This is a genomic window from Streptosporangium sp. NPDC004631, from assembly GCF_053601935.1.
In genome coordinates, this window is the sequence record NZ_JBSGCR010000024.1 from 1 (window position 1) to 111,710 (window position 111,710).

Sequence of the window (111,710 nt, forward strand, 5' to 3'; positions counted from 1 at the left end):
AAGCCCCGGCCGACAGATCCAAGCCAAGACACCGGGGTCTGTTCTCGCGCGGGTCAAGCCGAAGCTCGAAGCAGCACGAGACCATCCTCACAGTTATCGCGTAGGCAACCGTCAGGACCCAACTCCGCGCGTCTTCGCCAAGCTCGACGTGGTGACCGTACCCACGCGGTCATGATTGCGATGGAATGCGGCCTGTCCCGACGCTTTTCCGCCCGAAAAGGGCGTCTGATTTGCCGTATCCATGTCGGCGACCATACAAATGTCTGAAATTACCCTGCCGAGAGAGATTCTTACGTCTTCCCTGTGAACCAGCATGTGCTTATCCTTACTAAAGTAAGACCCAGATTGATCCTTTTGCGGGAGGTCGAGTTGGGATCTGTGCGCGATTCGCTTGAACTGCTATTTCGGTACGAGGGGTTTTCGGATGACCCGATCGGTGGTGGCGGATTTGGCCAGATCTGGAAAGCTCATGATCGCCTTTTCGATCAGCCTGTCGCGATCAAGACGATAAACGAGGCGTCGCCCTGGCGGATGAGCGCCAGCGCGAAGCGTACTTTCATTAAGGAGGCGCAGGCCGGTGCCCGGTTGGGCAGGAAGTCGCGGAACATCGTCAAGGTACTAGACATGGGGATGGTCGGCGACATGCCCTATTTCTCCATGGAGTGGATCGCGCCGCGCGCCAGCTACCACGGCATAGACATCTCGCAGGATATGGGATGCTGCACGATGGTGCGGGCAAAGAGCATCATTTTCGATGTCCTGGACGCCCTAGCTACCGCGCACAACAACAAGGTGGTGCATAGCGACATCGCCCCTTGGAATATCGTGTACGACCCGGCGGAGCAGGTCTATAAGCTGTCCGATTTCGGCTTGCTAAAGATCATGCAGGGGGCCATCGTCAGCCAGGGAAGCGGCAGTCTCCTAGCGGGTGGGCGGGCGGACTTCTTCCCACGCGACGTGCGCAGCGGCGTGGAAGAGATCTCCTATGCCTCTGACGTCTACGCACTGGCGGTCACCCTCCGCATCCTTGTGGAGGGGCCAGGATGCCTGACCGCGAACGCGGGCACGGTACTGCCTACGCCTGGAGCGATCCGGGTCCGGCACGAGGGCGGGCGGGACGCTCCGCCGCAGCTCACCAATCTGCTGCTCCGATTCGTTGATAGCCACACGCCGAAAGACACGGTGCAGGAGTTCCGGGACATGTTGCAGCGGGTGCCAGGTTAGGACGCGGATCATGACCGTCAAGAGATCGATTTGCTTCATCCCGTCGGGTGAGATGCTGCGGCTGCATCCCGTCGACCATTGGCTACGGCGGTTCGCCGAGTTCACCCAGCGGAACGCGACCGAGATCGTACTGCCCGCAGTCGGGCTCTCCGGCCCACTCTTCAGCTCGGCCGTCAGTCCTGTCCCCAAGACCTACGACCGATCAAACCTTTTACCGCAATGGATCCAGGCCTCTCGGGAGGTCATGGGCGAGGACGCCGTAATCTGGGGCAACATCGTCGTGGAGCTCGGCTTCATGCAGAACGAGGCGCTCTGGCTGATCGATCAGTTCGGGGATCCGCTGTCACAGGTCTGCATGGTGAACCCCGCGGTACAGGGAATAATTGGTGACCTGGTCACCGAGATGCTCGACCACGGCGTGGACGGGGTCGTGCTCGACATCACTGATGCTTACCCAAATTCCTCCGCGGAGGGCCGGGTGGGGTTCAGCATGCACTGCTATTGCGACTACTGCATGGACTCGCTCCGCAACAGAGGTTTCCGAGAGCCGCGAGAGGTATTTTTCACCGAGCCGCTGCTCGGCCAGCTCGTTCTCAACAAGACCGACTCCGGAGTCGGCCATATCGATCCGCCGCAGGAATGGCTGGACAGCCGGGACACTACCAATCTAATGGCACTCGCGGTGGCCCGACAGTTTGTCAACGAAGAAGCCGATGGCCTGCAGGCCGCAGCCTTGCGTCTGCTGTCATACATGCGTGCGCGCGTTGCCGTTACCGCCGACGCCGTGCGCGCGGTACTCTCCCCGGCGCGGGCGGCGAGCAAGAGGACTGCGGTCGTCTTGGGCGACTACAAGGCGGACCTCAGCCAACTGGTGACACTGCCCGCCCTGAATTCGGCCAAAAGCGCCGACGAGTACTGGCTGCCGTTCGTACCTGACCGAAGCAAGGTCCCTGGCGACTGGCGGGCTATCCAGTTCCTTGCGGGCCGGTCGACTTACTACTTCAACGCCTTCTTCGAGGTGGTCGAGGGGGCATCACTGCGGATGGTCCTGCGTGGACCACAGGACTTCTTGGGCGATCTCCTACGCACCTCTAAAGCGCTGATGAACAACTATCTTGGGGCGGGCGCCGTCTTTGCGACGGGCAAGTTCGAGCATTTCGAGGGATTCGCTGGCGTGCCGCTTAACCAGGACGACCATATCGAGCTGGTCGATGAGCTGACCAGGACCATCACCGGCGATGTGCTGCCGCCGGAGTTGCTTGAGCGGTTCCGGATCGAAACGGCCGACCGCCCCGGGGACTGAAGCTGTTGTCGACCTCCGTGAGCCCATTGCGGTGATCTCGTGCGCCCAGGAGGGCCAGGGCTCCGGCATAGTGGCGTTGAGGGTCGTGGTGTCCGGTTCGGAACGTGACAGCGGTACGGCGAGGCTGAAGACGGCCGGGCAAAGGTCCAGATAAGCAAGCAGGCGCAACCTTCGGGATCATGAGGTTCTCGACGCCAAATGATCAGAGAAGACCGTGCCTGCCCCCTCGTCATTGCCGATCAACCCTGCCCTGGACCAACTCACTGAAATGGGCTCTTCGATCTTGAGGGGGAAGGGCCCGGGCGTGGCCTGACGGGCGAGAGCTCGTGACCCCGCGACACTGGCTGTTGATCAAAGACAGTTGGTGACGGGGGCCACAAGCTGTGAACGACAGTACTTCGATCCCGTTCGGCATGCCGGAAATCACGGTGGTGAAGGTCGAACGCGTCGCCGATGACGGCGGACAATCGGGGCGAGTGGTGCATATCGAACGCCCGAACGCCCGGAGGACTGGGCGGCCTGCCCCGACTGCGGGGTCATCTCCACCAAGGTGCGCCAGCGACGCACGACCCGCCCACGAGACCTGCCCCACGGCCAGGAGCCACTCGGGGTGCGCCGGCACAAACGGCAGTTCGCCTGCGCCGAGCAGCTATGCGCGCGTAAGGCGTTCACCGAGTCGGTGGCGGAGATCCCGCCGCGGGCGCGGGTGACAGGCCGGCTGTGCCGGGCCGCGGCCCGGCAGGTCGCCTCGGGCCGGTCGGTGGCCGCGGTGGGCCGCGAGTATCGGCTGGGCCGGCCGTTGGTGCACCGGCACTTCGCCACCTGCGCCGACGCCCTGCTCATCGAGCCCGAGCCGCCTGAAGTGCCGGGCATCGACGAGACCCGCCGGGGCAGGCCTGCCTGGATCAAGAACGAGACGAGCGGGAAGTGGGCGCGGACCGAGCGGTTCGAGACCAACTTCGTCGATCTGTCCGGGGCGGGCGCCTTGCTCGGCCAGGCGGTGGGCCGTACCGGCAAGGCTGTCATCGACTGGCTCAGCGAGCGCGGAACGCAGTGGAAAGCCAGGTGCGCATCGTGGCGATCGATCCGGCCGCCTGCTACCGCTCCGCGATCAAGCAGGCGCTGCCGCATGCCGTCATCGTCGTCGATCACTTCCATCTGGTCGCGCTCGCGAACAAGGCCCTGACCAGCGTGCGGCAGCGCGTCACCCGTGAGGAACGCGGACGCCGGGGACGGGCCACCGACCCGGAATGGGCCAACCGGCGCCGCCTGCTACGCGGCCGTGAGCGATTGTCGGAGCGCGGTTTCACCCGGATGTGGAACGATCTGATCGACCACGAGCCCACCGGGCAGATCCTGACCGTGTGGATCGCCAGGGAAGAACTACGCGCCCTGCCGGCCTGCGCCCGCGAGCGGGCACCGCGTCCGGTGATCTCCCAGCGGTTGTTCCGGTTCCTTTACTGGTGCGCCGGCTCCGGCATTCCCGAGTTGATCACCCTGGCCGAGACCGTCGACGCCTGGTGGCCCGAGACGCTCGCGTTCATCACCACCGGCATCACCAACGCCCGCACCGAGGGAACGAACCGGCTGATCAAGGACGCCGCCCGTGTGGCGTTCGGCTTCCGCAACCTCACCAACCAACGCCGCCGCGTACGGTTGGCCTGCACACATCAAACGATCAACATGCCAGCGGCATGAGGGTGAACATCCCCCTCAAAATCGAAGAGCCCTGAAATGACCTGCGACTTCTCACTGGTGGTGGTCGCCGAGTACGCCAACCTGCTGGAGCACCTGCGGCAGATCCCCGACCCGCGTGAGCGGCGCGGAATCAGGCACACACTGGTGTCGCTCTTGGCGGTCGCCGCCTCGGCGGTGCTGGCCGGAGCACGGTCGTTCACCGCGATCGGAGAATGGATCGCTGATGCGCCCACCCAGGTCATGACCGCTTCGGAAGTCCGGCGCGACCGTCTCAACCGTGACCCTCTACACCATCACCAGCTTGCCCACCTTCCAGGCCGGTCCCGCTGAGCCGGCCGCCTGGATCCGCGGTCATTGGTCGATCGAAAACCGACTGCACTGGGTTCGTGACGTCACCTACTGAGGAAGAAAGCTGGGGGTTATACCGGTTCAGGGCTCATTAGTCCGGTCTCGGAGATGAAGCCGTTCAGCAGGTCGGGCCGGTACTGCATGGGTTTGAGCCGGTTCTTGATCAGACCGGTGAGCTCGTCGATGCCGCAGACGGTGAAGTTGAGCAGTTTGGTGCGAAGGTTGGACCAGATGCCCTCGGCCGGGTTGAGCTCGGGGGCGTAGGCGGGCAACCGGTAGACCAGCAGCCAGTCCTGGCGGCCGGCGATCCACGCGCGCATCTGGGCGCTGACGTGCTCGGGCAGGCTGCCTGCACCAGCGAGATCGGGCCGCCCAGCTGGGCGTGCGCGGCCTGCAGCAGCGCTTGGAAGTCGGCCACCGTGAAGCCTTTGGGCTCGTGCTTGCGTCGGTGGTAGGTGCGGGTGCGGTAGATCAGCCGCGTCCGTGTCCCCGGTTTCACACAGATCAGCGCGGCGATCGAGACCCGCCCCTGCCCGCGATAAGACACCTGCAGCACCGGCGTCTGACCTCTGCGAGCCCAGGTCCTGCCCTTGGGCGGTTTCAGGTTCTGGCCGGACTCATCGGCGAAGACGAGCCGGGAACCCCAGGCCTCCCAGGTACTTTTGACGCCGGCGGCACCCGCCGCCTCCAGCCGGCGATCTCCTCCTCATCGCGCCGGGCCGCCCGGTGCGCCGGCACTTGAAACGACCACCCCAGCCGTTCCATCAGATAGGCCACCCCGCGCGGCGTGTAGCGGATGTGGAACCTCTCGGCGATCAGGGCGGCGATACGCGCGCTCGTCCAGCGCTGATCGTCCCACCCGTGCGCGATCGCGCCCTCGTCCAAGAACGCCTCCAGCCGGGCCTGCTGCTTGTCGGTGAGCTTGCAGCCGGTCCCGGCGGCGCCCTTGGAGACCAGCGCGCTCTTGCCACCCTTCAGCCAGGCCCGATGCCATTCACAGGCGGACTTGCGCGTCACGCCCAGCAGCTGGGCCACCCATGGTGGAGGGATTCCTCCGCAGAACATGTCCGCCGCCTGAAGCCGCAGCGCCTCACGCCGCTGTCGCTCCGTGCCGGACAAGCCCCCGCTTCTGTCTGAGTACCTCATGTCTCCAGGCTGTCACCTGGGCAAATAGCGCGGACAAGCGCCCTGGACAACTCGTGACGCCCAGATTTCTTCATCAGTACGCGTCCAGCCGATCGCCGAGCTTCTTGAGCGCCTTGCGGGTCTCCTCCGACGAGACCTCGCTGTAGATGTTCATCGTGACCGAGATCTGGCTGTGCCGGAGGATCCGCATCGCCACACGCGGGTGGACGTCAAGTGCGACGAGCAGGGACGCGCGGATCTTGCGGGTCGCGTGCACGTGTACCCTGCGGACCTTCGCCTTGATGATCAGTTCGGGGATCGCCACCGTCCGCCTACCGGCATTCGACTCGGGATCGGCGAGGATGAGCCCCTTGCCGGTGAAAGGGGAACCATGGGGAGTCGTGGGAACACGGAAGGGCCCGCTGATCTGGAACGCAGTAGGTCAACGGGTCGTGCGCTGAAATCGTCCAAACTGGCGACAAGGCACCGGGGTCTTACCGCTCTCGCGGCCTTGGTCGTGAAACGCCGGACTTACCTGGACGTATTGGAGGAGACCGGTGATCGAGGAAGATCCGCGGCGGTCCAGGCGTGGCCGGGTATGGCGCCACTGGCTGATGCTCGTTCCGGGTGTTGCTTTGGTTCTCATAGTTGGAGTCCAGTTGGCCGGCCGTGACGACCCGGAGAAGGCGAGTCGATCGGTCACCGCGCCGGCCGAGGAGGAGGGCGCGTCGAACGCGAGGATCATCGACAAGGATCAGCGCATTGATATTGACACCTTCGATCAGAAGGACAGCCCGTTGTGGCCGCTGATCGAGGAACTTCGAAGTGCTGCCCGTCGGAACGACTCCACGGCTAGGGGTTCCGAGAAGAAGAAGTGATGGGGCTGTCGAGCAGTCGCGTTTTCCGTTGCGGTACAGGAACGTTCAACGCCGTTCAGGAGAGGTCGTTCATCCTCGCCGTCCTGCATTGAACCGTTTGGAACGGCCCGAGGGCGGTCTCCGGTGCTGTCCAGCCTCCCGGCGTCGTGCCCGATCGCCTACGGCCTGGCACGCCAGGCCGTACCCCTGCGGGGAGGGGCGGCGCAATGCCGGAGACCGTCTTCAATGAGGGTAGCGCCGTGCTCGTCGGGTGCCCGATGGGGCGGGGAACAAGGGGGAACAGCGGGGGTCACGAGGAACGCGATCAGGGCGCCGATCTATGTTTTCGCAGGTCAGGTAAGATCGGTATCCGTCTTTGCGAGCAAGAGCCCAGGGGTTCGGATCCCCTGGGCTCGATCTCCCGAAACGCCGCTTTCCGGATCAGGGAAGGCGGCGTTCGTGTCATCGGCTGGTAATGGCCAGGCCTGCGGCGGGAACTTCTGTCGTCCTGTGTGTTCGGGTGGTCGGCCCGAGGACGGCAGTTCATTCCAACCGGGCAAGCATCAGGGATGCTTACACGCTACGTGGTGGCGCGGGGGAGGATCTGGGAGATGCACTGGTGGGACAGGCCCAGCACGCTGCCGATGTTGCGGGTGGTCCAGCCCTTGTCGATGAGAGTGCGGGCGGCGTCGCGCTCGGCCTGTTCGGCGTAGAAGTGTGCGGTGCGTGCGTCAATGACGGTCCTCAGTACGTTCGCCGCCTCCGGGTCGGCGGGGGTGAAGAGGAAGTGGCATCATCTGCCTGCGCCGGCTGCGGTCCTCGTTCTGACGTGCTCAGTCGGCGACACGCAGGCAGCGGATGCGTACGGCGTTGCGGACGGGCTTCCCGTCTTGTTCATCGGTGTACTCGGCGACCTTGACGTAGCCGTGGTCGTCGTAGATGCGTCCCAGTTCGGGACTGTCCGCCCAGTGATCCAGGGCCAGCGCGGGAGCGTTGTGCGCTCTGGCGAGACGCTCGGCCTCTTCCAGCAGGGCTGAGCCGACGCTGCGGCCGTCGGGGCCGCGCTCGGTCATCACGGTGTGGATGAACATCGATCCGCCGGGCACCGCGGTGGCGGGGATCCGAGTTGGGGTCATGGGCGCTGCGGCCAGCAGCCCGACGCACCGGCCATCCCGTTCGGCCAGGGTGATGACGCCCCGGCGCGTCCAGTCGGTGATCCTGTCGGGGAAGCCGGGGATTCGGGAGAACGGCACCGTTCCCCATTGCTCCGGGCGGCCCCGGGCGATGAGCCACGCATGGACGGAGTCCATCAGGGACAGCAGGGCCGGAACGTCATCGGTCGTCGCCGGTCGCAGTCGGGTGGAAGAGCTTGGCATTGTGGCCTCCGGGGGAGCTAAACTTCGCACGACCCTATTAATTCAACTTTCTAAGGATTAGATTGTCAAAGAAAGACAGGGTTCGGGCCGTGACCAGGGCCGTTCAGGAGCTACAGGACGCCACCGATCTCATCGATGAGCTAGCGGCCCGGCACCTCGGCATCAATCGCACTGACCTGAGGTGCCTGAGCCGACTGACCGCCCGTGGCTCGCTCACCGCAAGCGAGCTGGCGGCCGCCGCCGGGCTCACAGGAGGCGCCGCCACCACCGCCATCGATCGACTGGAGCGGACCGGCCTGGCCGAGCGAGTCCGCGATATGGCGGACCGGCGCCGCGTCCTGGTGCACCTGACTGAACAGGGCCGCAGAGCCGTTCAGGAGATCTGGGGGCCGATCGCCGCCGAAGCCCAGGCCGAGCTCCTCCGGTTCAGCATCGCCGAGCTCGAACTCATCGAGACATTCCTGCACCGCGCGCTGCACAATCAGGCCCGTCACGCCGACCGCCTGCGCGAGGGAACCGAAGGAATCTGACTGCACCGTCCCGTCCAGCAGGTCATCCTTGCCTGGACTGGCCGTCAACTATCTCCTGACGCGCCGCCTTCATCGTGAAACAACCCGTTAACCCCAAGGGGGCGGCGATCCGTGCCCGGGAGAGGGAGGAAGGGCGCGGAGACGGCACGCTGACCGGGTTCAACATCAGTGTGCCGACCCGCCTGAAGGCGAGACTCCCCGCCGGAGGCGGAAGACCTCCTTGAACTGCGCGTCTACGACGAGACGATCCGCTTTGACACCCTCATCGTGGACGGGACCACCTGTGTGGTGCGGCCCTATCCGCCCCAGGCCCGGGGAGTCGACCCACCTACCATCGTGATCAACGACAACACCGCCGCCGAGCGGCATCTCCCTGGGCCTGACCGACCGGGACATCCCGACCCTCGGCGTGATCGACCTGCCCTGATGAACAGGTGGCCGGACCGATCAGGAATCGAGAAGCACCGGTCGCCGAGCCGCGGATAACGTGACGGCCATGGACATCACCATTCACACGAGCTTCCTCCCGCATGACGACCCGGACGCCACCCTGGCCTTCTACCGCGACACCCTCGGCTTCGAGGTACGCAGCGACGTCGGACACGGCAAGATGCGCTGGATCACGGTCGGCCCTGTCGGCCAGCCCGGCACGTCCATTCTCCTGGCGCCGCCGGCCACCGACCCCGGCATCAGCGAGGACGAGCGCCGCACCATCATCGAGATGATGGCCAAGGGCACCTACGGCTGGATCCTGCTGGCCACCCGGGACCTCGACGGCACCTTCGAGAAGCTGCAGGCCGGCGACGCCGAGGTCGTCCAGGAGCCGACGGAGCAGCCGTACGGCGTCCGTGACTGTGCCTTCCGCGATCCTGCGGGTAACCTGATCCGCATTCAGGAGCTTCGCTGAGCCGTTCGGTAGTCGATGTGGCCATGACGGCCGCCACAGAGAATACGGTGGCCGGTGATTTCAGGCATCCGTCCTCGACTCACCCTCGACGGCCGCGACATCGCAGAGGTCCTCGCGATGCCGGCCGCCGCGGGCGAGAGGCGCGCACGCCGGCCGTTCACACGGCGGCGACGGGCGGCGTCCGCGTCCCGGGCGAGCCGATCACCGTCCCGGGCGAGCCGATCACCGGCCTCGCCGGCGTCGAGCAGTTTTTCGGTCCGGTGACCCGGGTGCTCGCGGACATCGATGAAAGGAGTTCTCTCATGTGTCATCCCGCATGGGGGCGCGCGCTTACCGAGGCACAGCGCCTGAACGACCTCGCGCGGTTGCGCCGCGTCCGCGACCGGATCGACCGGGAGTACGCGCAGCCGCTGGACGTCGAGGCGCTGGCCCGTGGCGCGCACATGTCGGCCGGGCATCTCAGCCGCCGGTTCCGGCTCGCCTACGGCGAGTCGCCGTACGCCTATCTGATGACGCGGCGTATCGAGCGCGCGATGGCGCTGTTGCGCCGGGGCGACCTCAGCGTCACCGAGGTCTGCTTCGCGGTCGGCTGCTCGTCACTGGGCACCTTCAGCACCCGCTTCACCGAACTGGTCGGCATGCCGCCCAGCGCCTACCAGCGCCGCGCGGCGGGCGCCGCTGAGGGGATGCCGTCGTGCGTGGCGAAGCAGGTGACCAGACCGGTCAGGAATCGAGAAGCGCCGGTCACCGAGCCGCACCTAGCGTGACGGCCATGACCTCCATCGAATCCCTCACCCTTGAGGTGGCCGACACCGTGGCCGCCAACCGCTTCTACACCGCCTTCGGTCTGGGCACTCAGGTGCGTCTGCGGGCCTCGGAGGCGCCGACGACCGGCTTCCGTGGCTTCGCGCTGTCGCTCACGGTGTCCCAGCCGGCCACCGTCAACGGCTTCATCGGCGCCGCTCTCGATGCTGGCGCCACATCGCTGAAGCCCGCCGCGAAGTCGTTCTGGGGCTACGGCGGCGTCGTACAGGCCCCGGACGGGACGATCTGGAAGATCGCGACGTCGGCGAAGAGGGACACCGGGCCGGCCCCCCAGCAGTTCGACGAGATCGTGCTCCTCCTGGGAGCCGTGGACGTGGCCGCGAGCAAGCGGTTCTATGTTGACCGAGGCCTCGTCGTGGCGAAGAGCTTTGGCCGCAAGTACGTCGAGTTCGCCACCGCGTCGAGTCCGGTCAAGCTGGCGCTGTACGGGCGCCGTGCCCTTGCCAAGGATGTCGGCGTCCCCGTCGACGGCACCGGATCGCACCGGGTCGTGCTCGGCGGCGACGCCGGGTCTTTCACCGACCCGGACGGGTTTGTGTGGGAGGCCGCGTCGCTGACAACCACGCCCTGACGTGCCACTGCTGTCCTCCTGGCCCGGCTGCCGACCGCGAGACGGCCGCCGCGCTCGCCGCCGGTCTGACCGTGGCGGATCCTTAGCATGAGATTGTCCCAATCAAGCATTACAAGAGGGGAAACCTGCCATGAAGGACACGGAGAAGTCCGCCAAGACCACCGGTGCAGCCGGTGAGAAGTTCGACGGATTCACGGATGAGGAGCGGGGCGCGATGAAGGAGCGCGCCCAGGAGCTGAAGGCGTCCGCGCGGCGCGGCCCGCGCGCGGCCAAGGCGGGCGCGGAGAGCGAGGTGCTCGCGAAGATCGCCGAGATGGAGGAGGCGGACCGCGTCGTCGCCGAGCGGCTCCATGACATCGTCAAAGCCAACGCGCCGACCCTCTCGCCGAAGCTCTGGTATGGGATGCCGGCGTATGCCAGGGACGGCAAGATTGTCTGCTTCTTCCAGAGTGCGCAGAAGTTCAAGACGAGGTACGCCACTCTCGGCTTCAACGACCAGGCCAACCTCGATGAAGGCACCATGTGGCCGACCGCCTTCGCCCTGACGGAGTTGACCGCCGCCGACGAGGCGCGGATCGGCGCGCTCATCAAGAAGGCCGTGAGCTGAGGCGGTCCTTACCTCTATCGACGGCGGCTTCGGACGGTGTCGTTCCGACTCCAGATGAGGGGCCGGAGTTCCGCGGATGCGCTGGGTGCGTTCTCGTCGGCGAGCACCTCCCTGCGGGAGACTTTGGCGACCGACACTCGCCGGTGGTAGTCATGGAAAGTCTGTACCTCGCCGTCGCTGCGGCAGAGGTCCCATCTTGGGCCGTCCAACTCGGTGTATGACATGCCCTCGTACACATGGTCACGCATCGTGGCGACGTAGACGGCCCAGCGGCGGAGCAAAGAAGCCGAGGCCCGTATGTTGAGCAGCCCGCCCAGGCGTGCCACCTCGGCGGCCCGGACATCTTCCTCGGGGCGCCACAGCCGCCACCAGGTGCCGTCAGCTCGCTGAGTGCGCCACTCGTGGACCGCCACGTCGAGGCCCCAGGTATGCCACCGGACGGTTCCGGACACGGTTCCAGGTGCGGCGAAGTGGTGGCTGAGGTGCCGGACGGTCCGCGCCGATAGATGCGTCAGGTCGGCGGGAACGAGAGCGATGGGGTCGCCTTGTTCGGCGTCGAACGGGTTGGGATCGATGAATCGCCGATCAATGATCACAACGGTTCCGGGTTGCCGTTGAAAGGACAGGCCCCACAGCAGGCGGCTGAGCAGGAGCGAACCGTGCGGATCGGAGAGGATATGCCAGGTCTGGTGGTAGAAGTTCGTGGAGAATCGCGCTCGGCTGCCCGGACGAAGCGTGATCACTCTGTAGTCCCGGCCATCGGCCCGGAGGTGGTGCCGATGAAGCTTGAGGCGGTCTCCGACCTGGCGCGTGTTGGACGGCCTGGGGCGCTTATGCTCCGGCACGGCTCACCACGGCCTTTTCCCTCCTGATCGTTGATCTATGAAAGCGTGTCGCGCGCGCCCTTCTCAACGGGATTTCAGAGGGGGTGCCGTGTCACGAGCAGAGAGCCCAGGTAGATGCGTTGTCGACCAAAATTGTCATGCCGGACGTTGACGTTCCCGCCCGGCTCATCCGCCGTTGACGCCGGCGGGGCGCGTGCCGCGTGGAAGGCACCGGAAGGGGGAGCCTGATCGCCGGGCCGTCTAAGGACGGTCAACGGCGGTCGGTCACGGTCGCCCGTGGAGTGCCCCTGGCTCAGATCGGGGTCGTTCCCCCTGGCGATCAGGCCGTTCTGCAAGCAGGAAGTCAGGAGTTCGAAGGCTGTGCGAACCCTCTACGACAAGCGGCGTGGCATCGGAGACCGTCATGCCTCGGCTCTGCGCAACCTCTTCAACCGCTACATGGTGACCATCTCGCAGGAAGCGCGGCGTCCGGTTTCTGCCAGCGGTTTTCGCAGGGACGGGGGAAAGTCTTCTCGACGCGACACGACGCGACGAAGGACAAGAGGACATGCACAAGATCTCCAAGCTGAAAGTGCTGTACTTCGGAACTCCGGTGGTTCTGATCGGCTCCCGGAACGAGGACGGCTCGGCGAATCTCGCGCCGATGTCCTCGGCCTGGTGGTTGGACGACTCCTGCATGCTGGGTCTCGGCAACAACGGTCAGACCGCGGCGAATCTACTGCGCGAACGTGAGTGCGTGCTGAATCTCGCGTCCTCTTCGATGGTCGACGCCGTCGACCGGCTCGCGCTTCTGACCGCGAAAACGGCGATACCGGACTATCGGCTGCGGCAGGGCTACCGGTACGAGCGAGATAAGTTCGGGGCGGCGGGGCTGACCGAGCAGTCGGCGGAGTTGGTGCGGGCGCCGCGCGTCGGGGAGTGCCCCATCCAGTTGGAGTGCGTGGTGGATGAGGCGCACCCGTTCGGTGGTCCGGAGACGGAGGCGACCGCCTTCCAGGTCAGGGTGGTGCGCGTCCATGTCGAGGAGGAGTTGATCATCCCCGGGACGCACTACGTGGACCCGCTGAGGTGGGATCCGCTCATCATGAAGTTCTGCGAGTTCTTCGGTGGCGGGCAGAACATGCATCCGTCGAGGCTCGCCGAGGGCTGGAACATGCCGCACAGGCTTCAGCGGGCGGTCGGCTGAGCGTGGCTCGCGGCCGTAGCCACCGCCCTCCGCCCGACCATGGTCCAGAGTGCTCAGCAACCCATTCGCCGATCACCGGCCCGCCGCCGCCAGGTCACTCCCTCATCGGTTGTCGTCGGCATACGCCACCTACAGTGGCGCCATGGCCGAAAGCACACCACCCCCAGACGGTCGCTACCCCCACGGGATAGGAAGTGCGCACCTGGCCGATTCATCGGTGCGGACTATGCCTACGACCCGCCTAACCCCAGGCACATGACCGCGCAGCGGCTTGAGGAATTCCATCGGCCGGAGCACTGGCGCTCTCTGGAGGTCACCCGCCCCGTCGCCGAGGGCGAGTTCGAGATCTCCCCGAAGTTCATGAGGCCTGGAGAGACCCTGGTGTTGGAGTTCAGGCTCGGCAACGCGGCTGGAGGCTGGGAACCTGGCTGGCGAAGCCGGGCAGTCCTGTGCGGCCTTGCACACTCGTGGATGAGGGAGGGGGCGACGCGGAGCAGGCCAAGGAGATGGCGGGAGGCTGAGGGTGACGTTCCTGCGGGGCGGCCGAGGTCCCGCGGGAATTCTCTTTTCCGAGGCCGGCCGCAAGATATGTCAGGTGATGGACTTTCTCGGTGACGGGTGCCGCTCTATAACTCGTCACCCGGGTTTGACCTGGGAGTTCATGGGACCGTTTATGCCGCCCCGTGGTGCTCGCCGATCACCTCGCCGGGCGGCGTGTTCCGTCTATGGCGCTCTCGGTCTTTTCCACCGCCGACCTTGGATAGCGTCGAGGTCATGCGGCTTCATGTGGGATGCGCGATGTGGACACACACGCCATGGCAGGGGCGTTTTCTGCCTCATCCGCTTCCTCCTCGGGAGCGCCTGCGGTCCTATGCGACCTGGTGCAACGCGGTGGAGGGCAACACGACGTTCTACGCGACACCGACGAGGAGCACGGTGGAGTCGTGGGCGCGGCAGACGGCCCCCGACTTCCGCTTCGTGGCCAAGCTGCCCAAGTCGATCACGCATGAGCGTCGCCTTACCGGCGTCGACGAGGAGCTCCGATCGTTCCTGGAGGCGATCGAACCACTTGGGCCACGAGCGCACGCCCTCTGGGTCCAACTGCCGGGATCATTCGCTCCGACCGACCTCGGCACCCTGGCGGCCTTTCTTCACCGGCTTCCCCGCTCGTACGGATACGCCGTCGAAGTCCGCCACCGCGCGTTCTTCGATGACGCGCGGTCCGCGCGGCTTCTCGAAAGGGTTCTCGCCGGCGTCAACGCCGAGTGGATCCCGTTCGACACCACCGTCCTCTTCCAGAGCCCTCCGACCAGCGACGCCGAACGAGACGCGTGGACGAAAAAACCGCGCGTGCCACGCCGGTCGATCGCTCTCACCGACCGTCCGATCGTTCGCTACCTTGGCCGGGACGATACGGCGCGTACGATCGAGGGCTGGCAGCAGTGGGTCGGCACGGTCACCGAATGGCTCCGCGAAGGCCGTTCGCCGACCGTGTTCATCCATACTCCCGACAACGCCGACGCGCTGATGCTCGCCCGTCGTTTTCACGATGACGTGCGGGCCAGGCTGCCCGAGGTCGAGCCGCTGCCCGAGCCCATGCCGGCCGAGCCGCCGACCCTCTTCTGACCGCGCCATCCTTGGTTCCATAAGGCGAGACCGTAAGGCGAGACCGTGAAACCCCTCCCCGGTCGGCGGTGACCCACGCGTGCCGTCGGGCGGGGGAAACGCCTCTCCGTCAGCGGGCGACGCCGGTGTCCGTCATTGATGAGCGATCATGTCCGCCGGTGGGTCTCCGCTGTCCGCCGGCAGACGATCGACGGCTTCGGCTGGGCGTCCCCGGGCGAGGGGTCGGCCGCCGTGGCTCTCCTCGGTCACATTCGGCCGGGCGGACGACGGCCATTCACCGTCTCCGTTGTCGACCAGGTACCGCCAGGCGCCGCGCGGACGGCCGAGAGCGGCCCCGGACCTGCCATCTGGGGGCATCCCATGGTGACGGCGGTACGGGGCCGGCACACTTGCCTGCATTACTCATATGACGTAGTTTTTACTCATGCAAGTAAGACGGGGTGGGGAAGTGCCATCCGGGAGATCCCTCACCGGCGAGGCCAGGCGCTCCCAGATCATCGCGGCGACCATCGAGACGATCGCCGATCTCGGATACGGTCAGGCGTCCTTCGCCAGGATCGCCGAACGGGCGGGCCTGAGCAGCACGCGCCTGATCTCCTACCACTTCGCCGGCAAGAACGAGCTGATGAGCGCGGCCGTCGCCGAGGTCTACGATCACATCGGGCGGTTCATGGCCGGGCGAATGGCCGGTGTGACCTCTGCCCGTGACGCGCTGCGCACCTACATCACCGCGCTGGTCGGATACATCGCGGACAATCGCTCGCGCATGCGGGCGATGATGGAGATCTTCCTCAACTTCCGCGGCGAGGACGGCGCGAGCCGCTCCTACGACGCGGGCAGCGAGAACGACGCCATCGGTCATGTCCAGCGCATCCTGCGTGACGGGCAGCGCAGCGGCGAGTTCCGCCACTTCGACACCTTCGTCATGGCGGCGACCCTGCAGCGTGCCCTGGACGGGCTGCCGTTCCTCCTGGAGACCAGGCCCGATCTCGACCTGGCCGCCTGCGCCGGGGAGCTGGTGACGCTGTTCGACCTGGCGACCAGGAACGAGCCGTGAGCGCCGGGAGACGACGGCGCACGCTGCTGCGCCTGCTGGTCGAGCTGCTCGTACCGGCCGCCCTGTACTACGCGCTGCGCCTGGCCGGGATGAGCGTCTACCTCTCCCTGATCGTCACGGCCGTGGTGCCCGCGGCCGTGGGCGCCTACGGGCTGGTCAGGGAGCGCAGGGTCGACGGGCTCTCCGTTTTCATGACGGTCATGATGGTGCTGAGCGTCGCGGTGTCGCTGATCAGCGGCGGAGAGAGGTTCCTGCTCGCCAAGGAGGGGTGGCTGACGGCCGTCGTCGGGCTCTGGTTCCTGGGGAGCCTGCGGGCCGGGATGCCACTCACGTTCCTGTTCAGCCGGCCGCTGCTGGAACACAGGTTCCCGATCCACGGCACCGGAGAGACGTGGGACGTGCTGTGGGAGCGGCTTCCCCGCTTCCGCAGGGCCTGGCGGGTCACGACCGTCCTGTGGGGCGTCGGAACCCTCCTCGACGCCGCGGCACGCGTGGTCATGGCCTACACGCTGCCGGTCGACGTCGTCCCCGCGCTCGGCGGCGCGCTGTACGCCGGTACGTCGATCACGCTCATAGTGATCGCCAACGTCTACTTCATCACGGCGGGGCTCTTCGACGGACGGCGCGCGATGTACGCGCCGCTCAACCGTGAGCGCGCCTCGCCCCTCACCATCGGTGAGACCGTCATCGAACCGCGCGAAGCCTGACGCCTCCGAGAGCACGCCGCCGGAGCCTTTCGAGCCTGTGAAGTCCCCGTCCGTTCACCTCTGCCCGAAGGAGTTCGGTCATGCCCGAGAACATCTCGCGAGACACGATGACCGGGACCGACTGCTCGTGGGACCGGCCGGGTGGGCACCGCCGACGACTCTGGAGCGGTGGGCCTCCCGGGCGGTGACGGCCGGTGTTTCCCCGCGAGAGCCGTGGACGGCGGACCCGCTTTTGAGGGCTGCCACGTCCCAGGCGGATCCGGTGTCCCGGCTCCCGCGGATCAAGGGGGCGGCCCGCCGCGTCGCGCGTCGGCCGTACCGGGCCGTCGGCCGTCGCAGGTGGGCCGCGCCGCCGGTCAGGGGTAGTCGGCGCCGGCGAAGTTGACGCGCAGCGTGTACAGGGAGCTGGAGGCGGTGATGAACAGATGATTGCGCTTGATGCCGCCGAAAGTGAGGTTGGAGACGATCTCGGGGACACCGAGTTTGCCGATCAGGGTGCCGTCGGGGTCGAAGCAGTGCAGGCCGTCGTGGGCGGCGACCCAGAGCCGTCCGGCGTTGTCCACCCGGAGGCCGTCGAAGACCCCCGCGTCACAGATGCCGAAGACCTCTCCACCGGAGAGCGTGCCGTCGTCGCGTACGTCGAAACGGCGGATGTGTTTTCCGGGGGTGTCGACGATGTAGAGGTGGCGTTCGTCGGCGGAGAAGGCCAGGCCGTTGGGACGGTTGAAGTCGTCGGCGACGACGCGCGCCCGGGTGGTGACGGGGTCGATCCGGTAGACGTGGCAGCCGTCGGTCTCACTGTCGCCCTGGTTGCCCTCGTAGTCACTGCTGATGCCGTAGTCGGGGTCGGTGAACCAGATGGAGCCGTCGGAACGCTCGACCACGTCGTTGGGGCTGTTGAACCGTCTGCCGTCGATGTGGTCGGCCAGGACGGTGATGGAGCCGTCGTGCTCGGTGCGGGTGAGGCGGCGGTTGCCCTGTTCACAGCTGATCAGGCGGCCTTGCCGGTCGACGGTGTGGCCGTTGGCGTATCCGGACGGCTGCCGGAAGACCCCGACCGCGCCGGTGGTCTCGTCCCAGCGCAGGACGCGTTCGTCGGGGATGTCGCTGAAGAGGAGGTAACGCCCCGCGGGGAAGTATGCCGGGCCCTCGGTCCACCGGCAGCCCGTGTGAAGGCGCCGCATCCGCCCGTCGCCGTTGCAACGGCGGAAACGGTCGTCCAACACCGTGAACTCTGTCTCGATACTGTCGATCATCGCGGCCTTTCAGGCGCTCGCCGGTGTGCCCGGTCGTTTCTCGGGGGTGGGGGGGCGTCTCAGGTGGTGAACTCGTAGAGGTCGTAGGCGACCATGACCAGCCGGCCGGGGGTGTCGTTCCAGCCGAGGGCGGATCCGAGCGGGCTGGTGACCTCGCGATAGCCGATGATGTCGAGTGTGGCGCCGGCGGTGCCCATCCAGAGCGCGCCCTCCTCGGTGGAGGCGAACCAGCAGGGGCCTCCGGAGTAGGCGCCCCAGATCGTGCTGAAGTTGAACGCCTGCGGTCGTCGACCGTCGACGATCAGATTGGCCTTGTCGCGCAGGGTGATCCGCCAGCTGGTCCTGTCGATCGAGTAGTACCAGAGGTTGTGGTCATCCGGTCCGACCGAGCAGTTGGCGACGAGCAGAGCGTCACCACGGACGCTGAGGTGGTTGATGCCTCGTTGGGCCTGGGGGTTGAAGACCGTCTGCGACAGGATCTTTCCCGACGGGATCTCCACCACGGAGACGTAACCGTCCTCCGAGCCGGTGACCACCCGCGCGAGCCCGTTTGAGTCGGTCACCGTCTCGACCGAGTAGACGTCGTGCAGCCCCCACGGATTGACGGGGGTGGGGTTCCTGATGTCGACCGACCGCAGGAAGGAGAGCCTCTGGCGCCCAGGGTGATAGGTCCACACGGAGAGACGGCCTGTCGAATGCCCCACGACCAGGCTGCTGGGAGAGCCCGCCAGGACGCCCTGCCCGCCGGTGGCGACCCCGAGCGAGGCGTCGTAGGCGTAGGTCTTCGCCAGACGCAGGTCCGACCACCTGCCGCTCGGCGAGACCCACAGCGCGATGGATCCGTCGTCGTTCGAGGTGACGATCGCCCGGGGCCCCAGGGGCGTGAGCATCCGTACCCCCTGAAAGGCCGGGCTGTTGACCGCCTCGCTGATGAGCGGGCCGGTCAGGTTGGAGGTGGTGAACCTGAAGATGGTCATCGACCCGTCCCAGCGCCCCACGGCGAAATGCTCGGAGTCCAGCCAGGCCAGGGTCTGCGCCATTTCGTAGGTGGTGCCGTTCGGGGTGATGGGCAGCGCCGTCGCGGGCACGGGGCGCGCGGGGAACCGCATCCCTCTCCGTGCGAGCTCCTCACTGGAGCGGACCACGGGAGGCGTCGGCGGGGACGTCGTTTCCGCGGCCCTGACGGCGCTCCTCGCCCTGTCGGCGAAGGCCGGTGCCGCGCCGGACATCACTCCCGACGCGGCGATCCCCGACGCGACCCCTGCCGCGGTGAGGCCGCCTTTCAGAACCGATCGCCGGTGCACGTGATTGTCCTGACTGCTTTCAGAAGACTTCATGCGATATCACCTTTCGTCGGAATGCTTCTGTTGTCCTCGATGCGGTTGGGGCCTCTCAGGGCCGATCCATATCCTCACAGCCGTTCCTGTGAAACCGCGAATCACGGGGTCCGCCGGTGGGCCGCGGGAGAAATGAGGGGCTTATCTGATTTTCTGGGATATCACCTGGACCAGATCCACCAGGCGGGGACCCCAGCGAGATGCGATGTCGTCGTTGAGTGCGACGATCCTCTTGTCGCGCACCGCGGAGATTTTCCCCCATCCCGGACGGGCGGCGACGGTCGCGGCGTTCTGCCCGCAACAATTGGTGTCGGCGAGGAAGATGATGTCCGGATTCGCCGCGACGACGTTCTTGACGGAGAGCTTGGGGTAGCCGGACCCCTCGGAGTCGAACTTGTCCGCTATGTTTCTGAGCCCGAACATGGCGTAGATCGATCCAATGAAGGTGTTGGAAGTAGCGGAATAGTAAGTGTTGTCGAGTTCGTGATAGTAACTCCGTACGGTGGCCGCCTTCGTGGTCCGCCGGACGATCTCGTCGATACGTCGCCGCATGGTCGACGCGAGTTTTTCCGCCCCCTCCTCCCGCCCGGTCTCCGCACCTATCTTCTGGATCTGCCGGTAAACGCCTTCGACGTCCTCCGGGGCCGGCTCGATCAGCACCTTGACGCCCTTCGCGGTGAGAGCGGGGCCGACACTGTTCATGCCTGAGGCGGGAGTGCGCTCCGAGAGGATCACTATGCTGGGCCGGTAGCTCAATATCTGATTCAGATCCGGGTTGAGACCGGAGAGCTTTGAATCCCTCCTGTTCCGGACCTCCGGCGGGTAGGTGGAGTGCTCGTCCACACCCACGACCTCGTCCCCCGCGCCGATCTGGAAGAGAATCTCCGTGGCGGAGGGGGAGAGCGAGACAATCTTCTCCGGCTTCGCCGTCGAGCAGCCGCCGACGAGCGAGACGGCCAGAATGACGATGAGCGTGAGAACCGAGGCCGGCCCCCTCTTCAGGGAGGCCGCGCCGTGTGCCGAAAAACCTTCGCCGGGGCCGGCAGGGGGATGGGGGATCATTTTTTCTGCACTCCTCTCTCCGGGGTCCAGGTGAAACCAGGGGGAAGCCTCGTTTCCACGGTTATCCCTTTCGCGGATCTGAGCTGGCCGAGGGTGAGATTCCGTGCGTCTGTCAGGTCTGCGGAAGAGAGATCCGCCTGCACCAGCGTGGCGTCCTTGAAGTTGGCCTCACTGAGGTCCGCGTTATGTAGTATCGCCCCGCTCAAATCGGTTCGGATAAATTTTCCGAGAGGGGCGGAGGCGTCCGACATCGTCGCTCCTCCGAGCTTTGCGTCGGTGAAGTCCGTACCGGGGAAACGGGCGTTCGACAGGATCGCCCCCTGCAGTTGCGCCCGTATAAGTTTCGCTCTTCCGAACCGGGAGTTCGCCATCTTGGCGCCGGTGAGCACGGCGTCCGTCAGGTCGGCCTTGGCAAGCACCGCGCTCTCGATCTCGGCCACGTCGAGGTTCGCTCCCACGAGCACCGCGTTCGGCAGGTTCGCCTCTGTCAGGATCGCCTTCTTGAGCTCGGAGAAGGAGAGGTTCGCCTTTCCGAGGTTCGCCTTCGCGAGGCGGGCGTAGGTCAGGTCCGCGCCTACCAGGTGTGCTTTTCGGAGGTCGACCACTTCCGGCTGATCGCGTATCAGCCGGCGGCCGATCACGCTCAGGGCCGCCTGCGTGTCGAGGCCGGGATGAGTGGGAGATCTCTTCTCCGGCCCGGAGCGAAGCTCCTCCGTTTTGACGCGAACAAAGGCGCACAGTGCTTCGATGACCACCGGTTGATCGCGTTCCGAGTCGCTGGCCACTCGCTCCAGGGTGTATATGCCGCTGAGCCGGACGGTGAGCGCCCGGGAGGAAAGCTGGTTCACCGCCTTGGTGAAACGCTCTGTGATCTGACTGTCCTCCGCCTGTCTCAACTGCTCACGCGCGACTTTCACCGCGTCGGAAGAGGTCTGCACCGACCCTCCGGCGAAGATCAGGGCGCCGGCCGTCGCAAGGCCGCTTATCAGGGATCCGGTTGCGGTGAACCAGTCGAGGAACGCGCTGTGCCGGCGGTTTGACGGTGCGCCCGTCTCGTTTGGTTGAGGGGCGTTGGCGGGTGGCCCGGACTGGACTGCGGAAATGGGGCGGATGCCTGCCGGAGGCGGCTCCATTCTTCCGCGTAGCATCTGCTTAATCCGAGAAAAGACTTTTTGGGGGGCTTTGTCCACATTCTCACCGGGGGGCACCCTAGCGCATAAGATCAATTTATTTCGTTGTCTTTAATACTGACACTTTCGGGAGCGCCTTGCGATGATGTCGAGAGTTTTCTATTTCATTTGAGGTTGTCCGAAAAGGAAGGGCTCCGCTGACGTGCCGGCGTTCCCCTCCGGCGTTCCGGCTGCGGCCGGGGTGTGGACGGAGGTGCCGAGGTCATGTGCCGACGACATGTCATCTCTAGCGGTATGGCCGTTTTTGTTCTGGTCGGCCTGATATCGGCCCCGGGGACTCGGGCTGTGGCGACCTGTGAACGGTCGCCGCCCTCCCCGGCCTCCCCGCGGGAGTGCCGGGCGGCGCGCCCCCGTCCGACCGGTTATTCGACTTCCGGGCCGGGGACCGCGTAGCCCGGGACGGACGGCCAGCGGACGGTGAGCACCACCGATTCCTCTTCGGCGTACCAGGAGTGGTCGACGCCGTGTCCCCAGACCACGTAGTCGCCTTGTTTGGTCAACAGCACGCTGCGTCCCGGGAGCTCCACCCGGAAACGGCCACTGATCAGTATGAGCAGTGCGGTACGTTTCTCGCCGATGACCCATTGCGCCCGCTCATCGCCACGAGGATGCACACCCCATTTGATTTCGACGTCATCGCTGTGCCGGACGTCGTCGGCCGGCTTGAAGTGCCCGAGTAGCCAGCCGCGATCACCGGCCGCGTCCACGTCAGCGCTACCCACGTATACGTTCTCCGTCACGAATCGTGACATTAACACGGTGTCCATCCGACCTCATCGCCTTCGCTCAGGAGGTACGGCGCCTCGGGTGACATGCCCTGTGGAGGTGGATGTGCCGTGGTGAGAACCATCTCCCGCCCTTGCGGTTCCCTGTCGGGATCAGTCAAGATCTTGCCCGTTGCGACGCGAAAGGCGGGGATTCACGTGAAACGTCTGTCTCTGGTGCTCGCGGTTGTGGTGGCGGGGGCGCTCGTTCCGGGAAAGCTGCAGACGGGGGTCGGGGTCACCGGGGTCGATGTCAGCAACTGGACGGGAGAGGTCGACTGGGCGGCCGTCTCCGGAGACGGCGCCGCGTTCGCCTTCGTGCACGCCTCCGAGGGGCTGAACTACCGCAACCCTCTCTTCGCCGTCCAGTACGGCGGGGCCGCCGAGGCGGGGATGATCCGGGGCGCCTACCACTTCGCCCAGCCCCATGAGTCGGGCGGCGCGGAGCAGGCCGACTTCTTCGTCGACAACGGCGGCGGCTGGACCGCGGACGGCCAGACCCTGCCGGGCGTGCTGGACGTGGAGAACAACCCCTACCGGAACAGGAACGGGCTCAACCACTGCTACGGCCTGAACCGGCGGCAGACCATCGCCTGGGTGACCGATTTCACCCGGCGGTACCGGCTGCGGACGGGACGGGACGCGATCATCTACACCACCACGGACTGGTGGCGGACCTGTACCGGAAACTCGGCGGTCTTCGGCGGCAATCCCCTCTGGCTGGCGCGGTGGGGGGACGAGCCGGGCGAGCTTCCGGCCGGCTGGCCGCGGCAGAGCTTCTGGCAGTCCGCCGACAAGGGGGAGCTCCCCGGCGGGCAGAACAGCTTCAACGGCACCCTGCCGCAGCTCAAGATGCTCGCCCAGCCACCTCCGGAGATCGCCGCCGCGGGGAGGGCGGCAGGGAACACCTACGTCCTGACGGTCCTCAACACCGGGAAGGACCCCGCCACCGGGGTCACCGTGACCGGCCGGGTCTTCGGCGGGCAGAGAATCGTCAAGGCCGGGCCGTGGTGCCGGTTCAGCGGTACGGCGGTGCGGTGCACGATCGCGAGGCTGGCCTCGGGGGAGCGGCTCAGGCTGAGGTTCGTCACCAAGCCCGTCAGGCCCGCCAAGCCCGCCAAGGCGGGTAAACCGAGTAAGCCGGGTAAGCCGGTCAGGTCATACCGTACGCGAGGTCTGACGATCAAAATCGGTACAGTGAACCTCACTATGATCCCTAAATCACGATAAATCCCCTTAACACCCCTAAAGTCGTACACTGCCGGGCAGTGCCGGGCAGGGCCCGCCGAGGAGGGGCCTGGGCGCGTGAGACGCCACTGTTCGGGGTGGCCGGTGTGATCGAGGCTCCGGCCGACGGCCTGTGTGCTCCAGGTCAGCCGAGCCGGATGACGCCCTTGGAGACCTTGATCTTCCGGCGGGACAGGGCGCCGGTGGCCGGCCCCTTCACCACCGAGCCTTCGGAGATGCGGAACCTGCTGCCGTGACAGGGGCAGTTGACGGTGCCGCCGCTGACGGTGGCGACCGTACAGCCCTGGTGGGTGCAGACGGCGCTGAAGGCTCGGAAGGAGCCCCGGGTGGGCTGGGTGACCACCCACCTGCCCTTGATGATCTTTCCTCCGCCGACGGGGATGCTGCCGGTCCTGGCGAGTACGGTGGCCGCGGCCTCCTGGGCGGCCTCCGCCGGGCGTATCCACGCGGCGGCGGAGGCCATCAGGCGGCGCAGTCGCCCGGCCGACCGCCGGCCGGGTCAGGGCGGCGACCAGCAGGAGCAGCCCCGGGACGCCGGGCGGCAGCCCGTCCAACGGGAAGGACGGGAGAACACGAAGGTGCGGCCCGCGCCGGACGGCGCGGGCCGCACCTTCGACAGGTCGGGACAGACCTGTGAGCAGGTCAGGACAGCTTCTTGGAAGCCTGGTCCGCCCGGTGCTCTGCCTTGCGGCCCATCTGGTCGGCCTTGGAGTCGATCTTCGACTTGGCCTCGTCCGTCACGTCGGAGACCTTCTCCGCGCCGGCCCGCGCCTTCTCCGCCGCCCACTGCGACGCGTCGGACGCGTTCTCCTTCATCGCCTCGGTCCACTGGTCGGCGTTCTTGCGGTACAGCGCGAAGCCGACCGCGCCGATCGCGATCCCGGTGAACAGCAGGAGCATCGGCCATTTCCGGGATCTGGCTCGCGGCGTGGGATCGATCTTGCTGGCCGCCTGTGACAGCAGCGCGCTCACCTTCGGCGCGATCTGCTCCTCGACCGAATGGGCGGCGGCGTCCAGCTTGGGCGCCGCCCACTCCCGGGCGATGAAGAGCCGGTCACCAGCCGTGCCACGGGCCTGGTGGGCCACTTCGCGGGCCTGTCCGGCCATCGGGCCGACCCGCTCGGAGGCGAGATCGGCGGCACGGGCGACCTGAGCCCTCATGTGGCTCAGCCGTGTGTCCGGAACCACAATCACGTGGCGCTTTCTAAATAGTGCAAGAGGCACGTTAACCTCCCCAGTCGTCGGGGCCCCGTTGCCACCCCTTCCCGCTCGAAGGCGGCTCAATCATTACCGGTCGTGGGAGGATGCTAGGTGGACCGGCTACGGCCGCAGCCATCAGAACACTATGAAACAGCACGTTGCAGAGGCTTTAGCCAGCGACCTGAAGGGGGAGCCCGATCGTGGCTGAGAAGTTGATCGCCAACCTGAACACCAATCGCGGTAGCGTGAAGATACAGCTCTTTCCGGATCATGCGCCCAAGACCGTGCGCAACTTCGTCGAGCTCGCCGAGGGGACGCGCGAGTGGGTGCACCCGGAGACGGGGGAGAAGACCACCGCCAGGCTCTACGACGGCACGGTCTTCCACCGGGTCATCGACAACTTCATGATCCAGGGCGGTGACCCGCTGGGGCAGGGCATCGGCGGCCCCGGTTACAAGTTCGACGACGAGATCCACCCGGAGCTGTACTTCAACCGTCCGTACCTGTTCGCCATGGCCAACGCCGGCATCCAGGGCGGCCGTGGCACCAACGGCTCGCAGTTCTTCATCACCGTGGTGCCCACGCCGCACCTGAACGGCAAGCACACCATCTTCGGGGAGGTCGTCGAGGGCCAGGACGTCATCGACGCCATCGCCAAGACCGACACCGACGCCCGTGACCGCCCCACCGACCCCGTCGTCCTGGAGTCGGTCACCATCGAGCGCGTCCAGGGCTGATCGTTTCGGGCGGTGACCTCAGCGCGGAGGTCGCCGCCCGAGCGTGCCGTGCCGTACCCCAACCTCGGCTCACCGGCGCGAATGCTCAGGATCATGAATAGGCTGGCAGTCTGTGGATAACAGCACGGTCGAAGGGGCCAGCGACACGCCATGACCACTCAGCCACCCAGCGAGTCCGAAACCGCCGCCGTTCCCACGTGTTACCGGCACCCGGGTCGTGAGACCTACGTGCGCTGCCAGCGCTGTGAGCGGCCCATCTGTCCCGACTGCATGCGTGACGCCTCGGTCGGCTTCCAGTGCCCCGAGTGCGTGGCCCAGGGCAACAGGACGGTACGGCGGGCACAGGCGGTCTTCGGCGGCCGGGCGGTCACCACGCCCCGGGTCACCTGGGCCCTGCTGATCGTCAACATCCTGGCCTACGGCGCGGAGATCCTCAGCCCCGCCAGGGTGCTGGGCTACTTCATGATGGACTCCGGCTCGGTCGCCGTCGGCGAGTGGTGGCGCCTGATCAGCGGCGCCTTCCTGCACGCGCCGCCGGGCGGCAGTTTCTCGATCACCCACATCATCTTCAACATGTGGGCGCTGTACGCCATCGGCCCGGAGCTGGAGCGACGTCTCGGCTCCTCGCGCTTCCTGGCGCTCTATCTGCTCTCCGCGCTCGGCGGGTCCGTCGCGGTCTACCTGTTCGGCATCAACGCGGTGGGGGCCTCGGGAGCGATCTACGGTCTGTTCGGCGGGCTCTTCGTCGTCGCCAGGAAGCTGGGCTACGACGCCCGGGGCGTGCTCTGGCTGATCGGCATCAACGCGGTGCTCACCTTCGTGGTCCCCGGCATCAGCTGGCAGGGCCACCTGGGCGGTCTGCTGACCGGTGCCGTGGTCGCGGGGATCTTCGCCTACGCCCCGCCGAAGAACCGCGACGCGGTTCAGTGGGGAGGCTGCGTGGCGCTGCTCGTGGTGCTCGTCGCGCTGGTGGCGCTGCTGCCGCCGTTCGCCTACCAGGCCTATCTCATGACCCGGGGCTGATCCACACCCTGATGCTTCCCCAGGGTGTGGATAAACGCTGTGGAAAAGCTAGCGCCAGCGGGTGGACAGCACCACGCCGAAGATGATGAAGACGAACCCGACCAGCAGGTTCCAGTTGTGCAGGGAGACGATACCGGGCGCGGTGGGTGCGATGTAGTAGACGGCGATCCATAGGATCCCGACGATCCAGGAGGTCACCATGACCGGCGCCAGCCAGCGGGGGCTCATCTTGACCTGCTGGGACGTCTGCGGCGGCGTGTAAACCGCCTTCTTACGAGTCTTGGACTTGGGCACTGGGTTCTCCTGCGTCAACCCTGCGCGATCCGGATCGTGCGCAGGCCATGTCAGCTAGCGTAATCGCTGGTGAGCGAAGACCCGAGTAAGAATAGTCGGCACACCCCGGACATGGCGATCCCATAGGGGGCCATCACAGGGCAAACCTTGGATCAACGCCGCGATCCCTACCGGGGTGGAATGATTCATCGTCATTACCTTGAACCCATGAGAGCCGCGCTGAGAGCTTTCGGGGAGCTGGGCGTCACAGCGGGGGTGATCCTCCTGTTCTTCTGCGCCTACCTGCTCTGGGGGACCGGCTCCTACACGGCGCGGCAGCAGACGTTGCTCCGCGAACAGCTCCTCGTCGACCGTGAGCGGCCCCTCACCGAGCAGAGGCAGGGTCCGGCGGGGCCCGGCAGGGTCCGGCTGGGCGGGGCCCTGGCGCTGCTCAGGATCCCCAGGCTCGGCGCCGACTACCAGTACGCCATCGTGGAGGGTGTCGGCCGGGAGCAGCTCAGGATGGGGCCCGGTCACTACCCCGGCACCGCCATGCCTGGAAAAATAGGAAATTTCGTGCTGTCTGGGCATCGGACCACCTACGCGGCGCCCTTCAACCGCATCGACGAGCTCCGCCGGGGCGACGAGATCGTGATCGAGGCCCGCGAGGCCCGCTACACCTACCGGGTCACCGGCACGCGCGCCGTCGACCCCACCGAGCTGGACGTGGTCGCCCCCGTCCCCGGACAGCCCGGCCGCATGCCCACCGACGCCTGGATCACGCTGTCCACCTGCCATCCGGAGTACTCGGCCGCCCAGCGGCTCATCGTCTCCGGCGAGCTGGCGAAACGCGAGGAGCGTGGCCAATGAGGACGAGGAGTTCCACCATGTACGGCTGGATCTGGCGGCTGCTTCCCGGTTCCCTCGCGGTCAGGGTTTTCGTCGCGCTGGTACTGGCCGGGCTGGCGGCGGCCGTACTCTGGTATGTCGTGTTCCCTTGGCTCGAACCCCGCGTCCCACTCGACCACGTCACCGTGACCCGATAGGTGACCCGGCAGGTGGCTCGATGAGAGTGGCCCGATGACCCGCGTCCTCGTCGTGGACAACCACGACAGCTTTGTCCACACCATCGTTCAGTATCTCCGTGAGCTGGGCGCCGCCTGTGACGTCCGCGATCGGGACCACGTCGTGGTCGGGGACACCGCCGGCTTCGACGGGGTCCTGATCAGCCCGGGGCCCGGCAGCCCGGAGGACGCCGGGGTGAGCCTCCCGCTCGTCGGCCACTGCGAGGTCCTCGGCCTGCCGCTGCTCGGCGTCTGCCTCGGCCACCAGGCCATCGCGGTCGCCCACGGTGCCACCGTGGCCCGGGCCCCCGAGCTGATGCACGGCCGTACCAGCCCGATCACCCACGATGGGCGCGGCGTCTTCGCCGGCGTGCCGTCCCCGGTGACCATGACGCGTTACCACTCGCTGGCGGTCATGCCCGAGACGGTTCCGGAGACTCTCCAGGTCACAGCGGTCAGCGACGATGGTGTGATCATGGGACTGCGGCACCGCACCGCGCCGGTGGAGGGCGTGCAGTTCCACCCCGAATCGGTGATCTCCGAACACGGCCGCCTGCTGCTCGGAAACTGGCTTGCCGGAATCGTGTAACGCCACCGCCGTCCTGGACGACTAACCAGTGAGCCCTTCCGCCACCGCCCCCGAGTGGCGGAGGGGCTCATCGCCGTGCCGTCCGCGCGGCCCCGGAGCGGAGAGCCGCGCGAGAGCCCCGGTGACCGGCGGTGGAGAGCCTGGAAAACGAGGAGGACCCCCACCCGTCCGGTGGGGGTCCTCCTCGTCGGGTCGGTGGCGCTCAGCCCATTTCGCCGTCACCGGGCGGGTTGTCGACGATCGGGCCGTCGGTCTCCGTCGGCTCCGGCTCGGGCTCCTCGGTGGCCGTCGGCTCCTCGGTCGGGTACGTCGGCTCCTCGGTCGGCTGCTGAGGCCGTCCGCTGGAGACGGTCAGAGTGATCGTGGTGTTCGGCTGGACCCTGGCACCCGCCCCCGGCGTCTGGTTGAGGACGATGCCCACCGGCATGTCGCTCTCCTGCTTGACGACGTTGGTCCTGAAACCCGCCTCCCGGAGCCTCTTCATGGCGTCCTGCACCGTGAGGTTGACCACACTCGGCACCTCCAGGGCCTCCGTGGGAATGTAGATCCGGACCGTACTGTCCTTGGCGGCCTTCCTGCCGGCGGCGGGATCGGTCTGGAACACCTTGCCCTGCGGGCCGCCGGACGGCTTGGTCTGCACGCTCACGTTGAAGCCCCGCTCCTTGAGCGCGGCGGTGGCCTCCTCCACGCTCATGTTGAGCACATTGGGCACCTCGACCTTCTCCGCGCCCTTGGAGACCTTGAGCGTGACCTCGCTCTTCTGCGGGACCTCGGTGCCGGCCGCCGGGTCGGTGTCGATCACCGTGTCCTTCGGCAGCTTTTCGTCGAACACCTCGACGATCTTGACCGTCAGTTTGAGGTCCTCAAGCGCCTTGGTCGCCGAGGCCACGGTCTGGGTGGCCAGCGAGGGGATCTTCACCTTCTCCCCGGCCGAGGTGTCGCCGGGTGAGCTCAGGAACATGTAGCCCACGCCGATGAAGGCGCCGATGATCAGAAGCGGGACCAGGATCCACGCGGCGGTCTTGACCGCGGTGTTGCCGTTCTGCTGCCGGCGACGGCCGCGCTCGCCCCGTCCGCCCTCCTGCCCGCCGTACTCGTAGGCGGGGACGGCGGTGGTGCGCTGGGTGGCCGGGCCGCCGGCGGCGTCCTGCTGCTGCATGGTGCGGGTGGCCGCGCCGTAGTTGTTGGCCAGCGCCATCGTCTGGGCGTCCATCGGCATGCCGGACATCGCCCGCTGGATGTCGGCCCGCATCTCCCCGGCGTTCTGGTAGCGGTGCGCCGGGTCCTTGGCCATCGCCTTGAGCACGATGGCGTCGGCCCACTTGGGAATGTCGGGGTCGATCTGTGACGGCGGGATCGGGTCCTCGCGCACGTGCTGGTAGGCGATCGCGACGGGGGAGTCGCCGGTGAACGGCGGCTGCCCGGTCAGCAGCTCGTACAGCACGCAGCCGGTGGAGTAGATGTCGCTGCGGGCGTCCACCCGCTCGCCCCTGGCCTGCTCCGGAGAGAGGTACTGGGCGGTGCCGATCACCTGGGCGGTCTGTGTCATGGTCGCGGCCGAGTCGGCCATCGCGCGGGCGATGCCGAAGTCCATGACCTTCACGTCGCCGTTGCGAGTGATCATGATGTTCGCCGGTTTGATGTCCCGGTGGACGATGCCGCCGCGGTGGCTGTAGTCCAGCGCCCGCAGGATCCCGTCGACCAGCTCGGCCGCGCGCTCGGGCAGCAGCCGCCGGTCGGCGCGGAGCAGATCGCGCAGTGTGCGGCCGTCGACGTACTCCATCACGATGTACGGCACCGGCGCGCTCTCCGCCGTGTCCTCGCCCGTGTCGTAGACGGCGACGATGGACGGATGGTTCAGTGACGCGGCGGACTGCGCCTCTCGACGGAAACGGGCCTGGAAGATGTGATCCCTTGCCAGGTCCGCGCGGAGGGTCTTGATGGCGACGATCCGATCCAGCCGGATGTCTCGGGCGCGATAGACCTCGGCCATGCCGCCACGCCCGACGACGCCGTCAAGCTCGTAGCGATCGCCGAGGCGTCGGGGCTGAGTCATTTCCTGCACTGTCCCTTACCGTTCATCTTGGGTGCCGGTGAGCTCTTGGGCCACCGGTGTCCATCATCGACCCCTTGCCGCATCACGTCTCCTCGTTCGGCTGGTCCGTGTCGCCGGATGAGGGAGTGGTGCTCGGCGTGAGGCTGGGTGTCGCCGACGGGGTGGTGGGCGTCGGGGTCGGAGTGGACGGACTGGGGCTGGGGCTGGGCGATGGCGACTTCGTCGGCTGGGCGCTGGGCGTGGCCGATGTGCTTACCGTAGCCGACGGCGTGGGCGTAGGGCGGAGTGACTTCGTCGGTGAGACAGGTGGTCTGGTCGTCACCGGCTTGGGCCGGCTCGGCCGGGCCGAGGGGGTCCTGCCGGCCGGGCTCGCCGGGGTGACCGGTTCCCCCTGCCCGATGTCGCCGGTGCGGTCCGCCAGGTTCTGGAGCACCAGTGTGCCCAGGCTGAGGGTGGCGGCGCACCCCGCGACCGCGGCGACGATCACCGTCGTCCGGCGGAGCCCCCGGCGCCGCGTGGCTCCCCGTACGGTTTCCGCCGATGCCGATGCCGATGCCGGGACCGGGGACATCGGGGTGATCGGGGAGGGGGCCCGGCCCGGCTCCCCGGGCACCGCCAGGACCGGGGCGATCTCCGCGGGCCACTGGACCGCGGGCTCCGCCCGCCACCCCGCGGGGTCGGTGAGCATGGCCAGGTCGGCGGCGGCCGCCGTGGTGAGGGAGGCGCGCAGCGCGTACGCCCGCGCCGACAGCTCCCCGGCGCCGCCCGGCCGTAGCCCGGGATCCTTGGACAGGCACGCCATGACCAGATCGCGCACCGGTCGCGGTACGTCCTCGGGCAGCGGCGGCGGGACGTCGCCGATGTGCATGAGCGCGATCGCCACCTGCGTCTCGGCCCTGAACGGCGGGCGCCCGGCAAGGCACTCGTAGGCCACAACGCCGAGGGAGTAGATGTCGGTCGCGAAGGTCAGCCGCTCCCCGGAGGCCTGCTCAGGACTGAGGTACTGGGCGGTGCCGAGCAGGACGCCCGTCTGGGTCACCGGCGCGGCCTCCAGCGCCCTGGCGATACCGAAGTCTGTGATCTTGATCACACCGGCCTCGGTGACGAGCAGGTTGCCCGGCTTGATGTCCCGGTGGATGATCCCCGAACCGTGCGCGGCCCGCAGACCTCTGGCGGTCTGGTGGATCACGTCGAGGGTCACCTCGGCGCCCAGCCTGCCGTCGCGGGCCAGGATGCTCGCCAGCGACTCGCCGGGAACCAGCTCCATCACCAGGTAGGCGACGCCGTCGGCCTCGCCGTAGTCGAAGACCTGGGCGATGCCGGGGTCCGCGAGTCCCGCCGCGATCCTGGCCTCCATCCGGAACCGGTCGCGGAAGGCCGGATCGGCCGCCACATGCCGGCGCAGCAGCTTGACCGCCACCTCGCGGCCGAGCAGCTCGTCCCGGGCCCGCCAGACCTCACCCATACCGCCCGTCGCGATCCGCCCCAGCGGGCGGTATCGGCCTCCGAGCAGGGCGGTCATCTGCCCAGCACCGCTTCCATCACGCTCTTGGCGATGGGGGCGGCGGTGTGACCGCCGGAGGCGTCGTCCCCGGCGCTGCCGGACTCGACGATGAGCGCGAGAGCGACCTTGGGGTCGTCGGCGGGGGCGAAGGAGATGAACCACGCGTGCGGAGCCCTGCCCTGGGCGGTCTCGGCGGTGCCGGTCTTGCCGCCGACGGACACCCCCGGGATCTGCGCCGCGCTCGCGGTGCCGTTGTTGACGACGTTGACCATCATCTCCTGGAGCTTGCGCGCGCTGTCCTCGCTCATCGCGGTGGAGAGCTCGGTGGGGTCGGCGCCGTCGATCTCGCCGCCCTCCGCGTCCGCGATCCTGTTCACCAGGTACGGCTTCATGACCACGCCGTTGTTGGCGATGCCCGCGGCGATCATGGCCATCTGCAGCGGTGTCATCTGGTTGCTGCGCTGCCCGATCGACGCCTGGGCGAGCGCGGCCTCGTCCTCGCGGGGGCCGAAGTCGCTGGCCGAGACCGACATCGGGATCTCCAGCGCGTCACCGCCGATGCCGAACTTCTCGGCCTGGTCGTGCACGGCGTCGTAGCCCAGCTGCATGGCGATCTTGCCGAACGGGGTGTTGCACGACTTCTCCAGCGCGAACGACAGCGTCACCCGGCCGGAACCGCACGCCGCGCCACCGTAGTTGGGCAGGTCGGCGGTGGTGTTGGGCAGGTCGAGCACCTGAGGGGCGTCCACCTCGGTCTGCGGGCCGACGGTGTCGTCGCTCTCCAGATAGGCCGCCATGGTGACCACCTTGAAGGTCGACCCCGGAGGGTAGGTCCGTTCGATCGCCCGGTTCACCAGCGGCCGGTCCTCGTCCTTGTCGAGTTTACGGTACGCCTTGTTGACGTCTTCCTTGCTCGGCTTGGAGAGCGGGTTGGGGTCGTAGGTGGGGATCGAGACCATCGCGAGGATCGCCCCGGTCTTCGGCTCGATCGCGACCAGCGCGCCCTTCTTGCCACTGGCGCCCAGCGCCCGGTAGGCGGCCTCCTGCGCCCTGGGGTTGATCGTCAGGTCGACGTTGGCGCCCTTGGACCGCTTGGCGGTGAACAGGTCGATGCTGCGCCGGATCAGCAGGTCGGCGCTGGTCCCGTTGAGCAGGCGGTTCTCCGCCCGCTCCATGTCGCGCTCGCTCTCCGGCGCGAAGAACCCGGTGACGGGCGCGTAGATCTTGCCCTCGGGATACCGCCGCTGGAAACGGAACTTGTTGTCGCCGGTGTCGACCGACTCGGCGAGCACCTTGTTGCCCGCGGTGATCCGGCCGCGCTCGATCTCGTAGCGGGCGAAGAAGTTGCGGGTGTTGCGCGAGTCGGAGCGGAGGTCCTCCGCCCGTACGGCCTGCAGGTAGTTCACGTTGATCATGAGCAGGCCGAACATGAGCAGGCAGGCGAGGGCCGCGCGCTTGAGGGGACCGTTCATCGCTGGAACACCTGTGTCATTCCTTCGTCCTGGATGGCCTGGGGCGGCGGCTTTCTGGCCGCATCCGACATCCGTACCAGCAGCGCGATAAGGATCCAGTTAGCCAGCAGCGCCGAACCGCCCTGGGACATGAACGGGGTGACCAGGCCGGTCAGCGGGATCAGGTTCGTGACGCCGCCGACGATGATGAAGACCTGCCAGGCCAGGATGAACGACAGGCCGCCCGCCAGCAGCTTGGAGAACGGGTCGCGGGCCGCGATCGAGGTGCGCAGGCCGCGCTCCACCAGCAGGGCGTAGACCATCAGCAGGGCCATCAGCCCGGTCAGGCCGAGCTCCTCGCCGGTGGCGGCGAAGATGAAGTCGGAGAAGGCCAGCGGGATCAGCTCGGGGTGCCCCTGGCCGAGGCCGGTGCCGAGCACGCCGCCCTGTCCCATGCCGAACAGGCCCTGCAGGAGCTGGTAGCTGCCGCCGGGTTTGTCATAGAGGAGGGGGTCCTCGGGGTTCAGGTAGACCGTGAAGCGGTCCTGCACGTGGGTGAAGACCATCCCGGCCAGGATCGCGCCGCCGACGAAGAGCAGGATGCCGATCAGCACCCACGAGGTGCGCTGGGTGGCGATGTAGAGCATCGCGATGAACGTGCCGAAGATCAGCAGCGAGGAGCCGAGGTCCTTCTGCAGGACCAGCACGCCCAGGCTGAAACCCCAGGTGATGAGGACCGGGCCGAGGTCGCGGGCGCGGGGCAGATCGATGAAGAGCAGCCGCCGCCCCGCCAGGGCCAGCACGTCGCGCTTGGCGACGAGGTAACCGGCGAAGAAGACGACCAGCGCGAGCTTGGCGAACTCGGCCGGTTGGAGGGTGGCGCCGCCCACCCCGATCCAGATGCGGGCGCCGTTGATCTCCTTGCCGAGGAACGGCAGCAGCGGCGAGATCAGCAGGGCCAGGCCGACCGCGCCGGCGGTGTAGGTCAGACGCTGCAGCGCGCGGTGGTCGCGCAGCACGATCAGCGTCACGGAGAACAGCACGACCCCGACCCCGGTCCACAGCAGCTGGTTGCTGGCCGACGCCCCCGGCAGGGGGGCCGACTCCAGCCGGTAGATGACCACCAGCCCGAGGCCGTTGACGAGGGTGACCAGCGGCAGGATCAGCGGGTCCGCCCAGGGGGCGAACCTCGCCAGCACCAGGTAGGCGGCCAGCATGAGCCCGCCCAGGCCGAGGCCGTAGGTGAGCATGCCCGCGGGGACCTGTTTGTCGATCGCCAGCCCCACGTTGGCGTACGCGCCCATGACGATCACGACCGCGAAGGCGAGCATCGCCAACTGGGCCACCCGCCGTTTGGCGGGCAGGGGGACGGGCTCGGCGCTTGGGGTGCTCATGTGTCTACTTTGTAGGTTCCGGGGTTGCGGTGCCGGTCGGTTGAGGGGGCTGCTTGTCTTTCCCGTCGGGTTTCTGCGCGGGCGCCTTCAGTTCGGCGATCTTCTTCAGACCGGCGTCGACGCTCAGGACGGGGATGCCGTCGCGGACCTGCCCCTGCTGGAACGCGCCAAGGTCCGAGACCGACTCCGTGGTGCTCCGGGCGACGTTGAAGAGCTCGAAGGGACCGAGATTGGTTTTCACGCCCTGGAAAACCACTATCTCATCACCTTTCGCCCCCACAAAATATTGATCTTCGAGCCACTGATTCCCGAAATACCACCCTAGGCCGCCACCGACGAGGACGACGCCCCCCACGGAGATCAGAAGCGGCCACAGTCGGCGGCGTCTGGCCGGCCGCCCTGTGGCCCTGGCGACCGGCCCCTGGAGTTCGTCGTCCGCGATGACGGGTTGCGGCATGGTGACCGCGCCCGCGTGCCCCGCCGGGGCGCCCGGTGCCTGGGAGACCGTCCGCGTCGACCCCGCGGCGCCCACCACGGCCGCCTCGAAGGGGAGGGCGGCCGTCTCGTCCACCTCCAGGACGTCGGCGAGCACGCAGGTGATGTTGTCGGGGCCGCCGCCCTGGTTGGCCAGATCGATGAGCGTGCGGACCACGGCCTCGGGGTCGTCGATCGTGGAGAGCGTCTGGTGCATCGCCTCGGCGGTGACCACCCCCGACAGCCCGTCGGAGCAGAGCAGGTAGCGGTCGCCTATCTGCGCCTCGCGTAGGGACAGGTCGGGCTCGACCTCGCCGCTGCCGTCGAGCGCCCGCAGCAGGATCGACCGCTGCGGGTGGGTGGCGGCCTCCTCCTGGGTGATCCGGCCGTCGTCCACCAGGGACTGCACGAGGGTGTGGTCGTGGGTGATCTGGTAGAGCTCCCCGGCGCGCAGCAGGTACGCGCGCGAGTCGCCGACGTGGACCAGCGCGACCCTCGTCCCGGACCAGAGCATGGCGGTCAGGGTGGTGCCCATGCCCTTGAGGCTGGGGTCGCGCCCCACCATCTGGTGCAGGCGGCGGTTGGCGTCGCGGACCGCGGCCTCGATGGCGCCGAGCAGGTCGGCTCCCGCTGTGTCCTCGTCGAGTGAGGACATCGCGGCGATGGCGACCGAGCTGGCCACCTCGCCGTGTGCGTGACCGCCCATGCCGTCCGCGACGGCGAGCAGGCGGCCGCTGGCGTACGCCGAGTCCTCGTTGCCTTCGCGGAGGAGGCCGACGTCGGAGCGGGCGGCGTAACGGAGTGCGATGGTCATTTGCGCAATTCGATGACGGTCTTGCCGATGCGGATCGGAACACCGATCGGCACCGGCGTCGGACGGGTGACTTTAGAGCGGTCGAGGTATGTTCCGTTGGTAGAACCGAGATCTTCCACGATCCACTGACCGTCCTGGGGGAAGAGCCGGGCGTGCCGGCTGGATGCGTAGTCGTCGCTGACCACCAGCGTGGCGTCGGTCGCCCGGCCGATGGTGATGGGCGTCTCCGAGAGGGTAATGGTGGTGCCTTGCAGGGGGCCACCCGTGACGACCATCTGCCGGGGCTCCCCCTTTCTGGATTTGGCCGCGGGTTTGACGGGCTTGGGGCCTTTACGGGCGGGGACGGCCGGGGCGGTACGGGATCCGAACAAGTCTGTCCGGATCACGCCGACCGCGGCAATCACGAAGAACCACAGCACCGCTAGGAACGCCAGGCGGATCAGCAGTAGCGTGAGCTCGGACATGGACCGTTTGTTTACCTTTAATCGCGCCGGAAAACCAGAGTCGTCCGCCCCAGCGTCACACGAGTGCCGTTCTGGAGCTCGACCTGGCGGACCGGCTGGCCGTTGACGAAGGTGCCGTTCGTGGAGCCGAGGTCGACGAGCATGACCTGTGGACCCTCCACCCGCAGCTCGGCGTGGTGCCGGGAGACTCCCGGGTCGACCAGCCGTAGATCACAGTCGGTGCCCCTGCCGAGCAGCGTCACCGGTGTGGTCAGGTCGTAGGACCGCTGCCCCTGCGGGTCGTCCTGGGTCGAGACCAGCAGCCGTGGACGGCCTCCGAAGGCGTGTGGCTTGGCCGTCGGCACGTCGCTCACCGGCTGGCGGATCTCGTCCTGCTCGACCGTCGCCCCGCGGATCACGCCGGAGCGGATCCTGAAGAGGCCGACCGCCAGGTCCTCCGCGATCTCAAAGCGCACCCGCACCGGTCCCACGAAGGAGTAGCCCTGTTCCTTGGCGTACTCCCTGGCGAGGTTGGCCAGCTCATGGCCGATGCTGTCCGCGTAGACCGTGAGGCGGTCGTTGTCCGTCATGGACAGCTCGACCACGAAGTCGTTCGGCACGAGCGTGCGCCCCTGCGCGACGATCGCCGCCCTCTCGTCCATCTCCCGCTGAACCGCGCTGGCCACCTCGACCGGCTGAAGGTCGGATTTGAACGCCCGCGCAAAGGCCCCCTCAACCAGACCTTCGAGCCTTCGCTCGAAGCGCTGAAGGACTCCCACCGGGTCCCTCCCTTCTTCAGTCTGTGTAGGTCACGGCCGCTTGGGGCTTGCTCCTCGCTCTCTCGCACCCAGCTACTCCGCTCCGCGTCTAGGAGGATCGTATCCGGGTTCGTGGGCATCGGCTGATCCGTGCTAATCTTTCGAGCGCACCCAACAAGGGCGGGTGGCGGAACGGCAGACGCGCACGGTTCAGGTCCGTGTGTCCGAAAGGACGTGAGGGTTCAAATCCCTCCTCGCCCACTCACAGTGAGCCCTGGTCGCGCGTAGGCGCACCGGGGCTCTGTCGTTTCCCCGAAAATTTCGGATAATCCGGACGCCGCGGGGGCCGCGCGGGGGTTCCGGCGCGGCGTGGCCGATCATCGGTCACGCTGGGCGTCCGCTCCGCCGTGGACCGGTCTCGGCCGCCGCGTCCCGGCTTCCCCGCCGGTGCGGTGGATCTCCGGGTTCGGGGTCTCACGTGCGCGATCGGTTCCCGGACGCCTGCCCGGCGGGCGGGCTCCCGGCCGCCGGTTACGCTGACAGAGAAACCGGGGCGGGAGGGGGGGCTCCCCTCCCGCCCCGCGTGTTTCATCCGTCTAGCGTTTAGCGAGGGCCCGGACGTCCAGCAGCTCGCCGAGCAGGTCGGTGAGACTCACCATGCCGACCACCGTGCCGATCACCTCACCGTCACCCCCCTCACCCCCGGGGCTCCCGGCGATGTCACCATCGTCGCCGTCGGTGACGAGACCCACGTGGGCGTGGGCGTCCTGCAGGACGGAGACGGCCTCGGGGATCGTGGTGTCCTTCCGCAGCCGGGGCAGCGGACGGGCCAGCTCCGCCGGGCTCGCCCCCGGCCGGACCAGCGCGTCCCTGACGTGCAGCACGCCCAGGACGTCGCTCGGCCTGCCCGAGTTGACCAGCAGGCGCAGGTGCCCGCTGTCGGCGGCGGCCCTGCGCACCTGGGCCTCGCTGGCGTTCCCTGTCACGCAGGTGACCTGCCCGATGGGCAGCATCAGCCGCTCGACCGGCTGCTGGTGCACCCGCAGCGCCCGGGTGAGCAGGTCGTGCTCGTCGCGGTCGAGCAGGCCCATCCGGCCCGACTCCCCGACCAGCATGGCCAGCTGGACCGGGGTCCTGGTGGTCGCCAGCTCGTCCCTGGGGTGCACGCCGAACAGCCCCAGCACCGCGTTGGTCAGGCCGTTGAGCGTGGCCAGCACCGGCCGGACCACCCAGGTGAAGCCGCGGAACGGCAGGGCCAGGCACATCGCCGCGATCTCCGGGTGGGTGAGCGCCCAGGACTTGGGAGCCATCTCGCCGACCACCATGTGCAGGAAGGTGACCAGCGCGAGCGCGATCACCAGCGAGACGGGGACCCGCAGCGACTCGGGCGCGCCGACCGCCGCGAAGACCGGCTCCAGCAGGTGCTCGATGGCCGGTTCGGTCACCATGCCCAGGCCGAGGGAGCAGAGCGTGATGCCGAGCTGAGCCCCGGCCAGCATCAGGGACAGCTCCCTGCCGCCGCGTACCGCGGCGCGGGCGGCGATCCGGGTCAGCCGCCCGCCCCGGCCCGCCAGATCCTCCAGGCGGTGCCTGCGGGCCGAGATGACCGCGAACTCGGCGGCGACGAAGAAGGCGTTGCAGATCAGCAGGGCCACGCCCAGCAACAGGGCTCCGGTCGTGCTCATCGTCCGTTCACCACGCTCCGCGCGGTCATCGCCGACTCCTTCTCCTCGTCCGGGCTCTCCTGGCCGGTCGCGGGAAGTGCCAGCCGTACCCACTCGGGGACCCTGCGGTGCACCGACAGCACGGTCAGCACCGCGTCCGCCCTGTCCTCGCCGTCGTTTTCGAGAGGATCGGTCTCCAGGGTCAGCGTGACGGCGACCCGGTCGTCCGGCTCGGCCATCCTGCCGAGGGTGGCGAGGACCAGGCCGGCGACGGTGTCGTAGTCGTCGCTCTCGGGGAGCGACAGCTTCGTGGCACGCTCTACCTCGTCGAGCCTGAGCGTGCCGGGCAGGTCCCAGGTGCCGTCGTCGTTGGCGACGACCCCGGCGGGCTCCGGGTCGTTCTCGTCGATCAGCTCACCGACGAGTTCCTCCGCGAGGTCCTCGATGGTGACCACGCCGGCGAGGCCGCCGTACTCGTCGATGACGCACGCCAGGTCGTCGTGGGCGGCGCGCATCCGCTCCAGCACGACCGGCAGCGGCAGCGAGTCGGGCACCAGCAGCGCCGGGCGGGTGATCTGCTCCAGCGGGCCGTCGGTCAGGCCGGACCTGAGCAGCTCCCGCACGCCGGTGACGCCGACCACGTCCTCGCCGTTGTCGTCGCAGAGCACCGGGTAGCGGGAGTGGCCGTGCTCGCGGACGGCGCCGAGCAGGTCGGAGATCGGGCGCTCGGCGCGGAGCAGCACCACGCGGGGGCGCGGCACCATGACATCCTCGGCGGTACGGTCGCCGAACTCCAGCGCGCGCTCCAGCAGCTCCGACAGCCTCGGGGGCAGGTCGCCGGCCGTGGCCGAGTCGGAGATGATCCGGGACAGCTCCTCGGGGCTCGCGCCGTGCTCGACCTCCTCCACCGGCTCGACGCCCACCCGGCGCAGCAGTCCGGTGGCCGCCGAGTCGAACAGGCGGATGATCGGACCCGCGACCTTGAGGTAGAGGATGGTCGAGCGGGACAGGAACTTGGCCACCGGTTCCGGGCGGGCGATGCCCAGGTTCTTGGGGGCGAGCTCGCCCAGGACCATCTGGATGACCGTGGCGATCGCGACGGCCAGTGCCACCGCGATGCCCGGCACCGCCGCTCCGGGTACTCCGGCCGACTCCAGCAGGGGGCGGATCACCGTGGCGATGGCGGGCTCGGAGATGAAGCCGACCAGCAGGGCGGTGACGGTGATGCCGAGTTGCGCGCCCGACAGCATGAACGACAGACGCCCCGTCACCTCCAGCACCCGTACGGCCGCCGCGTCACCGGCGTCGGCCTGCTCACGCAGCACACCCCGGTCGGCGGCCACGAAGGCGAACTCCTGGGCGACGAAATAGCCGGTGGCGAGAGTGAGGAGAAGTACGGCCAGCAGGCCGAGAGCCGTGTTCACCGGGCGGCTCTCCCGGTCGGGTCAGTGGCTCCCGTGCGTTCGCACGGGCAGGTACTCCACGGGTCCGGAGTGGACACGATCATCCTTTCGGGCAGAGGTCGTCCTCTACCGTAACGATCCACGTGGGGGTCGATGTTTCCAGAACGGCCGACCGCCCCAATATTGGTTGGTACGCACCTATCTGTGTACTTTTCCCGGGGAAAACCTGGCGGACACCTCTACGGGCGACGGAACCACGACGTAGCGTCGATAATGACGGTCTCATTGTGCGTTCGAGAGGTGGCGGGGATACGACGTGGGTGACTGGACGGAAGACGACGATCGCACCCGCGCGCTGCGGTCGCCCACCCCGGGACCCGTCCCGTCGCGTGCGGCCGGACAGCCCGCCCACCCCGCGCGGGGCCGCGAGCGGCCCGCCGACGAACCGCTCGCCGGGGAGCGGCCGGGTGAGGCGCGTCCCCGGGGGAGCTCGCGGGTCTACGGCAAGCCCAGGGAGGGGTCCCGCCCCGTCAAGCCGCTGCCCGGTTCGGCCACCCGGCCCGCCGGATCCCCCGGGGGGCCGTCCGGTCCCTCGGGCGGCCCCCCGGGAAACAGAGGAGGGTTCCGGATGCCGAGCTGGCGGCCGAAGCGGCCCGGCCGGCTGGCGGTGCGGATCCTCATCGGGCTGCTGATCGTCCTGCTGGTGCTCGCCGTCGGCGGATACTTCGTGATCAACTCACGGATGAAACGGATCGACGCGCTCGGCGACTACGAGGGCCGCCCCGCCGACACCCCGGGCACGAACTGGCTGCTGGTCGGCTCCGACAGCCGGGCCGGTCTGACCAAGGCGCAGCGCAGGAAGTTCGCCACCGGCCAGGCCGTCGGCCGCAGGACCGACACGATGATGCTGCTGCACATCCCCGACAGCGGCGGCCGGCCGACCCTGGTCAGCCTCCCGCGCGACTCCTACGTGCCGATCGACGGCCACGGCCGCGGCAAGCTGAACGCCGCCTACGCCTTCCAGGACGGCGGTCCCAAGCTGCTCGCCAAGACGGTGGAGAAGGTCACCGGGCTCCGGATCGACCACTACATGGAGATCGGCTTCGGCGGCTTCGTGGGCATCGTGGACGCCATCGGCGGTGTCGAGATCGACGTCAAGCAGGACATCAAGGATCGTAAGGCCGGTATCAATCTGAAGAAGGGCAAGCAGGTGCTGGACGGCGGTACGGCCCTCGGCTACGTCCGCACCCGTGCCACCGGCGCCATCCCCGACTTCGAGCGGACCCAGCGCCAGCGCCAGTTCTTCTCGGCCGTGGTGAAGAAGGCCGCCAGCCCGGGGGTTCTGATCAACCCCTTCCGCTCCGTCCCGCTCGCCCTGAGCGCCACCGACTCGGTGGCGGTCGGCGAGGAGAGCGGCGCCCTCAACCTGCTCTCCCTCGGTCTGGCCATGGGGGACAACCCGGTGACCACCGTCGTCCCGGTCGGCTCCCTGCCGACCATCAACGGCGAGGCCGTCGTGCAGTGGGACCGTGCCAAGGCCCTGCGCATGTTCGAGGCCCTGGCCCAGGACAGACCGGTCCCCCCGGACGTCCTCGGCAAGTAGCCGCCCCAGCCGTCCCACAGCCCGGGGGGAGGGTCCGACGCCGCCGAGTCCGGCGACCTGGCCACCGGGCCGTCCCACGACCCGGGGGGAGGGGGCCGGCCCGGCCCGCGCGCCGCCCGAGGCGCTCCCCGTCCCGCCGTGCGCGAGGAGGGACCGATGGCGGCGCGCCTCGCTCCCCGTCCCGCCGTGGGCGGGGAGGGGGCTCAGCCGGACGAGATGCTGCCCGCGACGGCTCCGGCCATCACCGCGGTCATGACGGCGGCGTTGACGGCGGCGATCGCCTTGGCGACGGCCTCACCGGCCCATTCGCCCTCGGTGATCTCCTTGATGCGCTCCTTGCTCGCCCCGGGAAACGCCTTGCGGTCGATCTTGGCCGCGTGCAGGACGGCGATCAGCACGGCGACCCGCTCGTCGGGCTCGGCCCCCGACAGCACGCTCTGGACGCGCTCGCGGATGCCCTGCTCGACGCTCGGATCGCGCTCCGGGTAGCGGGTGCTGGGGAAGACGCCGAGGATCTTGCGCTGCTCCTCGCCGAGCACCCCCCGGCCGGCCAGCCCGGACAGCAGGCGCTTGCGGAGCTTGGACGAGTGGAGCCGCTGCACCCACCAGTCGGGCTTGCGCTTCTTGGGATCCGCGGCGATCCGGGCGAGCGTGGCGTCCAGTTCCTCGTCTCCGAGGGGTGTGGGATCCAGGACGGTGACCTTCTTGTCGGCCAGGTCGATCCTGCCGTTGATGGCCAGCTCGGCCAGGAGGGAGCCGCCGAGCGCGGCGTCCAGCTCGGACGAACCGACCAGTTGCCTGCCCTCGACCTCGCTGTAGGCGAGCAGCAGGACTTCCTCGGCGATGATGGTCGTCATCGCTCGACCCTATGTCGTGAGCGCTCGCGCGGCGCTCACCCCGTGGGGCCGGGATGTCCCCGGTCCCCGGACTATCACCGTCCGGTGCGGGCGCCCCGGGTGACACGGGCGCCCTGGCGTGACACGGGTGCTCCGGCGCGGCGGGCGCGGGTACTCGGGTAGGTCGGTGAGGCGCGGCCACCGTGGGCCTTGAGAGAATGGTCTGTCATGAGCGTCTCCAAGGAACTCCACGCCATCGGCCGCCCCCTCGTCGACGTCCAGCTGGCCCATCCGACGGTGGCGGGCATCGCGAGGGGAGACCTGCCGGAGCCGGTGTTCCGGTCATGGCTGGAGCAGGACTACCTGTTCCTGCTGGACTACGTGCGGGTCTTCTCCCGGCTGGCCTGGCAGGCCCCCGACGGCCATTTGGGTGATCTGGTCGACCTGGCCCACGCCACCTTTCACGAGGAGCTGAACCTGCACCGCTCGCTGTCGGCCGAGTTCGGCGCCGACCTGGGCGGGGTGAGGAAGGGGCCGGCCTGCGCGGCCTACACCTCGTTCCTGCTCGACTCGGCGGCCGACTACGCCGACGGTCTGGCCGCGCTCTACCCCTGTATGTGGGGCTATTCCACCCTCGGCCGGGTTCTCGCCGAGAACCCCCCGGCTGAGCCGCGCTACCGGGCCTGGGTCGACACCTACGCCGCCCCGGGGTTCGCCGAGCTGACCGAGCGCATCGCCGTGATGATCGACGAGGCCGCCCCCGACCCCGCCCGGGCCGCCAAGCTGTTCAGTGAGGGAATGGCCCACGAGATCGCCTTCTGGGACGTGCCCTGACCCGGTCCTGCCCGGCTCCCCGGCTCTGCCGGGTCCCCGCTCTCCCCCGACCCCGCGGGACCCGACCCCGCGGGACTCGACTCCGCCGAGCCCCAGCCCCAGCCGGCCGGGGTTCCGCCTACTGAGCCCACGGCGGCAGGATGGTCCGGCCGTCGAGGGTCGCCTTGATCCCGGCCGAGGTGCACACGGTGCCCTCGGCCCGCTCGGTCCGGGAGTCGTTGCGGAGCGAGAACGGGGTGTCCGGCGCGACGATCAGCGCGTCTCCCGCCCCGGCCACGTGCTCCACGCCGCCGAGGGTGCCCACGATCCGCCCGGACCGGACGACGAACACCTCCTCGCGATCCACGATGTGCTCCTTGCCCGCCGCGCCGGGGGCCATGTCGAACGACCAGACGGCCAGTTGCGAGGAGCCTCGCGAGGGCACGGCGAGTGAGCGCATGGTGATGCCGTCCATCTCGAAGGCCGGGGCGCCGGCCAGATCCGCGGTGGTCATGAACCCTCCAAATGGTAAATCTGATTGACTGTCCACCAAAAGGTAAACCATGTTGTCTTTATCGTCAACGGGGAGGCCGGGGAGGCGTGCGGACGGTTCCGGACCGGTGGCCGCTTGTGGACGGGGCGGGGGCGATCGGGCCGCTCCGTGCGCCGCCCACCGGCGGACTTGGAAGAATGGGGCCATGACTGTTCCTGAGGTGGAAGTACACGCGGTGCCTGAAGGCGCGTTCCTGCTCGACGTGCGCGAGGACGGCGAGTGGCGGGCCGGGCACGCGCCCGAGGCCGTCCACATTCCGCTCGGCGAGTTGCAGGCCCGGGTCGCCGAGGTTCCCAAGGACGCGCCGGTCTACGTGGTCTGCCGCAGCGGGGGCCGTTCGGCGAACGCCGCCGCCTGGCTCAACCACGTCGGCCGGGACGCGATCAACGTCGGCGGCGGCATGCGGTCGTGGCATTTCGCGGGCCGGCCCATGGTGGGCGAAAACGGCCGGGACCCCTTCGTCGCCTGAGGGATATCTCGTCACATGGGCAACGTCTTGCCAAAAAAGGAATAAGTGACATAATCCTGACGAATTGTCTACCGCGGGAGCTCGGGCGGAACCGGGCTGAGAGGGCGGAACCACGTGGAGGGCCGACAGGGCCTCGCTCGTGACGCGCCGCCGACCGCATGAACCTGTCCGGGTAATGCCGGCGTAGGGAGCGCGTCATGACGCCCGACGTCATCGATTCCAAGCATGCCGAGGCCCCCCTCACCCTCGACCAGGCCCCGCCGAAGACCCTGGGCATGCTCGACCAGGGCGCGTTCTGGGCCAACCTGGGGGTCAGCCTCCTCGGGTTCTCCTTCGCGCTCTTCCTGATCAACCCATTGGGCGACGACAATCCGCTCACCCTCACCGCGGCGCTGGTCGCCGCCCTCGTCGGCAGCCTCGTCGGCACCGCGATGGTCGGCCTCGCCGCGGTGCCCGGAGTGCAGACCGGCCGGCCCGCGATGGTGCTGCTCCGCGGGCTGTTCGGCGCGAGACTCTCCTACGTCCCGACCGTGCTCAACATCATCCAGATGATCGGCTGGGGCGCGTTCGAGCTCTGGGTCATCGCGATGGGCGCACAGGCGATCTTCGGACGGTCCGTCCCCTACGCGGTCTGGGCGATCGCGGCCGGGGTGCTGACGACCGCGCTCACCATCTACCCGCTGGGGGTCATCAGGCTGCTCCGGCGGTTCGTCACGGCCGGCGTGATCGTGTCGATGGCCTGGTTCGCGGTGGTCTTCCTGCGCGACACCCCCGTCCAGACCGGTGGCTCCTGGGACGCCTTCGCCCCGGCCGTGGACTTCGTGATCGCCCTGTCGGTCTCCTGGGTGCCGGTCGCGGCGGACTACGCCAGGCACTCGCGTTCCAGCCGTGCGGCCTTCACCGGCATCGTCGGCGGCTACACCGTCGCCCAGGTGGCCTGCCTGGCCGTGGGCGTCTACGCGGTGGCGCTCGCCGGTCACGGCGCGGTGCAGAGCCAGCCGACCGCGGTGTTCGCGCCGTTCGTCGCGGCTCCGCTCGGCGCGCTGTTCTTCGGCATCCTCGTGCTGCGCGAGACCGACCAGTCGTTCGCGAACGTCTACTCCACGGCGATGTCGCTGCAGAACCTCATGCCGAGGGTGGACCGCCGCGTCTTCTCCGTGGCCATCGGCGTGCTGACCACGGGCGTCGCCCTCGTCGTGGACGTGAACTCCTACGGCGCCTTCCTCAGCATCATCGGCGCTGTGTTCGTGCCGATGCTCGGCGTGCTGGCCGTCGACTACTTCCTGCTCGGCCGCGGCAGGAACTGGGACACCTCCCAGAACGCCCCCTCCCGCTGGCTCATGGTGATCCCGTGGGCGCTCGGCTTCGCCACCTGGTGGCTGCTCGCCGCCCCCTCCCAGGTGGCCTGGTGGGCGGCGATCTGGAACGGTGTCAGGCAGGCCGTGCGCTTCACCCCGCAGCCGTGGATGAGCGCGGCCGTGGGCGCCTTCCTCGTCGCCGGCCTGGTCACGCTCGTCCTGGGGGCGTTCCGCCGCCGGTAGCCCCGGGCAGGGCGGCCGGGCGCCGGCCCGGTCACCGGGTGCCGGGGGAGGAGCCCCCGGTGGCTCCCTCGACCCGCAGCAGCCGCTCCTTGGCGGTCGCGCCTCCCGCGTAACCGCCGAGGACGGCCTCGCTCTCCACCACCCGGTGGCAGGGCACGATCACACAGACAGGGTTGCTGCCCAGCGCGTTGCCGACCGCCCGCAGCGCCCTCGGCCTGCCGATCCGCTCGGCGATCTCGCGGTAGGTGGTCACCGTCCCGTACGGCACCGCCAGCATCATCTGCAGCACGGTCCTGGCGAACGAGGTCGCCATCTGCAGGTCGACCGTGGTGGTGAAGGCGCGGAGCCTGCCGGAGAAGTAGGCGTCCAGTTCCCGGCGGACCGGGTCGAGCCGCCGGGGGTCCGGCCCGATGAACGAGCCGATCTCCCTGCTGACCCGCTCGAACACGATGTTCTCGTCCTCGTAGCTGCAGGCCACCACGCCCCGGTGCGTCACCGCGAGGACCAGCCGTCCCACCGGTCCTTCGAGCGTGCCGAAGGCGATGTCGGGATGGGTTTTCCCTATGTAGGTGGGCGAGGTCACCCGTAGCAGTGCGTCGAGGTCGCCGGATGACATGGCCCCACCCTTCCGTGTCCAGGCGTGTGGTGACCGCAGCGTATCGGACGGATCCCTCAGGTGAGTGTCAGCACATGCGGACGAAGTGCCAAGATCAGGCCGGTTGACACGGCACTATGGGTGTGTGGGTGACGACAGAGCCGATGGTGACGAGGGCATCGCCCGTGCGGTCGTCGCCGGTGCGCCCAACGCGATGGTCGTCTTCGACCGTGATCAGGCGGTGCTGGTGTGGAACCCCGCGGCCGAACGCCTCTTCGGCTGGTCGGCCGACGAGCTGCTCGGCCGTCGCGCCCCGGTGATTCCCGAGGAGCTGACGGCCGAGCACAACGCGGTCCTGGAACGTGTCCGCACCGGCGGCCGGGTCTCGCTGCGGACCAAGCGGTTCCGCAGGGACGGCAGCCTGCTCGACGTGCGGGTGGACACCGGCGCGCTGCGCTCGGAGGCCGGGGTGCTGCTCGGCTACGTCAGCGTCTATCACCTGGTCCAGGACGACGAGTCCGCCCAGGACCGGGTCGTCCGGCGGGCGCGGCTCGTCCGCAGGCTCACCGACGTGGTCGCCGACATCAACGCCGCGCGGGAGCTGCCCGCCGTGCTCGACCGGATCGCGGCCAGCCTCACCGAGCTGACCGGGGCCGACGCGGGCGGTTTCGTGCTCATCGAGGGGGACCGGCTCCGGCTCGTGGCCAGTCATCGGCTTCCCGAGTCGCTGCGCGACTCCACCGGCGACATGCGTACCAGCCTGGTCGGCAAGCTGCTGCGCACCGGCAGGACCGTGATGCTGGAGACCGGCAACCAGGCCCGGCTGGACGAGCTGGTCTGGTCACAGCTTCCCGGCCTGCACACCATCGCGCTCGGCCTCGCCGCGGTGGGCGGGCGGCCGTACGGCGCGCTGTACGCCCTGTTCGCCAAGCACAAGGCCGGTCACGTGGAGCTCGAACTGCTCGAACTCCTCGCCGGCCACGCCGGGATCGCCGTGGGCAACGCCATGGCCTACCAGGAGGCCGTACGGCAGCGCGCCCACGAGCGGGCGGTGTTCGACGCCAGCGCGGACGGCATCGCGGTCCTCGACGACCAGGGCCGGGTCATCCAGTGGAACCCGTCGGCCACCGAGCTGACCGGGTTCACCGCGACCGAGATGATCGGCGGGCCGCCGCCGTTCCAGCTGCCGGAGCCGGGTGACAAGCTCACCCTTCAGCTTCCCTCCGGCGCCTGGCTGGACGTGCTCTGCGCCGAGATCGTGGAGACCGGTGAGATCGTGGTGGACTTCCGCGACGTCACCCGGGCCAAGGAGCTGGAGGAGGCCAAGGACCTCTTCCTGGCCACCACCAGTCATGAGCTGCGCACCCCGATCACCGTGGTCCGGGGGTTCGCCGGCACGCTCGACGCGCGCTGGGACAACATGACCGACACCGAGCGCCGCTCGGCCGTGCACATCATCGCCGAGCGGGCGCGCTCTCTCGGCCAGCTCATGGACAACCTGCTGCTGGGCTCGCACGCGGGGGCGGGGGAGCTCACCCTCAAGATCGAGGGTCTTGACCTCGGCGAGCTGCTCCGGGCCGCCACGCTGGGTCTGCACGATCTATCTGATTTGCACACAGTTGAGGTGAAAGTAGCCCAAAACCTACCCCCGGTCTCCGGGGACGCTCTGGCCACCGATATCGTGCTGGGCCAGTTGCTGGAGAACGCGTTCAAATATTCACCGGACGGTGGCCTGATCAAGGTCGAGGCGTGGCCGGAAGGTGACTGGGTGGTGGTGGTCGTGGACGACGAGGGTGTGGGCATAGCTCCGGCGAGCCGGGAGCGTATCTTCGAGCGCTTCGTCCAGGTCGACAGCGGCGACCGCCGCCGGTTCGGCGGTGTCGGTCTCGGGCTGTACATCGTGCGCAGCCTGGTCCGCGCCCAGGGTGGGGAGGTGTCGGCGCACCCCCGTCCTGGAGGCGGCACCCGGATGCGATTGCTCCTGCGTATTGCCGACACGCCGGGGGCTCTTACCTGACCGACACGCCGAACCGGTAACGAGCCGGTAACGGATGAGCTGATCTATTGTCGAATGTACACAAGCTGTAATCGACGTTCGGTTTCTAAGGCTATCTAACGGGGCATTTCGGTCGTACTGGGGTGTGTTCCTCAGGGGGAACAGGGATACGGGGAGGTGAGTGCGTCGAGCGTCGTGTTGTTGCCGTATGCACCGTCCAGCGTCGCTGTCGCACGCCAACGCCTCTGCTCTGACCTGCAGGAATGGGGTGTCTACGAGACCGCCATAGACGACGCGGTTCTCGTGGTGAGCGAACTGCTGAGCAACGCGCTCCGGCATGCGCATCCGTTGCCGTCCGGTCAGATCAGAGTGGCGTGGCGGTGGACCGACGAGCACGTCGAGGTTGCGGTGAGTGACGGTGGCGCCGCCACCGAACCGCGCGCCGGACGGCCCACGCTCTCCTCACTGGGAGGCCGGGGGCTCGGCATCGTCGAGTATCTGGCCACCAGTTGGGGTGTCAAGCACGAGGGGGAGATCACCACGGTCTGGGCGGTGGTCACCGCCCTCGGCACGGTGAGTGACGGTCACGTCTCCATCCCCGAGCCCGCCCTGCGGGAGTGCGGATAGCCGGTTCCGACGCGGAGTGCGACGACCGCGCGCCTCCGCCTCACCCGGCTCCGCCTCCCCGGGGAGACAGGCTCCGCCCCGCCTCACCCGAGCCGGGTGAGGCGGGGCGAGCTGCCTCCTACTTCCGCCCCACCGCTACGACGGCGAAGCGACGGCGGTCTCTCGCCGCATGTCGGCGTGTCACACGATCTGGATGGCGACGACCTTCGGAGGGCGGTTCGGGAAGGTGATGTCGTGCCAGCGATCGATCCTCACCGAGTCGCCGTTGGCGTCGTAGTAGATCAGGTCGTTGTTGCCCGTGGAGATCCGGTCGACCCACCATCCGCCGAAGTCGGTCTTTCCGCCGTTGGCGTAGCAGTCGACGCTCTGGCGGCCGTTGAGGTGCGACCAGATCTTCAGGAAGTTCTCGCCGCCCACGCATTGGACGTGGTCGATGGCGAAGGCGGGGCCGGCCGGGATGGTGACGGTGAAGGCGGCGGTCGCGGCGAGTGCCACGGCCATGGAACGGATGTTCTTCTTGCTCTTCGAGATCACAGACTCTCCTCCTGCGGAGACCGGCGCGCACGGCCCCGGCCCTGTTGGTGACGTCGCGTCCTGACGGAACGGTGCTTCGCCGGGCCGGCGGACGGCCGACTGCGCACCGGAGCGGTCCCTCGCGGCCGCGTCTTTCCGTGACGCGATTGGATGGGTCCGGTGACTCAAAGTAATATCACTCTTTGTTCGGCCAACGCTCCGGACACGAACCGCCGGGCCGGAGCATCACCCGATCGTGGCGCTCACGCGCGGCCAACGAGCCGTGTGTCCCCCGATATGGCCGTGTGTCCCGATATGAAGGACTACTCAATCGGCGTCAAGCCGCTCGGCGGCGAACCCGATCACCTCCGCCGGAACCCTCAGCGGAGCATCCGCCGGGAACGTCCCCGGCATCCGGGCCGCGCCCCACCGCGCCGCCCACCCCGGCTCCGTCGCCGCCCGCCGTCGCCGAACAGCCGGACGGAGAGCGTCTGGAGGGCGAGCACCGTGCTCACTTGGCGAACTTGCCCGCGATCGTGACCGCGGCGACGACCACGAAGGCCACGATCGCCAGCACGAACAGGAACTTGAAGAGCCCGAACAGCGCGGGCAGCACGAGCCCGAAAACCACGTAGAGCGCGAGGATGACGCCCAGTACTGCCATCACGATACGACCCATGCAGCCACCGTACGTCGGGCGGCGGTCCGATGAGAACCGGCACGATAACGATCTATCCCCTACTGAAGGGGCAAAGGTGCGGAAACCGGTCCGTTCCGGGCTTACCGTGGAGGCCATGAGCGCGCGGATTCTGCTGGTCGAGGACGATCCGACGGTGGCCGAGGTCGTGGCCGGTTATCTGGAGCGCGACGGTCACCTGGTGGAATGCGTCCGAGACGGCGCCGGCGCGCTCAGCAGCGCGCTGGCCGGCCCGCCCGATCTGCTGGTGCTCGACCTGATGCTGCCGGAGACGGACGGGCTCCAGATCTGCCGGAGGCTTCGGGAACACGGGCCGATTCCGGTGATCATGCTGACCACCCTGGGCGAGGAGATCGACCGGGTCGCCGGTCTGGAGGTCGGCGCCGACGACTACGTCGTCAAACCGTTCAGCCCCCGCGAACTGGCCCTGCGGGTGCAGTCCGTGCTGCGGCGCGCGCGGGGCGTCTCGGTGCCGACCGGCGCCGGCGTGCTCAGAGACGGTGACCTGACGGTCGACGTCGGCGCCCACCGGGTACGGCTCGCCGAGACCGAGATCACGCTGACCGCCCGCGAGTTCGACCTGCTGACCCACCTGATGGACAACCCCCGCCAGGCTTTCAGCCGCTCAGCCCTGCTGGAACAGGTCTGGGGCTGGTCCTTCGGCGACTCCTCCACGGTGACCGTCCACGTCCGCCGGCTCCGGGAGAAGATCGAGCCCGATCCGGCCGTCCCCCGGCGCATCGTCACGGTGTGGGGTGTCGGCTACCGCTACGAGCCCCTGGACTGATCGACGCCGTCGACGGTCAGGAACCGCGGGGCAGGGTCCGCAGGGCCGGGATCTCGCTCTCCGGCCGGGCCTGAGCGGTGGGCTCCGGCCCGGCCGGGGCGGTGAGTTCGGACCGGGCCGGGGCGTCGATGGGCGCCCCGGCCGCCTCCGCGCCCCCGTCGTCTCCGCCGTCCCGGTGATCCCCGTGGTCGGGCTCGACGTGCTGGCAGGAGGCCGGGGCCCTCGGCGCGCCGAAGGACTCGACCATGGTGCGGAAGGTCGGGCACGGCCACCGCCACATGCAGCTGCGGCAGCGCAGGATAGGGCGGGCCGCGTCGCTGGTGATGCCGCCCGCGTCGCGGGGCTGGTGCAGGTCGAGGAGCCTGATCCCGAGTGCGGCGAAGCCGAGCAGCTCCTCCCGCGCGCCTTCGAGGAAGTCGAGGTCCTCGCTCGCCAGCCGGGTTCTGATCGGGACATACCCCTCGTGGTTCACCAGGCCGCGCAGAGAGTTGGCCGCGTCCTGCCACGACGTGGCCTTCTCGGTGCGAGTGATCATGGACTCCAGGTGCTCCCGGAGCCGCTGCCGCTGGGGATCCTCAGGAAGATCGGTGTTCATCGGTGCGTTCGGGCCCGTTTCTACTCAACGGCCGCCACTGTCGTAGCGCAGGGACGGTCGGGAGAGTCCGGGTCTCCCCCCTTTCCGGCCAAGCCGGTGTTGCTCAGAGTCAAGTTTCGCGCACTCAGGGTTTCCATGAGACCCAAACGGGGGACAAAGGCCCGACGACTCGGGTTAGGCGAGAGAGCGTGACCAGTGGCCTTCGCGCCGCTAGTGTGCCCGCTGTGGAGCTAAAAGTCTCAACTCGATCTCATGTCGGGCACACCGTCATGACCATCGTCGGCGAAATCGACCTGTACACCGCTCCTGGCCTGCAGGCCGAGTTCACTCGCCTGCTTCAGGAGAGCCCGACCACCTATGTGGTCATCGACATGTCCGGGGTGGAGTTCTGCGACTCCACCGGTATGAACGTGCTGCTCTCGGCGCTCAAGCGCCTGCGAGAGCGTGGCGGCACCCTGGAGCTGGCGGCCCCCCGGCCGGCCGTACGCAAGATTCTCCAGGTCACCGGTCTCGACTCGGTGTTCACCGTGCACGACGCGGTGCCCGAGAAGCTGCTGACGGCCAAGCCGCAAGTATGACCGGGACAGCGGTGATCATCCCGGCCAAGGACGAGGCGGATCGGATCGGCGCCACCGTGACCGCGGCCCTGGCGCTCTCCGGCGTGGACCTCGTCGTGGTCGTGGACGACGGCTCGACCGACCAGACCGGCCGGGTGGCCAAGGCCGCCGGGGCGCGGGTCGTACGGCACAGCCGGAACCGGGGCAAGGCCGCCGCCATGGAGAGCGGTGCGGAGGCCGTCCGCCTGCTCGACGACGAGACGGCCAGGCACCTGCTCTTCCTGGACGCGGACCTGGGGGAGACCGCGCGCGCGGCGGAACCCCTGATCAAGCCGGTCGTGGCGGGCGAGGTGGACATGACGGTCGCCGTGTTCGTCACCCGGGTGAAGCTGGGCGGTCACGGGTTTGTGGTGAAGCTGGCCCGCCAGGGCATCGAGCGTGCCACCGGCTGGACGCCCACCCAGCCGCTCAACGGCCAGCGCTGCCTGACCAGGGCCGCCTTTGAGGCGGCGCGGCCCCTGGCCCACGGCTTCGGTGTGGAGACGGCCCTCACGATCGACCTGCTCCGCAGGGGGTTTCGCGTGCGGGAGGTCGAGGTGGAGATGGCTCACCGGGCCACCGGCACCGACTGGAGGGCCCAGCTCCACCGGGCCAGGCAGTTCCGCGACGTCGCCAGGGCGCTGCTGGCCCGCAGGTAGGCCCGGCGCGTTCCGGTCCACCGGGCTCTGCCCCGTCGGTCCACCGGGCTCTCGTCGCGTTCCGGCGGACGGTCGCGTGACTTCTCCGGCGTCCGTCACCGGGCCGTGTCCCGCCGTCCCGGGCACCTGGCCGGATGTGCTGGAATTTGCGGGTGACTCGGGAATCGTCGGTTGTCGGTGGTAGGCGGGTTCCCGGGCGTGACACGCCGCGGTGGTTCGACGTCGCCGGGTTCGCCGCCATCGGGCTCTCCGTCGGGCTGACGGTCCTGATCGGACTGCTGGGGCCCTCGGCCATGGTGCCGGGACCGCCCGGCCCGTCCTGGCAGCCGCCCTACTCGCTGGGCGCGCGCCCCGGCGCCCATCTGGTGATCGCCATGGCCGCGGCCGCGATCGTGCTGGGCGCGGCGGGGCTGGCCGCGGCCCTGCGGTCCCGGTGGAGGCCGGACCCGCGACTGCTGCTCGCGGCCGGTTGCGCGACGGCTGCGGTGCTCGCCCTCCTGCCGCCCTCGGGCTCGGCGGACCACCTGAACTACGCCGCCTACGGCCGTCTGGTCACGCTCGGTCATGACCCCTACGCCGTCACGCCCGCGGCGCTGCCCGGTGATCCCGTGGTCGGCGCCGTGGAGGAGTGGGCCGGTGTGACCAGCGTCTACGGCCCGGTGGCGACCGCCGTACAGGCGCTGGCGAGCCTGGCCGGAGGTGACTCGGCCAGGCTGACGGTCTTCGTGATGGCGCTGGTCAACGCCGCGGCGTTCATCGGGACCGCGCTGCTGCTGCACCGGTTCACCAGGGGGGACGCGGACCTGCGGGGGCGGGCGGCGCTGCTCTGGGCGGTCAACCCGCTGATGATCTACCACCTGGCCGCCGGGATGCACGTGGACACCTTGGCCGTCGCGTGCATGGTCGCGGCGCTCGTGGCCCGAGGTGCCGCATCGGGGTTGCTGCTCGGGGTGGGGATCGGGGTGAAGCTCAACGCCGGGCTCGTCGCGCTCGGCCCGGCGTGGGAGCTGCGCCGCTCGCCGGGCAGGCTCGCCGTGGTGGCGGGGACCGCGACCGCCACCGCGCTGGTGATCTACGGCCTGGCCGGGCCGCACGTCCTCGACCAGGTCTCCGCGGCCAGTAAGAAGGTCTCGTTCGGCACGCCCTGGCACCTGGTCAAGGTCGGGCTCCAGGAGACGCTCGGGCCCGGCGCCTACTCGGCCTGGATCCAGGCGGGCTCCCTGCTCCTCATGGTCGTCCTGGCCTGGCTGATGCTCAGGATCCTGCCGGAGGACACGGCCCCGGCGGTCGCCGGGACGATCGTGGTCGCCTGGCTGTTCGCCGCGCCGTACGCGCTGCCCTGGTACGACGGGCTGGCCTTCGCGCTGCTGGCCATGGCCTCCTGGCCGGCGCTGGAGGGCTTCATGGTGGCCAGGGTGGCGATCCTGTCCATGGGCTACCTTCCGGCCAGGGAGGCGCTCCGCCCGGAGGACCTGCTCTGGATGAAGACCGTCGTCAGGGAGCGGGTGGTGCCGTGGTCCCTGCTGGCGCTGACGCTCGGGCTGCTCTGCTGGGCGGTGAGAGCCGGAGCGCGCGCACGCACGCGGACAGCGTCAGGGGCACCGCGACCGTGAGCGCCATCGCCGGGATCGCGATGCCGGAGTCGTTCATCAGGAAGCCGATCAGCGCGCAGGTCAGCGTGCCGATCAGCCCGGCGCGCAGCGGCGGGGCGAGCGTGTAGGCCCGGTCGAGCGCGGATGCGCCCCATCGGGACGGGCGGTCGAGCACCAGGAAGAGGAAGGCCAGCGCGACCAGCGAGAGCAGGGTCAGCGACCAGTTCCCGACGGTGACGCCGACCATCGCCCCGAACTTGCGGGAGATCACCGTCCAGGCCTCGCCGTCCAGCACCTGCTGGACGAACGAGCCCAGGTGGGTGCGCTGGGCGGCCGGTTTGAGCCAGTCGGTCACCGCGATCGCCCCGATCAGCAGGACGCCGGCGAGGCCGACCAGGCCGAGCCTGACGGGTGAGACCCGGCCGCCGGAGAGCAGGATCCAGAAGACGGCCAGCCCGACGAGGAACGCCGGGACCCCGCCGAAGTCGGCGCCCCACGCGGGCCAGCCGTCGGCGAACACCGCGAGCCCGCCGTACAGCACGCAGACCGTGAGCGCGAGCCCGCGCCGTCCCCGGGAGATCAGCCACTGGGCGATCCCGGCCAGGGCCAGGATCGTCCCGGCCGAGTAGACGGCGAAGGCGATGTTGCTGAAGCCGTAGAAACGTCCGCCGGTGACGGGCTCGTAGCCGGTGACCGCGTTCACCTGGAGCGTGGAGCCGGTCATCACGTCGACCAGCAGGGCCAGTGAGGTGATCCCGGCCACCACGGTCAGCGGGCCGAGGACGTGTGTCCGCCAGGGGCCGGCGAAGGCGAGGGCGGCGACCGCGCAGGCGATGCCGAGGATGATCCCGACCACCGCGACCATCGGCGCGGGCAGCGTCCACCACGGCACGAGCTGTGCCAGGAACGTGGCGACCGCGATCGCCCCGCTCACCACGGCGACCCCCCTGGCGGCCTTCAGCGCCCGCTCACCGCCCCAGCCCCGCCGGATCGCGACGGCGGCCAGAAGGTAGAACAGGAGCTGCACGGTCACGAAGACCGTGAAGAACGGCCCCTGCACCCTGCGTAGTACCTGGCTGGCCAGATCCTTGCCGGCCAGGTCGCGCACCACGTCGGCGGTCGGCCTCCCGTCCGGTCCGGCGCTCAGCCACGGGTGGCCGACGACGCTCCTGGGCGTGTCCAGGCCGAGCAGGCCGAGCGCGGTGGCGGTCAGGTCGGTGTTGGTGACCAGCCCGTCCTGCCGGGTGGAGACGGTGGTCAGATAGCCGTGCGGGTACGGCACGCCGTCGGGAGACGGGCCGGACGCGATCGCCACGTGCAGGTGGGCCGAGGAGGTGCTGTCGGACAGCCCGCCGAGCAGGACCGTGGTCTCCGGCGGGAGCCGGTCGAGCAGCGCGCCCACCCGCCGGTCGGCGGTCGCCACCGCCTCCCGCCTGGCCGGTCCGGTCGCCGCGGTCTCGTCTGTGGCGGGTCCGTCCGGGGTGGCCTTCTGCCCGGCCGGGGCGCCGTTTCCCTCGGGGGCCGTCCCGGTCCACGCCTGGGTGAGGTCCGCGACCTCCGCCACGACCAGCCGGTACGGTGCCAGGTCGCCGAGCTCCTCGACACTCGCCGCATATTTACCGATTTTTCCGGACTTGTTGGCGGCGGCGAGTGCGGCTCCCGGCCCCGCCGCGGCCACCTTCCCCCCGGCGTCCGCCACGAGCTGCCCGAGCTGCCCGAGCACCGGCCTGTAAGAGGTCTGGACGGTGTTGAAGGTCACCAGCTCGGACCAGCCGGGCACGCTCGCCCCGCCGTCCGGCGCCGGCGTCGGCTGTGCCGACGGCGCGCAGCTCGATCCCGGGGCGCCCGCCCGCTGCCCGGCCGAGACGGTCAGCCAGCCCGCGGCCGGACAGGTGATGCCCCGATCCGGCAGCGGCACCGCCCGGGTGGACATCGACGCGGCACCGCCCCGGTCCACGAGCCTCCACAGGTTCGGCGTCCGCGCACGGTCCAGGTCGCTCCACTCCAGCCCGGGCACCCCGACCACCACGACCCTGGCGGGAAGCGCCCTCACCGCCGACGCGCCGGCCGTACCGGCTCCGAAGAGCCCGGGGAACCCCGCCATCCCGGACAGCAGCAGGAGAACGGCGACCAGGACGGTGATCGGCACGGCGCGGCTTGGAGGCACCCGGCCGGCCCTGCCCCCGCCCCGTTCCGCGCCCCTGTCCGGGGCCGGTCCGGTGGCGTCCGATCGCTCACCTGTTCGGAGGCCGGCCGGTTCCCCGGCGGCTTGAACGTCGGCCGGTCCTTCGGCGGTCTGGTGTACGGCCCGATAGTCGCCGTGCGCCGAACCCATCCGGTTCCCCCGTATCCGTACCTGTTGGCGGCCGTTTCCTCCAGGCCCACGGTAACCTGCCTGGTCGTGAGGACCAGCGAGGCGACCACGACCAGGCGGCCACCATGGGTGTGGCTGCTCGCGCTGCTGATCGTCGTGGCGGCCGTCGCCCCGCTGGTGCTCCAGTGGCTGAGCAACGCCGACGACCAGCGCCTGGTCGACCTGGATGTGTACCGTACCGGGGGCCAGGCACTCCTGCGGGGGCAGCCGGTCTACGGCTTCGTGACCCCCGCGCCGCAACTCCTGCCGTTCACCTACCCGCCGATCGCGGCGATGCTGGCCACGCCGCTGGCGATGATGTCCTGGCCGCTCGCGCAGTGGGTCTGGACGGTCGGCGTTTTCGCGGCGCTGGCGGTCGCCGTCGGCTACGGCTTCCGCGCCGTGCCGGGCCGGGCGGCCGGGCCGTACCCGGGTGAGACGCCGAGCGGGGTGACGGGCGGGGTGAGCGGTCTCCGGCTGCCGCTGCTGTTCGCGTTCCTGATGGTCGCGTGCACGTACCTGATGCCGATCAGGGACCAGGTCCGCTTCGGTCAGGTGGACATCCTGCTGGTGGCGCTCTGTCTCGCCGACTGCGTGGCCCGCAGGCCGGTCTGGCCGCGTGGCGCGCTGATCGGCCTGGCCGTCGCGGTCAAGCTCACCCCGGGCGTCTTCCTGATCTATCTGCTCATCACCGGCTTCGGGCCCGGCGCCCGGGAGGAGCAGCGCAGGACCTTCTTCATGGCGGCCTTCACCGCCGCCCTGCTCACCCTGCTGCCGTTCCTGGTCATCCCCGGCGACGCCGCCGACTTCTGGTTCCGCGCGCTGTTCGACCCCGAACGGCTCGGCGCCAACGCGGCCACCACCAACCAGTCCATGCGCGGCATGCTCATCCGGCTCTACCTGCCCGACCAGCCGACCGCCCTGATTTGGCTGGCGCTGGTCGCGGTGGTCGGCTGGTACGGCTTCCGCCACGCGCGCGGGGCCCTGCTCGACGGGCACCCGGTGGCGGCGACGGCGCTGGTCGGCCTGATGGCCGTGCTGCTGTCGCCGGTGGCCTGGATCCACCACCTGGCCTGGGTGGTCGTGGTCCTCGGCGCCCTGGTCGGCGACGGGCGTGACCCGGTACGGCTCCGGGTCGCCGCGGGGGTCTGGCTCTACTACGTGCTGCCGATCCCCTGGTGGGGGGTGGCGATCAAGGCGGCCGAGGTCCCGGTGCTCAGCCCGGTGCTGGGCAAGATCGTGCAGAACGGGTTCGGGCTGGGCGCGCTCGCCCTGGTCTGGCTGCTCGGGGTGTGGCTGCCGCGCCGCCGGGAGACATTCCGGACGCTCCCCGATCGGGCGCTCTCCTGACCGGATGCTCCTCAGGCCCCTGATCAGTGGGGGGGCTGTCCGAATATGGAGTTCCGTGCACACTTTCGGACAGGCGCCGGATAACCTGTGGTCATGCCCAGACTCGCCTACCTGGGACCGGAGGGCACCTTCACCGAGGAGGCCCTGCGGCTCCTGGCACCCCACGCCGAGCGCCTGCCCAGCGCGAACGTCAGCGCGGCGCTGGACGCCGCCCGGCAGGGTGAGGCCGACGGCGCCGTCGTCCCGCTGGAGAACTCGCTCGAAGGCGCCATCACCACCACCCTGGACGAGCTCGCCTGGGGCGAGCCGTTGCTCATCACCGCCGAGCTGCTGCTCCCCGTCGAGTTCTCGCTGCTGGCGCGGCAGGACACCCGCGTCGGTGACATCAAGCGGATCTTCACCCATCCGGCCGCCGTCACCCAGTGCCGCAACTTCATCGCCCGCGAGCTGCCCGACGCCGTGGTGGTCGCGGCCCCGTCGACCGCGGCGGCTGCGCAGGAGGTCGCCCTGCCGGGCTCGCCGTACGACGCGGCCATCGCCGCGCGCATCGCGGGGGAGAACTACGGCCTGGTCGAGCTGCTCGTCAACGTCGGCGACCGCTCGGACACCGTGACCCGCTTCGTCCAGGTGTCGCGTCCCGGCCCGCTGCCCGAGCCCACCGGCTCCGACCGCACCTCCCTGGTCGCCTTCCTCAACGACGACCACCCGGGCGCGCTGCTGGAGATGCTCACCGAGTTCTCCGTGCGCGGCGTCAACCTGACCCGCATCGAGTCGCGGCCCACCGGCGACGGCATCGGTCACTACTTCTTCCACTTCGACTTCGAGGGCCACGTGGCCGACGCCAGGGTCGGCGAGGCCGTCTCCGGGCTCCACCGGATCTGCTCCGACGTGCGCTTCCTGGGGAGCTATCCGCGCGCCGACGGCCTGTCGCCACAGGTCAAGCGTGGTACGGCCGACGACGACTTCACCGAGGCCGCGCAGTGGCTCTCCAGGGTCCGCGCCGGTCGGGTCTGATCCGGAGGGTGCGGGGCACGGGGGCGGCGAGGCATGGGCGAGATAAGGCCCAAGAAGGCTCAAGCGGCTTATTAGGTGCGCGGGCCCGGGCCGTACGTCGGTAGCCTTGTTCCGTGATTGACCTGCGTACCCTTCGTGAGGATCCCGACCGGCTACGGGCGTCGCAGCGTGCCCGCGGTGAGGACGACTCTGTCGTCGAAACGCTGCTCGACCTCGACGAGCGGCGGCGCGGCGCGCTGAGCCGCTTCGAGACGCTACGCGCCGAGCAGAAGAGCATCGGCAAGTCGGTGTCCCGTGCGTCGGGGGACGACAAGGTCGCTCTGCTCGACCGGGCGAAGGACCTCTCCGCGCAGGTCAAGTCGGCGGAGGCGGAGGCGGAGAAGCTCGGCGCCGAGCTCGACGACCTGCTCTACACGGTGCCCAACCTCGTCGAGGAGGGCGCTCCGCCCGGTGGCGAGGACGACTACGTGGTGATCGAGGAGGTCGGTGAGAAGCCGGTCTTCGACTTCGAGCCCAGAGACCACCTGGAGCTCGGCGAGCTGCTCGGCGCGATCGACACGGAGCGCGGTGCGAAGGTCTCGGGCTCGCGGTTCTTCTTCCTGACGGGTGCCGGCGCCCGGCTCCAGCTCGGGCTGCTCAACATGGCTATGCAGCAGGCGATCGAGGCGGGTTTCGTTCCGATGATCACTCCGGTGCTGGTGAAGCCGGAGTCGATGAAGGGCACCGGCTTCCTCGGCGCGCACGCCAGTGAGATTTATCACCTGCCCGAGGACGACCTGTTCCTGGTCGGCACGAGCGAGGTGCCGATGGCCGCCTACCACGCCGACGAGATCCTCGACGGCTCGGCGCTGCCGTACCGCTACGCCGGATGGTCCTCCTGCTTCCGCCGCGAGGCGGGCTCCTACGGCAAGGACACCCGGGGCATCATCCGGGTCCACCAGTTCGACAAGGTGGAGATGTTCTCCTACTGCCGCCCCGAGGACGCCCACGAGGAGCACCGCAGGCTGCTCGACTGGGAGCGGGAGATGCTCGCCAAGGTCGAGCTGCCCTACCGGATCATCGACACCGCCGCGGGCGACCTCGGCACCAGCGCCGCGCGGAAGTTCGACTGTGAGGCGTGGGTGCCCACCCAGGGGCGGTACCGCGAGCTCACCTCGACCTCCAACTGCACCGACTTCCAGGCCCGCCGGCTCGCCGTGCGCTTCCGCGACTCCGGCGGCAAGCCCCGGCACGTGGCCACGTTGAACGGCACCCTGGCCACCACCCGCTGGATCGTCGCCATCCTGGAGAACCACCAGCGGGCCGACGGCTCCGTCGTGGTCCCCAAGGCCCTGCGTCCCTTCGTCGGCCTCGACGTCCTCGAACCCGTCAAGTAGGTCCCCCGCGGCCCCTTGAGCCGGCCGATGGCGCCGCGGGCGTCCACAGCCCCACAGGGGATTGGGGAATGGGTGTCGGCACTTCTTCCCACCAAAGCCGTGCGCGACGCTCATGGTCGATCTGAAGCGCAATCAGGGCCATCGGGGCCGGCTGGAAGATCCGGTCCGCCGGAAGGCGGTGAGGGGAGGGGCGGGCCCACTGGGAGAGGCGGTCCGTCAAGACCGGAAGAGGCGGCGTGTCAGGAGAGGCGGCGTGCCGGGGGCGATGGCCGGCCGGAAAAGGAGAAGGGCGGGGTTCGCGTTAAGCGAACCCCGCCCTCCCCCCTAGCAGAGGTCTATGCGTCAGACGGCGCGGACCTGCGAGGCCTGCGGGCCCTTCTGGCCCTGCGTGATCTCGAACTCGACCCTCTGGCCGTCTTCCAGGCTGCGGTAGCCATTGCCCTGGATCTCGGAGAAGTGCACGAACACATCCGGTGCACCGCCGTCCGGTGCGATGAAGCCGAAGCCCTTTTCAGCGTTGAACCACTTGACGGTTCCCTGAGCCATTAAAGCTCTCCCTCAGGATTTGAAACTTTGGGATTCACACCTCGTGAACCCCATGTGTCGTACAGCGGGCCCCGGGGTGGTTCAGTCAAACTGGCTTTCACAACGGGATTCAGCTAATACAACGCCACCACATCTAACACTATCCGGCGCCCCTGTGTTCCCGCCATGAGGAAGATTCCTTGGAGACGGATCCCGCGGACGGCGCCTCTCCCGTCACAGGGCAGACTGGACCCTGTTATGGGAAGCCCCCGACTCGTCGCCACCGATCTCGACGGTACCGCCCTGCGCTCCGACGGAACCGTCTCCCCCCGGACCGTGGCCGCCTTCGCCCTGGTGGAGAGCGCCGGAGCCACGCTGGTCTTCGTGACCGGCCGTCCGCCCAGGTGGATGCACACGGTGGCTGCGGCCGTACGTCATCAGGGGCTGGCCATCTGCGCGAACGGCGCGCTCGTCTACGACCTGCATACCGAACAGATCGTGAAATCACACCTGATCGCCACAGATGTGCTTGAAGAGGTGGTCAGACGGCTCCGTGAGAAGGTTCCCGACCTCGCGTTCTCTGTGGAGTACGAAGGCGGATTCGCGCACGAATCGGACTTTCGTCTCGGCAGCTGGGACAGTGATATCACCGCCGGATTCCACGTCGAGTACGTCGAGACCGCCGCGCTCCTCTCACGGCCCTGTGCCAAGCTGCTGGCCCTGCACCCCGGGATGGACCCCGACCTTCTCCAGGAGACGGTCCACGGGCTGGTCGGCGACCTCGTCACCCCCACCCACTCCAGTGGGCGGGCGCTCATCGAGATGAGCGCCCACGGCGTGACGAAGGCCTCGGCGCTGGCCAGGCTCGCCGAGATACGGAACATCGGGTCCACCGAGGTGATCGCCTTCGGGGACATGCCGAACGACCTGCCCATGCTCCGGTGGGCCGGCACCTCCTACGCCGTCGCCAACGCCCACACGGAGGTGCTGGCCGCGGTTGATCACGTGACCGCGGCCAACAACGACGACGGCGTCGCCATGGTGCTGGAGGGCCTCTACCGGCGGTGACCCCGGGCCTTGCCGACTGTCCGGCGAGCCTTACCGAGACTGTCCGGCGGCGACCCCGGGTCTTACCGGCCATCGGCGGTGACTCCGAGCCTCACCGGCGACCGGCGGTGACCCCGGGGCCGACCCGCGGCGCCCCGAGGTCGCACGTGGCCGGCCTCAGGTCAAAGGTAAGGGCCCGAACTGCTCTGCTGGTGGCCCTCCTGCAGCGACACCCCACCGGGCAGCGCCCTGCGCATGTTCTCCAGCTGGGCGCGAGCCGCCATCTGCTGGGCGAAAAGCGTGGTCTGGATCCCGTGGAACAGTCCTTCGAGCCAGCCGACCAGCTGCGCGTGGGCCACCCGTAGCTCGGCGTCACTGGGCGGGGCGCCGCTGCCGTCATCGGTGAAGGGGAGCGACAGCCGCTCCAGCTCGTCAACCAGCTCGGGCGCCAGGCCGTCCTCAAGCTCCTTGATGGAACTTTGATGGATCTCCTTGAGCCGCTTACGGCTGGCGTCGTCCAGCGGGGCGGCCCGGACCTCTTCGAGGAGCTGGCGGATCATGCTGCCGATGCGCATCACCTTGGCCGGCTGTTCGACCAGGTCGGCGACCGACCGCCCTTCGCCTTCCTCATCGCCCTGGATGCCCTGGGGACCCACGACCACTACATGCGGAGTGCTCTCCTCAGCGTTCATAGCCCTCAACCTACTAGCAGGATTTTCCCGATGTGCTCCCCGGACTCCAGGATCCGGTGCGCTTCCGCGGCTTGGTCCATCGGCACCCGGGTATGGATCACCGGGCGGATGGCGCCGGCGTCGAGCAGGGGCCAGACGTTCCGCACGACGCCGCGCACGATGACCCCCTTCTCGTCGACCGGCCGTCCGCGTAGCGTGGTCCCGTGCACCGAGGCCCGCTTGGTGAGAAGAGCCCCCAGGTCCAGTTCGCCCTTGGAGCCGCCCTGCATGCCGATCACGACCAGCCGGCCTCCGGTCTTGAGGGCCCGCACGTTCTCCGGCAGGTATCGCCCGCCGATGATGTCGAGGATCACATCGGCCCCGACCTTCTCCGCGAAGTCCCCGTCGTGATAGTCGATCCCCTCGTCCGCGCCCAGTTCGAGACAGCGGGCGATCTTCTCGGCCGACCCCGCGGTGACGACCACGCGCGAGCCGAACGCCTTCGCGAGCTGTACGGCCAGCGTGCCGATCCCGCTGGCACCGCCGTGAACGAGAAGCGTCTCGTCCTTCCTGAGCCGCCCGACCATGAACACGTTGGACCAGACCGTGCACGCGGCCTCGGGCAGCCCGGCCGCCTCGACCAGGTCCACGCCGTCCGGCACACGCATGACCTGTTGCCAGGGCACGGCGACCTTCTCGGCGTAGCCGCCGCCGGCCAGCAGGGCGCACACCCGGTCGCCCGGCCTGAAGTCCTCCACGTCCGAACTCACCGCGGCGACCACGCCGGAGCACTCCAGCCCCGGGTACGGCGAGGCTCCGGGAGGCGGGTGGTAGAACCCCTGTCTCTGCAGTACGTCGGCCCGATTGACCGCGGACGCGGTCACGTCGACAAGGACCTCGTCCGGCCCCGGCACGGGGTCGGGAACCTCCCGCCAGGCGAGGACGTCGGGTCCGCCAGGCTTATCGATCACGATGGCGTGCATGTGTCCAAAGCTAGTCCAAAGCCGTCCACCGGAGATCAACTTGGTGGTTGCCCGCATTGACGAGAACACAGGGCGTTAACCTGCTATGTGTTTGCTGCCCCTTTACGCCCATCCCGAGGGGGAACACGGTGGCAAGACACGATCGTGAGGAATCTCTCGAAGAACAGCTTGCCTGGCTCGACGCTATCAAGGAACAGGAGGAGGCGCCCGTCGTCGCGGTAAAGAGCACCGCGGTGGATGACGCCGTCATTTCGCCATATCCGAAGGACCCCTGGAGCCTGGTTCCGGCCGAGCCCGACGCCCCGTCGTCATCGCTGTTCCGCACGGCCGCCGACCCCTCCTACGCCCCTGTGGGAACGTTCGCGACCGCCCTGGCCGACTCACCGGCCGAGGACGCCGACGCGGCCGACTGGATGAACGCCTCCGGCCCGGCGGGCGCCTTCACCGTGCCCCCGGCCGGCGCGTTCCCCACGCGGGACGACGACGGCTTTCTCGCTCCGCTCAAGCCGCTGCCCCGTCAGGAGGCGGAGGACACCGGCGGCCACGCCACGGTCGGGTTCACCCGGCCCGAGGGCCGTACGCCGCACCCGGAGCCCGAACACGAGCCGTTCCACGGCCTGTTCGAGCAGTCCCACCGCCCCGCCGACCCGGCGGAGACCTTCCCCCTGATCAACGTCGAGTCACACGCTCCCGAGCTCGAACCCTTCAAACCGGCGATCCCGGAGGCCGAGGCGTTCGCGTTCGACAGCACCGACTCCGACCGCGATCGCCTCACGTCCGAAGGGAACGACCCCGACCGGGACAGGCCCGGATCGGCGGGAGACGGCCTTGATCACGAGAGGTTCGGGTCGGGAGGCGACGCCGAACACGAGGGGTTCGAGGCCGGAGGCGGCTCCGGTCAGGACCGCTTCAGGACGGAGGGAGACTCCGGTCACGACCTGTCCGGAGTGGACGGCGGCTCCGGTCGCGACCGACCTGGAGTGGACGGCGACCCCGGGCACGACGAGGTTGGGCCGGGGAGCGACTCCGATGATCGATTCCGGTCGGTCGAGGAGGATCGTGACCGATTCACGCCCGAGGCCGGTGGGGAACCGGTCCGCGAGCGGCTCACCTTCGGCGGTGCCGGGCAGGAACACGGCCACTTCGCCGCCGCCGGCGGCGGCACCGGGTACGACCGTGACGAGGCTGAGCAGGACCGTGACCGGGCGGTGTTCAAGGCCGCCGACTCCAAGGCCGCGGACCCGTCCCACTCGTCTCAGCCTGGCGCCGGGCGTGCCGAGCCGGAGGCCGCAGAGGCATTCCGGGCGCCCGAATCCTTCGGTGCCGATGTACCGAAACCGGCTACGCCGTCGGAACGTTCCGCGTCTGGAGCGTCCGGAGCGTCCGGAGTTTCGGGGGCTTCCAAGGCCTCCGGGTCCGCTACGTCCCCCCAGTCCCTCGGGGCGTTCGGTTCGGTACCCTCCGGCGACTCGGCCTTTGGCCGAGAGTCGGCTTTCGGTCGAAACTGGGACAATCCATTCGCTCCGGATCGGGACACCTCACCCACCTCCGAGCGGGGCACGCCTTTCGCCACCGGTCCGAACCAGCCCCTCATCCCCGCCGACGGCAGACCCTTCGCCTCCGGCACTCCCGGCACTCCCGGTACCTCCGGCAGAACGTCCGGCATCCCCGGAACCTCCGGCACCTCCGGCAGAACGTCCGGCGCATCCGGTACCTCCGGCACGGACCGGCCCTCCGCCCCCGAACGGGACTCGGCCGCCGCCACCGGCCTCTCCGAGCGGGAGACGCCTGTCGCCCCCGGCCGGGACGGAACCGAACCGGTGCGGGAGCCGTACCAGGCGCGGCGCCGCCACTCGGCCCCGCCGCCCGCCTTCAGCGCCCCGTCCCGGCAGCAGATCTCGGGTGCCAGGCCGTCGGCCGACAGCCTGGATCCCGAATCGCTGCTCAGGGGGCGTCGCAACGCACCCTCCGGAGGCTGGCGCAAGCTGATCTACAAGGCGTCGGCGGGTCTGATCAAACCAGGCGAATCCCCCGAGGTCCGCCGTCGCCGCGAACTGGTCGGCAGGGCCCGTACCCCCGTCGCCACAGGCCACCACCGGGTCGCCGTACTCAGCCTGAAGGGCGGTGTCGGAAAGACCACCACCACGGTCGGCCTGGGCGCCACCCTTGCCCAGGCCCGAGGTGACAGGGTCATCGCGGTCGACGCCAACCCCGACCGGGGCACCCTGTCGGACAAGGTGGAGCTCGAAACGTCCGCCACCGTCCGGGACCTGCTCAACGAGCGCCGGCAGATCAAGCGCTACGTCGACATCCGGGCCTTCACCTCACAGGCTCCGTCCCGCCTGGAGATCCTCGCCTCCGACCGCGACCCGTCGGTGTCCGAGGCGTTCAGCGCGTCCGACTACCAGGCGGTGGCCCAGGTCCTGGAGAACTTCTACTCGATCTGCATCACCGACTGCGGAACGGGCCTGCTGCACTCGGCCATGTCCGGCGTTCTCGGACTGGCCGACCAGCTCGTCCTGGTGAGCTCACCGTCCGTGGACGGCGCCCGCGCCGCCTCGGCCACCCTGGACTGGCTGGAAGCCCACCAGTACGAGGAACTCGTCCGTTCGGCCACGGTGGTGCTCTGCAGCGTCCGCCCCCGGTCGAAGTCCACCGTGGACCTCGACCGCCTGGAAGCCCACTTCGCGGCCCGCTGCCGCGCCGTGATCCGCATCCCCTACGACCCCCACCTGGAGGAAGGCGCTGAGATGGAGCTGGACAGGCTCCACCCGGCGACCCGTGAGTCCTATCTTCGCCTGGCCGCGTCCGTAGGCGACGGCTTCGCCAGCCAATACCCCTGAGCCGGTACGGCGGACGCCTCGCCCCCAGCGGAGACGAGGCGTCCGCCGAGTCCCGGACACGTCCGGGGCGGTGAGGGACTAAAGTGCAATCCGACACGTTCTCGAAGCGCGTCACCCAGGAGAGCTCGCCTAGTGGACGATGGCGGCGGTCTTGAAAACCGCTAGGGCCGGTGACGGTCCTCGTGGGTTCGAATCCCACGCTCTCCGCTCACTTCGCAAAACGGCGCCTGACCAGGGGTTTCCCCTCGGTGGGGCGCCGTTGATCGTTTCCGGGCTGCGCAGCCGTACGCCGTCGTGAGCGGCCCCATGTCGCTGGTCGTGGGATATCTGTGGGATGGAACCCGGCGCGTTTCCCCAGGTCAGCCCAGAAAAAAGAGGGCCCCGGGATGTCCGAGACCCTCTCACCGTAACCGACGCGCTCACGCGGCCAACGCGTCCTCGATCCTGCGGTTGGCGACCTCCGTGCCTCCGTCGATGCACTTGGCGTAGACCTTGAGCAGCACGTCCACCCCGTGTCCCGCCCGCTCAGCCACGTCGGGAGCGGCTACCCCGGCGTTGAGCCAGAGCGAGACGGCCGCGTGGCGCAGGTCATACGGCCGGGCCGCCAGCGGAGAGACGAACTGCTCGGGTGTGAGGGCGAAGGCCCGTGCCGCCTTCCACGCCTCGCAGTACGTCCCGATGGAGATCACTCCACCGCGTGAGGTCCGGAACAGCCGCCCGTCCTCGTGAGCGCCGAACTCGTTGAGGTGTTCCCGGAGGATGGCGACCAGTTCCGGCGGGACCGGTACAGGACGGCCCTCGTCTTCGGCCCGGTGCTTCAGGCCACGGTCGTCGTGGGCGTCCCCGCTGTCGGTCCACCTCTTGTTGGCCTGGGGCTTGGACTTGGCCAGGATGAGGCGCCCCCATCCGGTCTGGGGAAGGTGGCAGTCCTGCTTGCGCAGCCCGAGCGCCTCGGCCGGACGCAGCCCGGCGAAGTACAGGCAGGCGAAGAAGCCCCGCAGGTGCCGGCCACGGTCGAGACGGCCCGCATAGGTCACCGCGGTCAGCAGTTCCCGGGCCTGGACCGGGTTGACCACCACGCGCCGGTCGACGACCTCCCGGACCTTGGGAGGCTTCCACGCCTTCACCTTGTCGATCGGGTTGGAGGCCAGCTCTTCCAGGTCAACGGCGTACTGCAGGGCGTTGTAGAAGACCGACCGTTTACGGGCGATCGTTGTGGCGGCGGCGGCCCCGCCGTCGAGACGGAGCGTCAGGGCATCGAGGCCGAGCCGTACGTTGCGCACCTTGAACAGGTCACGCACGGGCAAGGAATGGCGTTCAAGCCACGCGAGAGCCGACCGGATCGCCTCCGGGCGTTTCGCCTGCCGGGAGGCAGGGGGAAGCGCGTATTGCCGGAGAGCCTCCCGGAGAACGAGTGGTTCGGGCTTGTCCGGTGCATTCTCGTCGACGAGAGCGGGGGTGACGGTTGCCAGCGCGTCAGTGAGGCTGTCACGGGTCTTGGCCGCCGCGTGGGGCCATTTCATGTCCACGTACGCCAGCGCGAAAGCGAACCAGTTCACTGCGGTTTTTACCGCCAGCATGGACAGGGGCAGCCCGGTTTCCTCGTCGAAGGCCTCGCCGCGCTTGGCCGCCTGTCGTAGATCGGACTGGAAGTTCTCAGCCAGTGCTTTCGTGCGAAAGGTCCGTGATTTACGGCGACGGCTGACAGCCCACCGAAACTCATAAGACGGCGCCTTACTGGACTGATTGCGCCGAATATCCCAGATCTTGACGTCGTAGGAGGTGCTCACGCGGCCTCCCGGAGGGATTCCAGCCAGGTCGTGAACTCGCTGCGCCAGACGCGGATCTCACCGTTCGGGAGCTTGAGGCCCTGGGGTGCGTGCCCGATCTCCCGCCAGCGGTAGAAGGTGCGCCGGGACACTCCGCCGAGCTCGTCGAGGATCTCCGGCACGGTCATGAGCTCGTCTTTCTTCTTCACGCCGCCTCCCCGAGTGCTGTTGCTGCCGAAAGGCCGTTGACGGGTTTGCCGTCTGCTCTGGCCCGTAGTTCGTCGAGGCGTGCTCTGGTGTGGTGGCGGTTGGCCACGCCGCGCAGCAGCCGCATCGGCAGTGGGGTCCGGGTCGGGTCCTTGGCCGAGACGGGCCGCCAGACGTACCGGTGCGGGTCGGTGGTGGTGTCGTCGCCGGGCAGGCCGAGCGCATCAAGCACCCAGGCCCGGCGGTCTTGTTTGTGGTCGCGGAGGGTCTTGTTGGACCACTTGCGGGAGACCAGGACGCGGCGTCCGGCGTAGCCGAGGTGTTCGGCCTTGTGCGCCTTGCCTTTGCACCGGCCTGGGGTCATGCCCGGCTTGGCGTTCTTGGGCTGGATTCCGTAGCGCAGCCAGTTCGCGCAGGCCGGGGAGCAGGGTTCGTAGCGCAGGGCCTCGATCAGGCGGGCGGCGTGGTCTCGGCGGGCCCGGTTGATCGCCGCGCGAGCCGGACCGGCTTCCTTTTCTTCCTGGCCGTCGTCGGGGTCGAGGTCGAGGGTGTCTCCGATGCTCTTGGTGAGGTACTTGGTCAGGTACCCGATGCGCCTGTGGGCGTCCGGGGAGCCGGCCAGGACGCCTTGGACGTCGACTTGGGTGCCGAAGCGCACCACGTGCAAGGGCTCGGCCGCGTCGTCGGCGTCGAGCCGGTTGAGCGCCTCATCCCAGGTGGGCAGGAGTTCACCCGTGGCCGGGTCAAGGTAGTCACCGCTCTGCCCATCCGGATACGGCTCCGCTTGTTCGGCCCGGTCGGCCCAGACCGGCAGGTGCTCACCCTCGAACTTCACCTCATCCGCCTGGGGCCACCACACCTGGTGATACGTGGCGGCGGCGATCTGCTTGATCTCGGCGCGGGGCAGGGTGCCGCGGATCGCCATGTGCAGGTGCGGCGCGAACCGCTTCTGGGGTTCCACGGTGGCGAAGTACTGCACGTCGTACCCGGCGACCCGCCGGAGGTTCTGCACGAACCGGTCCACGAGCTTGGAGAAGTGCAGGGCATCCCGGGCCGCCGCCGCGTAGTCGTAGGCGGCCGGGTCGACCGGCACTCCCTGACCGGGACGGATCTTCCCGTAGGACGGCAAGGTCAGGGTGACGAACAGCGACGGCCGGAACACCCTGCCGTCCGGGGCGGTGAAGGTGCGCCCGAGGGTGGTGTTCTGCCGGGAGCGGCGGGGCAGGTCGGGGGCGTCCTGGCGGCGGCGGGTGGAGCGGGAACGGCGGGGCGTGGTCCGGCCGCTGACGACATTGCCGCGCATCCCGGCGGCGTTGATCTCCGAGTCGATGCCCGCGATGGCCTCATCCCAATCGGTGGTGTCCTGGCCGTCGCGCTCGGCCTGGTCGCGCTTGGCCTGCACGTCGGCCCGGAAGGTGATCAGCCACTTCTGGTCGTCAGTGGCCGGGTGGGGTTCGGCGACCGGTTCGGCCTCCAGGTGCCAGCCCTCCCGGCACTGAGCCTTACGCAGCTGCTTGTTGCGGGTGGCACACGGCGGGCATTTGGCCTCGTTGGTGGTGCCGCACGGCAGGTCGAACGGCTGACTTTGGCCGGTGTGGGTGTCGAGGCGGCGCACCTCGATGGGGCGGATGCACACCCCGTTGAGCTTGGCCACCTCGATGGCGACGTCCAGGGCCAGGGGAAGGGTGTCGCGGACGGTGCGGGGAAGGGTGCGATCGGCGCCGTTCGGGGTCGGGGACGCGGGCGTCTGGGAGGGGGACGGGTGGGCGGTGCCGGTCATGGAGCCTCCTTCCCGCAGTGGGGGTCGAGGACGTCGGCGTGCAGCCGGTAGGCGTCGCCGTAGGGGTCGCGGTGCAGGCGCAGGTTGACCAGCAGGAAGCACGGCGGTGTCTCAGCGTTCTCCAGGTCCAGCAGCCCAGAGGCCCGCAGTTCGGCGAGGGTGCCGTGAACGACGACTCTCATCACGCCACCCCCGGCAGAGGAAGCGTGTCGGCGGCGAAGGCGGCGGCCATCGCCTGGATGTCTGCGTCGCAGACGTAGGCCGCCCGCACCCGGATCGGGTCCGGCGAGGTCTCCAACCGCACATAGGCGATGCCCGCGCCTCGTTCCGGGCGGGGGGAGATCAGGTCGGCCAGGGCTCCCCGGTCCCGGGCGCCGTCGCCGAGCACCATGTCGACCTGTTCGGACTCATCGAGGCGGAGGGCGATCTTGTCGGGGAACAGGTTGCGGATGGTCAGCACGTCTTTGCGCGGGTCCTGCAAGGCCGCCAGCACGCCGACGCCGACCGCTCTGCCCTGGGTGGTGAGGGTGGCCAGGGCCGCGATGGTGCGCACCCGAAGGCCCTTGTCCGGCTGGTAGGCGGTCAGGAACGCCACCTCGTCCACTACCACCAGGACGAACGGGTCGTCAACGGTGGGGGTGTGGTTGCGCCGGACTCCGGCGAAGCGGGCCGCGCGTTCCTGCATGACCTTCACCGCGGCTTCGAGCAGGGCGACGCACCCTTCCGGGGTGGCGGCGTAGCGGTCGCCGAACAGGCCCCGCCCGAAACTCAGCTCCATCAGCTTGGGGTCCAGCGCCCAGATCTGGGCCAGTCCGGCGCGGGCGGCGGGCAGCAGGCCCCGGATGGTCGACCAGATGATCGAGCCCTTGCCCGCCCCGGTGGCCCCGGCGACCAGGACGTGGGTGCCGTGGACTTTGAGCTTCCATGGGGTGCCGTCCTCGCAGCGGCCGATCTCCACCGGCCCCACCGACGCCTCCACCGGGACGGGCAGAGCGGGCAGGGGCGCGGACAGGGGGTCGCGGCGGGGGAAGGTCAGCAGCAGCTGGCCCGACCGGGCCACCGTGACCCGGCAGGAGGCGGCGCCGAACCCGTGGGCGAGCTGCTCGGTACGCTCAGCCCAGTCGGAGGCGGCTTGGCCGGTCAGGAGGTTGACGGTGACCTGATCGGCCCAGGAGGTACATGAGACGGACAGGAGGCGGGGCAGGTAGTCGCGTCCGCCCAGGTGACGCCCCAGCCCGGAGACGATCATCACCGGTTGCCAGTGACGCCGGTAGATCCAGATCAGCCGCCAGAAGGCCAGCAGCCGCCACCCTGCCAGGTGCAGGAACGAGGCCCGATCGACCAGACCCCAGACGGCCGGGACGGCGAGCATCGAGACGGCGAGCCCGAGCGCCCACGGCCACCCGTAGACGGTCCAGATCACCCCGGGCACCGCGACGACGGCCGAGGCGACGGGGTGGCGCCACAGCGTCCGCACCAGCCCGGCGACCAGGCGGCCAGTGAGGATCAGGATGGTGAGGATCGCGGGGGTGGTGACGACGGCCGGGCGGAACACCACGGCGGTGTCGGGGGTGGTGGAGACGAGGCGCTGTGCCTCGTCGCCGGGCAGTTTCTTGAACATTAGACTCGGTGTCCTCTTCTTGATGTGGTGTCAGGGAGATGTGAGGGGCCGCCGGAAGTTCCCGCTTCTGGCGGCCCCGCCTTGTGTGTTCAGGCCGGGTCGTCCCGGGTCGGTGAGGGCGCGGGAACGATGGCCCCTGTGATGTGTAGCCGTTCGCATTCGGCCAGGTAGCGGGCAGCGGCCTGGAGGATCTCGCGGGCCAGGGCCACATCGGCGGCGGTGACGGGGCCGCCTCCGGTGGTGGAGATCGTCACCTGTCCCTCGCTGCTACCGAAGGACAAAGCGGGCCGGACGCCACCGACGGTCAGCGCCATGACCGACAGGTCGGCGGTGTGGAAGGAGACACCGAGCCGGGTGATCCTCTCATCGATCGACGCGGTCACGTAGGTGTACGGCTTGTGCTCGTCGCCGATGTTCACGCCGCCACCTCCTTGGCGGCCGTGTCCTTGGCCGACGCCGAAGAGGCGGTCTGCCGGGCCGAGGTCGCGACCGTGCGGGGAGCGCGCATCGCCCGTGCCCGCAGGGAGTAGGCCAGTCGTCCGGAGTCCTGGCCGACATACGGGGTGACGGTCATGGCGTCGAACTCCACGGGGGTGAACGGCAGGCCCGGCAGCGCGGGCGGGGGAACGGGCTGGACTTCGGTGAGGATCTTGACGGTGACCGACTTCTGGGAGGCTTTGGCCTCGGGGTCGGCGTCGACCACGGAGACCTGCCAGACGGGCAGGCCGGTGGCCTTGTCCTTGGCGTAGACGGTGCGGCCGTTGGTGGAGGCGTCGAAGTCCTTGACCTGCTGCACGTCGCCGACCAGGTAGCAGCCGTGCGGGAAGACCTGGTCGAAGCCGATCGGGATGGGTCCTTGGATGGCCATGACACTCCTTTCGTCTACCCCCCTAGACAGATGCGGCCGGTCTGCCGCCTCAAGGATGTCTAGAGGGCTATGCAGCAAAGATAGGGGCGTGATGGCGAACTGTCTAGGGGGGTGGACGATGTGTCCTAGGAAAAACTCCAGAACACAGCCGTGGCGTCGTCATGCGCCTTGCTCCGAGGCCACCGGGAACCGTCCGGGTCACCGCGTTCGGCCTCCCGGGTCCGGCGGATCAACTCCTCAGGGCCGGAGCCGGCCAGCAGATCGAGAACCTGCCGCCAGGTGGCCAGACCGAAGGAATCGACCAGCCGGGAGGCGCCGTCACTGAGCAGCGCGGCGGCCCGCAACCGACCGGCCGGGACGCTTCCCGTCAGGGCGTGCTCGGCCGCCAGCGGATCGGCGGCGGCGACCCAGAAACCCCCCTCACGGTTACGGTGATCACGCAAGGTCTCCACATACCGGCGAAACGCCTCGGCGTGCTCAGGGCTCCCTCCCGCCAGGTCGTCCATCCGCGCCCGGTAGCGGGCCCCGATGCGTTCCACCCGGTCGTCGCAGACCACGACCGGCCGCGCCGGGCCGGTGTCGAAAACCACGACCGAATCGGCCAGCACCAGCCACTCCACCACGTCACCGTCTTCGGTGCGGCGCAGCATCGCGACCGTGGCCGAGGGAGACCCGGCGTGGGACAGATCGCAGGTGAAATCATGCAGCGAGGCAACAGTCTTGATCGCCTGGGAGAGGGACTCGGCCAGGGGACCGGCGTTCTGGGTCACGGCGGCCAGCAGGGTGGAGCCGAGGGTGTGGGCGTACCAGGCGACCCCGTGGGAGCAGCCCGATTCCAGGCCCGCCGGAGTGCCGGCCCCGTCCACGACGACCACCGCGTTGGAGGTGACCCCGGCGAAGTCCTCGTTGGGCCGGTTCGGGGAGGCGGGTTCGGTGGCCAGGCGGAGCCGCATGTCAATCGTCCTCGTGATCTTCCCTGTGGTCTTCGCTGTGGTCGTCTTCGTGCCGGTAGAGCGGGGCGGCGAGCCGTGTGCGGACCGGTTCCCCGGTTTCGGGGTCGTATTCAACGCTGACGACGGTGGAGAAACGCCGGTCGCCGACCTGCCCCCAGAGGGTGGCGATCTCGGAGGCGAGCAGGTCGATCACCCCCAGGGAGCCGTTGGGGTGGATACCGGCGATGGCCAGGAACGTGCCGCCGCCGTCCGGGCGGGGCAGCCGGCCCAGATAGGCCGAGTCGGCCGGTTGCGGCGGGGTGGTCTGGCTGCCGGAGCGGTAGACGGCACCGGTCCGCCTGTCGCGCAGCAGCCAGCCGAGATCGTCGCGCTCCCACCGGATGACCGGGTCGGTGTCGTAGGCGGCGCGCATGGCCTGCGACATGCGGGGGCCGCAGATAACGAGCAGGCCGGGCCGGTTGAGATCGATCTTCCCGTCGACGGAGACGTTGTCGGAGGCGACCGCGAGGCCGAAGGAGCGGGCGAGGTCTTCCAGCCGTTTTCCCGAGCGCATGTCGTCCAGGGTGAGCATGGGCCGGTTGTGTTCGGGGTCCAGCCGCAAGGGGGTCACCACGGTCACCGCGCCGGTGCCGAGGAAGGCGCCCTCGGGGGCCGGGCCGGTGTGCTTGATCTGGTGGATGCGCCCGCGCGACAGCCCGGCCTGCTCGGCGATCTGAGCATAAGAGATGCCTTGGGCGTGCAGTTCCTGGATGACGCGGCGGCGCAGCCGGGCGAGCTCGGTCACCTCCTGCTGGGCGGCGTTGAGCCGTTCGGTCGCGGCCCGGATCAACCGGTACGGGTCGTCGATGGCGGCGATCCGCTCAAGGTCACTCGGCACGGCTACATCCCCTCGGTGATACTCCGCCGAGTCTAGACCCCTAGACGATATGCGGTCGATCGCCCAGAAGAGTACGGATGTGAGCCTTTCGCCCGTGGTGGGGCTCGTCGCACGGATTGCCGAGCGTTTCTTCGGCACACCCCGCGTCATCGCGAGGACGCTTGACGGAGGGCCAGGTCCATGGAGGCCCACACGATGCGCCCCTGGGAATCTCCGGTGACGCCCCAGCTCATCGCGAGTCCAGCGACCAGTGCCAGGCCGCGCCCGCCTTCGCCGTCCAGCGGCGGGGGAAGGGGGCGCGGTATACGGGGGCCGCCCTGGTCCAGGACGCCGAGCCAGACCTTGTCGCGGTCGATCTGGATGGAGACGGTGAAGCAGCCGCCGAACCGGCCGCTTGCGGAGTGCCGGACGGCGTTGGTGGCCAGCTCACTGACGATCAGTTCGGCGTCGTCGACTCCGGGCCAGCGGCGCAGAAAGGCGGTGACGAACCGGCGGGCCTCGGCGATGGCCACGGGGGAGCCGGGGAAGGTGCGGGACATGCGCCACGGTGGCATGGCGAACTCCGATGTCTAGGGGGCTATACATCCAGGCTGCCAGCGTAAGAGTGACGCTCCAAGTATCTCAAGGTATTCGACGCATAAATGCGTCACCAGTTAGAGGCGGGTCGCCAACGTGCGATAGTCGGCACCGATACGCCCCAAAAGCTCCCGCAGCCCCTCGCCGTACACCGCCACCGCCGCGAACGCCTCAAAGATCTCCGCATGAGTGGCCAGCTCGTTCGACCCGCTCAGCGTGAGATCACCGGTCAGGCTCTCCACCACACTCACCGCACCGTCAAAGACCGTGAACCCGTGCAGCGGAAACGCCGGCACCCGCACCGACCACGGCACCACCCCCAACCGCACGTGAGGAAGCGTCGCCACCTGCAACAGCCGATCAAGCTGCGCCTCTATCACCGCCGGCGACCCCGGCCAGGTCCGCACCGCCCCCTCGGTCAGCACAAAGGAGAACTCCCGCCCCGACTCAAACAAAACGGCCTGCGCCTCCACCCGCACCGCCGCCGCCCTGGCCGCATCGTCCTCCTCTACCTCCCGCCCCACCATCAACGCCAACCGGGCATACTCACCCGTCTGCAACAACGCCGGAACCATTCCCGACTGAAACGACACCACCCGACCAGCCGCCCGAAGTCGAGCAGCGTTCGCCGCCTCCCGCCCCGCAAGCCCACCCCTGAGCCGGGACACCTCATCACGCAGCCGGGCGAGCAGGGCATCCACCTCCCCGCGGCCCGCCTCATCCAGGCCGAGAGCTTCGACGAGGCGATCGACCGTCTCCGGCACCGGCAACAACCGCCCCGTCTCAATCCGGGAGATCGTCGGCTGCGCCACCCCCGCCCGCACCGCAAGCTCCTTGCCCGTCAGCCCCGCATCCTTACGCAGCCGACGAAACACCTCACCCAACGCCCGAAGCCGATCCCGACGATCCTCCACACCCAGCGTTCTACCAGCCGCTCCAACACTGAGCGCAGCCCATCGGGGATCACTGCCGAATTGTTCTCGTGGGTATCAAGCGGCGGCGCTCTGCGCCGCCTCGCGGCCCTGCGCTCGGCCGCACGCTGCGCGTGCGGCCTGGGGGCCGTTCTCGCGTGCACCGTGCTCGGGCCGCGAGTGAACGACGAAGCAACACAGAAGCTTATGAGAATCTCGGTCAGGTCAAGCTTTCGGCCATCAACCTTAACCGTTTCGAGGCTCCCTGTGCTTCACACCGTCGCCGACAGATCCACGCTCCTCCACCGCTTTAGGATGACCACGACGGACTGTGGAGCGCCATAAATAGCTGATATGGGAAGCCTGATCCTCTCAGCCCGTTCGCCTTACGATAATCTACGCACCCAGCGCATATGCGAACGATCGGTGTAACTGCTTCATTCATCCTAAACTAATCATGCTAATGTGTCAGGATAATTCGCTTCGAACGATCCGCATCACCCAATAATGCTGGATAATCCGAATAAAGTGTTCGAAGGCTGCGTAATAACACGCTCAGAGCGTAGTCCCTGGATGTGGCGGCCTCCTCAATACTGAGTTCTTTTGAGCCGTGTACTACCTTACTTCGACTGTTATACAGACTCACTAGTTCTCTGTGTAGCGCCAGCCTCTTCTCGCTATCAACTTCCAATAGTTTGGACATCGCTCCACATATTCTAAATGATAGCTCTCCTTGACTAGTTCCCGCAAAAAGGTTTTCCCAGGCAACTACAGCATCAATGAATCCATCGACCGGATTTCTGCGTTCCGTCGTTGCAGAAATGAGGCGCCGCAGAGCGATTTCTATCTTTATGGATGGCGTTGAATGTATAAGGCTTGCCCAATATTGCAGCGAACCTACTTCCGACTCTTCGACAACATAGAAATCAATCGGCGCGGCAGTTCGCATTTGCCAGGAGAATCCGACAGCCATCGACAGCGGATCGGCTACCAAAGTCCAAGATTTGCTACAAGCAACTGGTGGCCTGCGGTCTATCGCTAGAGTGAACGCGAGTTGGGTATGCGCGCAGGCGCGCTGCAAGGAATCCTCTGCCTCCTTCACGCTGGCGGGCCACTGAATTCCATCCACCTCATTAGGGTAGTTATAATCGATTTCGATTTTATATTCACAGGGCGTTTCCAGAACGAAACCGAGCGTGGCGTTATCTTGTCCACCTCTAGTAGGTCGAGCATCGCCCGGAACAAACTCTAGGCTAGTCGGATGTTCGTAGGGATGAACTGTTCCCCATGGAAGTGCCAACTGTTTGGGTACGGCTATATTGAGAAATCCAATCCAGGTTGGAATCTTAGTTAGCTTACCTGTGGCTGCAGCCCTAAGTGTCGCAAAGGTAAATTTCAGTGCCGCTTTGAAGCCTTCAGTATCCAGCCCTGACTTCATTCGGGCATATATATAGGTGGCACTTAGAATGGAGTTCTGTAGCCCCTGAATAAAAATTGGCCCGGACTGGCCTGTATTTACTTTGACTCTAGCTTTAACGCAAAGGCCATTTCTCTCTTGGATGTCAATCAATCTTTTCAGTGACGGATCATCCAGTATGGCCTGTTCGAAATCTGGTCGCTCTGCGCTATCGAATAATGAGGGAGTTAAATAGATCAGACCGAAGGGGCCTTCCATTCTTTTTGCTATGCATAGTGGATACATCTCTACGACTATAGGGCAGAATGCGTCTATAGCCTGGTCGCCCATCCTGAAGTCGGGCAGCACTCCTCCAGCGGCAAGTCGCCAAGAATTGAAAAGGCTGCGCTTGCCCGACTCGGTTTCCTCAGCTAGCGACAACAGTCCGCTAGACAGTGGAAGATCGTTTACTGCACAGCTGATTCGTTCCTGTTCGAGGCGCTGCGCAATCTCTGCGAGCAAGTCACGCTTTTGGGCTGCGACCTCCTCTGTGCCAGCTGCTATCCCTAGCAAGGATGCCTGGTCAATGTCTAGAGAGTACGAAATCAGGGCTGCACCGAAGTGTCTGATTACAGAGTTTAGAATGTCTTGCATAGCGCCTCTCGGTGTCGCTATCTTCTGCTGTCCTATTGTATTTGAAAATGGGAGGATACCTGAAGATGACAGTGAAGGCGAAGGTTATATCGTGTCGTAGCTTCTCATCGTTGCGTCCGAGCACCGTCATCATCAACGTGTATTGGTCCAGGTAGCACGCATTGGAATGATCGTGTTCCTGGCACAGTGCAGATACCACCCTCGCGATCGCCTGGCTGTAGCTGGCCGCCGTAGATGGTCGGGGGCGATCGACGGACCGGGACTTCGTTCCTCAGCCCCGGTCCAACGAGCAACACGGTAGAGGGGCGCTTACATGGAATGAAATCTTCTGATCGTCATCATGACGTTCATGGGCGCACGCATGCACTTGACGGACAGCCGACCGATTTCACTTCTGAGAGCCAGTAAATTCGCCATGCAAGAATAGCCTGAATATGGCAGGTAATCCTTTGTGGATATGTCAGCCCGTACCGTCATCGCTATCCGCTGACTCGGCGATGCGACGTTCCTCAATAATCTTTCGCATTCGGGTGGCTTCGGCTTTGCGGCGCGGACGCTCAAGCTCTGCTGCAACCTTCTCCATCTGCTTACGGAGTTTCTCTAACTCCTGAACGCCTTGGTGAATGGTCTTTATCTTGTGATACTCAAGTCCTGCATAATACTCAAGATCAATCAAATATGTCAGCGGCTCGACAGGCCCGAATGGTCCATTAGCGTCCACGCGAACGCGATAGCGTCGTGGTAGATCGGACGCGAAGAGATGGAAGCCGACGTCGAACATTATCTCCAGCTTGCGGCCGGGCGGCATATATGGAATTCCCTGCGTAAAGATAAGGGCATTCGCAAACGGTTCGACATCCTCTTTGTCCCACGTGCGCTGGAAAGGTGGATCCGCAGTGATATGTATATCGCGAGCGATGGTCGGTCCGATGTTTTCGATAATTAGAAGAAACATCTCAGGCGCGAACTCGGAGGGGCGGATATCGACAACGACGTAAGGCTCTTGAGATTCACGGTAAACCCTCTGCTCAAGAGCGAACTGCCGAGCCGCAGTTTCGGCCTGGTTGCGTGCTGATACGGCCTGATCCTTCGCCATTTCGGCCTGATCGCGGGCAGAGGCTGCCTGGTCCTTCGCCGCATCCGCCGAGCGTTGGGCGTCAGTGGATTGGTCGATTGCCGCATTTGTCTGCCTTCGAGACAAGCGTGCCGTTATCGCAGAGATGGCGAGCGCTGCGATGGCTACGAGCGCAGTTATGACGTCGGTCCAGTTGGGCCCCTCGGACAGCATCATGTGGTCAGCCCTTCGCGCTTAATTAACCAGACATGACGTACCGTAGCAGTGGTCACTGACAAGCGACGATTGGTGGATCGTTCTACGCTGGCTTCCGTACGGACTTGGTAGATGAGTTCGCATGGACCGTGATGGTGGAGTGTGCCAAGGGTTTCCCGCCAAGTTGAGTGGTAGAAGCCAGCAGACGTCGCCAGTGAGGAGCATGATGATGTAGATCTTTAGATGTCAAACAGCTCGCTCCTGGTACTTGTGCTCGCGGTGGTGATCGCCTTCTTAGTGGCGATCTTAGCCGGTATAGCTGTTGGCTTCTTACGGCACTTGGATGGCGGCAGCGTGTCTGCAGCAACGATGAAAGGTGGAGCGGTGTTCGCCGGAGTACTTTCGTCAGAGTCGTTGTGATCGGCATCTTTCCTGGCAGATGAGAGGCTGGACCTTTGCCGCTGACCTCGACGAGGGGTGGGGCCAACCTTCTCCGCTCGGGATCTATCAGCTCTATAGCAACTGCGGGATATGTGCGGGATGATCTTCTGCGAGAAGAGCCAGCGAAGATGCTTCTGCGCTGGTCAGAGGCCCTGTCTCCGCTCGGAACACGGCCCTCTTGAAAACCGCTAGGGCCGGTGACGGTCCTCGTGGGTTCGAATCCCACGCTCTCCGCTTATGTGATGTCTCAGGACATCGGAAACCCTCGAACCTACGGGTTCGGGGGTTTCGTCGTTTTGGGGTTTGCCTGGGGTTGGTAGTCGCGGGTGGGGTCGATGGTCAGCTCGCGCAGGAGTTCTCCGGTGATGGCGTTGACGACGCGGACGTGCAGGTCGTCGACCAGGAGGATGACGTGGGTTCGGGCGTGGGTTCGTCCGACGCCGATGTGGTGGAGCCGGCCGTTCAGGCGCAGAGTGACCACGCCGGTGGTGTCGATGCGGTCGTGGCGTATCCGGGTGTGGGTATCGGCGTCGCGGCTGCTGGAGGGCAGGGCCTTGGGCAGGGCGGTGTAGACGGCTGCGGGTGTGGCGCGGTGGGGCGGGGATCGGTGCGGGCGGTGGTGGTTGTAGGCGTCGCGGAAGCGGTCGAGGAGCGCCTGCAGCTCGGCGAGGGTGGTCGGCCGGCCGGGCTGGGCGCGGAGCCAGTTCTTCATCGTTTGCTGGAAGCGCTCGACCTTGCCGCAGGTGGTGGGGTGGTTGGGGGCGGAGTTCTTCTGCCTCACGTGCAGGCGGCGCAGTTCGTGCTCGAGGGCGTTGCGGCCGCCGCGGCCGCCAGCCAGGCGGGTGGTGAAGACCATGCCGTTGTCGGTCAGTGTGGAGGCGGGGATGCCGTGGGCGGTGACGGCGTGGCGGAAGGTGTCGCGCACGACGGGGCCGGTGACGCGGGGCCAGGCGCTGATGTGCAGGGCGTAGCGGGAGTGGTCGTCCAGCCAGGTGAGGATCTCGGTGTCGGTGCCGTCGGTGAGCCGGTAGTGGGTGAAGTCGGCTTGCCAGGTCTCGTTCGGCTGTGCGGCTTGGAAGCGGATGTAGGAGGAGCGGGGCCGTTTTTTCGGCTCGGGCGTGACCAGGCCGTGGCGGGTCAGGTAGCGGCTGATCGTGGCCCGGGACACCGTGTGCCGGTGGTGGTGTCGCAGGTGCCAGGCGATCGTGTCGGGACCGGCGTCCAGGCCTTGGCCGGTGAGTTCTTTGCGGAGCCGGACGATCAGTTCGACGGTTTCGGCGGGGATCGCGGCCGGTGAGGTCCGGGGACGTCGGGAACGGGGCTCGAACGCCGCCTCGCCCTCGGCACGGTAGCGGGTGACGAGCTTGGACACCCAGCTCTTGGACACGCCGTAGGAGCGGGCGACGTCTGTTTGGGAACGTCCCTCGACGACAACGGCGGTGATGACGACTCTGGCCTTGGACACACCGCCCAAGCTCATGAGTCTCGGCAGTTGCCTATGTCCCGAGACACGCTCGGTTGAAGTTTCCTATGTCTTGCGACATGGGTTTCCTATGTCCTGAACCAGGACACCACGCTCTCCGCTCAGCTTGAGAAACGGCGCCTGACCAGGGGTTTCCCTCGGCCCAGGCGCCGTTGATCGTTTCCGGGGTGTGCAGCTGTGTGCCGCTCTGAGCGGCCCTGAGTCGGTGTTCGCGGGATATATGCGGGATAGATCTTGAGGGCTTTCCTCAGGTGGCACCCGCAAAAACGAAGGGGCCCCGCGATGAACGGGATCCCTTGGTACGTGCGATCATGCTGCGAGTGCGTCGTCTATCCGCTGGTTGGCGATCTCCGCGCCCCCATCGATGCACTTGGCGTAGACCTTGAGTAGTACGTCCACGCCGTGCCCCGCCCGCTCGGCCACATCGGGGGCCGCCACCCCGGCATTGAGCCAGAGGGACACCGCCGCGTGCCGCAGGTCGTACGGCCGGGCCGCCAGGGGTGAGACCTGCTGTTCGGGAGTCAGCGCCAAGATCCTCGCCGCCCTCCATATCTCGCAGTAGGTTCCGATCGAGATCACGCCCCCGCGCGAGGTACGGAACAGCCGACCGTCCTCGTGGACGCCGAACTCTTCGATGTGCTCGCGCAGGATGGCCACCAGCTCAGGCGGGACCGGCACGGGACGGCCCTCGTCCTCGGCCCGGTGCTTGAGCCCGCGATCGTCGTGAGCGTCCCCGCTGTCGGTCCACTTCTTGTTCGACTGCGGCTTGGACTTGGCTAGGACGAGCCGTCCCCAGCCGGTTTCCGGAAAGTGGCATTCCTGCTTACGGAGCCCGAGCGCCTCAGCCAGGCGGAGACCGGCGAAGTACAGGCAGGCGAAGAAGCCGCGCAGGTGCCGGCCCCGGTCGAGGCGACCCACGTAGGTCACCGAGGTCAGCAGCTCCCGAGCCTGGACCGGGTTGACCATCACGCGCCGATCAACGACCTCCCGGACCTTCGGAGGCTTCCAAGCCTTCACCTTGTCGATCGGGTTGGAGGGGCAACTCCTCCAGGTCCACCGCGTACTGAAGTGCGTTGTAGAAGACCGACCGCTTACGGGCGATAGTGGTAGCCGCAGCGGCCCCGCCATCGAGGTTGAGCGTCAACGCGTCGAGCCCGAGACGTACATTGTGGACTTTGGACAGATCGACCACAGAAAGAGAATGACGCTCAAGCCACGCGAGAGCCGATCGGATGTCTCAGCCCCGACCCAACGAGCTCGGACGGTGGCGACCTGGAGACAGTAAAACATGGGGAACGCATGTAGCGGCAGGAATACTCTAAAGCGTCGTGTGATCTGTCCTGACAACCGGTTATGCAAAGAGGCGTATGAGCTTGGCGACATCTCTGTAGAAGAACGATTCGCCAGGTCTGTCTCACCTCTAACTATCAATGGCACGCATAGCAGAAAGTGGATATAGTCTTCAAGGGCATTGCGGCTAGAGTTTCAATAATCTAAAAATATGTAAGCCTTGGCTACCTGTGATTAGTGTTCATGGTTTCCGAGGAGTGTTTTACTGTGTGTTTCTATGCTATTGGAGATGCTAAGCATCAACGATTGATTATCGCTCAGAATCTCTGCAAATTTCGACCACTCTTGCTGAGTGTGCATGACAGTTTCAGACACAACATCCGGCAAGTCGGCATCAAATGCCCCTAGCTTGTCCTGAAGTCGTTTGAAGGTGCTCACGCTGACTCGTCCGAATAGTTTGGATCCCCCAAATTTAAGCCCCAGGTCTTCGCGCCCTCCGGGCATTTTGTATGCGGCAGTGGAAACCAAGTCGTAAACTGGAGATAGAGTTGGAATTCGAGGGTTTTGATAGATGAGCGACCAGTTCTTCAGATGCGCATCTCCGTTATTGATCAGTATGATTAAAGCAAGCCTTCTGGCGAACTCGCGCAAGGCTTCAACGTCATGACCTCTGTAAATGAGAGATGCGACAGATTCGTAATTTCCTGAGTATTTGCGCTCGGGGTAGACGTTGCATACTTGGGCTAGATCTTCGATATGAATGAGGCGCCTTTCGTCGTCGCGATCGAATCGACGTATTGCATAGCACCATTCTTCTCTTCCGGGCCAGACGTTATCGGGCAAGCCGTCAATATCATCGCGATGCACGAGTTTTATCTCAGGGACATTGATCCCTACAGAAGCGGCCAATGACATCATCGTGAATTCATTACGTGGCACGTCTGGATATTCGCGGTCTGGCAGCTTGACTATCCAATCCCCGCCTTCCCCAAAGGCAGGCATGGTTAGCCGATCGCGCTGGGAAAGCATAGAGAACTTCAGCTGTACTCCAGCAAGAGAAAACCGCCAACCGGGGTGTCCATCGACCGGCGACAATGGCAATCCCTCGTCATTACGGTCAATCGGCTCCCACCATCGGTCCTCTGGGGAAACGTCAGCTGGAAGTACTTGTATCGCGCCAGGCAGATCATGCCCAACCTGAGCAAGCAGTTCCATCTCGCGATCAGCGGAAACGCTTCGGTCATCTGCTACCCAGCTACGAAGTTGGCCCTCAGGTAGCAAGTTAGAAAACCAGGGCGGAAGCCGTAGAGCGGAAGCATGCGACTTCAACAAGTCTTGCTCAAATATTAGACCTAGCACCGCTCGATTTGGGTCATTGCGATATTCGTCGCTCAGAGCGAACCGTGTATAGTCACCTCTTTGGTAGATAGAACCAATACAAGAACCCCCAAGCCACACTGCATGGCGAACTTCACGAAGGTTCATCGCTGTCCTCACTGAGGTCTTCCACTAGCAGTTCTGTCAGCGGAGGCGTATTTTCAAAGCCCCATTCGCACATGGAGTGCATGAACGAGATCAGTTGTCGCTGTAGTGTTTCTTGTCTTGCTTTGAGAAACCCTACGGTGTTGCCTGCAGCCAGTAGACGTGTCATTGAAGGATTGATGGAGTGAGAAGCAAGCGCTTTACGCCATGTATTTTCACTCAACGTTAGGGGGCGACTTGCGGCCAAACCTTCGATCGCGCCAGATTCGGTATCCAGTGGCGGCATCAATACGCGGTCTGCGGCCCAGAGGCGATAATCTTTTGGTACCATCAGGCGCGGCACTATGTATCGTACAGCGTCTAGAGCCGTCGGCCGGTCTATCAAGCAAGCGGATAGATCTTCACGATCAAACGGCTCACCATCCTCCAATGAACGTGGCTCTGCAGCCCACCACGCACAGAGAATCATCTTTGTTGCCGCTTCATTACTTCTGAATCGACGCAAATCAGGAAGCGGAGGGTCGGATCGGTCGACTAGCGCTAGCAGCTCTTTGATAGACCCTGATAGGTCATTAGGCTTCACGGCGAAGCAAAGGAATCGAATTGCCCCCGTGGTACTTCCCTTGAAAATCTCCGGTCCGACTACTGCAGCCCGCCAGAACCATCGACGTAGCAATCTAAGGTTACGCTCGTCGGGCTTGGGGTGATGGGCGAATAGTCGAGTAAGTACGATGAGTAGGTGTCTATATGCGAGCATGCTGAAATGTGGTACACCTGCCACGTCTTGGAGGAACATTACCGCTCGCCGCATTGCCTCCTCTCCAAGCCGGTATGCGGTATCACGATCTTCGTCAGGGAACTCGATAATCGCTCGCCCCGCCTGATGGCCACGGCGGATCTCGTTTTTGCCCTCCTCATCACCGAACTCGTTGCGAATTTCTCGTTTGGTGTCTGGGCCGCGGCGTGCTAGTACTGCTTGGAGTACTGTGTCATTATCAATGATTCCGAAACCTAGGTCTTCATCCAGATTCTCGGCGATTCGATCAAAAGTTAGCGCGCTGTCTTTTTTCTTCTCTTCGCCAGCGAACAGGGCCGAGAATATTTCAGCTCTGCTGAGACGTTTGCCGTAATTGTTCATCCGGTCGAAGATGTCTTGCAGCACCCTCGCATCGTCCTGGACGACCTCATAAGCCGGAATTGCGAACTGGCGTAGAGTTTGGGTGATCTCATTCGCCCGGTCGACATATTCCATTGCTTCTGGATTTGCTGCGAACCAGCGCAGAACCTTAGTTAGATCGAAAATGACAGGCAGAGGAATCACTGCCGACTCTTCTGCTAATGGCCTTGGTACAAACTGATTAGTACGCAGATCATAAGCAAGAGAGAAGCGAGGATCATCTGATCCTCTTTCGTGTAGAGCATTTGCAAGACTAGTGATTCGCTGTTGGCCATCGACGACCCAAAGAGCCCGATCGCTCGTTGGCGCCTCAACTCTCAGCGCGCCTAGTTGCAAGGCATGGGCTGCGGCTGGTCGACGCCAAAGAAGTAGGGAACCGACTGGGTATCCCCGAACTATGCTATCGAAAAGTCGAATAACATCTTGCCGCTGCCATCGGAAGTCGCGCTGAAAGTGTGGTACGCGAATCTGGCCCTCCCAGGCCATCCTGACCAGAGCCTCGACGGTGAACATAGTGGCGTTCGGGCGGGCATCGAGTCCTGTGCTCATCCTGCTCCTTCTCGTTACCTCTACCTTGCCAGACAGGCACCATGATGCTCCCTCTAGGCTCCCACCAAGTCTCTGCAACGTCAGGAAGATGAAGCGCTTGCGACATCTCATGAGGTAGCGAGGGGCATACACGGTCAGCGTAGATCTTGACCGTCGCGCCACACCACAGTGTGGCTGTTGTACCTGGGATGTTGGCCCAGATCTGTCGACGGGACCGAGGAGCGCTGCTAAGAAGATCGTCAGGAACGGCGGATCCCCCTCTTTGGCAGGGGCAGGTGAGACATCAGGAGGAAGTACCCTTCTGAGCTGCATGTAGGGCGAGAACAGGACCGTTGACGATCGTGACCTTGACTGCCGCCGACCTGAGTGTCGGCGTGCGTGATGATGTAACAGTGAGTTCGGAGCCAGAGCCGAAGGGGCCACGGGCCGAGCGGCCCAAACGGCGCAGGTTCAGCGCCGAGTACAAACTACGAATCGTGGCCGAGTACGACGCGCTGACCGAGCCGGGCGCCAAGGGAGCGCTGCTGCGCCGCGAGGGCCTGTACTCCACGCACATCCTGGACTGGCGGCTGGCCCGCGATCATGGAGCGCTGCAGGCGCTGGAACCCAAGCCGCCGGTGCGCAAAGACGCCAAGAACCCGGCCGACAAAGAGGCCGAGCGGCTGCGGCGGGAGAACGAGAAGCTCGCCGCGGAGCTGGCCAAGACCCAGAAGGCGCTGACGATCCTGGGAAAAGCACACGAGCTCTTACAACTGCTGTCCGAGGAGGTGGACACCCCGGGCAGGCCGAGCAGGCCGACCGAGTGATCACCGAAGCATTCGAGCAGCTGGAGCGGGTACTGACCATCAAGCGCGCCTGCGAGCTGACCGGGATCTCACGGGCAGCCCTGTATCGGCGACGCAACCCCAAGCCTTTGTTTGCCGGCCCGCCCGCGCCGCGTCCGGCCCCGCCCAACGCGCTGTCACGCGCCGAGCGGCACGAGGTGCTGGAGACGCTCAACTCCTGCCGGTTCATCGATAAAGCTCCGCCGCAGGTGTGGGCGACGCTGCTGGACGAGGGCCTCTAGCTGTGCAGCATCTCCACGATGTACCGGCTGCTGCGTGCCGAGGACGGTGTGCGCGAGCGCCGCGCTCAGGCCCGCCACCCGGCCAAATCGATCCCCGAGCTGGTCGCCGACGCACCTGGCCAGGTGTTCTCCTGGGACATCACCAAGCTCAAGGGGCCCCGTCCGGGCATCACCTACGACCTGTATGTGATGCTCGACATCTACAGCCGTTACGTGGTCGGCTGGCGGGTCGAGCACCGGGAAAGCGCCGGGTTGGCCGCTGACTTCATCGCCACCGCCGTGGCTCGCAAAGGTGGCCGGCCGCGCGTGGTGCACTCCGGCCGCGGCACCTCGATGACATCGGGCGACGTGGCCGCACTACTGGCCGACCTGCAGATCACCCGCTCGCATTCGCGGCCGAAGACCTCCAATGACAGCCCCTACCCGGAGGCGGCGTTCAAGACGCTGAAGTACTGCCCGGCCTTTCCCGAGCGGTTCGGGAGCATCGATGATGCCCGCGCGTTCTGCGAGGCGTTCTTCACCTATTTACAACCACGAGCACCGCCATTCGGGGATCGGGCTGCACACTCCGGCCTCGGTGCACTTCGGCACCGCGGAGCAGATCCGCGCCCAGCGGGCCGAGACCCTGGAGGTCGCCTATCAGGCCAACCCCGGCCGGTTCCTCAGGAGACCGGTTCCACCCGCGATCCCCGCGAAAGCGTGGATCAACGACCCCGGCAAACGGGAGAAGCAGGCATAGAACGGCTAAGGCAATCATGTCTCACCGAGCTTGACAAGTTCCGTGGCCCGGGTTGCAGTTTGGGGTGCAGTTCACCGCCGTACCCTGCCGTTCCAGGCGGACCGGCCGAGCCCGTTGGTCCAGATTGAACCGATCGGGACGACCGAAATCCGAGCTGCTAATGCGGTTTGGCTGTACAGCCAAGAGATGAACGACGGCGGAATTCGACGAACGTCCACGGACACCGTGATCGCAGGTCAGAGCCTCCGACCTTGATCGAATCGACTTCTTGATCACCGCGCTTGTCACGGCTGGCAGGCGTTCGCAGCGCTGCTATTAGAGCATGGTCCAAATACTTGTCAAGACACTGAGGATATTGCTGAAGCGCCCCGTTATGGCCCCCTTGAGTGCTCTTGTTGTGCTCTCATCCTGGCGTTTGGATCCAGGAAGGGGGTCTTCTGTGGTGCGTCACAAGCGGCGGGTTCCAGACGCCTCACCCGTGCCACCACCTGTTCTGCCCGGCCTGGTCCTCTCGTAGTGCGCAGGGCATCGACCTGTGCTGTCTGCCAAGAGAAGGAGTCGCGACCTTGACTGCGCTGACCTACACCATTCTCACCGACCCGACATCCCTGGAGGCGTCAGTGGACGGGCGGTCTCCGTCCACGGGGACGGTGTATCTGATGGTCACCAACACCAGACGGACGGTGCCCTGGTTGAGGATCGAGGTGAAGGTACCCGTCGGTGACGGCGCCGGCCACCTCACCCGGGACATCAGCACGATCAAGCCGAAGGGCGAGTACACCGACACCCAGTCGGGCCCCCAGGCGGACACCCAGCCGGTGATTGTCCAGCCGCAAGGTGCCAACGTCTTCCAGGTCACCCCCCAGAGCGGTCGCATAGAAGGTTTCGCGTCTGGTGACTACATGGTGCTGACATTGGAGAACGTCACCGTCGCTCCCACCGCCGGGGTGGCCGTGCTGATGGTGACCGAGATCATCAAAACCAGTAAAGGGTGGCAGACCAGCTACGCGGCGGTGCCGGTGGTGAAGGCCGCTCCCAAGGAGATTCCGGCACCGCGCGACTTCCGCCCGGACAAGGCCATGCTGGACGCCGGAGAAAACCTCACGCTGAGCTGGGATGGGTCCGACGACTTCAGCTACGAGATCCGGTTCCCCGGTGGGCATGCGGCTATCGCCCGGGGCACGCATACCTGGTCGCCGGCCGAAGCCCCGAAGCGGGCTACCACCTACGTCTTGGTCGCCACCGACCCCACCACTCAGAAGCAGCACTTTCTCACCACGACCGTTCAGGTTCGCTATCCCGTCCTGGAAACCCTCACCGCCACGACTGGCATCGACACCCCCTGGGTCCAGGGGACGGCGAACAAGGGGCGCGTCACTTTCACCGGCACAGGGGTGGAGATCTTCAACAACTCCGGCGGGCGGGGGACTGTGTATGCCGACAGGGCCGATCTCAATGGTGTGAACACCGAATGGGTGCAGGGGAGAGGTGCTGACGACGGGAAGATCAGCTTCCCGAAGGATGGGCTCGATGTTCGTCAGGGGGGCGGGGCATGGGGGACCGTGCACGCCGACAAGGCCGATCTCAATGGTGTGAACACTGAATGGGTGCAGGGGAGAAGCACCGACGACGGGAAGATCAGCTTCCCCAAGGACGGACTCGACATCCGTCAAGGAAACGGAACATGGGGAACCGTACACGCCGACAAGGCCGACCTCAACGGCATCAATACCGAATGGGTGCAGGGGAGAGGTGCTGACGACGGGAAGATCAGCTTCCCGAAGGATGGGCTCGATGTTCGTCAGGGGGGCGGGGCATGGGGGACCGTGCACGCCGACAAGGCCGATCTCAACGGCATCAACACTGAATGGGTACAGGGACGGCATGCCGACGACGGATGGATCAGCTTCCCCAAGGAAGGCCTGAACGTGCGCAAGGGGGCCGGACAAGCCTGGGGAACCGTGTTTGCCGACAAGGCCGACGTGAACAGCGTGATCACCAACCAGGTCCAAGGATCAGGCGAAGGCAAGGGGTATATCCAGTTTTTGGAACGAGACAAGGGCGTGCGGATATTCGGTGGTGTGTCCGCCGGTTGGATACGGGGACTTAACGACGGCGAGGCATGGATCCGTTTCAATGAAAAGGGCATATGGGTGCTCAAGCACCAGAACGGCGAGCGTGTGAGCGCGAACGTGGCTTGCGCAACGGTCAATGACCGGCCCGCATGATCACGGTGTAGTCAGCGCTGTCGGCGGATGACAGGGGCGGGGGTCAAGGTTGTTCGGACGTAGGGTGCGCCGCCTTGACCCCCGCCCTTGGCCTGCTCCCCAGAGGGGGGATGACGGCGACGGGATGATCGGTCAGGGCGGGCTTCCGAGCGGATTACTGTGAGGAGGATGAGCAGCTCACGTAGGCACTGGCAAGCCTGTTCCGGGAGCCAACCTGGGAGCCATCGAGGCGGACGGTAGTGAACATCGACGGATCAATCTGAACAACTGGACTGCTCGCAGCCTTCGCGGTGAACTGGTCTGAACGGTCCTGGACATTGATTAGGGACCTACGGATTAGAAGGCGAGGTCGCACCACTCGATCCAGGAGCGCAGCCGATCGTCGCGATCTCCCGGAAGCGCAGCGAGACCCGATCAGGCGCGTACGGCCGGCCGCCCGGCCGGGCGAACAGCGGCGCCTCCTCACTCCAGGGCTCGTCACTCGTCGCGTTTCTGGGTGCTGCCCGCCAGGAGCGCGAGGACTTCGGCCTTGTGGTAGCGGCGGTGGCCGCCCAGGGTGCGGGTGCTGGTGAGTCTTCCCGCCAGGGCCCAGCGGTTGACGGTTTTGGGGTCGACGCGGAACATGGTCGCGACCTCGGCGGGGGTGAGCAGCGGCTCGAACCGGGGCGGGAGGGCGGGGAGAGGGGTGATGGCGGTAGAGCCGTCGTCACCGATGATCTTGATGCCCTTCATGGGGGAATTTCTCCTGGTGGGTGTCGGGGGACTGTCGGCGGACGCGGTGGAGCATCTCGGCGTGTACGGCGAGGGCGGCCGAGTGTTCGGGGGTGCACCGGCCGGGCCGGGGGTGCGGTCCGGCCGGTGCGTGCGGTTCCCCTCCCCTCCAGGAGGGGACCGCGTTGGGATGCGGCCCGGGCCCCCTCCGGCCCGGGCCGCACGGCGGTGGGTGCGACGGCGTCCCCTGGGGAGGTGATGCCGCCGCACCGGCTCAGAGAATGAAGATCGGGTCCATGGTGCGCGTCAGCCCGGCTTGAAAGGCAAGTTCCTTGGCCAGGTGTTCGGCGGAGGAGCACAGCGGGGTCTGGCGGGCGTCGGAGACGTTCTGCTCCTCGCTGAGCGGAGTGCGGCGGGTGCCGTACTGGAGGGGGTGGAGAGATCACTCAGGCAGGTGATCTTCCGATCGGGGTGTGCCTTCTCCAGTTCGGCGCGCTGATGTTCCTGTTCGGGGGTGGTCATGCGGCTCTCCGGTAGGGGTGGCGGGGGTGATGTGGCGCGGCGGCGGATACCGGGGAAGGAGCGCCGCCGCGCCTGCTCGGGGGCGCCGGGGCCGGGGTGGTGAGGGGGATTTCGCGGCGGGCGGTCACGGTCATGACCGCCTCGTACATCCGTCTCTCCAGTTCCTCGGCGGTGGCGGCTTCGACCATCAAGGGTTCGGAGACCTGCCAGGTGGCCAGGGCGTAGAAGCGTCGGCTGCCGACGCCGTACAGGACGGTCCAGCTCGGCCACGCCTGGGCGAGCTGTTCGGCCTGGGCGCGGGCCGGGCCGTCCCACAGGCGGCGGTACACCACGGCCGGGCGGACCTGCCCGGCGCGGTGGCGGCCGGAAGTACCGGAGTCGCGGGGGTCGCGGTGCCACATCATGCCTTCACCGCCTGGGCCGTCGCGGTTTCCTCCTGGCGGGTGGTCTCGGCCTGGAGCTGCTCGAAGGTGTCGGCGTCCACGGTGCGCTCGGCCCCGGCGTGGAACGCCTCCGGGGAGAACGGCTCTCGGCGGCTGGCCCAGAAACGGCCCCTGTCGCTGAGGAACACCTGCCACCCGGGGATCACCGCCGTCGCGGACGTCGCGGACTGGGGCGTTGTGGATCTACCATCGTGCATGGATCGGACCTCCAGTGTCCGGTTGAGGGCTCGTCTGGACGCCTGCAGCGTCCGGCGAGCCCGTTTCATGGGGTGGGGAAGAAGGCTCTGGAAGGCGCCGTACGGGGTCGGCGGCCGGTGCGCAGGCGGGGTGGTCTCGGTCTCGCGAAGGCCGCCGATGGCCGGAGGCATGCCGCGGGGTGCGGGGCGCCGGCCATCGGGGTGCGGGGCGCCGGCCGTTCGCACGCCGGGGTGGCGCGGCGGTGGCCCTGAACGGGGGTGCCGGCCGGGGCGGGGCGTCCGCTTGGGCAGCGGCGACCGTATGGCGGGCGTGACCGGAGCGGCGGGCGCAGGCAGGTCGGGACGGCGCTGGGCGGGCACCAGGGGGATCACCTCGGCCGGGGCCACGTCGGCGGGCGGCTCGAAGACGGGCAGGGGGTGGCCGAGGCGGCGAGCCTGAAGGCGCATCCGCATCAGCGCGCCGGACGGCTGTACGTAGTCGTGGTCAGCGGACTGGCCGGGACAGCCGTGCGCGTAAGGCGCGTGCCCGCATGCGGCGCACCCCATCGGCATCGGTACGGCGTCGGCGAAGCAGCCGCAGCCGCCTCGGGACGCCATGGCCCGGTTGAGGATCGGGGCACTATGGTGTGCCATGGGTCAGGACTCGCTTCCTGATCAAGGGACCCGTACGGCGTGTCAGCGCCTGCGGGTCCCGTCTGTTTAGACATTCACCTCTTATGAGATCGTTGTAAAAGCGCGCGCGACCAGGTGGGAGTAAGGGAAACTGAGGGAAAGAGCTCTTTCCCCGGCCTCCGAAGAGGTGCGCCAATGACCGGCGAAATTCCCCCCTGGGCTACACGATTACGGGACGAACGGCGCAATCGTGAATGGTCTCAACGGGACATGGCCAAGCGGCTGGTGGAGGCAGCCAGCGAGGAGACGCGCGGCCGTCTTCCTGCGCGCGAAAGCATCATCCGTAACATCAAGAACTGGGAGGCGGGCGAGCACCGGCCGAAAGACCCTTATCCAACGTTGTATGCTCGCGCTTTCAGCCTTGACGAGTCTGTTATCTTCAATGTCTCGCCGCCTGCGTTTTCGATTCCTACTGAGAGCGATGAACTAACGGGTATCGCGGTGACTGAACCGGGTCTCCCGTGGGTATGGGAACCGCGATCTACAGTAAGCGCCGTTTACGACGTCACCAGAAGTGATCTAATGCTTGACCGTCGCCAAGCCATCAAGGCGCTGGCCATAACAGCGGGCCTTCCGCTCATCGACCCTGTTCAGTGCTGGCTGACCAAGACCTCAGGGGAGTTTCCCGCCGCTCCCCAGACGGGGCGTATCGGTGCTGATGAAGTGGCCCAGCTTGAGACGACCACCGATGTCTTCCGGGCTTGGGACGACTCCCAAGGCGGAGGTCTCGCACGCAAAGCAGTGGTCGGCCAGCTCAATGAGGTCGCCGATCTGCTGCGAGATTCCCATCCCCGCGATATCACTGTGCGACTGTTTCACGTGATGGCCGAGCTGGCGAAGGTTGCCGCCACCATGTCGTGGGACTGCGGCATGCAGACCGCGGCGCAGAAGTACTACGTCTTGGCCCTCCAAGCAGCCAAGCCCGCCAAGGACCAACCGTTCGGGGCCAGCGTTCTGGCATCCATGGCCCGCCAGTTGCTCTACCTCGACCAGCCGCAGGACGCACTAGAGCTGGTCCGCTTGGCTTTAGACGGAGTCCAGGCAGCCAGCACGCCCAGGTTGCGGGCCATGTTGCACACCCGCGAGGCGTGGGCCTATGCCGCGCTGGGCAGGTCCGAAGCGTTCCGGCGAGCGACGGACGCGGCCGAGGACGCCTTCAACGGGATCTGCGACGGTGACCCTGACCCCGAATGGATCACCTACTTCGACGCGGCCGAACTGGCTGGCGTTACCGGCGGACGCTACTTGGAGATGGCGCGCCGAGATCGAGATCGCCGCTACGCATCCGACGCCCTGATCCACATTGGGCGGGCGCTGGAACTACGCAAGCGCTCTAGCATGCGCAGCCTCGCCCTGGACCAGGTAGGGCTCGCCCAAGCGCACCTGTTGAATGGCGACCTGGACGAAGCGGTCATGGTGGGAAGTGCCGCCGCAGACACGGCCGGTCAAGTTCAGTCCGATCGAGTGCGTGTCCAACTCCGTGAGCTGTACATGGAGATCACGGAGCGGCGCGATTCTGTGATGACTGTCCTGAGTCAGCAGATCCAGGAGACACTGGCACGCTGAAGAGATCGTTGTCGTCGATCAGGAGATGCTGATGGTGCGTATCGGTGTGACCGGTCACATGAACCTGACCCCGGATACGGCTCGCCTCGTGTCCGATGTGCTTCGTTCGCGTCTTGCGGAGGTAACCGATGAGGTGACGGGGGTGTCCTGCATCGCGCGTGGGGCCGACTCGTTGTTCGCCGACGCCGTCCTGGGGGTGGGCGGGACTCTCGAAGTCGTCCTGCCTTCGCGAGACTACCGCGACACCAAGGTCAAGCCGGATCACGCAGAGCAGTTCGACCGGTTGCTGGGCAGGGCCGCTCAGGTTCGCGTCATGGATTTCGACCACGCCGGCCGGGAAGCGTACGTCGCGGCCAACGAGGCGATGCTGGGCTCGATCGCCGAACTCGTGGCGGTGTGGGACGGTGAGCCGTCCATGGACGCGGGCGGGACGGCAGATGTCGTTGCGGAAGCCGGGCGGCGTGGCGTGCGAGTGACCGTGATCTGGCCGGAGGGCGCAGCCAGAGAATGAAACGTTGACGTGTGCCGGGATTGAGGGGGCTTTCAGTAGTCTCCTGGGCCATCGGAAACATGCTTGAGAAGCGGAGAAACTGCCGGGTACGGCTGTCTGGTCTGGTGAGCCGACGGAGGCGAGTACGACCCTCACGACCCCACGACATCGGCTGACCTGAAGTACAGGACCGAAGGTGGTCGAGAGGGCGGGACTTTTCCCGGCTTATCGGCTGCCGGGGGTGCGGTTTAGGTTTGCGATACAGGAGCCTTCACAGCTGTTCAGGATGATCCCGCATATATCTGCTGACCTGCATTGACTCGCCGTGCTGGCCCAAGATCGACCTTTTGATCCGCGTTTTCGCCCCTCGGCCTTGCCGGCTCGGTGGGATGTCACTTCCACGAATTCAGCGGCTCAATGACGAGATCTTCAGGCCGGGGAAGCGGGGCAGGCTCGTCCTCGACGGAGTAGACCTCCAGGCACGGGAGCCGACCTTCCTCGACGAGGAGCAGAACACCGCCACCGCGCCCGCGTACGCTGGCGGAGATCAAAACTCCGTCTCGCACCGGAGCGGCGAGCGCACGAGGTCCGCTTTCCACGTGAAGATCGACCGTTGCGCATCCGCATCCGCAGTTCCTGGTCACGACCGCCGAAGGGACCTGAGTCCGAAGTTCGTCGACGCCGGGGAAGTCCTGGACGAGAAGGGCCAGAATCACGGCTTGTTCCTCGGTTGACAGGCGGCGCTCGCTGGTCGACACCTCGCCAAAGTATCGAACCAGAGATTTCCCCTGGACCGGGTGTCGCTGATCGTTTTCAGGCTGCGCAGCCGTACGCCACCGTGGGCGGTTCCATGCCGGAGTCTGCGGAATAGGAATATACGTGGAACGACGTTGAGTGCCGCTTTGGCCCCCGGGCACCTACCTACCGCGCCTCGTCGGTGGCCGGTGATCGTTTGGTCATTCCCCGGGGCATCAGCAAGAACACTTTGGGCGACAGACGGTCCATGTCCCCGCCCCTGCCGAACACCAGGCCGGCGGCGAAGTCCACGAACTGCTTGGCCTCGTCGTTCGGCAGCTTGGTGAGGTCCATCACCACGGGGGTGCCCGTACGGAAGAAATGCCCCACGTAGAGCGCCTCGCTGTAGTTCCGAGGACAGAGTGTCTTGATCATTGCATCAGTCTCCACCGCCCACGATGGACGTCAAGCCCCCTTCCGGATCGGGGTACGGCACCGGGCCGTCACCGCCCTCGCGATCGCCTGACGCGGGCCGGCCGCCGTGCCTAGTGCTGTGACCGGAAACGTTCACCGGCGGTGGCCATGCCATCCGCCACGGCACTAGACCTGTTTCCCGGTGTTCGTTCCCGCGGCCCGCACAGCTAGCATCGGGTCCCGTGATCGTATGGCTCAACGGTACCCACGGCGCAGGCAAGACGACGACCAGTGTGCTCGTGCAGCAGCTGATCCCGGATTCACGGGTGTTCGACGCCGAGAAGGTCGGCGAGACACTCATGAACATCACGCCGGGGCTGCCCGGGACGGACAACTTCCAGCACTGGCCGCCGTGGCGGCCACTCGTCGTCGAGACCGCCCGCCGCGTACTCGACTACACCGGCGGCACTCTGGTGATGCCCATGACCGTCCTGGTGGAGCAGTACTGGCGCGAGATCAGCACGGGCCTCGCCCAACATGCCATTCCGGTACGGCACTTCGTCCTCCACGCTGACCAGGACACCCTCCGAGGGCGCATCGAGGGGGACACTCTTCTTGGCCCCTCCCCATTCCGTCTCAAATACCTTGAGCCCTACGCCGAAGCGGCCCGCACGTGGCTGCACGGCGAGGCCGAGGTCGTCGACACCACGCACCTCACGCCCGCCCAGGTCGCCCTGCAGATCGCAGAGGCCGTCAATGGTTGAGGTCCGCCCGCCACGCGAAAACAGGCGCGGGTGGCAACACTGACCGCCTCCTGCCAAAAAACCGCGTGGACTCCTTCACTGCTCCCGGTCCTTGCCTATGAGAACCCTGCCGGACACGTGTGCACCCCGGTGGACGTTTCCGGTCGCAGCAGTAGCCGGAGGCGGTCGACGGTCCGGAACTTCGCTTCTCGTCCCTGGAACATCTCGTACTTTGGGGTGCGATAGCAGGGGCGTTCAGGGTGGGCCGCGTATGCCATCTGACCCGCGGTGGATCAGATAGAGGGCCCATTGTGATCCGCGTCGGGAGGTGGCGGGTGATCGCACGGGATCAGGCTCAATCCTTTGACCGTATCGCCGAGGAGTACGACCGGCTGCACGAGTTGGTAGGAGACCATGTCGGGGGCTGGCTGCCGGAGGTGCTGCCCCTTTCCGGGCGGCGCGCGCTGGACCTGGGGTGTGGAGCGGGGCGGCACGCGGTGATCCTCGCCGAGCGGTTCGCCCAGGTCGACGCCGTCGATCTGTCCGGCTCGATGGTCGAACTGGCCCGCGGACGACGGTCTCGGCCGAACGTCGCCTATCGGCGGGCAGACCTGCTCGATGTCGAGGACGCGGGCCGCTACGACTTTGTGCTCAGTGCCGCCACCCTGCACCACGTACCCGATCTCAACGCCGCACTGCGTCGTATCAAAACCCTGGTGGCCCCGGGCGGGCGGGCCGTGCTCGTCGACACCGTCTCACCGCGGCCGGCCAACCCACGCTGGTGGCTGTACGGCGGCGAACTACGCAAACTCCTCCGTAACTCTGTCCGTCGGGGCCCCGCCGAGGCGTGGGAGATCTACCGGCTGTCGACCGGCGCATGGCTGGACCACCGGGTCAGCGATCGATACCTCAGCCGGGAACAGTTCGAGCGGGCATACCGACAGGTCTTCACCACCGCCGGGTTCGGCAACGTGGGCCGGGCACACGCCATGGTCTGGGACGCCCCCGACCACCCCGGCGGCACAGGTGCTCGGTCACGGCGATAGGGCACAGCTGCGCCGGTGCCGTGGTCCATGCCGTACGAGTGGGCTTTCACGCTCGCGTCCGCCGGTGTACGGATCTCGTCGGCGGTGATGCTCACCGCTCCGTCCGGGCCATCGGTCGGTGGGAAGAACTCGGCGGTGAGACAGTGGACATGGGGTTCGGGCGGTGCTGTCGCCGTACCGGACGGAGATCCGTGGCCGGAGCCGGCCGGAGGCGGAAGCAGGGGCGGGTGTCGTCATGTCCGGCGATCTTGGGCGGTGCCCGCCGGAACGGGGCCGATCGGATGAGCCGGGACAGGTTCACTCGGGCGGAGTGGTCTTCCGTTTCGAGGCCGGCGTGGGTGGAGGGGGCACCCGCGCCGTGGAGGTTGCTGTCGATCGGCGTCAGCCGGTGCTGCGCATCCAGATGGAGCCGGGGTTCTCGGTGGCGAGTGCCTTGGGGACGAGTTCGGGGTGTTCCTGCCAGAGCCAGGAGGAGAACAACAGGATCTCGTAGCCGGAGTTGCCGACGAGGAAGGCGTGCAGGAGGTAGTTCTCGGTCCAGTCGCGGCCCTCGCGTAGCCAGTCGTCGGGATAGTCGAACGGCCAGAAGACGTCGTGGACGTGGACCACGACCCCTGGTGCGAGCCGTGGCAGCACCTGCAGGAACAGCCAGAGCACGTCGGAGCCGGCCTTGGCGACGTGGGTGGAGTCGATGAACAGCAGGTCGCCCGACTCCAGCTTCGCGTAGGTTTCCAGGGGGACGTCCTGCACGGGGGAGCGCAGCAGGTTCAGCCGATCGGTGTCCCCGGGGCGGAGCAGGCCCAGCAGGCGGTCGGGGTAGGGCTCGACGCAGGTCAGCTCGACGGGGTAGTCGACGGTGTCCAGCGCGAGCGCGGTGGAGAAGCCGGAGCCGATCTCCATCACCCGCCTGGGCCGCTGGTGGCGGAGCATCGATCGGTACACGGCCGCGTCGGCGGGGCCGAACATGGAGTTCGACGGCGTGTATCTCGGTCCGTCGAACGGCTGGCCGAGCTCCTCGGCCAGGCTGGTGGCCAGCGCGACCTGCTCGGCCTCGTGGAGTTCGACGCCCGGGACACGGTCCCTGCCCGGGGTCCGTTTCCAGGCGACGGCCCGTCGCACGTCCGTCGCGGCGGTGAGCGGTGAGTAGAAGTGACCCGGGGGCACCCAGGGCGGAGTGGTGATGGCCGCACCCATCGCGCGCATGGTCCGTGTGGTGCGGCGCCGTAATGGCTCTGACATGAAAGCCTTTCCCCATCCTTCACATTGATACGTCCCGGCTAAGACGGTCGAAGGAGGGGTTCGGAGGACGTGAGAACCGGAATTTCCCAGGAAATGTCGGGTCGTGTGCCGATTCGGTCACTGACGTATCGCCTTTCCGGACCTGCCGCTTCACCTGCTCCGAATCACTTGTGTCTCGATGTTCCGCTTCCTGGCCGAGTCTCCGGTCGACGTATGAACCACCAGGCGGGAGAGGAGCGTGTCCGGGAGCCGGGTGGCACCCGATATCGAAGGGCGGAACGTGTCGCCCCGGACCCGGGGCTGATCACTTCCGGCCGACCGGAAAAGGCTCCGCCGTTCCGGTCGTCGGTGCCGTCCGGACGGCACCGCCCTCTGGGCCGACCGGAGACGGCGGGGCGGCCGGGCCGCGGGGAGTCTCGTCGAATGGGCGAGGCCGGATCAGCGAATTCGCTTCAACGTCAGCCACCAGGATGCCGCGGCGGCCACGAGTCCCAGCATGATCAGGCCGATCACCAGGCCATAGGGCAGGTCCACGGTCTGAGGTATGACAATCATCGTGATGAATGTGGCCATCAGTAGTTTCGCCCACCCATACGTCTGCGGATGGTGCTGATCACGGTTGCGGATCCACCGGGGCAGCCGCTCGGTTCTCAACACGTAAACTCCGAGCGCGCCGGCCGCGAAGGCGAACAGCATCGCAATCCCGGAGTGCACATTCATCTGGCTTGGCCTCCGTCACCTCTGCCGGGAGTGCGGATCGGCTGCCCGCCGGGGCATTGCTCCCACACTATTCATAGATTTCCGATTATGCCATACGGTTGACCGATCATTTGCGATAAAGGGGTGTGTTGGGGTGCGAATAAAGGTCTGTGATGATTCTTGTTGGAGATTACTGCTTCATCCTCCGGTTGATGAACATCCTCGTCCCGCTTTTCTCGGCTGACAATCCCTGCCCGCGCGCCGTGCCTCCCTCCTCGCCTGACCGAGGAAGCCGGTCCGCCTGTGCCGGGAGGTCCGTCTTCCGGTGTCGGACCGTGACCGGGTCCCGGAGGGCGACGTCCGGGTGGATCATCCCGATGACGTGGGGGAGGTGGGCGCGGTCGATCCGCAGGTCCCCGCCGTCCGTCTCTCCTGGGCGATCTGGTCGGCCGTCCTGGTCTGGTACTCCCGCTGCTGTTCCGGCGGCGGGGTGTAGCGCCATGAGCCGTCCTCGAAGAGGAAGTCGAAGCCCTCCGGGGTGCCGGACCGGGTCGCCTGGACCGTGGCGCCCTCGCCGGTGATCGTGACGGCGGTGATGGTGAACCGGGTGTCCCGCGTGGCCGGCGGGCAGAGCCGGAACAGTCTGACGTAGTCCTCGCGCCTGATCAGCTCCTGTGCCCGTGTGCTCCACAGGTCCCAGAAGTCGCCGTACGCCTCGCCGGCGTAGGTGTCGAGTGCGAGCTGGGCGGCCTGCCGTACCTCGGTCTCCGACCACTGGGAGTTCCGCGGAGCGGGGGAGGGTTCCGGTTCGGGGGCCGGGCTGAGCACCGTCACCACGGTGACGACCGCCCCGATGAGCACACCGACGATCATGATCACTATCGCGGCCAGTCCCCGGCCCGCCTCGCCCCGCGGTGGCCTGCCGTACCGCGGCGGGTGGTCCACGTGGGGCCTCCGAGGGCCGGCGGGGATGGACAGAGGTGATCTTAACTCCGGCCGCTCGTGATCGGCCACGACGGCGGGGGCGGCGGAGAGGCGACAGGGGGAGGGAGTGAGGGCGAGCGGGGATATGGGCGGTGGAGCAGAGGTCGACCTTTAGCGAAAAATGCACCATTCGTCCGAATTTAGGTCATCCTGAATGGGGAATTACTTCGCATGCGGGAACATTTAGGGTTCTATCGCCGTAGATGGTTCAAAGTGTGGGTCGGGATGATGGCACTCTCCGCCGCGCTCATCCTCATGACGGAGACGGTCGGCAACCGCGCGGTGATGCCGGCGGCCTTCTTCTACGGGGCGGCGTCCGGCCCCGTCGCCCTCCTCGTCGCCATCCACGACCGTACCGGGATCGGCGACACCGTACCGGGCATCACACTGGCGGGGATGTTCCTGTTCGGCGGGGGAGTCGCCCTCCTGCTCGGTGGATACCTCGACTCCCTCCTCATCCCCGACAAGAGCGACCCCACGATCCTGCGGGTCGGATGGATCGAGGAGGCGGCCAAGTTCGTTCCCCTCCTCGCCGTCGCGCTCACCCGCCGCCACCTCACCAAACCCGCCGGGGTCGCGCTGGGCCTGTCCTGCGCGACCGGGTTCGCGATCATGGAGTCGATGTCCTACGCCTGGAAGAGCATCAACCACGACAGCGCGGTCGGGGCGGGTGTGGTGCTGTTCATGCGGGGCCTCACCACACCGTTCAGCCATCTCGCCTGGACCGGCCTGATCTGCGCGATCGCCTTCGGGGTCTGGCAGTCCAGGGGGCGGGTCGTCGTCACGAGCGCCGTCACCGGGGTCTTCGCGGCGGCGGCCGTACTGCACTCGCTCAACGACGGCCTCCTCACCCTCGACCTTCCCGGCCCCGTCCGGCTTCTCTTCCCCGTCGTCGCGCTGGTGAGCTACTGGCTGTTCCACCGGGCCACCCTCGACCTGGCCCCCGCGGTGGCGCCTGTCCCGCGGCCGTCCCGCGCCTGACCTCCGCGCACCCGGGGTCGCGCCACCCGGAACGCGGGCCGGTGCTCCGGTCTTCACACCGGGGAGGACGTCAGTCGTACGGCTCGTCCGGCGTTTCGACCGTCACGAGGCTCGTGCCCGACAGCTCCGGATAGACCACCCCGTTGGGCATCGTGCCGAACGTGTGCGGGATCCAGGTGCCGGTGACCTCGACCCAGGTGTCCACGGGCGGCGCCTTGATCCCCCGGACCACGACCTTGAGCGGGAAGGCGTCCGCGGCGCAGCAGGCGATCCGCATGCGGGTGACGTACCACTGACCCGGCTTCTTCGACGGGGTGACGAAGCCGGTCAGCCTGACCTGGCGGCCGGTGAGGGACTTCTTGTCGTCGTCCCAGGCCCGGCCGATGAACTCGCCGATCGTCATGTCCACCGGACCGTCGCCGGTCAGCGGGGCGAAGGCGCCGATCGCGTGGCCGCGCGGTGGCGGGGTGTCGGATCGGGCGGCGGCGAACGAGCCCAGCGGCGGCGGCGCGACCAGGAAGACGGCGAACACCGGCAGGCACATCAGCCAGGCGACCCGGGGGCCGTCATGGGAGTGGCCGTGCCCGTCCTCCTGGGCGTGGGGCTCGGCGGGGAAGAACCGCCCCGGCCGGAGGCTCCGGAACAGCCCGGCGACACCCAGGACCACCAGCACCGCCCCCGCGATGATCAGAAACGGCCGGAAACCGGGCCTCACGTAGTTCAGGTAGATCGTGGAGAACGCCGAGATCCGCAGTACGGCGCAGCCGAGCAGGGTCAGGACCAGGTTCTGGGTCACGCGGTTCACAGCACGAGCCCTCCGACAAGGCTGCTCACCAGAACGGCGAGCACGAAGGTCAGCGGGACGAACCGGACCGCGAACGCCCTGCCGAACGTACCGGACTGCAGGGCGATCAACTTCAGGTCCACCATCGGCCCGACCACCAGGAAGGCCAGCTTCGCGGTCGGCGAGAACGCGGTCATCGAGGCCGCCACGAACGCGTCGGCCTCCGAGCAGACGGACAACAGCACCGCCAGCAGGGCCATCGTCAGGACGGCCGCCGCCGGCACCCCGGCCACCGAGGTCAGCCACTCCCGGGGAACCATGACGTTCAGGGTGGCGGCGGCCAGGCCGCCGAGGATGAGGAACCCGCCCGCGTGGAGCAGATCATGGCGCATCGCCTCACCGAACCGCGCCCACCCCGGCCCGTCCCCGTGCGGGCGGTCCGGGATCCGCAGCCACTCGCTACGGCCGAACCGCAGCCAGAGCCAGCCGGCCAGGACCGCCACGGCCAGCGACGCCCCGAACCTGGAGGCCACCATCATCGGCTGTCCGGGGAAGGCGACGGCGGTCGCGATCAGCACGACCGGGTTGACGGCCGGAGACGCGAGCAGGAAGGCCAGCGCGGCGGCCGGGGTCACCCCCCGGGCCATCAGGCCCGACGCCACCGGCACCGACGCGCACTCGCAGCCGGGCAGCACCGCGCCCGCCATCCCCGCGACGGGTACGGCGGCGGCCGGGTGGCCGGGCAGCGCCCTGGTCCAGAACGACGCCGGGACGAACGCGGTGATCGCGGCGGACAGGGCCACGCCGAAGACCAGGAAGGGCAGGGCCTGCACGCAGATCGCCACGAAGATCGTGGCCCAGGTCTGGAGCGCCGGCGAGGTCAGATGGGGCGTGAGCACGGACCGGCCCACGACCAGCAGGACGACGACGAGCGCGAACCCCCACGGCAGGGAGAGCCCCGGTGCGGTTTCGCGGCCCCAGGTATCCGGAGGAACCGTCCTGTCTCCGTCGTCCCAGGTGTTCCGCGGGTCGGTTCGCAGCTCGGGCACGTCCTCCATCGTGGCAGACTCGGTGGATGTTCCACGTGGAACATTCGAAGTGCGGCCCGTTCGAAGGGCGATCCGTTCGGGGCGCGGCCCGCTCAGGACGCGGCTGTGGGACGTGGCATGTTAGGAGCCTTGGAACATTCGGGACGCGGCACGTTCGCACGCGTGGCACGTCCGAAGCCGGACGGCAGCCGTCTCGGGCTAAAGCTGAGAGAGCAGCCATCTCGGGCCGGCGACCCCGGCACCCAGGGCGGTGACCCGTCCGCGCAGGCCCCGGTCGGCGGTGACCACCAGGACGCGCTCCCACCCGGCGGCATCCCGTACGGCCCGCACGATGGCGTCGTCGCCGCTCCCCGGAGCGGCGATCACCGAGACGCCGGGGATCTCGGCGACGCCCCTGGCGCCACCCTCGACGACCATCGTGAAGCGGGGGAACCACCGGACCAGGGCGGGAAGGGCGTCGGGTACGGCGCGCACCCCGCCCGCGCTCAGGGCGCCGACCTCGGAGAGCAGCTTGGCGGTGGCGCCGGCCCTGTCCCTCCACCAGCCGTGCTCGGCTCGGGCGCCGACGATGTTGGCGGCGTCGAGGACGACCAGCAGCGGGCCGAGCGCCTGACTGATCGTCGGCCAGGTCTCGGCGAACCCGGGGTGCAGTTCCCCGCTGGGAAGCTCGTCGGGGGCGAGCCAGCGCAGGTCGGCGCTCTCGTCGTTGGCCGGGGCCGCCTCCAGCAGGTCGGAGGCTTCGGCGATCACGGTGTGGAAGGACCAGCCGCCGTGGTCGTCGAGATACACCCCCTGGACCCGGAGGTCGCCGCCGTCCAGGGTGGCCTCCTCGCGGGCCTCGCGGAAGGCGCCCGCGACGGCGTCCTCGTGGCTGTCCAGGGCGCCGCCGGGCAGGCCCCAGGTGCCGCCGTGATGACTCCACGTGGAGCGTTTCTGCATCAGGACGCGGGGTGTCCCGGCGGGATCGTGGTGGACGGCGAGTAGTCCGGACGCACCGTGCACCCCCCAGTGCCGATGTCCGCGATCACACCGGGCCCACCCGTCTCCGTCCTTGGCCACCATGGCTCAATCATGCACCAGCAGGCGTCGGTTCCCAGGTGCGGGCCATGCTGGCATAGACCGATATATCAATATCCGGCCCCACCATTCCACCGCCCGGCCCACGGCCCCGCCTACTCCGGCCCCTCCGGGTCGCACCTCACGCGCACGATCACGGCACAGGCCGCACGCACCCACCGCTCCTCGGAAAGTCCCGGTGCTCTCCGCCGGACCACTCCGATATCCGAACGAGCGTCCACGCCGGTACTACCCGCCGCTCTTGCTGAAGTGCTGATAGTCCTTGATGCCCGACCAGTAGCCGCCCCACTCCCAGCCGACCCGCTGGAACGCCCTGACCACCCGGTCGCCGGGGTTGATCACGCCCGGGGCGTGCACCGGGCGCCGGGCGAACCTGCGGGCGTTCTTGTGGGCCACCGTGCCGTTCGCGGACACGTAGGGGTTCTCGCGGGGGTTGAGGTCGATGGCCCTGCCGTACGCGTGCTGGGACCAGTTGCTCGACCCGGTCGCCGGACGGCAGTTGAACGCCGAGGTGTTGTCGGCCTCGATGGAGTCGAAGTCGTCGCCCTTGTAGGCGTCGACGGGTTCCATCTTGTAAATCGGCCAGCGCCAGCCGTACAGGCGGCCGAAGACCGTCACGACGGCGTCGGTGGCGTCCTTGTGCACGACCAGGTCGCCGGTGTGCGGCCTGTCGTCGAACCCCCAGTAGGTCATCGTGACCATCCGCAGGTCGCCGATCGGGACCGGGCAGCCGGGCCGCCAGGAGTAGCGCAGCCGGTCGCGGGTGACCTTGGAGATCTTGGCGGAGAACGGTGGCGGCCCCGCGGGGGCCGGGCTCGCGGAGGGCGGCGGTGCCGTGGAGGCCGGTTGCGGGGACGTCGAGCCGGACTGCGCCGGCCGCGCCGGGGACTGGGTCGGGGACTGGGAGTGCTGCTGGGTGGCCTGCCGGGGCTGCGCGGGCTGCCCGGACTGCGGGGCGGCGGTCGCGCCGCACGCCGCCGCCGCGAGGCAGCCGGTGGCCACCGCCAGCGTCGCCTGGATGCGCATCACGGATCGTGAGCCTCTCATCTGTCGCCGCTCCACTCGCCGTCCCACGCCGGATAAAGAGGACAGGCCCTCATTGTAGTTTCCCGGCTACCGCGAGGTCATGGCAGGCGACGACCAGGCCGTACAGGGACGACGTTCCCGGGTCCGGGTCCGGGGCCGGGGCCGAGTCCAGGGCTGGGGTCGGGGCGCGGTTGCCCGGGATGTGTCCGGAGACCGGGCAACCGCCTGGAACCCGCCCCTGAGCTGGGCCGTTGCCTCTCATCGGCGAGGTGTCCGGGTTTTTAGCCGGGCTTTTCTTCGAAACTCTCGCCCTTGTGTTCGAAGTGGCGCTACAGTCGGTGGCATTGGATCGAACACGGGTTCGGACGGGTGTCCACCCGGGGGAGGGGTGTGTCATGGCGATGCTCGCGATGTCGCCCGCGGCCCACGCCCCGGTTCCGCGGGTTTCCGTCCGGCGTCACGCGACACGCCGTAGCGCTTTCTACGGAAATCTACGACGGCCGCTATATCCCGTCATAAAGTCCGAGAGCGTGGACCCCGTGCGCAATCCCTACGCCCCAGGTGCCGGGCAACGCCCTCCGGAGCTCGCTGGGCGTGACCGTGAGCTGCAGCAGTTCGAAATCGTGCTGGAACGGGTGGCCCGAGGTCGCCCGGAGCGGAGCATGGTCGTCACCGGCCTGCGGGGCGTGGGCAAGACCGTCCTGCTCAACACCTTCAAGTCGATGGCCATGCAGCGGCTCTGGGGCACGGGGAAGATAGAGGCCCGGCCCGACCAGTCGATCCGGCGCCCGGTGGCCGCCGCGCTGCACCTCGCGGTCCGTGAGCTGGCGCCCAGGCACCGGGCGCCCGAGCGGATCGAGGAGTTCCTCGGCGTGCTCAAGGCGTTCGCGATGCGCGACCCCGGCGCGGCCAAGGGCACCTCGCACTGGTCGCCGGGGATCGACGTGCCGGCCGCCCGGGGGCGCGCCGACTCCGGAGACCTGGAGATCGACCTCACCGAGCTGTTCGTCGACGCCGCCGGGGTCGCCACCGATCTGGGGGTCGGCATCGCCCTGTTCATCGACGAGATGCAGGATGTGCAGGCCCCCGACGTCTCCGCGCTCTGCGCGGCCTGCCACGAGCTCTCCCAGAGCGGAGGGCCGCTGATCGTGGTCGGCGCCGGTCTGCCGCACCTGCCCAGTGTGCTGTCGGCCAGCAAGAGTTACTCCGAGCGGCTGTTCCGCTACGCCAGGATCGACCGGCTCGACCGGGAGGCGGCCGACCAGGCGCTCATCGCCCCCGCCGAGAGCGAGGGGGTGGAGTTCACCCAGGAGGCCCTCGACGCGCTCTACGAGGCGGCCGACGGCTACCCCTACTTCGTTCAGGCGTACGGCAAGGTCGCCTGGGACCTGGCGCTGTCCAGTCCGATCACCGCCGACGACATCAAGGTCTCCGCGCCGGAGGCCGAGGAGGAGCTCGCGGTTGGTTTCTTCGGCAGTCGTTACGAGCGGGCCACCCCCGCCGAGCGCGACTACATGCACGCGATGGCCTCCATCGGCGACGAGCCGGTGGCCACCGCCGAGGTGGCCGAAGGTCTCGGACGCAAGCCGTCCAGCCTCTCCCCGGCCCGTGACAGCCTGATCAAGAAGGGCCTGATCTACAGCGCCGAGCGCGGGCTGATCGCGTTCACCGTGCCGCACTTCGGAAAGTTTCTGCGTTCTCAACCTGTCTGAACATGTGTTCGATATACTGTGGCGGGGCCCTAGACCTCTATACGGCTCTCTAGTGGGGAAGCTAGAGAGCCGTATAGAGCTGAATCATGCCGTCCTAGAAAAATCTAGGCACCTCTAGCGTCCGGCCGATACAGGCATAGATTCCGGCAGAGGCGCCGACTCGACCGGCCGGCCGTCGACGCCGACCATCGCCGCCCGCACCGCCGGGTGCCGTCCGCTGAGATAGACCGCGAAGACCACGTCCACCGGTTCGCCCGCCCGGCTTCGCCCCGGATAGACGAAGAACCCCCAGCAGAGCTCCCGCCAGCTGTCGACCGGATCGGTGCCGGTCAGCACGTCCTTGTGCGAGCGCCAGGCCGCGCTCGAACGCAGGCGGCCGAGCGCGCTCGCCGGGTCGAACGGACGCTGCTCGCACGGAGCGCGATAACGGAGCCGGACGGCCACCTCCTCGATCTCCGGTGAGAGTACGGCGAGCAGCAGCAGCCCTCCGGCCGTGGCCAGCGCCTGCGACCACGTCATGCCCGTCATCAGCGTCCAGCCGGAGATCGGCGGAGCCCAGGCCAGCCCCGCCGCCATGGCGGTCAGCACCATGGTGCGTCCCAGCGAACGCCGTCCCACCGGGATGGCGCTGACCTCGCCGAAACAGCCGCAGCCCACGTCCGGGCGGCGTCGCCTCAGCTCCCACAGCACGTAGGTGGAGATCGCGAAGAACGCCGCCGCGCTCCAGCGGAACGCCAGGTGGCCCGTGGCCATCAGGCCGGCCAGCAGGGCCGTCTCTCCCGCGGCGCAGCCGAGCAGGACGGGCGCGCGCCAGCGGTCGGCCACCAGCACCGCCGGTCCGAGCCTGCTCAGCACACCCGGTCCCGGCTCCCCCCTGGCCGTCCACACCTTGGCGAACGCGCCCGCCGCCAGCAACGCACCCAGCACCGGGAGCTGCGCGGTGGCGATCGTCGTCAACATCTGTGTCACCCCAATCCGACTCGGGTGTTGAAGCACCCCTTGGTCAGCTCCCCGCCGAGCTCCACGAAGGAGGCCGGCGACAACTCCACGACCCGGCCCCGCGCGGAGGTGCCGCACTCCAGGCAGCGGTCGCAGAACCGGCCCGCCAGGCAGCCGCACGCCACGATCGGCAGGATCGCGGCGCGCCCGGCGCACACGTTACGTACGTTGAGCGTCGAGCCCAGCGCGAGATAAGGCAGTCCGGTACAGGACACCCCGGCATCCTGGCAGCCGCTGTCGGACCGCTCCAACATTGGATAGGCCGCCCCCCGTTCGCCCCAGTCGAAGGTGTCCGACCAGGTGCAGGTACCCGAGATGCGGGACTGCGCGCCGCTGTAGCCGGGGGGCGGTTCCGGGGCGGACGTCCACCGGTAGGGCGGCTGCGAGGTCGCGGGCAGGCGCGCGTGAGCGGCGCCGTCCTCACGGACTCCGATGGCGTCGAACAGATAGCCCGGCTCGAACTTCGGATGGCGGACCCGCAGCCGCCCCGAGGCGCCGTAGGGGATGACGATCGTGCGCCTGCCACGGTGCGGGCCGCAGTACAGCTCCATGGTGCGATCTCCGGACCCGGCGCCAATGGACTGGATCACGCCGGTGATCCGGGTGATGTCCGCCCAGATCCGGTCCGCGACCCGGCCGCCCTGAAGCGCTCTGATGATCACGTGGGCGCCCACCGGCAGGTCGGCCGGAGCGACGGTCTCGCCGCGCCAGGCGGTCGCCCACGGCGCGACGGCGAGTCGTTCCTCCCCGCCCTCCGGGGTGTCGATGATGATCAGATGTGGGCTGACGTCCAGAATCTCGCCGATGACCGAGCACAGGGGCTCGTCCTCGTCCGAGACCGGCCCAGGTTCGGCGACGGGGCGGCCGAGCGCGGCCGCGGCCAGAACACGGCGGCGGTCAGCGCTGTGATACGGCATCGTCACTCCCACGTTCGCTGAGTTTCCCCAGTCAGCGTCACATGTCCGTCGCGGTCTCGCCGTTTGCTTCATCAATAATTCCGGCAGGTGTCCGACCAGGTATCAAAATTCCTATCCCTGGTAGAACGCGTTGTTATCTACTTTGGGGCAAATCATCGTCAACGGTACTTCGGACTTCCATTACCGCGTCGAGTCGGTCTTTGCCGTCGACAGGACAAAATATGGATTTTAGTTCAGCCGAATCGGGGGCTCCGGCTGCGATTCTGGCCACGAGACGCACCTGACCACGGGCTGGTGATCGCGGTGACCGGCGGGAACCACGAGGAGTTCCACGAGTATGTCGTTGCTCGCGGTGCTGCGCTGCTGCGCGCCGCCTATCAGCTCACCGGACACCCCAGCGACGCCGAGGACCTCCTCCAGGCCGCTCTCTTCAAGACCTACCTGGCCTGGGACCGCATCCAGAATCGCGCGGCCCTGGACGCCTATGTGCGCAGGGCGATGGTCAACATCAACATCTCCTGGTGGCGGCGGCGCAGGCTGGATGAGTATCCGTCGGAGGAGATCCCGGAGCCGGCCCTCGCCGGAGGCAACGGCCACCTGCCCGAACAGGTGGAACAGGCCCTCGACCGGCTGCCCACCCGGATGCGGACCGCCGTCGTGCTCCGCTACTACGAGGACATGACCGAACCCGAGATCGCCAGGGCGCTGGGGATCAGCGTCGGCACGGTCAAGAGCACGGTCTCGCGGGCCATCGCCCGGCTCAGGGGCGATCTCACCATCCCGGAGCAGCGGCAACTGGAGCCGCAGCCCTGACGCTCTCTCGGTCCACTCGGTTCAGCCGACCCTCCCGGCTCGCTCCTCTCTGCCCTCTCCGCAGGCCGGCGCGGGCTCGGCGCCCGCCGTGGCGCATGGCCGTACGGCGTCGCGGATGATCCGCAGCGCGGTCAGGAAGGCGTCGAGCTGCTCGGGGGAGAGCAGGCCGGTGAACCAGTTCTCGATGTCGGCCAGGTGCTGCGGGAGCACGGCTCCGAGCCGGTCGGTGCCCGCCTCGGTGATGACCGCGTAGGAGGACCGGCGGTCGGTGGGGCAGGCCTGTCTCACGACCAGCCCCTCGCGCTCCAGTCTGTCCACCACCCGGGTCACTCCGCTGGTGGAAAGGTTGGTCTGCGCGGCCAGGTCGCTCATCCGCAGACGCCGGCAGGGCGAGCGCGCCAGTCGTATGAGGGTTTCGAAGTCGATGTCCGAGAGTCCCGCCGCGGCGAAGGACAGGTGCGCCTTCGCCGAGAGGCCGCTGAAGGCCTCGGCCAGCAGTCCCATCGCCGTGAGCCGGGAGTCGTCAAAGGGGATCACGATCACACTGTATCCGACGATAGTTGACGAGAGGAATATTCCTCATGTAGAAATCTGTTGACGCAAACATCTACGTAGCAAGTACCTCATCGGGAGTAGACATGACCACTCGGACCTGGGAAGACCTTCAGCTCCCCGCCCCCGGCACCTTCGTCCTTGACGTGGCCCACACCCGGATCGGCTTCGTCGTCAAGCACATGATGGTGAGCAGGGTCCGCGGCAACTTCGGCGAGTTCTCCGGCACCGTCACGGTCGCGGAGAACCCCCTGGAGTCCTCGGCCCAGCTCACGATCAAGGCCGAGAGTATCGGCACCGGTGTCCCGGACCGTGACGCTCATCTGCGTAGCGACGACTTCCTCGCGGTGGAGAAGTTTCCCGAGCTCACCTTCCGCAGCACCCGCGTGACCGGTTACTCCGACGGCGAGTTCACCGTGCTCGGCGACCTCGTCATCCGTGACGTCACCAGGCAGGTCAAGCTCACCGTCGAGTACGGCGGCGCGGGCGCCAGCCCGTGGGGGCAGGAGCTGTGGGGGTTCTCCATCACGACCGAGATCGACCGCGAGGAGTTCGGCCTGACCTGGAACCAGGCCCTGGAGGCCGGTGGCGTCGTGGTCGGCAAGAAGATCAAGATTGAGATCGAGGGCGAGGCCAACCCCGCGTGACCCGTGCGGGGACTCCCCTTCCCGTGCGACGCGGGGGAGTCCCCGCTGCGTCCGTGGAGTGAGACTCCTGGTCTTGCACAGCGAAAATCCCCAGTCCGGCAGCCGGATCCAGCTGGGAAATCCTGGTTCTGGGTTGCGTCCACGGAGGTGGTGTACGAGTTTCCCCAGGTGGTGGGCGTGGCGCCGTGAAATGAGGACGGCCATCGCGTGATCCTTCAGGTTGCT

Annotated in this window: 108 protein-coding genes, 2 tRNA genes and 3 pseudogenes; 51 read left to right on the plus strand and 62 right to left on the minus strand. The window is 67.5% G+C overall.

Going from position 1 to position 111,710, the window contains the following annotated elements:
• Positions 1–378: 378 nt before the first annotated feature.
• From ACWEF2_RS22320 to ACWEF2_RS22345, 6 genes and pseudogenes are all read left to right on the plus strand, one after another.
• A complete protein-coding gene (locus tag ACWEF2_RS22320) occupies positions 379–1,224 on the plus strand; it encodes a serine/threonine-protein kinase (RefSeq protein ID WP_453818026.1) in 846 nt (281 codons plus the stop codon).
• Between the two features lie 10 nt (positions 1,225–1,234).
• The gene (locus tag ACWEF2_RS22325) at positions 1,235–2,527 is read left to right on the plus strand and encodes a hypothetical protein (protein WP_453818028.1); all 1,293 of its coding nucleotides are present in this window, start codon (positions 1,235–1,237) and stop codon (positions 2,525–2,527) included.
• Positions 2,528–2,993: 466 nt separating this feature from the next.
• Positions 2,994–3,713: a transposase family protein gene (locus tag ACWEF2_RS22330; protein WP_453818226.1), complete on the plus strand. Its 720-nt coding sequence runs from the start codon at positions 2,994–2,996 to the stop codon at positions 3,711–3,713.
• Positions 3,602–4,225 carry an ISL3 family transposase gene (locus ACWEF2_RS22335; protein WP_453818030.1) on the plus strand — a complete coding sequence of 208 codons (624 nt, stop codon included), beginning with the start codon at positions 3,602–3,604 and terminating at the stop codon, positions 4,223–4,225. The genes ACWEF2_RS22330 and ACWEF2_RS22335 overlap by 112 nt, the downstream gene beginning before the upstream one ends.
• 36 nt (positions 4,226–4,261) lie before the next feature.
• Positions 4,262–4,555 (plus strand): transposase family protein, encoded by a 294-nt coding sequence (locus tag ACWEF2_RS22340; RefSeq protein WP_453818032.1) that lies wholly within the window; start codon positions 4,262–4,264, stop codon positions 4,553–4,555.
• A pseudogene (locus tag ACWEF2_RS22345) lies at positions 4,500–4,625 on the plus strand (ISAs1 family transposase); the annotation flags it as partial. The gene ACWEF2_RS22340 and the pseudogene ACWEF2_RS22345, both read left to right, overlap by 56 nt.
• A gap of 19 nt (positions 4,626–4,644) precedes the next feature.
• Here the strand turns inward: ACWEF2_RS22345 and ACWEF2_RS22350 are convergent.
• Both ACWEF2_RS22350 and ACWEF2_RS22355 read right to left on the minus strand, forming a co-directional pair.
• Positions 4,645–5,719: pseudogene (locus ACWEF2_RS22350) on the minus strand (IS630 family transposase).
• Between the two features lie 73 nt (positions 5,720–5,792).
• On the minus strand, positions 5,793–6,023 hold the full coding sequence (locus tag ACWEF2_RS22355; protein WP_453818034.1) for a hypothetical protein: 231 nt from the start codon (positions 6,021–6,023) through the stop codon (positions 5,793–5,795).
• 232 nt (positions 6,024–6,255) lie between these two features.
• Between ACWEF2_RS22355 and ACWEF2_RS22360 the strand changes: the two genes are divergently transcribed.
• The gene (locus ACWEF2_RS22360) at positions 6,256–6,576 is read left to right on the plus strand and encodes a hypothetical protein (protein ID WP_453818036.1); all 321 of its coding nucleotides are present in this window, start codon (positions 6,256–6,258) and stop codon (positions 6,574–6,576) included.
• Between the two features lie 548 nt (positions 6,577–7,124).
• On the plus strand, positions 7,125–7,268 hold the full coding sequence (locus tag ACWEF2_RS22365) for a hypothetical protein (RefSeq protein WP_453818038.1): 144 nt from the start codon (positions 7,125–7,127) through the stop codon (positions 7,266–7,268).
• A 120-nt stretch (positions 7,269–7,388) separates the two neighbouring features.
• Here the strand turns inward: ACWEF2_RS22365 and ACWEF2_RS22370 are convergent, their stop codons facing one another.
• On the minus strand, positions 7,389–7,931 hold the full coding sequence (locus ACWEF2_RS22370; RefSeq protein WP_453818040.1) for an N-acetyltransferase family protein: 543 nt from the start codon (positions 7,929–7,931) through the stop codon (positions 7,389–7,391).
• A gap of 89 nt (positions 7,932–8,020) precedes the next feature.
• Between ACWEF2_RS22370 and ACWEF2_RS22375 the strand changes: the two genes are divergently transcribed.
• The 6 genes from ACWEF2_RS22375 to ACWEF2_RS22400 all read left to right on the plus strand — a co-directional run bounded on the left by ACWEF2_RS22375 (position 8,021) and on the right by ACWEF2_RS22400 (position 11,371).
• Positions 8,021–8,461: a MarR family winged helix-turn-helix transcriptional regulator gene (locus ACWEF2_RS22375; RefSeq protein ID WP_453818042.1), complete on the plus strand. Its 441-nt coding sequence runs from the start codon at positions 8,021–8,023 to the stop codon at positions 8,459–8,461.
• Positions 8,462–8,686: 225 nt separating this feature from the next.
• Positions 8,687–8,947, plus strand: a complete 261-nt coding sequence (locus ACWEF2_RS22380) for a hypothetical protein (RefSeq protein ID WP_453818228.1) — start codon at positions 8,687–8,689, stop codon at positions 8,945–8,947.
• A 10-nt stretch (positions 8,948–8,957) separates the two neighbouring features.
• Complete coding sequence (locus ACWEF2_RS22385; protein ID WP_355598872.1) at positions 8,958–9,368, plus strand: VOC family protein; 411 nt, start codon at positions 8,958–8,960, stop codon at positions 9,366–9,368.
• A 302-nt stretch (positions 9,369–9,670) separates the two neighbouring features.
• Complete coding sequence (locus tag ACWEF2_RS22390; protein ID WP_453818045.1) at positions 9,671–10,135, plus strand: helix-turn-helix transcriptional regulator; 465 nt, start codon at positions 9,671–9,673, stop codon at positions 10,133–10,135.
• Between the two features lie 5 nt (positions 10,136–10,140).
• Positions 10,141–10,764, plus strand: a complete 624-nt coding sequence (locus ACWEF2_RS22395; RefSeq protein WP_453818047.1) for a glyoxalase — start codon at positions 10,141–10,143, stop codon at positions 10,762–10,764.
• Positions 10,765–10,894: 130 nt separating this feature from the next.
• Positions 10,895–11,371: an iron chaperone gene (locus ACWEF2_RS22400; RefSeq protein ID WP_453818049.1), complete on the plus strand. Its 477-nt coding sequence runs from the start codon at positions 10,895–10,897 to the stop codon at positions 11,369–11,371.
• A gap of 14 nt (positions 11,372–11,385) precedes the next feature.
• Here the strand turns inward: ACWEF2_RS22400 and ACWEF2_RS22405 are convergent, their stop codons facing one another.
• Entirely contained in the window at positions 11,386–12,114 is a 729-nt protein-coding gene (locus ACWEF2_RS22405; RefSeq protein WP_453818051.1) for a hypothetical protein, read from the minus strand.
• A 649-nt stretch (positions 12,115–12,763) separates the two neighbouring features.
• Between ACWEF2_RS22405 and ACWEF2_RS22410 the strand changes: the two genes are divergently transcribed.
• The 4 genes from ACWEF2_RS22410 (at position 12,764) to ACWEF2_RS22425 (ending at position 16,792) form a co-directional block, all read left to right on the plus strand.
• On the plus strand, positions 12,764–13,402 hold the full coding sequence (locus ACWEF2_RS22410; protein ID WP_453818053.1) for a flavin reductase family protein: 639 nt from the start codon (positions 12,764–12,766) through the stop codon (positions 13,400–13,402).
• Between the two features lie 798 nt (positions 13,403–14,200).
• Positions 14,201–15,028 carry a DUF72 domain-containing protein gene (locus tag ACWEF2_RS22415; protein ID WP_453818055.1) on the plus strand — a complete coding sequence of 276 codons (828 nt, stop codon included), beginning with the start codon at positions 14,201–14,203 and terminating at the stop codon, positions 15,026–15,028.
• Between the two features lie 448 nt (positions 15,029–15,476).
• The gene (locus tag ACWEF2_RS22420) at positions 15,477–16,085 is read left to right on the plus strand and encodes a TetR/AcrR family transcriptional regulator (RefSeq protein ID WP_453818057.1); all 609 of its coding nucleotides are present in this window, start codon (positions 15,477–15,479) and stop codon (positions 16,083–16,085) included.
• Positions 16,082–16,792 carry a VC0807 family protein gene (locus ACWEF2_RS22425; RefSeq protein WP_453818059.1) on the plus strand — a complete coding sequence of 237 codons (711 nt, stop codon included), beginning with the start codon at positions 16,082–16,084 and terminating at the stop codon, positions 16,790–16,792. The genes ACWEF2_RS22420 and ACWEF2_RS22425 overlap by 4 nt, the downstream gene beginning before the upstream one ends.
• Before the next feature lie 356 nt (positions 16,793–17,148).
• On the opposite strand, the gene ACWEF2_RS22430 is transcribed toward ACWEF2_RS22425, so the two are convergent.
• The 5 genes from ACWEF2_RS22430 to ACWEF2_RS22450 all read right to left on the minus strand — a co-directional run bounded on the left by ACWEF2_RS22430 (position 17,149) and on the right by ACWEF2_RS22450 (position 22,404).
• Positions 17,149–18,048 (minus strand): SMP-30/gluconolactonase/LRE family protein, encoded by a 900-nt coding sequence (locus ACWEF2_RS22430; RefSeq protein ID WP_453818061.1) that lies wholly within the window; start codon positions 18,046–18,048, stop codon positions 17,149–17,151.
• Between the two features lie 59 nt (positions 18,049–18,107).
• Complete coding sequence (locus ACWEF2_RS22435) at positions 18,108–19,385, minus strand: hypothetical protein (RefSeq protein WP_453818063.1); 1,278 nt, start codon at positions 19,383–19,385, stop codon at positions 18,108–18,110.
• Between the two features lie 141 nt (positions 19,386–19,526).
• The gene (locus ACWEF2_RS22440; protein WP_453818065.1) at positions 19,527–20,447 is read right to left on the minus strand and encodes an ABC transporter substrate-binding protein; all 921 of its coding nucleotides are present in this window, start codon (positions 20,445–20,447) and stop codon (positions 19,527–19,529) included.
• On the minus strand, positions 20,444–21,637 hold the full coding sequence (locus tag ACWEF2_RS22445) for a pentapeptide repeat-containing protein (RefSeq protein ID WP_453818067.1): 1,194 nt from the start codon (positions 21,635–21,637) through the stop codon (positions 20,444–20,446). The genes ACWEF2_RS22440 and ACWEF2_RS22445 overlap by 4 nt, the downstream gene beginning before the upstream one ends.
• Before the next feature lie 362 nt (positions 21,638–21,999).
• On the minus strand, positions 22,000–22,404 hold the full coding sequence (locus tag ACWEF2_RS22450) for a signal peptidase I (RefSeq protein ID WP_453818069.1): 405 nt from the start codon (positions 22,402–22,404) through the stop codon (positions 22,000–22,002).
• A gap of 156 nt (positions 22,405–22,560) precedes the next feature.
• On the opposite strand from ACWEF2_RS22450, the gene ACWEF2_RS22455 reads away from it, so the two are divergent.
• Entirely contained in the window at positions 22,561–23,631 is a 1,071-nt protein-coding gene (locus ACWEF2_RS22455) for a GH25 family lysozyme (RefSeq protein ID WP_453818071.1), read from the plus strand.
• Positions 23,632–23,773: 142 nt separating this feature from the next.
• On the opposite strand, the gene ACWEF2_RS22460 is transcribed toward ACWEF2_RS22455, so the two are convergent.
• Together ACWEF2_RS22460 and ACWEF2_RS22465 are read right to left on the minus strand one after the other, a co-directional pair.
• Positions 23,774–24,112: a Rieske (2Fe-2S) protein gene (locus ACWEF2_RS22460; RefSeq protein ID WP_453818073.1), complete on the minus strand. Its 339-nt coding sequence runs from the start codon at positions 24,110–24,112 to the stop codon at positions 23,774–23,776.
• 179 nt (positions 24,113–24,291) lie between these two features.
• A complete protein-coding gene (locus ACWEF2_RS22465) occupies positions 24,292–24,810 on the minus strand; it encodes a hypothetical protein (RefSeq protein ID WP_453818075.1) in 519 nt (172 codons plus the stop codon).
• 239 nt (positions 24,811–25,049) lie between these two features.
• Here ACWEF2_RS22465 and ACWEF2_RS22470 point away from each other — a divergent pair, with 239 nt between their 5' ends.
• Positions 25,050–25,586 (plus strand): peptidylprolyl isomerase, encoded by a 537-nt coding sequence (locus ACWEF2_RS22470; RefSeq protein WP_453818077.1) that lies wholly within the window; start codon positions 25,050–25,052, stop codon positions 25,584–25,586.
• 150 nt (positions 25,587–25,736) lie between these two features.
• Positions 25,737–26,609, plus strand: coding sequence for a rhomboid family intramembrane serine protease (locus ACWEF2_RS22475; RefSeq protein ID WP_355598854.1), 873 nt, complete (start codon positions 25,737–25,739; stop codon positions 26,607–26,609).
• A 48-nt stretch (positions 26,610–26,657) separates the two neighbouring features.
• Here ACWEF2_RS22475 and ACWEF2_RS22480 read toward each other — a convergent pair whose 3' ends face one another.
• Positions 26,658–26,903: a cell division protein CrgA gene (locus tag ACWEF2_RS22480; RefSeq protein WP_453818080.1), complete on the minus strand. Its 246-nt coding sequence runs from the start codon at positions 26,901–26,903 to the stop codon at positions 26,658–26,660.
• Positions 26,904–27,110: 207 nt separating this feature from the next.
• On the opposite strand from ACWEF2_RS22480, the gene ACWEF2_RS22485 reads away from it, so the two are divergent.
• From ACWEF2_RS22485 to ACWEF2_RS22495, 3 genes are read left to right on the plus strand one after another with little or no spacing between them, the layout of a single operon-like run.
• On the plus strand, positions 27,111–27,752 hold the full coding sequence (locus ACWEF2_RS22485; protein WP_453818082.1) for a class E sortase: 642 nt from the start codon (positions 27,111–27,113) through the stop codon (positions 27,750–27,752).
• Entirely contained in the window at positions 27,749–27,928 is a 180-nt protein-coding gene (locus ACWEF2_RS22490) for a hypothetical protein (protein WP_355598851.1), read from the plus strand. Before ACWEF2_RS22485 ends, ACWEF2_RS22490 begins: the two co-directional genes overlap by 4 nt.
• Before the next feature lie 34 nt (positions 27,929–27,962).
• A complete protein-coding gene (locus ACWEF2_RS22495; protein WP_453818085.1) occupies positions 27,963–28,535 on the plus strand; it encodes an anthranilate synthase component II in 573 nt (190 codons plus the stop codon).
• A 202-nt stretch (positions 28,536–28,737) separates the two neighbouring features.
• Here the strand turns inward: ACWEF2_RS22495 and pknB are convergent, their stop codons facing one another.
• The 7 genes from pknB to ACWEF2_RS22530 all read right to left on the minus strand — a co-directional run bounded on the left by pknB (position 28,738) and on the right by ACWEF2_RS22530 (position 37,450).
• Positions 28,738–30,591: a Stk1 family PASTA domain-containing Ser/Thr kinase gene (gene pknB / locus ACWEF2_RS22500; protein ID WP_453818087.1), complete on the minus strand. Its 1,854-nt coding sequence runs from the start codon at positions 30,589–30,591 to the stop codon at positions 28,738–28,740.
• Positions 30,592–30,673: 82 nt separating this feature from the next.
• Positions 30,674–32,113, minus strand: coding sequence for a protein kinase domain-containing protein (locus tag ACWEF2_RS22505; RefSeq protein WP_453818089.1), 1,440 nt, complete (start codon positions 32,111–32,113; stop codon positions 30,674–30,676).
• Positions 32,110–33,567: a peptidoglycan D,D-transpeptidase FtsI family protein gene (locus ACWEF2_RS22510; RefSeq protein ID WP_453818091.1), complete on the minus strand. Its 1,458-nt coding sequence runs from the start codon at positions 33,565–33,567 to the stop codon at positions 32,110–32,112. The genes ACWEF2_RS22505 and ACWEF2_RS22510 overlap by 4 nt, the downstream gene beginning before the upstream one ends.
• Positions 33,564–34,940: an FtsW/RodA/SpoVE family cell cycle protein gene (locus ACWEF2_RS22515; protein ID WP_453818093.1), complete on the minus strand. Its 1,377-nt coding sequence runs from the start codon at positions 34,938–34,940 to the stop codon at positions 33,564–33,566. The genes ACWEF2_RS22510 and ACWEF2_RS22515 overlap by 4 nt, the downstream gene beginning before the upstream one ends.
• 4 nt (positions 34,941–34,944) lie before the next feature.
• Complete coding sequence (locus ACWEF2_RS22520) at positions 34,945–36,228, minus strand: Stp1/IreP family PP2C-type Ser/Thr phosphatase (protein ID WP_453818095.1); 1,284 nt, start codon at positions 36,226–36,228, stop codon at positions 34,945–34,947.
• Positions 36,225–36,692: an FHA domain-containing protein FhaB/FipA gene (locus tag ACWEF2_RS22525; RefSeq protein WP_355598844.1), complete on the minus strand. Its 468-nt coding sequence runs from the start codon at positions 36,690–36,692 to the stop codon at positions 36,225–36,227. The genes ACWEF2_RS22520 and ACWEF2_RS22525 overlap by 4 nt, the downstream gene beginning before the upstream one ends.
• A gap of 17 nt (positions 36,693–36,709) precedes the next feature.
• Complete coding sequence (locus tag ACWEF2_RS22530; protein WP_453818097.1) at positions 36,710–37,450, minus strand: FhaA domain-containing protein; 741 nt, start codon at positions 37,448–37,450, stop codon at positions 36,710–36,712.
• Between the two features lie 157 nt (positions 37,451–37,607).
• Between ACWEF2_RS22530 and ACWEF2_RS22535 the strand changes: the two genes are divergently transcribed.
• Positions 37,608–37,690 (plus strand) — tRNA-Leu (locus ACWEF2_RS22535).
• A 335-nt stretch (positions 37,691–38,025) separates the two neighbouring features.
• Here ACWEF2_RS22535 and ACWEF2_RS22540 read toward each other — a convergent pair.
• Positions 38,026–39,114 carry a hemolysin family protein gene (locus ACWEF2_RS22540; RefSeq protein ID WP_453818099.1) on the minus strand — a complete coding sequence of 363 codons (1,089 nt, stop codon included), beginning with the start codon at positions 39,112–39,114 and terminating at the stop codon, positions 38,026–38,028.
• On the minus strand, positions 39,111–40,517 hold the full coding sequence (locus ACWEF2_RS22545; protein WP_453818101.1) for a hemolysin family protein: 1,407 nt from the start codon (positions 40,515–40,517) through the stop codon (positions 39,111–39,113). Before ACWEF2_RS22545 ends, ACWEF2_RS22540 begins: the two co-directional genes overlap by 4 nt.
• A gap of 295 nt (positions 40,518–40,812) precedes the next feature.
• Here ACWEF2_RS22545 and ACWEF2_RS22550 point away from each other — a divergent pair, with 295 nt between their 5' ends.
• Positions 40,813–42,099, plus strand: coding sequence for an LCP family protein (locus ACWEF2_RS22550; RefSeq protein WP_453818103.1), 1,287 nt, complete (start codon positions 40,813–40,815; stop codon positions 42,097–42,099).
• A gap of 203 nt (positions 42,100–42,302) precedes the next feature.
• On the opposite strand, the gene ACWEF2_RS22555 is transcribed toward ACWEF2_RS22550, so the two are convergent.
• Positions 42,303–42,956: a GOLPH3/VPS74 family protein gene (locus ACWEF2_RS22555; protein ID WP_453818105.1), complete on the minus strand. Its 654-nt coding sequence runs from the start codon at positions 42,954–42,956 to the stop codon at positions 42,303–42,305.
• A 207-nt stretch (positions 42,957–43,163) separates the two neighbouring features.
• On the opposite strand from ACWEF2_RS22555, the gene ACWEF2_RS22560 reads away from it, so the two are divergent.
• Positions 43,164–43,769, plus strand: a complete 606-nt coding sequence (locus ACWEF2_RS22560; protein WP_453818107.1) for a TenA family protein — start codon at positions 43,164–43,166, stop codon at positions 43,767–43,769.
• A gap of 118 nt (positions 43,770–43,887) precedes the next feature.
• Here the strand turns inward: ACWEF2_RS22560 and ACWEF2_RS22565 are convergent, their stop codons facing one another.
• Positions 43,888–44,262 (minus strand): cupin domain-containing protein, encoded by a 375-nt coding sequence (locus ACWEF2_RS22565; RefSeq protein WP_453818109.1) that lies wholly within the window; start codon positions 44,260–44,262, stop codon positions 43,888–43,890.
• Positions 44,263–44,446: 184 nt separating this feature from the next.
• Between ACWEF2_RS22565 and ACWEF2_RS22570 the strand changes: the two genes are divergently transcribed.
• Together ACWEF2_RS22570 and ACWEF2_RS22575 are read left to right on the plus strand one after the other, a co-directional pair.
• Positions 44,447–44,770 carry a rhodanese-like domain-containing protein gene (locus tag ACWEF2_RS22570; protein ID WP_453818111.1) on the plus strand — a complete coding sequence of 108 codons (324 nt, stop codon included), beginning with the start codon at positions 44,447–44,449 and terminating at the stop codon, positions 44,768–44,770.
• Positions 44,771–44,967: 197 nt separating this feature from the next.
• Positions 44,968–46,311: a purine-cytosine permease family protein gene (locus ACWEF2_RS22575; protein WP_453818112.1), complete on the plus strand. Its 1,344-nt coding sequence runs from the start codon at positions 44,968–44,970 to the stop codon at positions 46,309–46,311.
• 31 nt (positions 46,312–46,342) lie between these two features.
• On the opposite strand, the gene ACWEF2_RS22580 is transcribed toward ACWEF2_RS22575, so the two are convergent.
• Positions 46,343–46,927 (minus strand): methylated-DNA--[protein]-cysteine S-methyltransferase, encoded by a 585-nt coding sequence (locus tag ACWEF2_RS22580; protein ID WP_453818114.1) that lies wholly within the window; start codon positions 46,925–46,927, stop codon positions 46,343–46,345.
• Positions 46,928–47,051: 124 nt separating this feature from the next.
• On the opposite strand from ACWEF2_RS22580, the gene ACWEF2_RS22585 reads away from it, so the two are divergent.
• Together ACWEF2_RS22585 and ACWEF2_RS22590 are read left to right on the plus strand one after the other, a co-directional pair.
• The gene (locus ACWEF2_RS22585) at positions 47,052–48,923 is read left to right on the plus strand and encodes a PAS domain S-box protein (RefSeq protein ID WP_453818116.1); all 1,872 of its coding nucleotides are present in this window, start codon (positions 47,052–47,054) and stop codon (positions 48,921–48,923) included.
• A 156-nt stretch (positions 48,924–49,079) separates the two neighbouring features.
• Positions 49,080–49,529: an ATP-binding protein gene (locus ACWEF2_RS22590; RefSeq protein ID WP_355598832.1), complete on the plus strand. Its 450-nt coding sequence runs from the start codon at positions 49,080–49,082 to the stop codon at positions 49,527–49,529.
• A gap of 180 nt (positions 49,530–49,709) precedes the next feature.
• Here the strand turns inward: ACWEF2_RS22590 and ACWEF2_RS22595 are convergent, their stop codons facing one another.
• Positions 49,710–50,063 (minus strand): beta/gamma crystallin domain-containing protein, encoded by a 354-nt coding sequence (locus ACWEF2_RS22595; protein WP_453818119.1) that lies wholly within the window; start codon positions 50,061–50,063, stop codon positions 49,710–49,712.
• A 490-nt stretch (positions 50,064–50,553) separates the two neighbouring features.
• Complete coding sequence (locus ACWEF2_RS22600) at positions 50,554–50,721, minus strand: hypothetical protein (protein ID WP_355598830.1); 168 nt, start codon at positions 50,719–50,721, stop codon at positions 50,554–50,556.
• Between the two features lie 115 nt (positions 50,722–50,836).
• Here ACWEF2_RS22600 and ACWEF2_RS22605 point away from each other — a divergent pair, with 115 nt between their 5' ends.
• Positions 50,837–51,526, plus strand: a complete 690-nt coding sequence (locus ACWEF2_RS22605; protein WP_453818122.1) for a response regulator transcription factor — start codon at positions 50,837–50,839, stop codon at positions 51,524–51,526.
• 16 nt (positions 51,527–51,542) lie between these two features.
• On the opposite strand, the gene ACWEF2_RS22610 is transcribed toward ACWEF2_RS22605, so the two are convergent.
• Positions 51,543–52,121, minus strand: coding sequence for a hypothetical protein (locus ACWEF2_RS22610; protein WP_453818124.1), 579 nt, complete (start codon positions 52,119–52,121; stop codon positions 51,543–51,545).
• 224 nt (positions 52,122–52,345) lie between these two features.
• Here ACWEF2_RS22610 and ACWEF2_RS22615 point away from each other — a divergent pair, with 224 nt between their 5' ends.
• The 3 genes from ACWEF2_RS22615 to ACWEF2_RS22625 all read left to right on the plus strand — a co-directional run bounded on the left by ACWEF2_RS22615 (position 52,346) and on the right by ACWEF2_RS22625 (position 54,989).
• On the plus strand, positions 52,346–52,699 hold the full coding sequence (locus ACWEF2_RS22615; protein WP_453818126.1) for an STAS domain-containing protein: 354 nt from the start codon (positions 52,346–52,348) through the stop codon (positions 52,697–52,699).
• Positions 52,696–53,376, plus strand: coding sequence for a glycosyltransferase family 2 protein (locus tag ACWEF2_RS22620; RefSeq protein ID WP_453818128.1), 681 nt, complete (start codon positions 52,696–52,698; stop codon positions 53,374–53,376). Before ACWEF2_RS22615 ends, ACWEF2_RS22620 begins: the two co-directional genes overlap by 4 nt.
• A 152-nt stretch (positions 53,377–53,528) precedes the next feature.
• A complete protein-coding gene (locus ACWEF2_RS22625; RefSeq protein ID WP_453818130.1) occupies positions 53,529–54,989 on the plus strand; it encodes a polyprenol phosphomannose-dependent alpha 1,6 mannosyltransferase MptB in 1,461 nt (486 codons plus the stop codon).
• Here ACWEF2_RS22625 and ACWEF2_RS22630 read toward each other — a convergent pair.
• Entirely contained in the window at positions 54,871–57,135 is a 2,265-nt protein-coding gene (locus tag ACWEF2_RS22630) for a hypothetical protein (RefSeq protein WP_453818132.1), read from the minus strand. The two genes, ACWEF2_RS22625 and ACWEF2_RS22630, sit on opposite strands and share 119 nt — an antisense overlap.
• A 234-nt stretch (positions 57,136–57,369) precedes the next feature.
• Between ACWEF2_RS22630 and ACWEF2_RS22635 the strand changes: the two genes are divergently transcribed.
• From ACWEF2_RS22635 to serS, 3 genes are all read left to right on the plus strand, one after another.
• Complete coding sequence (locus ACWEF2_RS22635; RefSeq protein WP_453818134.1) at positions 57,370–58,671, plus strand: glycosyltransferase 87 family protein; 1,302 nt, start codon at positions 57,370–57,372, stop codon at positions 58,669–58,671.
• 93 nt (positions 58,672–58,764) lie between these two features.
• A complete protein-coding gene (gene pheA, locus ACWEF2_RS22640) occupies positions 58,765–59,685 on the plus strand; it encodes a prephenate dehydratase (protein WP_453818136.1) in 921 nt (306 codons plus the stop codon).
• Between the two features lie 113 nt (positions 59,686–59,798).
• On the plus strand, positions 59,799–61,061 hold the full coding sequence (gene serS / locus ACWEF2_RS22645) for a serine--tRNA ligase (RefSeq protein WP_453818138.1): 1,263 nt from the start codon (positions 59,799–59,801) through the stop codon (positions 61,059–61,061).
• Positions 61,062–61,403: 342 nt separating this feature from the next.
• Here serS and ACWEF2_RS22650 read toward each other — a convergent pair whose 3' ends face one another.
• Positions 61,404–61,607 carry a cold-shock protein gene (locus ACWEF2_RS22650; protein ID WP_012886943.1) on the minus strand — a complete coding sequence of 68 codons (204 nt, stop codon included), beginning with the start codon at positions 61,605–61,607 and terminating at the stop codon, positions 61,404–61,406.
• A gap of 237 nt (positions 61,608–61,844) precedes the next feature.
• Here ACWEF2_RS22650 and ACWEF2_RS22655 point away from each other — a divergent pair, with 237 nt between their 5' ends.
• Positions 61,845–62,654, plus strand: coding sequence for an HAD family hydrolase (locus ACWEF2_RS22655; RefSeq protein WP_453818141.1), 810 nt, complete (start codon positions 61,845–61,847; stop codon positions 62,652–62,654).
• A gap of 161 nt (positions 62,655–62,815) precedes the next feature.
• On the opposite strand, the gene ACWEF2_RS22660 is transcribed toward ACWEF2_RS22655, so the two are convergent.
• Positions 62,816–63,325: a bacterial proteasome activator family protein gene (locus ACWEF2_RS22660; protein WP_453818143.1), complete on the minus strand. Its 510-nt coding sequence runs from the start codon at positions 63,323–63,325 to the stop codon at positions 62,816–62,818.
• Between the two features lie 5 nt (positions 63,326–63,330).
• Complete coding sequence (locus tag ACWEF2_RS22665) at positions 63,331–64,287, minus strand: NAD(P)H-quinone oxidoreductase (protein WP_453818145.1); 957 nt, start codon at positions 64,285–64,287, stop codon at positions 63,331–63,333.
• 128 nt (positions 64,288–64,415) lie between these two features.
• Between ACWEF2_RS22665 and ACWEF2_RS22670 the strand changes: the two genes are divergently transcribed.
• Complete coding sequence (locus ACWEF2_RS22670) at positions 64,416–67,130, plus strand: nucleotide-binding protein (RefSeq protein WP_453818147.1); 2,715 nt, start codon at positions 64,416–64,418, stop codon at positions 67,128–67,130.
• A 118-nt stretch (positions 67,131–67,248) separates the two neighbouring features.
• Positions 67,249–67,337 (plus strand) — tRNA-Ser (locus ACWEF2_RS22675).
• Between the two features lie 212 nt (positions 67,338–67,549).
• On the opposite strand, the gene ACWEF2_RS22680 is transcribed toward ACWEF2_RS22675, so the two are convergent.
• The 17 genes from ACWEF2_RS22680 to ACWEF2_RS22760 all read right to left on the minus strand — a co-directional run bounded on the left by ACWEF2_RS22680 (position 67,550) and on the right by ACWEF2_RS22760 (position 86,434).
• Complete coding sequence (locus ACWEF2_RS22680) at positions 67,550–68,920, minus strand: tyrosine-type recombinase/integrase (protein ID WP_453818149.1); 1,371 nt, start codon at positions 68,918–68,920, stop codon at positions 67,550–67,552.
• On the minus strand, positions 68,917–69,108 hold the full coding sequence (locus ACWEF2_RS22685) for a helix-turn-helix domain-containing protein (RefSeq protein ID WP_229855056.1): 192 nt from the start codon (positions 69,106–69,108) through the stop codon (positions 68,917–68,919). The genes ACWEF2_RS22680 and ACWEF2_RS22685 overlap by 4 nt, the downstream gene beginning before the upstream one ends.
• Positions 69,105–70,886: a replication initiator gene (locus ACWEF2_RS22690; RefSeq protein WP_453818152.1), complete on the minus strand. Its 1,782-nt coding sequence runs from the start codon at positions 70,884–70,886 to the stop codon at positions 69,105–69,107. The genes ACWEF2_RS22685 and ACWEF2_RS22690 overlap by 4 nt, the downstream gene beginning before the upstream one ends.
• Positions 70,883–71,068, minus strand: coding sequence for a hypothetical protein (locus ACWEF2_RS22695; RefSeq protein ID WP_453818154.1), 186 nt, complete (start codon positions 71,066–71,068; stop codon positions 70,883–70,885). The genes ACWEF2_RS22690 and ACWEF2_RS22695 overlap by 4 nt, the downstream gene beginning before the upstream one ends.
• A complete protein-coding gene (locus tag ACWEF2_RS22700) occupies positions 71,068–72,507 on the minus strand; it encodes an FtsK/SpoIIIE domain-containing protein (RefSeq protein WP_453818156.1) in 1,440 nt (479 codons plus the stop codon). The genes ACWEF2_RS22695 and ACWEF2_RS22700 overlap by 1 nt, the downstream gene beginning before the upstream one ends.
• Positions 72,508–72,596: 89 nt before the next feature.
• A complete protein-coding gene (locus tag ACWEF2_RS22705; RefSeq protein ID WP_453818158.1) occupies positions 72,597–72,926 on the minus strand; it encodes a hypothetical protein in 330 nt (109 codons plus the stop codon).
• On the minus strand, positions 72,923–73,375 hold the full coding sequence (locus tag ACWEF2_RS22710) for a plasmid replication, integration and excision activator (protein ID WP_453818160.1): 453 nt from the start codon (positions 73,373–73,375) through the stop codon (positions 72,923–72,925). Before ACWEF2_RS22710 ends, ACWEF2_RS22705 begins: the two co-directional genes overlap by 4 nt.
• A 125-nt stretch (positions 73,376–73,500) precedes the next feature.
• Positions 73,501–74,328, minus strand: coding sequence for an integrase (locus tag ACWEF2_RS22715; RefSeq protein ID WP_453818162.1), 828 nt, complete (start codon positions 74,326–74,328; stop codon positions 73,501–73,503).
• A 1-nt stretch (position 74,329) separates the two neighbouring features.
• A complete protein-coding gene (locus tag ACWEF2_RS22720; protein ID WP_453818164.1) occupies positions 74,330–75,205 on the minus strand; it encodes a sigma factor-like helix-turn-helix DNA-binding protein in 876 nt (291 codons plus the stop codon).
• A gap of 146 nt (positions 75,206–75,351) precedes the next feature.
• Positions 75,352–75,759, minus strand: a complete 408-nt coding sequence (locus ACWEF2_RS22725; protein WP_453818166.1) for an ATP-binding protein — start codon at positions 75,757–75,759, stop codon at positions 75,352–75,354.
• A 99-nt stretch (positions 75,760–75,858) separates the two neighbouring features.
• Entirely contained in the window at positions 75,859–76,695 is an 837-nt protein-coding gene (locus ACWEF2_RS22730) for a helix-turn-helix domain-containing protein (protein WP_453818168.1), read from the minus strand.
• Between the two features lie 457 nt (positions 76,696–77,152).
• Positions 77,153–78,742, minus strand: a complete 1,590-nt coding sequence (locus tag ACWEF2_RS22735; protein ID WP_453818170.1) for a hypothetical protein — start codon at positions 78,740–78,742, stop codon at positions 77,153–77,155.
• A 460-nt stretch (positions 78,743–79,202) separates the two neighbouring features.
• On the minus strand, positions 79,203–80,033 hold the full coding sequence (locus ACWEF2_RS22740; RefSeq protein ID WP_453818172.1) for a hypothetical protein: 831 nt from the start codon (positions 80,031–80,033) through the stop codon (positions 79,203–79,205).
• Between the two features lie 691 nt (positions 80,034–80,724).
• A complete protein-coding gene (locus tag ACWEF2_RS22745) occupies positions 80,725–81,918 on the minus strand; it encodes an IS481 family transposase (RefSeq protein WP_453818174.1) in 1,194 nt (397 codons plus the stop codon).
• Between the two features lie 327 nt (positions 81,919–82,245).
• The gene (locus tag ACWEF2_RS22750; RefSeq protein ID WP_453818176.1) at positions 82,246–82,905 is read right to left on the minus strand and encodes a tyrosine-type recombinase/integrase; all 660 of its coding nucleotides are present in this window, start codon (positions 82,903–82,905) and stop codon (positions 82,246–82,248) included.
• Between the two features lie 555 nt (positions 82,906–83,460).
• Positions 83,461–84,711, minus strand: coding sequence for a type II toxin-antitoxin system HipA family toxin (locus ACWEF2_RS22755; RefSeq protein WP_453818178.1), 1,251 nt, complete (start codon positions 84,709–84,711; stop codon positions 83,461–83,463).
• Positions 84,698–86,434, minus strand: coding sequence for a DUF262 domain-containing protein (locus tag ACWEF2_RS22760; protein WP_453818180.1), 1,737 nt, complete (start codon positions 86,432–86,434; stop codon positions 84,698–84,700). The genes ACWEF2_RS22755 and ACWEF2_RS22760 overlap by 14 nt, the downstream gene beginning before the upstream one ends.
• Positions 86,435–86,796: 362 nt before the next feature.
• Between ACWEF2_RS22760 and ACWEF2_RS22765 the strand changes: the two are divergent.
• Together ACWEF2_RS22765 and ACWEF2_RS22770 are read left to right on the plus strand one after the other, a co-directional pair.
• A pseudogene (locus ACWEF2_RS22765) lies at positions 86,797–88,239 on the plus strand (IS3 family transposase).
• Positions 88,240–88,805: 566 nt separating this feature from the next.
• Complete coding sequence (locus ACWEF2_RS22770; protein WP_453818181.1) at positions 88,806–90,467, plus strand: hypothetical protein; 1,662 nt, start codon at positions 88,806–88,808, stop codon at positions 90,465–90,467.
• Between the two features lie 477 nt (positions 90,468–90,944).
• Here ACWEF2_RS22770 and ACWEF2_RS22775 read toward each other — a convergent pair whose 3' ends face one another.
• The 3 genes from ACWEF2_RS22775 to ACWEF2_RS22785 all read right to left on the minus strand — a co-directional run bounded on the left by ACWEF2_RS22775 (position 90,945) and on the right by ACWEF2_RS22785 (position 92,973).
• Entirely contained in the window at positions 90,945–91,199 is a 255-nt protein-coding gene (locus tag ACWEF2_RS22775) for a BldC family transcriptional regulator (protein WP_453818183.1), read from the minus strand.
• 497 nt (positions 91,200–91,696) lie between these two features.
• A complete protein-coding gene (locus ACWEF2_RS22780) occupies positions 91,697–92,104 on the minus strand; it encodes a hypothetical protein (RefSeq protein WP_453818185.1) in 408 nt (135 codons plus the stop codon).
• Complete coding sequence (locus ACWEF2_RS22785; protein WP_453818187.1) at positions 92,101–92,973, minus strand: hypothetical protein; 873 nt, start codon at positions 92,971–92,973, stop codon at positions 92,101–92,103. Before ACWEF2_RS22785 ends, ACWEF2_RS22780 begins: the two co-directional genes overlap by 4 nt.
• A gap of 174 nt (positions 92,974–93,147) precedes the next feature.
• Between ACWEF2_RS22785 and ACWEF2_RS22790 the strand changes: the two genes are divergently transcribed.
• Positions 93,148–94,578, plus strand: coding sequence for a hypothetical protein (locus tag ACWEF2_RS22790; RefSeq protein ID WP_453818189.1), 1,431 nt, complete (start codon positions 93,148–93,150; stop codon positions 94,576–94,578).
• A gap of 31 nt (positions 94,579–94,609) precedes the next feature.
• Positions 94,610–95,089, plus strand: a complete 480-nt coding sequence (locus ACWEF2_RS22795; protein WP_453818191.1) for a hypothetical protein — start codon at positions 94,610–94,612, stop codon at positions 95,087–95,089.
• Between the two features lie 900 nt (positions 95,090–95,989).
• On the opposite strand, the gene ACWEF2_RS22800 is transcribed toward ACWEF2_RS22795, so the two are convergent.
• The gene (locus ACWEF2_RS22800) at positions 95,990–96,238 is read right to left on the minus strand and encodes a cell division protein SepF (protein WP_453818193.1); all 249 of its coding nucleotides are present in this window, start codon (positions 96,236–96,238) and stop codon (positions 95,990–95,992) included.
• Between the two features lie 221 nt (positions 96,239–96,459).
• Here ACWEF2_RS22800 and ACWEF2_RS22805 point away from each other — a divergent pair, with 221 nt between their 5' ends.
• Together ACWEF2_RS22805 and ACWEF2_RS22810 are read left to right on the plus strand one after the other, a co-directional pair.
• Complete coding sequence (locus tag ACWEF2_RS22805; protein ID WP_453818195.1) at positions 96,460–96,981, plus strand: ATP-binding protein; 522 nt, start codon at positions 96,460–96,462, stop codon at positions 96,979–96,981.
• 314 nt (positions 96,982–97,295) lie between these two features.
• Entirely contained in the window at positions 97,296–98,006 is a 711-nt protein-coding gene (locus ACWEF2_RS22810) for a class I SAM-dependent methyltransferase (RefSeq protein ID WP_453818197.1), read from the plus strand.
• A gap of 381 nt (positions 98,007–98,387) precedes the next feature.
• Here the strand turns inward: ACWEF2_RS22810 and ACWEF2_RS22815 are convergent, their stop codons facing one another.
• The 3 genes from ACWEF2_RS22815 to ACWEF2_RS22825 all read right to left on the minus strand — a co-directional run bounded on the left by ACWEF2_RS22815 (position 98,388) and on the right by ACWEF2_RS22825 (position 100,889).
• Positions 98,388–99,245 carry a class I SAM-dependent methyltransferase gene (locus ACWEF2_RS22815; RefSeq protein ID WP_453818199.1) on the minus strand — a complete coding sequence of 286 codons (858 nt, stop codon included), beginning with the start codon at positions 99,243–99,245 and terminating at the stop codon, positions 98,388–98,390.
• A 438-nt stretch (positions 99,246–99,683) separates the two neighbouring features.
• A complete protein-coding gene (locus ACWEF2_RS22820; protein ID WP_453818201.1) occupies positions 99,684–99,965 on the minus strand; it encodes a hypothetical protein in 282 nt (93 codons plus the stop codon).
• 348 nt (positions 99,966–100,313) lie between these two features.
• Positions 100,314–100,889, minus strand: a complete 576-nt coding sequence (locus ACWEF2_RS22825; protein WP_453818203.1) for a hypothetical protein — start codon at positions 100,887–100,889, stop codon at positions 100,314–100,316.
• A gap of 264 nt (positions 100,890–101,153) precedes the next feature.
• Between ACWEF2_RS22825 and ACWEF2_RS22830 the strand changes: the two genes are divergently transcribed.
• Complete coding sequence (locus ACWEF2_RS22830; RefSeq protein WP_453818205.1) at positions 101,154–101,909, plus strand: PrsW family glutamic-type intramembrane protease; 756 nt, start codon at positions 101,154–101,156, stop codon at positions 101,907–101,909.
• 70 nt (positions 101,910–101,979) lie between these two features.
• Here ACWEF2_RS22830 and ACWEF2_RS22835 read toward each other — a convergent pair whose 3' ends face one another.
• The 4 genes from ACWEF2_RS22835 to ACWEF2_RS22850 all read right to left on the minus strand — a co-directional run bounded on the left by ACWEF2_RS22835 (position 101,980) and on the right by ACWEF2_RS22850 (position 105,866).
• Entirely contained in the window at positions 101,980–102,714 is a 735-nt protein-coding gene (locus tag ACWEF2_RS22835; RefSeq protein WP_453818207.1) for a TIGR03943 family putative permease subunit, read from the minus strand.
• A complete protein-coding gene (locus tag ACWEF2_RS22840; protein ID WP_453818209.1) occupies positions 102,711–103,751 on the minus strand; it encodes a permease in 1,041 nt (346 codons plus the stop codon). The genes ACWEF2_RS22835 and ACWEF2_RS22840 overlap by 4 nt, the downstream gene beginning before the upstream one ends.
• A gap of 189 nt (positions 103,752–103,940) precedes the next feature.
• Positions 103,941–104,804, minus strand: a complete 864-nt coding sequence (locus tag ACWEF2_RS22845; RefSeq protein WP_453818211.1) for an NUDIX hydrolase — start codon at positions 104,802–104,804, stop codon at positions 103,941–103,943.
• A gap of 243 nt (positions 104,805–105,047) precedes the next feature.
• Entirely contained in the window at positions 105,048–105,866 is an 819-nt protein-coding gene (locus ACWEF2_RS22850) for a M15 family metallopeptidase (RefSeq protein WP_453818213.1), read from the minus strand.
• A 518-nt stretch (positions 105,867–106,384) separates the two neighbouring features.
• Here ACWEF2_RS22850 and ACWEF2_RS22855 point away from each other — a divergent pair.
• Positions 106,385–107,557, plus strand: a complete 1,173-nt coding sequence (locus ACWEF2_RS22855; RefSeq protein ID WP_453818215.1) for an AAA family ATPase — start codon at positions 106,385–106,387, stop codon at positions 107,555–107,557.
• Positions 107,558–107,671: 114 nt separating this feature from the next.
• On the opposite strand, the gene ACWEF2_RS22860 is transcribed toward ACWEF2_RS22855, so the two are convergent.
• Positions 107,672–108,517: a MauE/DoxX family redox-associated membrane protein gene (locus ACWEF2_RS22860; protein WP_453818217.1), complete on the minus strand. Its 846-nt coding sequence runs from the start codon at positions 108,515–108,517 to the stop codon at positions 107,672–107,674.
• Positions 108,518–108,522: 5 nt separating this feature from the next.
• A complete protein-coding gene (locus tag ACWEF2_RS22865; RefSeq protein ID WP_453818219.1) occupies positions 108,523–109,473 on the minus strand; it encodes a hypothetical protein in 951 nt (316 codons plus the stop codon).
• Between the two features lie 294 nt (positions 109,474–109,767).
• Here ACWEF2_RS22865 and ACWEF2_RS22870 point away from each other — a divergent pair, with 294 nt between their 5' ends.
• On the plus strand, positions 109,768–110,286 hold the full coding sequence (locus ACWEF2_RS22870; protein WP_453818221.1) for a SigE family RNA polymerase sigma factor: 519 nt from the start codon (positions 109,768–109,770) through the stop codon (positions 110,284–110,286).
• Between the two features lie 21 nt (positions 110,287–110,307).
• On the opposite strand, the gene ACWEF2_RS22875 is transcribed toward ACWEF2_RS22870, so the two are convergent.
• The gene (locus ACWEF2_RS22875; RefSeq protein WP_453818222.1) at positions 110,308–110,823 is read right to left on the minus strand and encodes a MarR family winged helix-turn-helix transcriptional regulator; all 516 of its coding nucleotides are present in this window, start codon (positions 110,821–110,823) and stop codon (positions 110,308–110,310) included.
• 101 nt (positions 110,824–110,924) lie between these two features.
• Between ACWEF2_RS22875 and ACWEF2_RS22880 the strand changes: the two genes are divergently transcribed.
• Positions 110,925–111,485: a YceI family protein gene (locus tag ACWEF2_RS22880; RefSeq protein ID WP_453818224.1), complete on the plus strand. Its 561-nt coding sequence runs from the start codon at positions 110,925–110,927 to the stop codon at positions 111,483–111,485.
• Positions 111,486–111,710 lie beyond the last annotated feature (225 nt).

Excerpts from the sequence above, each read along its gene's own strand:
- ACWEF2_RS22325 (WP_453818028.1), top strand. The coding sequence starts at position 1,235 with ATGACCGTCAAGAGATCGATTTGCTTCATCCCGTCGGGTGAGATGCTG.
- ACWEF2_RS22340 (WP_453818032.1), top strand. The coding sequence starts at position 4,262 with ATGACCTGCGACTTCTCACTGGTGGTGGTCGCCGAGTACGCCAACCTG.
- ACWEF2_RS22365 (WP_453818038.1), top strand. The coding sequence starts at position 7,125 with ATGCTTACACGCTACGTGGTGGCGCGGGGGAGGATCTGGGAGATGCAC.
- ACWEF2_RS22370 (WP_453818040.1), bottom strand. The coding sequence starts at position 7,931 with ATGCCAAGCTCTTCCACCCGACTGCGACCGGCGACGACCGATGACGTT.
- ACWEF2_RS22385 (WP_355598872.1), top strand. The coding sequence starts at position 8,958 with ATGGACATCACCATTCACACGAGCTTCCTCCCGCATGACGACCCGGAC.
- ACWEF2_RS22390 (WP_453818045.1), top strand. The coding sequence starts at position 9,671 with ATGTGTCATCCCGCATGGGGGCGCGCGCTTACCGAGGCACAGCGCCTG.
- ACWEF2_RS22395 (WP_453818047.1), top strand. The coding sequence starts at position 10,141 with ATGACCTCCATCGAATCCCTCACCCTTGAGGTGGCCGACACCGTGGCC.
- ACWEF2_RS22400 (WP_453818049.1), top strand. The coding sequence starts at position 10,895 with ATGAAGGACACGGAGAAGTCCGCCAAGACCACCGGTGCAGCCGGTGAG.
- ACWEF2_RS22410 (WP_453818053.1), top strand. The coding sequence starts at position 12,764 with ATGCACAAGATCTCCAAGCTGAAAGTGCTGTACTTCGGAACTCCGGTG.
- ACWEF2_RS22415 (WP_453818055.1), top strand. The coding sequence starts at position 14,201 with ATGTGGACACACACGCCATGGCAGGGGCGTTTTCTGCCTCATCCGCTT.
- ACWEF2_RS22430 (WP_453818061.1), bottom strand. The coding sequence starts at position 18,048 with ATGATCGACAGTATCGAGACAGAGTTCACGGTGTTGGACGACCGTTTC.
- ACWEF2_RS22435 (WP_453818063.1), bottom strand. The coding sequence starts at position 19,385 with ATGAAGTCTTCTGAAAGCAGTCAGGACAATCACGTGCACCGGCGATCG.
- ACWEF2_RS22440 (WP_453818065.1), bottom strand. The coding sequence starts at position 20,447 with ATGATCCCCCATCCCCCTGCCGGCCCCGGCGAAGGTTTTTCGGCACAC.
- ACWEF2_RS22450 (WP_453818069.1), bottom strand. The coding sequence starts at position 22,404 with ATGGACACCGTGTTAATGTCACGATTCGTGACGGAGAACGTATACGTG.
- ACWEF2_RS22460 (WP_453818073.1), bottom strand. The coding sequence starts at position 24,112 with ATGGCCTCCGCCGCCGCGTGGATACGCCCGGCGGAGGCCGCCCAGGAG.
- ACWEF2_RS22465 (WP_453818075.1), bottom strand. The coding sequence starts at position 24,810 with ATGAGGGCTCAGGTCGCCCGTGCCGCCGATCTCGCCTCCGAGCGGGTC.
- ACWEF2_RS22475 (WP_355598854.1), top strand. The coding sequence starts at position 25,737 with ATGACCACTCAGCCACCCAGCGAGTCCGAAACCGCCGCCGTTCCCACG.
- ACWEF2_RS22485 (WP_453818082.1), top strand. The coding sequence starts at position 27,111 with ATGAGAGCCGCGCTGAGAGCTTTCGGGGAGCTGGGCGTCACAGCGGGG.
- ACWEF2_RS22490 (WP_355598851.1), top strand. The coding sequence starts at position 27,749 with ATGAGGACGAGGAGTTCCACCATGTACGGCTGGATCTGGCGGCTGCTT.
- ACWEF2_RS22495 (WP_453818085.1), top strand. The coding sequence starts at position 27,963 with ATGACCCGCGTCCTCGTCGTGGACAACCACGACAGCTTTGTCCACACC.
- pknB (WP_453818087.1), bottom strand. The coding sequence starts at position 30,591 with ATGACTCAGCCCCGACGCCTCGGCGATCGCTACGAGCTTGACGGCGTC.
- ACWEF2_RS22505 (WP_453818089.1), bottom strand. The coding sequence starts at position 32,113 with ATGACCGCCCTGCTCGGAGGCCGATACCGCCCGCTGGGGCGGATCGCG.
- ACWEF2_RS22510 (WP_453818091.1), bottom strand. The coding sequence starts at position 33,567 with ATGAACGGTCCCCTCAAGCGCGCGGCCCTCGCCTGCCTGCTCATGTTC.
- ACWEF2_RS22515 (WP_453818093.1), bottom strand. The coding sequence starts at position 34,940 with ATGAGCACCCCAAGCGCCGAGCCCGTCCCCCTGCCCGCCAAACGGCGG.
- ACWEF2_RS22520 (WP_453818095.1), bottom strand. The coding sequence starts at position 36,228 with ATGACCATCGCACTCCGTTACGCCGCCCGCTCCGACGTCGGCCTCCTC.
- ACWEF2_RS22525 (WP_355598844.1), bottom strand. The coding sequence starts at position 36,692 with ATGTCCGAGCTCACGCTACTGCTGATCCGCCTGGCGTTCCTAGCGGTG.
- ACWEF2_RS22540 (WP_453818099.1), bottom strand. The coding sequence starts at position 39,114 with ATGAGCACGACCGGAGCCCTGTTGCTGGGCGTGGCCCTGCTGATCTGC.
- ACWEF2_RS22555 (WP_453818105.1), bottom strand. The coding sequence starts at position 42,956 with ATGACGACCATCATCGCCGAGGAAGTCCTGCTGCTCGCCTACAGCGAG.
- ACWEF2_RS22560 (WP_453818107.1), top strand. The coding sequence starts at position 43,164 with ATGAGCGTCTCCAAGGAACTCCACGCCATCGGCCGCCCCCTCGTCGAC.
- ACWEF2_RS22565 (WP_453818109.1), bottom strand. The coding sequence starts at position 44,262 with ATGACCACCGCGGATCTGGCCGGCGCCCCGGCCTTCGAGATGGACGGC.
- ACWEF2_RS22570 (WP_453818111.1), top strand. The coding sequence starts at position 44,447 with ATGACTGTTCCTGAGGTGGAAGTACACGCGGTGCCTGAAGGCGCGTTC.
- ACWEF2_RS22575 (WP_453818112.1), top strand. The coding sequence starts at position 44,968 with ATGACGCCCGACGTCATCGATTCCAAGCATGCCGAGGCCCCCCTCACC.
- ACWEF2_RS22580 (WP_453818114.1), bottom strand. The coding sequence starts at position 46,927 with ATGTCATCCGGCGACCTCGACGCACTGCTACGGGTGACCTCGCCCACC.
- ACWEF2_RS22600 (WP_355598830.1), bottom strand. The coding sequence starts at position 50,721 with ATGGGTCGTATCGTGATGGCAGTACTGGGCGTCATCCTCGCGCTCTAC.
- ACWEF2_RS22605 (WP_453818122.1), top strand. The coding sequence starts at position 50,837 with ATGAGCGCGCGGATTCTGCTGGTCGAGGACGATCCGACGGTGGCCGAG.
- ACWEF2_RS22610 (WP_453818124.1), bottom strand. The coding sequence starts at position 52,121 with ATGAACACCGATCTTCCTGAGGATCCCCAGCGGCAGCGGCTCCGGGAG.
- ACWEF2_RS22620 (WP_453818128.1), top strand. The coding sequence starts at position 52,696 with ATGACCGGGACAGCGGTGATCATCCCGGCCAAGGACGAGGCGGATCGG.
- pheA (WP_453818136.1), top strand. The coding sequence starts at position 58,765 with ATGCCCAGACTCGCCTACCTGGGACCGGAGGGCACCTTCACCGAGGAG.
- ACWEF2_RS22650 (WP_012886943.1), bottom strand. The coding sequence starts at position 61,607 with ATGGCTCAGGGAACCGTCAAGTGGTTCAACGCTGAAAAGGGCTTCGGC.
- ACWEF2_RS22655 (WP_453818141.1), top strand. The coding sequence starts at position 61,845 with ATGGGAAGCCCCCGACTCGTCGCCACCGATCTCGACGGTACCGCCCTG.
- ACWEF2_RS22660 (WP_453818143.1), bottom strand. The coding sequence starts at position 63,325 with ATGAACGCTGAGGAGAGCACTCCGCATGTAGTGGTCGTGGGTCCCCAG.
- ACWEF2_RS22665 (WP_453818145.1), bottom strand. The coding sequence starts at position 64,287 with ATGCACGCCATCGTGATCGATAAGCCTGGCGGACCCGACGTCCTCGCC.
- ACWEF2_RS22690 (WP_453818152.1), bottom strand. The coding sequence starts at position 70,886 with ATGACCGGCACCGCCCACCCGTCCCCCTCCCAGACGCCCGCGTCCCCG.
- ACWEF2_RS22695 (WP_453818154.1), bottom strand. The coding sequence starts at position 71,068 with ATGAGAGTCGTCGTTCACGGCACCCTCGCCGAACTGCGGGCCTCTGGG.
- ACWEF2_RS22700 (WP_453818156.1), bottom strand. The coding sequence starts at position 72,507 with ATGTTCAAGAAACTGCCCGGCGACGAGGCACAGCGCCTCGTCTCCACC.
- ACWEF2_RS22710 (WP_453818160.1), bottom strand. The coding sequence starts at position 73,375 with ATGGCCATCCAAGGACCCATCCCGATCGGCTTCGACCAGGTCTTCCCG.
- ACWEF2_RS22715 (WP_453818162.1), bottom strand. The coding sequence starts at position 74,328 with ATGCGGCTCCGCCTGGCCACCGAACCCGCCTCCCCGAACCGGCCCAAC.
- ACWEF2_RS22725 (WP_453818166.1), bottom strand. The coding sequence starts at position 75,759 with ATGCCACCGTGGCGCATGTCCCGCACCTTCCCCGGCTCCCCCGTGGCC.
- ACWEF2_RS22735 (WP_453818170.1), bottom strand. The coding sequence starts at position 78,742 with ATGCAAGACATTCTAAACTCTGTAATCAGACACTTCGGTGCAGCCCTG.
- ACWEF2_RS22740 (WP_453818172.1), bottom strand. The coding sequence starts at position 80,033 with ATGATGCTGTCCGAGGGGCCCAACTGGACCGACGTCATAACTGCGCTC.
- ACWEF2_RS22755 (WP_453818178.1), bottom strand. The coding sequence starts at position 84,711 with ATGAACCTTCGTGAAGTTCGCCATGCAGTGTGGCTTGGGGGTTCTTGT.
- ACWEF2_RS22760 (WP_453818180.1), bottom strand. The coding sequence starts at position 86,434 with ATGAGCACAGGACTCGATGCCCGCCCGAACGCCACTATGTTCACCGTC.
- ACWEF2_RS22775 (WP_453818183.1), bottom strand. The coding sequence starts at position 91,199 with ATGAAGGGCATCAAGATCATCGGTGACGACGGCTCTACCGCCATCACC.
- ACWEF2_RS22780 (WP_453818185.1), bottom strand. The coding sequence starts at position 92,104 with ATGATGTGGCACCGCGACCCCCGCGACTCCGGTACTTCCGGCCGCCAC.
- ACWEF2_RS22785 (WP_453818187.1), bottom strand. The coding sequence starts at position 92,973 with ATGGCACACCATAGTGCCCCGATCCTCAACCGGGCCATGGCGTCCCGA.
- ACWEF2_RS22790 (WP_453818189.1), top strand. The coding sequence starts at position 93,148 with ATGACCGGCGAAATTCCCCCCTGGGCTACACGATTACGGGACGAACGG.
- ACWEF2_RS22795 (WP_453818191.1), top strand. The coding sequence starts at position 94,610 with ATGGTGCGTATCGGTGTGACCGGTCACATGAACCTGACCCCGGATACG.
- ACWEF2_RS22800 (WP_453818193.1), bottom strand. The coding sequence starts at position 96,238 with ATGATCAAGACACTCTGTCCTCGGAACTACAGCGAGGCGCTCTACGTG.
- ACWEF2_RS22815 (WP_453818199.1), bottom strand. The coding sequence starts at position 99,245 with ATGTCAGAGCCATTACGGCGCCGCACCACACGGACCATGCGCGCGATG.
- ACWEF2_RS22820 (WP_453818201.1), bottom strand. The coding sequence starts at position 99,965 with ATGAATGTGCACTCCGGGATTGCGATGCTGTTCGCCTTCGCGGCCGGC.
- ACWEF2_RS22830 (WP_453818205.1), top strand. The coding sequence starts at position 101,154 with ATGATGGCACTCTCCGCCGCGCTCATCCTCATGACGGAGACGGTCGGC.
- ACWEF2_RS22840 (WP_453818209.1), bottom strand. The coding sequence starts at position 103,751 with ATGGAGGACGTGCCCGAGCTGCGAACCGACCCGCGGAACACCTGGGAC.
- ACWEF2_RS22845 (WP_453818211.1), bottom strand. The coding sequence starts at position 104,804 with ATGGTGGCCAAGGACGGAGACGGGTGGGCCCGGTGTGATCGCGGACAT.
- ACWEF2_RS22850 (WP_453818213.1), bottom strand. The coding sequence starts at position 105,866 with ATGAGAGGCTCACGATCCGTGATGCGCATCCAGGCGACGCTGGCGGTG.
- ACWEF2_RS22860 (WP_453818217.1), bottom strand. The coding sequence starts at position 108,517 with ATGTTGACGACGATCGCCACCGCGCAGCTCCCGGTGCTGGGTGCGTTG.
- ACWEF2_RS22865 (WP_453818219.1), bottom strand. The coding sequence starts at position 109,473 with ATGCCGTATCACAGCGCTGACCGCCGCCGTGTTCTGGCCGCGGCCGCG.
- ACWEF2_RS22880 (WP_453818224.1), top strand. The coding sequence starts at position 110,925 with ATGACCACTCGGACCTGGGAAGACCTTCAGCTCCCCGCCCCCGGCACC.